At 71.4% G+C, this 113289-nt stretch carries 104 protein-coding genes (1 of these 104 running past the window's edge); 44 read left to right on the top strand and 60 right to left on the bottom strand.

Annotated features, from left to right (window positions below; translation table 11 throughout):
• The 4 genes in view from AC07F0_RS15100 to AC07F0_RS15085 are tightly spaced (at most 59 nt apart) and all read right to left on the bottom strand, a layout consistent with a single transcriptional unit that may run on beyond the window.
• Positions 1-109: the 5' portion of a non-heme iron oxygenase ferredoxin subunit gene (locus AC07F0_RS15100; protein WP_020273986.1), read on the bottom strand. It extends 209 nt beyond the left edge of the window; the window shows 109 of its 318 coding nt (coding positions 1-109); its start codon is at positions 107-109; its stop codon lies off the left edge, out of view.
• Positions 106-1290 (bottom strand): Fe-S cluster assembly protein SufD, encoded by a 1185-nt coding sequence (gene sufD, locus AC07F0_RS15095; RefSeq protein WP_478978788.1) that lies wholly within the window; start codon positions 1288-1290, stop codon positions 106-108. The genes AC07F0_RS15100 and sufD overlap by 4 nt, the downstream gene beginning before the upstream one ends.
• Before the next feature lie 59 nt (positions 1291-1349).
• Positions 1350-2771, bottom strand: coding sequence for a Fe-S cluster assembly protein SufB (sufB, locus tag AC07F0_RS15090; protein ID WP_020273984.1), 1422 nt, complete (start codon positions 2769-2771; stop codon positions 1350-1352).
• Positions 2768-3511 carry a helix-turn-helix transcriptional regulator gene (locus tag AC07F0_RS15085; protein WP_478978785.1) on the bottom strand — a complete coding sequence of 248 codons (744 nt, stop codon included), beginning with the start codon at positions 3509-3511 and terminating at the stop codon, positions 2768-2770. The genes sufB and AC07F0_RS15085 overlap by 4 nt, the downstream gene beginning before the upstream one ends.
• Positions 3512-3672: 161 nt before the next feature.
• Between AC07F0_RS15085 and AC07F0_RS15080 the strand changes: the two genes are divergently transcribed.
• The 4 genes from AC07F0_RS15080 to AC07F0_RS15065 all read left to right on the top strand — a co-directional run bounded on the left by AC07F0_RS15080 (position 3673) and on the right by AC07F0_RS15065 (position 7366).
• Positions 3673-4485: an AAC(3) family N-acetyltransferase gene (locus AC07F0_RS15080; RefSeq protein ID WP_478978782.1), complete on the top strand. Its 813-nt coding sequence runs from the start codon at positions 3673-3675 to the stop codon at positions 4483-4485.
• 31 nt (positions 4486-4516) lie between these two features.
• The gene (locus AC07F0_RS15075) at positions 4517-5440 is read left to right on the top strand and encodes an ABC transporter ATP-binding protein (protein WP_478978779.1); all 924 of its coding nucleotides are present in this window, start codon (positions 4517-4519) and stop codon (positions 5438-5440) included.
• A gap of 142 nt (positions 5441-5582) precedes the next feature.
• Entirely contained in the window at positions 5583-6299 is a 717-nt protein-coding gene (locus AC07F0_RS15070; RefSeq protein ID WP_478979132.1) for an ABC transporter permease, read from the top strand.
• 59 nt (positions 6300-6358) lie between these two features.
• Positions 6359-7366: a COX15/CtaA family protein gene (locus AC07F0_RS15065; RefSeq protein WP_478979129.1), complete on the top strand. Its 1008-nt coding sequence runs from the start codon at positions 6359-6361 to the stop codon at positions 7364-7366.
• 43 nt (positions 7367-7409) lie between these two features.
• Here AC07F0_RS15065 and AC07F0_RS15060 read toward each other — a convergent pair whose 3' ends face one another.
• The 3 genes from AC07F0_RS15060 to AC07F0_RS15050 all read right to left on the bottom strand — a co-directional run bounded on the left by AC07F0_RS15060 (position 7410) and on the right by AC07F0_RS15050 (position 10010).
• Positions 7410-8516, bottom strand: coding sequence for an amidohydrolase family protein (locus AC07F0_RS15060; protein WP_478978776.1), 1107 nt, complete (start codon positions 8514-8516; stop codon positions 7410-7412).
• Between the two features lie 174 nt (positions 8517-8690).
• Positions 8691-9023 carry a hypothetical protein gene (locus tag AC07F0_RS15055; RefSeq protein ID WP_478978773.1) on the bottom strand — a complete coding sequence of 111 codons (333 nt, stop codon included), beginning with the start codon at positions 9021-9023 and terminating at the stop codon, positions 8691-8693.
• Positions 9024-9092: 69 nt separating this feature from the next.
• Positions 9093-10010 (bottom strand): heme o synthase, encoded by a 918-nt coding sequence (locus AC07F0_RS15050; protein WP_478979126.1) that lies wholly within the window; start codon positions 10008-10010, stop codon positions 9093-9095.
• A gap of 383 nt (positions 10011-10393) precedes the next feature.
• Between AC07F0_RS15050 and tkt the strand changes: the two genes are divergently transcribed.
• From tkt to pgl, 5 genes are read left to right on the top strand one after another with little or no spacing between them, the layout of a single operon-like run.
• Positions 10394-12481 (top strand): transketolase, encoded by a 2088-nt coding sequence (gene tkt, locus AC07F0_RS15045; RefSeq protein ID WP_478978770.1) that lies wholly within the window; start codon positions 10394-10396, stop codon positions 12479-12481.
• A 34-nt stretch (positions 12482-12515) separates the two neighbouring features.
• Positions 12516-13634 carry a transaldolase gene (gene tal / locus AC07F0_RS15040; protein ID WP_478978767.1) on the top strand — a complete coding sequence of 373 codons (1119 nt, stop codon included), beginning with the start codon at positions 12516-12518 and terminating at the stop codon, positions 13632-13634.
• Positions 13635-13638: 4 nt separating this feature from the next.
• Positions 13639-15162: a glucose-6-phosphate dehydrogenase gene (zwf, locus tag AC07F0_RS15035; RefSeq protein WP_478978764.1), complete on the top strand. Its 1524-nt coding sequence runs from the start codon at positions 13639-13641 to the stop codon at positions 15160-15162.
• Positions 15159-16274 (top strand): glucose-6-phosphate dehydrogenase assembly protein OpcA, encoded by a 1116-nt coding sequence (gene opcA / locus AC07F0_RS15030; RefSeq protein ID WP_478978761.1) that lies wholly within the window; start codon positions 15159-15161, stop codon positions 16272-16274. Before zwf ends, opcA begins: the two co-directional genes overlap by 4 nt.
• Positions 16271-17056 (top strand): 6-phosphogluconolactonase, encoded by a 786-nt coding sequence (gene pgl, locus AC07F0_RS15025; RefSeq protein WP_436730201.1) that lies wholly within the window; start codon positions 16271-16273, stop codon positions 17054-17056. The genes opcA and pgl overlap by 4 nt, the downstream gene beginning before the upstream one ends.
• Before the next feature lie 86 nt (positions 17057-17142).
• On the opposite strand, the gene AC07F0_RS15020 is transcribed toward pgl, so the two are convergent.
• The gene (locus AC07F0_RS15020; RefSeq protein ID WP_478978758.1) at positions 17143-17724 is read right to left on the bottom strand and encodes a TetR/AcrR family transcriptional regulator; all 582 of its coding nucleotides are present in this window, start codon (positions 17722-17724) and stop codon (positions 17143-17145) included.
• A gap of 136 nt (positions 17725-17860) precedes the next feature.
• Here AC07F0_RS15020 and AC07F0_RS15015 point away from each other — a divergent pair, with 136 nt between their 5' ends.
• Together AC07F0_RS15015 and AC07F0_RS15010 are read left to right on the top strand one after the other, a co-directional pair.
• Positions 17861-18289, top strand: a complete 429-nt coding sequence (locus AC07F0_RS15015; RefSeq protein ID WP_478978755.1) for a nuclear transport factor 2 family protein — start codon at positions 17861-17863, stop codon at positions 18287-18289.
• On the top strand, positions 18286-19131 hold the full coding sequence (locus tag AC07F0_RS15010) for an NAD(P)H-binding protein (protein ID WP_478978752.1): 846 nt from the start codon (positions 18286-18288) through the stop codon (positions 19129-19131). Before AC07F0_RS15015 ends, AC07F0_RS15010 begins: the two co-directional genes overlap by 4 nt.
• A gap of 15 nt (positions 19132-19146) precedes the next feature.
• On the opposite strand, the gene AC07F0_RS15005 is transcribed toward AC07F0_RS15010, so the two are convergent.
• The 5 genes from AC07F0_RS15005 to AC07F0_RS14985 all read right to left on the bottom strand — a co-directional run bounded on the left by AC07F0_RS15005 (position 19147) and on the right by AC07F0_RS14985 (position 25784).
• Positions 19147-19986: a carbohydrate ABC transporter permease gene (locus tag AC07F0_RS15005; protein WP_436729002.1), complete on the bottom strand. Its 840-nt coding sequence runs from the start codon at positions 19984-19986 to the stop codon at positions 19147-19149.
• Complete coding sequence (locus tag AC07F0_RS15000) at positions 19983-21344, bottom strand: carbohydrate ABC transporter permease (protein WP_436729001.1); 1362 nt, start codon at positions 21342-21344, stop codon at positions 19983-19985. The genes AC07F0_RS15005 and AC07F0_RS15000 overlap by 4 nt, the downstream gene beginning before the upstream one ends.
• Positions 21345-21350: 6 nt before the next feature.
• Positions 21351-22676, bottom strand: a complete 1326-nt coding sequence (locus AC07F0_RS14995; protein WP_478978749.1) for an ABC transporter substrate-binding protein — start codon at positions 22674-22676, stop codon at positions 21351-21353.
• A 37-nt stretch (positions 22677-22713) separates the two neighbouring features.
• On the bottom strand, positions 22714-24372 hold the full coding sequence (locus AC07F0_RS14990) for a glycoside hydrolase family 13 protein (RefSeq protein WP_478978747.1): 1659 nt from the start codon (positions 24370-24372) through the stop codon (positions 22714-22716).
• Positions 24373-24512: 140 nt separating this feature from the next.
• Positions 24513-25784, bottom strand: coding sequence for an ABC transporter substrate-binding protein (locus AC07F0_RS14985; protein WP_478978744.1), 1272 nt, complete (start codon positions 25782-25784; stop codon positions 24513-24515).
• Between the two features lie 121 nt (positions 25785-25905).
• Between AC07F0_RS14985 and AC07F0_RS14980 the strand changes: the two genes are divergently transcribed.
• The 3 genes from AC07F0_RS14980 (at position 25906) to AC07F0_RS14970 (ending at position 29901) form a co-directional block, all read left to right on the top strand.
• Positions 25906-26421, top strand: a complete 516-nt coding sequence (locus tag AC07F0_RS14980; RefSeq protein WP_114251383.1) for a PadR family transcriptional regulator — start codon at positions 25906-25908, stop codon at positions 26419-26421.
• A complete protein-coding gene (locus AC07F0_RS14975; RefSeq protein WP_356923161.1) occupies positions 26418-27173 on the top strand; it encodes an ABC transporter ATP-binding protein in 756 nt (251 codons plus the stop codon). The genes AC07F0_RS14980 and AC07F0_RS14975 overlap by 4 nt, the downstream gene beginning before the upstream one ends.
• 70 nt (positions 27174-27243) lie before the next feature.
• The gene (locus AC07F0_RS14970; RefSeq protein ID WP_478978741.1) at positions 27244-29901 is read left to right on the top strand and encodes an ABC transporter permease; all 2658 of its coding nucleotides are present in this window, start codon (positions 27244-27246) and stop codon (positions 29899-29901) included.
• A gap of 167 nt (positions 29902-30068) precedes the next feature.
• Here AC07F0_RS14970 and pgi read toward each other — a convergent pair whose 3' ends face one another.
• The 12 genes from pgi to uvrC form a co-directional block, all read right to left on the bottom strand.
• Positions 30069-31721: a glucose-6-phosphate isomerase gene (gene pgi / locus AC07F0_RS14965; RefSeq protein WP_478978738.1), complete on the bottom strand. Its 1653-nt coding sequence runs from the start codon at positions 31719-31721 to the stop codon at positions 30069-30071.
• 69 nt (positions 31722-31790) lie between these two features.
• A complete protein-coding gene (locus AC07F0_RS14960; RefSeq protein WP_478978735.1) occupies positions 31791-33059 on the bottom strand; it encodes an MFS transporter in 1269 nt (422 codons plus the stop codon).
• A 133-nt stretch (positions 33060-33192) separates the two neighbouring features.
• A complete protein-coding gene (locus AC07F0_RS14955) occupies positions 33193-33528 on the bottom strand; it encodes an RNA polymerase-binding protein RbpA (protein WP_003976875.1) in 336 nt (111 codons plus the stop codon).
• Between the two features lie 223 nt (positions 33529-33751).
• Positions 33752-33988 carry a preprotein translocase subunit SecG gene (gene secG, locus AC07F0_RS14950; protein WP_208641567.1) on the bottom strand — a complete coding sequence of 79 codons (237 nt, stop codon included), beginning with the start codon at positions 33986-33988 and terminating at the stop codon, positions 33752-33754.
• Between the two features lie 95 nt (positions 33989-34083).
• A complete protein-coding gene (gene tpiA, locus AC07F0_RS14945) occupies positions 34084-34860 on the bottom strand; it encodes a triose-phosphate isomerase (protein ID WP_356923156.1) in 777 nt (258 codons plus the stop codon).
• Between the two features lie 5 nt (positions 34861-34865).
• Positions 34866-36077: a phosphoglycerate kinase gene (locus AC07F0_RS14940; protein ID WP_478978733.1), complete on the bottom strand. Its 1212-nt coding sequence runs from the start codon at positions 36075-36077 to the stop codon at positions 34866-34868.
• Positions 36078-36219: 142 nt separating this feature from the next.
• Complete coding sequence (gap, locus tag AC07F0_RS14935; RefSeq protein ID WP_478978730.1) at positions 36220-37227, bottom strand: type I glyceraldehyde-3-phosphate dehydrogenase; 1008 nt, start codon at positions 37225-37227, stop codon at positions 36220-36222.
• A 257-nt stretch (positions 37228-37484) separates the two neighbouring features.
• A complete protein-coding gene (locus AC07F0_RS14930) occupies positions 37485-40439 on the bottom strand; it encodes a M14 family metallopeptidase (RefSeq protein ID WP_478978727.1) in 2955 nt (984 codons plus the stop codon).
• Between the two features lie 150 nt (positions 40440-40589).
• Positions 40590-41579 (bottom strand): DNA-binding protein WhiA, encoded by a 990-nt coding sequence (whiA, locus tag AC07F0_RS14925; RefSeq protein ID WP_010039680.1) that lies wholly within the window; start codon positions 41577-41579, stop codon positions 40590-40592.
• Positions 41570-42649 (bottom strand): gluconeogenesis factor YvcK family protein, encoded by a 1080-nt coding sequence (locus AC07F0_RS14920; RefSeq protein WP_478978724.1) that lies wholly within the window; start codon positions 42647-42649, stop codon positions 41570-41572. The genes whiA and AC07F0_RS14920 overlap by 10 nt, the downstream gene beginning before the upstream one ends.
• Positions 42646-43605 (bottom strand): RNase adapter RapZ, encoded by a 960-nt coding sequence (rapZ, locus tag AC07F0_RS14915; protein WP_355843664.1) that lies wholly within the window; start codon positions 43603-43605, stop codon positions 42646-42648. The genes AC07F0_RS14920 and rapZ overlap by 4 nt, the downstream gene beginning before the upstream one ends.
• Complete coding sequence (gene uvrC / locus AC07F0_RS14910; protein WP_478978721.1) at positions 43602-45686, bottom strand: excinuclease ABC subunit UvrC; 2085 nt, start codon at positions 45684-45686, stop codon at positions 43602-43604. The genes rapZ and uvrC overlap by 4 nt, the downstream gene beginning before the upstream one ends.
• Before the next feature lie 254 nt (positions 45687-45940).
• Between uvrC and AC07F0_RS14905 the strand changes: the two genes are divergently transcribed.
• From AC07F0_RS14905 to AC07F0_RS14890, 4 genes are all read left to right on the top strand, one after another.
• Complete coding sequence (locus tag AC07F0_RS14905) at positions 45941-46102, top strand: hypothetical protein (RefSeq protein ID WP_436728987.1); 162 nt, start codon at positions 45941-45943, stop codon at positions 46100-46102.
• A gap of 295 nt (positions 46103-46397) precedes the next feature.
• Complete coding sequence (locus AC07F0_RS14900; protein WP_478978718.1) at positions 46398-47345, top strand: hypothetical protein; 948 nt, start codon at positions 46398-46400, stop codon at positions 47343-47345.
• A 187-nt stretch (positions 47346-47532) separates the two neighbouring features.
• Entirely contained in the window at positions 47533-48615 is a 1083-nt protein-coding gene (locus AC07F0_RS14895) for a LacI family DNA-binding transcriptional regulator (protein WP_478978715.1), read from the top strand.
• Positions 48612-49517, top strand: a complete 906-nt coding sequence (locus AC07F0_RS14890; protein WP_478978712.1) for a carbohydrate kinase family protein — start codon at positions 48612-48614, stop codon at positions 49515-49517. The genes AC07F0_RS14895 and AC07F0_RS14890 overlap by 4 nt, the downstream gene beginning before the upstream one ends.
• A 147-nt stretch (positions 49518-49664) precedes the next feature.
• Here AC07F0_RS14890 and AC07F0_RS14885 read toward each other — a convergent pair whose 3' ends face one another.
• Positions 49665-50528 carry a helix-turn-helix domain-containing protein gene (locus tag AC07F0_RS14885; RefSeq protein WP_436728983.1) on the bottom strand — a complete coding sequence of 288 codons (864 nt, stop codon included), beginning with the start codon at positions 50526-50528 and terminating at the stop codon, positions 49665-49667.
• A 101-nt stretch (positions 50529-50629) separates the two neighbouring features.
• Here AC07F0_RS14885 and AC07F0_RS14880 point away from each other — a divergent pair, with 101 nt between their 5' ends.
• Positions 50630-51193 carry a YceI family protein gene (locus AC07F0_RS14880; protein ID WP_478978709.1) on the top strand — a complete coding sequence of 188 codons (564 nt, stop codon included), beginning with the start codon at positions 50630-50632 and terminating at the stop codon, positions 51191-51193.
• 69 nt (positions 51194-51262) lie between these two features.
• Here AC07F0_RS14880 and uvrA read toward each other — a convergent pair whose 3' ends face one another.
• Positions 51263-54286, bottom strand: coding sequence for an excinuclease ABC subunit UvrA (gene uvrA, locus AC07F0_RS14875; RefSeq protein ID WP_478978706.1), 3024 nt, complete (start codon positions 54284-54286; stop codon positions 51263-51265).
• Between the two features lie 223 nt (positions 54287-54509).
• Here uvrA and AC07F0_RS14870 point away from each other — a divergent pair, with 223 nt between their 5' ends.
• On the top strand, positions 54510-55199 hold the full coding sequence (locus tag AC07F0_RS14870; protein WP_478978703.1) for a maleylpyruvate isomerase family mycothiol-dependent enzyme: 690 nt from the start codon (positions 54510-54512) through the stop codon (positions 55197-55199).
• Between the two features lie 35 nt (positions 55200-55234).
• Positions 55235-55891 carry an MBL fold metallo-hydrolase gene (locus AC07F0_RS14865; protein ID WP_478978701.1) on the top strand — a complete coding sequence of 219 codons (657 nt, stop codon included), beginning with the start codon at positions 55235-55237 and terminating at the stop codon, positions 55889-55891.
• Positions 55892-56145: 254 nt separating this feature from the next.
• Here the strand turns inward: AC07F0_RS14865 and aroQ are convergent, their stop codons facing one another.
• Positions 56146-56619 (bottom strand): type II 3-dehydroquinate dehydratase, encoded by a 474-nt coding sequence (gene aroQ / locus AC07F0_RS14860; RefSeq protein WP_307174525.1) that lies wholly within the window; start codon positions 56617-56619, stop codon positions 56146-56148.
• Positions 56620-56722: 103 nt separating this feature from the next.
• Between aroQ and AC07F0_RS14855 the strand changes: the two genes are divergently transcribed.
• Entirely contained in the window at positions 56723-57769 is a 1047-nt protein-coding gene (locus AC07F0_RS14855; RefSeq protein ID WP_478978698.1) for a S66 family peptidase, read from the top strand.
• Between the two features lie 93 nt (positions 57770-57862).
• Complete coding sequence (locus AC07F0_RS14850; protein WP_478978695.1) at positions 57863-59131, top strand: MFS transporter; 1269 nt, start codon at positions 57863-57865, stop codon at positions 59129-59131.
• Positions 59132-59285: 154 nt separating this feature from the next.
• Here AC07F0_RS14850 and AC07F0_RS14845 read toward each other — a convergent pair whose 3' ends face one another.
• From AC07F0_RS14845 to AC07F0_RS14820, 6 genes are all read right to left on the bottom strand, one after another.
• Positions 59286-59588 (bottom strand): hypothetical protein, encoded by a 303-nt coding sequence (locus tag AC07F0_RS14845; RefSeq protein WP_478978692.1) that lies wholly within the window; start codon positions 59586-59588, stop codon positions 59286-59288.
• 129 nt (positions 59589-59717) lie between these two features.
• A complete protein-coding gene (locus AC07F0_RS14840) occupies positions 59718-60719 on the bottom strand; it encodes a TerC/Alx family metal homeostasis membrane protein (protein WP_478978689.1) in 1002 nt (333 codons plus the stop codon).
• Between the two features lie 223 nt (positions 60720-60942).
• The gene (locus AC07F0_RS14835) at positions 60943-62958 is read right to left on the bottom strand and encodes a TerD family protein (protein ID WP_478978686.1); all 2016 of its coding nucleotides are present in this window, start codon (positions 62956-62958) and stop codon (positions 60943-60945) included.
• 75 nt (positions 62959-63033) lie between these two features.
• Positions 63034-63612 (bottom strand): TerD family protein, encoded by a 579-nt coding sequence (locus tag AC07F0_RS14830; protein ID WP_010039633.1) that lies wholly within the window; start codon positions 63610-63612, stop codon positions 63034-63036.
• Between the two features lie 138 nt (positions 63613-63750).
• On the bottom strand, positions 63751-65895 hold the full coding sequence (uvrB, locus tag AC07F0_RS14825; protein WP_478978683.1) for an excinuclease ABC subunit UvrB: 2145 nt from the start codon (positions 65893-65895) through the stop codon (positions 63751-63753).
• Positions 65896-65935: 40 nt separating this feature from the next.
• Positions 65936-66802 carry an MHYT domain-containing protein gene (locus AC07F0_RS14820; RefSeq protein WP_478978680.1) on the bottom strand — a complete coding sequence of 289 codons (867 nt, stop codon included), beginning with the start codon at positions 66800-66802 and terminating at the stop codon, positions 65936-65938.
• A 286-nt stretch (positions 66803-67088) separates the two neighbouring features.
• On the opposite strand from AC07F0_RS14820, the gene AC07F0_RS14815 reads away from it, so the two are divergent.
• Entirely contained in the window at positions 67089-67961 is an 873-nt protein-coding gene (locus AC07F0_RS14815) for a glycerophosphodiester phosphodiesterase (RefSeq protein ID WP_478978677.1), read from the top strand.
• A 73-nt stretch (positions 67962-68034) separates the two neighbouring features.
• Positions 68035-68589: a methylated-DNA--[protein]-cysteine S-methyltransferase gene (locus tag AC07F0_RS14810; RefSeq protein WP_478978674.1), complete on the top strand. Its 555-nt coding sequence runs from the start codon at positions 68035-68037 to the stop codon at positions 68587-68589.
• Positions 68590-68604: 15 nt separating this feature from the next.
• Here AC07F0_RS14810 and AC07F0_RS14805 read toward each other — a convergent pair whose 3' ends face one another.
• The gene (locus tag AC07F0_RS14805; RefSeq protein ID WP_478978671.1) at positions 68605-69033 is read right to left on the bottom strand and encodes a VOC family protein; all 429 of its coding nucleotides are present in this window, start codon (positions 69031-69033) and stop codon (positions 68605-68607) included.
• Positions 69034-69132: 99 nt separating this feature from the next.
• Here AC07F0_RS14805 and AC07F0_RS14800 point away from each other — a divergent pair, with 99 nt between their 5' ends.
• Both AC07F0_RS14800 and AC07F0_RS14795 read left to right on the top strand, forming a co-directional pair.
• Complete coding sequence (locus tag AC07F0_RS14800; RefSeq protein WP_478978668.1) at positions 69133-70041, top strand: pseudouridine-5'-phosphate glycosidase; 909 nt, start codon at positions 69133-69135, stop codon at positions 70039-70041.
• Complete coding sequence (locus tag AC07F0_RS14795) at positions 70038-71003, top strand: carbohydrate kinase family protein (RefSeq protein ID WP_478978665.1); 966 nt, start codon at positions 70038-70040, stop codon at positions 71001-71003. Before AC07F0_RS14800 ends, AC07F0_RS14795 begins: the two co-directional genes overlap by 4 nt.
• A gap of 26 nt (positions 71004-71029) precedes the next feature.
• Here the strand turns inward: AC07F0_RS14795 and AC07F0_RS14790 are convergent, their stop codons facing one another.
• Positions 71030-71824, bottom strand: coding sequence for a methyltransferase domain-containing protein (locus AC07F0_RS14790; RefSeq protein WP_478978662.1), 795 nt, complete (start codon positions 71822-71824; stop codon positions 71030-71032).
• Between the two features lie 266 nt (positions 71825-72090).
• Here AC07F0_RS14790 and corA point away from each other — a divergent pair, with 266 nt between their 5' ends.
• Complete coding sequence (gene corA / locus AC07F0_RS14785) at positions 72091-73218, top strand: magnesium/cobalt transporter CorA (protein ID WP_478978659.1); 1128 nt, start codon at positions 72091-72093, stop codon at positions 73216-73218.
• A gap of 42 nt (positions 73219-73260) precedes the next feature.
• Here the strand turns inward: corA and AC07F0_RS14780 are convergent, their stop codons facing one another.
• Together AC07F0_RS14780 and AC07F0_RS14775 are read right to left on the bottom strand one after the other, a co-directional pair.
• On the bottom strand, positions 73261-73689 hold the full coding sequence (locus AC07F0_RS14780; RefSeq protein WP_478978656.1) for a CBS domain-containing protein: 429 nt from the start codon (positions 73687-73689) through the stop codon (positions 73261-73263).
• 128 nt (positions 73690-73817) lie between these two features.
• Positions 73818-74450 carry a nucleoside/nucleotide kinase family protein gene (locus AC07F0_RS14775; RefSeq protein WP_478978653.1) on the bottom strand — a complete coding sequence of 211 codons (633 nt, stop codon included), beginning with the start codon at positions 74448-74450 and terminating at the stop codon, positions 73818-73820.
• 154 nt (positions 74451-74604) lie between these two features.
• Here AC07F0_RS14775 and AC07F0_RS14770 point away from each other — a divergent pair, with 154 nt between their 5' ends.
• The 3 genes from AC07F0_RS14770 to AC07F0_RS14760 all read left to right on the top strand — a co-directional run bounded on the left by AC07F0_RS14770 (position 74605) and on the right by AC07F0_RS14760 (position 77642).
• A complete protein-coding gene (locus AC07F0_RS14770; RefSeq protein WP_478978650.1) occupies positions 74605-75327 on the top strand; it encodes a DUF2293 domain-containing protein in 723 nt (240 codons plus the stop codon).
• Positions 75328-75515: 188 nt separating this feature from the next.
• A complete protein-coding gene (locus tag AC07F0_RS14765; protein ID WP_478978647.1) occupies positions 75516-75995 on the top strand; it encodes an anthrone oxygenase family protein in 480 nt (159 codons plus the stop codon).
• A 156-nt stretch (positions 75996-76151) separates the two neighbouring features.
• Entirely contained in the window at positions 76152-77642 is a 1491-nt protein-coding gene (locus tag AC07F0_RS14760) for a glutamate synthase subunit beta (protein WP_478978644.1), read from the top strand.
• A gap of 28 nt (positions 77643-77670) precedes the next feature.
• Here AC07F0_RS14760 and AC07F0_RS14755 read toward each other — a convergent pair whose 3' ends face one another.
• Positions 77671-78156, bottom strand: a complete 486-nt coding sequence (locus AC07F0_RS14755; protein ID WP_478978641.1) for a carboxymuconolactone decarboxylase family protein — start codon at positions 78154-78156, stop codon at positions 77671-77673.
• Positions 78157-78203: 47 nt separating this feature from the next.
• On the opposite strand from AC07F0_RS14755, the gene pdxR reads away from it, so the two are divergent.
• Positions 78204-79616 carry a MocR-like pyridoxine biosynthesis transcription factor PdxR gene (gene pdxR / locus AC07F0_RS14750; RefSeq protein WP_478978638.1) on the top strand — a complete coding sequence of 471 codons (1413 nt, stop codon included), beginning with the start codon at positions 78204-78206 and terminating at the stop codon, positions 79614-79616.
• 22 nt (positions 79617-79638) lie between these two features.
• Here pdxR and AC07F0_RS14745 read toward each other — a convergent pair whose 3' ends face one another.
• From AC07F0_RS14745 to AC07F0_RS14735, 3 genes are all read right to left on the bottom strand, one after another.
• On the bottom strand, positions 79639-80451 hold the full coding sequence (locus AC07F0_RS14745; RefSeq protein WP_478978635.1) for an SAM-dependent methyltransferase: 813 nt from the start codon (positions 80449-80451) through the stop codon (positions 79639-79641).
• 95 nt (positions 80452-80546) lie between these two features.
• Positions 80547-80801 carry a DUF397 domain-containing protein gene (locus tag AC07F0_RS14740; protein ID WP_020277664.1) on the bottom strand — a complete coding sequence of 85 codons (255 nt, stop codon included), beginning with the start codon at positions 80799-80801 and terminating at the stop codon, positions 80547-80549.
• Positions 80802-81662 (bottom strand): helix-turn-helix domain-containing protein, encoded by an 861-nt coding sequence (locus AC07F0_RS14735; protein ID WP_478978632.1) that lies wholly within the window; start codon positions 81660-81662, stop codon positions 80802-80804.
• Positions 81663-81906: 244 nt separating this feature from the next.
• Between AC07F0_RS14735 and AC07F0_RS14730 the strand changes: the two genes are divergently transcribed.
• The 3 genes from AC07F0_RS14730 (at position 81907) to AC07F0_RS14720 (ending at position 85177) form a co-directional block, all read left to right on the top strand.
• The gene (locus AC07F0_RS14730; RefSeq protein WP_478978630.1) at positions 81907-82584 is read left to right on the top strand and encodes an ATP-binding protein; all 678 of its coding nucleotides are present in this window, start codon (positions 81907-81909) and stop codon (positions 82582-82584) included.
• A complete protein-coding gene (locus tag AC07F0_RS14725) occupies positions 82581-83012 on the top strand; it encodes a hypothetical protein (protein WP_478978627.1) in 432 nt (143 codons plus the stop codon). The genes AC07F0_RS14730 and AC07F0_RS14725 overlap by 4 nt, the downstream gene beginning before the upstream one ends.
• 191 nt (positions 83013-83203) lie before the next feature.
• Complete coding sequence (locus AC07F0_RS14720) at positions 83204-85177, top strand: ABC transporter ATP-binding protein (protein WP_478978624.1); 1974 nt, start codon at positions 83204-83206, stop codon at positions 85175-85177.
• A 24-nt stretch (positions 85178-85201) separates the two neighbouring features.
• Here AC07F0_RS14720 and AC07F0_RS14715 read toward each other — a convergent pair whose 3' ends face one another.
• Positions 85202-85384 (bottom strand): hypothetical protein, encoded by a 183-nt coding sequence (locus tag AC07F0_RS14715; RefSeq protein ID WP_306967875.1) that lies wholly within the window; start codon positions 85382-85384, stop codon positions 85202-85204.
• Positions 85385-85651: 267 nt separating this feature from the next.
• Positions 85652-87016 (bottom strand): amidohydrolase, encoded by a 1365-nt coding sequence (locus AC07F0_RS14710; protein ID WP_478978621.1) that lies wholly within the window; start codon positions 87014-87016, stop codon positions 85652-85654.
• 42 nt (positions 87017-87058) lie between these two features.
• On the opposite strand from AC07F0_RS14710, the gene AC07F0_RS14705 reads away from it, so the two are divergent.
• Positions 87059-88012 carry an endonuclease/exonuclease/phosphatase family protein gene (locus tag AC07F0_RS14705; RefSeq protein ID WP_478978618.1) on the top strand — a complete coding sequence of 318 codons (954 nt, stop codon included), beginning with the start codon at positions 87059-87061 and terminating at the stop codon, positions 88010-88012.
• Positions 88013-88096: 84 nt separating this feature from the next.
• Here AC07F0_RS14705 and AC07F0_RS14700 read toward each other — a convergent pair whose 3' ends face one another.
• Positions 88097-90166, bottom strand: coding sequence for an FUSC family protein (locus AC07F0_RS14700; protein ID WP_478978615.1), 2070 nt, complete (start codon positions 90164-90166; stop codon positions 88097-88099).
• A 233-nt stretch (positions 90167-90399) separates the two neighbouring features.
• A complete protein-coding gene (locus tag AC07F0_RS14695) occupies positions 90400-91179 on the bottom strand; it encodes a nucleotidyltransferase family protein (RefSeq protein WP_478978613.1) in 780 nt (259 codons plus the stop codon).
• 152 nt (positions 91180-91331) lie between these two features.
• Between AC07F0_RS14695 and AC07F0_RS14690 the strand changes: the two genes are divergently transcribed.
• Positions 91332-91745, top strand: coding sequence for a RidA family protein (locus tag AC07F0_RS14690; protein ID WP_403846955.1), 414 nt, complete (start codon positions 91332-91334; stop codon positions 91743-91745).
• A 17-nt stretch (positions 91746-91762) separates the two neighbouring features.
• Positions 91763-92368 carry a gamma carbonic anhydrase family protein gene (locus AC07F0_RS14685; RefSeq protein ID WP_478978610.1) on the top strand — a complete coding sequence of 202 codons (606 nt, stop codon included), beginning with the start codon at positions 91763-91765 and terminating at the stop codon, positions 92366-92368.
• On the opposite strand, the gene AC07F0_RS14680 is transcribed toward AC07F0_RS14685, so the two are convergent.
• Entirely contained in the window at positions 92363-93091 is a 729-nt protein-coding gene (locus AC07F0_RS14680; protein ID WP_478978607.1) for an aspartate/glutamate racemase family protein, read from the bottom strand. The genes AC07F0_RS14685 and AC07F0_RS14680 overlap by 6 nt on opposite strands.
• 5 nt (positions 93092-93096) lie before the next feature.
• On the bottom strand, positions 93097-94548 hold the full coding sequence (locus AC07F0_RS14675; protein ID WP_478978604.1) for an NCS1 family nucleobase:cation symporter-1: 1452 nt from the start codon (positions 94546-94548) through the stop codon (positions 93097-93099).
• A 154-nt stretch (positions 94549-94702) separates the two neighbouring features.
• Here AC07F0_RS14675 and AC07F0_RS14670 point away from each other — a divergent pair, with 154 nt between their 5' ends.
• The gene (locus AC07F0_RS14670; protein WP_478978601.1) at positions 94703-95371 is read left to right on the top strand and encodes a GntR family transcriptional regulator; all 669 of its coding nucleotides are present in this window, start codon (positions 94703-94705) and stop codon (positions 95369-95371) included.
• On the opposite strand, the gene AC07F0_RS14665 is transcribed toward AC07F0_RS14670, so the two are convergent.
• The 3 genes from AC07F0_RS14665 to AC07F0_RS14655 are packed head-to-tail and all read right to left on the bottom strand — an operon-like array spanning position 95368 to position 98093.
• Positions 95368-96072 (bottom strand): uracil-DNA glycosylase, encoded by a 705-nt coding sequence (locus AC07F0_RS14665; protein WP_478978598.1) that lies wholly within the window; start codon positions 96070-96072, stop codon positions 95368-95370. The genes AC07F0_RS14670 and AC07F0_RS14665 overlap by 4 nt on opposite strands.
• Before the next feature lie 54 nt (positions 96073-96126).
• A complete protein-coding gene (locus tag AC07F0_RS14660; RefSeq protein ID WP_478978595.1) occupies positions 96127-97464 on the bottom strand; it encodes an MFS transporter in 1338 nt (445 codons plus the stop codon).
• Complete coding sequence (locus tag AC07F0_RS14655) at positions 97461-98093, bottom strand: ArsR/SmtB family transcription factor (RefSeq protein WP_478978592.1); 633 nt, start codon at positions 98091-98093, stop codon at positions 97461-97463. Before AC07F0_RS14655 ends, AC07F0_RS14660 begins: the two co-directional genes overlap by 4 nt.
• A gap of 134 nt (positions 98094-98227) precedes the next feature.
• Here AC07F0_RS14655 and AC07F0_RS14650 point away from each other — a divergent pair, with 134 nt between their 5' ends.
• Positions 98228-98869, top strand: a complete 642-nt coding sequence (locus AC07F0_RS14650; RefSeq protein WP_478978589.1) for an RNA-binding S4 domain-containing protein — start codon at positions 98228-98230, stop codon at positions 98867-98869.
• 18 nt (positions 98870-98887) lie between these two features.
• Here AC07F0_RS14650 and AC07F0_RS14645 read toward each other — a convergent pair whose 3' ends face one another.
• Both AC07F0_RS14645 and AC07F0_RS14640 read right to left on the bottom strand, forming a co-directional pair.
• Positions 98888-99352 (bottom strand): DoxX family protein, encoded by a 465-nt coding sequence (locus tag AC07F0_RS14645; RefSeq protein ID WP_478978586.1) that lies wholly within the window; start codon positions 99350-99352, stop codon positions 98888-98890.
• A gap of 140 nt (positions 99353-99492) precedes the next feature.
• Entirely contained in the window at positions 99493-100191 is a 699-nt protein-coding gene (locus AC07F0_RS14640; RefSeq protein ID WP_478978583.1) for a class I SAM-dependent methyltransferase, read from the bottom strand.
• A 161-nt stretch (positions 100192-100352) separates the two neighbouring features.
• Between AC07F0_RS14640 and AC07F0_RS14635 the strand changes: the two genes are divergently transcribed.
• Positions 100353-100616, top strand: coding sequence for a DUF6343 family protein (locus AC07F0_RS14635; protein ID WP_399410075.1), 264 nt, complete (start codon positions 100353-100355; stop codon positions 100614-100616).
• Positions 100617-100655: 39 nt separating this feature from the next.
• Here AC07F0_RS14635 and AC07F0_RS14630 read toward each other — a convergent pair whose 3' ends face one another.
• The 4 genes from AC07F0_RS14630 to rpsA form a co-directional block, all read right to left on the bottom strand.
• Entirely contained in the window at positions 100656-101036 is a 381-nt protein-coding gene (locus AC07F0_RS14630) for a tetratricopeptide repeat protein (RefSeq protein ID WP_397619977.1), read from the bottom strand.
• 50 nt (positions 101037-101086) lie between these two features.
• Entirely contained in the window at positions 101087-101707 is a 621-nt protein-coding gene (gene coaE, locus AC07F0_RS14625) for a dephospho-CoA kinase (RefSeq protein ID WP_478978580.1), read from the bottom strand.
• A 52-nt stretch (positions 101708-101759) separates the two neighbouring features.
• A complete protein-coding gene (locus AC07F0_RS14620; protein ID WP_478978577.1) occupies positions 101760-102698 on the bottom strand; it encodes a PAC2 family protein in 939 nt (312 codons plus the stop codon).
• Between the two features lie 172 nt (positions 102699-102870).
• The gene (rpsA, locus tag AC07F0_RS14615) at positions 102871-104370 is read right to left on the bottom strand and encodes a 30S ribosomal protein S1 (RefSeq protein ID WP_338777465.1); all 1500 of its coding nucleotides are present in this window, start codon (positions 104368-104370) and stop codon (positions 102871-102873) included.
• Positions 104371-104732: 362 nt separating this feature from the next.
• Between rpsA and AC07F0_RS14610 the strand changes: the two genes are divergently transcribed.
• Both AC07F0_RS14610 and hrpB read left to right on the top strand, forming a co-directional pair.
• Positions 104733-105545 carry a class I SAM-dependent methyltransferase gene (locus tag AC07F0_RS14610; protein ID WP_478979123.1) on the top strand — a complete coding sequence of 271 codons (813 nt, stop codon included), beginning with the start codon at positions 104733-104735 and terminating at the stop codon, positions 105543-105545.
• 82 nt (positions 105546-105627) lie between these two features.
• Positions 105628-108168, top strand: a complete 2541-nt coding sequence (gene hrpB, locus AC07F0_RS14605; protein ID WP_478978574.1) for an ATP-dependent helicase HrpB — start codon at positions 105628-105630, stop codon at positions 108166-108168.
• On the opposite strand, the gene pgfA is transcribed toward hrpB, so the two are convergent.
• The 3 genes from pgfA to AC07F0_RS14590 all read right to left on the bottom strand — a co-directional run bounded on the left by pgfA (position 108158) and on the right by AC07F0_RS14590 (position 111191).
• Complete coding sequence (pgfA, locus tag AC07F0_RS14600) at positions 108158-109150, bottom strand: cell envelope lipid trafficking protein PgfA (protein WP_478978571.1); 993 nt, start codon at positions 109148-109150, stop codon at positions 108158-108160. The two genes, hrpB and pgfA, sit on opposite strands and share 11 nt — an antisense overlap.
• A gap of 25 nt (positions 109151-109175) precedes the next feature.
• A complete protein-coding gene (locus AC07F0_RS14595) occupies positions 109176-109310 on the bottom strand; it encodes an SPW_0924 family protein (RefSeq protein WP_356923094.1) in 135 nt (44 codons plus the stop codon).
• Positions 109311-109448: 138 nt separating this feature from the next.
• Positions 109449-111191 carry a lytic transglycosylase domain-containing protein gene (locus tag AC07F0_RS14590; RefSeq protein WP_478978568.1) on the bottom strand — a complete coding sequence of 581 codons (1743 nt, stop codon included), beginning with the start codon at positions 111189-111191 and terminating at the stop codon, positions 109449-109451.
• Positions 111192-111508: 317 nt separating this feature from the next.
• Between AC07F0_RS14590 and AC07F0_RS14585 the strand changes: the two genes are divergently transcribed.
• The gene (locus tag AC07F0_RS14585; RefSeq protein WP_478978565.1) at positions 111509-112378 is read left to right on the top strand and encodes a DUF4184 family protein; all 870 of its coding nucleotides are present in this window, start codon (positions 111509-111511) and stop codon (positions 112376-112378) included.
• The last annotated feature ends 911 nt before the right edge of the window (positions 112379-113289 follow it).

Raw genomic sequence — 113289 nt, 5'->3', positions numbered from 1 at the left:
ACACCTCGCCCTCGGTCTGCACGATGGACACGGGCGTGCCGTCGAGTTCCACCCGCTTCGGGGTGTCCTCCTCCAGCTCACCCAGTCCGCAGGCGCGTACGAAGGTCATGCGACCGCCGCCTCCAGCTCCTCCTCGATCTTGGCGATCAGGCGCTCCTCGATGTCGGGGAGGCCGATCTGCTGGACCAGCTCGGCGAAGAAGCCGCGGACCACCAGGCGGCGGGCCTCGTGCTCCGGGATGCCGCGGGCCATGAGGTAGAAGAGCTGCTCGTCGTCGAAGCGGCCGGTGGCCGAGGCGTGGCCGGCGCCGACGATCTCGCCGGTCTCGATCTCGAGGTTCGGTACGGAGTCCACGCGGGCCCCGTCCGTGAGGACCAGGTTGCGGTTCATCTCGTACGTGTCGGTGCCCTCGGCCTTGGCCTCGATGAGCACGTCGCCGATCCACACCGCGTGGGCGCCGTCGCCCTGGAGCGCGCCCTTGTAGACGGCGTTCGACTTGCAGTGCGGGACGTTGTGGTCGACCAGGAGGCGGTGCTCCTGGTGCTGGCCCTGGTCGGTGAAGTACAGGCCGAACAGCTCGGCCTCGCCGCCGGGGCCGGCGTAGCGGACGCGCGGGTGCAGCCGTACGACGTCGCCGCCGAAGGTGACGACGACGGACTTGAAGGAGGCGTCGCGGCCGACGAGCGCGTTGTGCTGGGCGACGTGGACGGCCTTGTCGTCCCAGTCCTGGACGCAGACGACGGTCAGCTTGGCGCCGTCGCCCAGGAGGTAGTCGACGTTGGCGGCGAGCACCGCGTCACCGGTGTGGTCGATGACCACGACGGCCTCGGCGAAGGCGCCCAGCTCGATCACCTGGTGGCCGAAGGCGGTGCCGCCCTGGCCGTGCACCGCGATGCGGATCGGCTCGGTGAGGACGGTCTCCTTCGGCACGGTCACGACCGAGGCCTTCTCGAAGGCGGAGTAGGCCTGGGCGGCGACGCGGTCCACCGGGGTGCCCGCCTTGCCGAGCCGCGCGTCGTCGCGGCCGACGGTCTCGACGGTGACGCCCTCGGGGGCCTGGACGTCGACCTTCACGCCGTTGCCGTCGGCCACGGCGGTGCCGTCGTGCAGCCCGCGCAGGCGCTCCAGCGGGGTGAACCGCCACTCCTCCTCACGGCCGTGCGGGACGGGGAAGTCCGCGACGTCGAAGGAGGGGGGCGCGCTCATGCGGGTGGCGACGGTCGACTCGGCCGCCACCGCGATCGAGCCGGTGGTGGTGGAGCCCACCGGGATGTTCTGGGCCTCAGCCATGGCTGTCGTAGTGCTCGCTTTCCGTTGCGTAAGGGGCCTGATGGGACTGCGGGCGGGGGTTAGCCGACCGCGCCTTCCATCTGCAGCTCGATCAGCCGGTTGAGCTCCAGCGCGTACTCCATGGGGAGCTCCTTGGCGATGGGCTCGACGAAGCCGCGCACGATCATCGCCATCGCCTCGAACTCACTCAGACCGCGGCTCATCAGGTAGAAGAGCTGGTCCTCGGAGACCTTGGAGACGGTGGCCTCGTGGCCCATGGACACGTCGTCCTCGCGGACGTCCACGTAGGGGTAGGTGTCCGAGCGGGAGATCGTGTCGACCAGCAGCGCGTCACAGAGCACGTTCGACTTGGAGCCCGCGGCGCCCTCGCCGATCTCGATGAGACCGCGGTAGGACGTACGGCCGCCACCGCGCGCGACGGACTTCGACACGATGTTGGACGACGTGTTCGGCGCCATGTGGACCATCTTGGCGCCCGCGTCCTGGTGCTGGCCCTCGCCGGCGAAGGCGATGGACAGCGTCTCGCCCTTGGCGTGCTCGCCCATCAGGTAGACGGCCGGGTACTTCATCGTCACCTTGGAGCCGATGTTGCCGTCGACCCACTCCATGGTCGCGCCCTCGTAGGCCACGGCGCGCTTGGTGACCAGGTTGTAGACGTTGTTCGACCAGTTCTGGATGGTCGTGTAGCGGCAGCGGGCGTTCTTCTTGACGATGATCTCGACGACCGCGGAGTGCAGCGAGTCCGACTTGTAGATCGGGGCGGTGCAACCCTCGACGTAGTGCACGTAGGCACCCTCGTCGACGATGATCAGCGTCCGCTCGAACTGGCCCATGTTCTCCGTGTTGATGCGGAAGTAGGCCTGGAGCGGGATCTCCACGTGGACGCCCGGCGGGACGTAGATGAAGGAGCCGCCCGACCACACGGCGGAGTTCAGCGACGCGAACTTGTTGTCGCCGACGGGGATGACGGTCCCGAAGTACTCCTTGAAGAGCTCCGGGTGCTCCTTCAGGGCCGTGTCGGTGTCGAGGAAGATGACGCCCTGCTCCTCCAGGTCCTCACGGATCTGGTGGTAGACGACCTCCGACTCGTACTGCGCGGCGACACCGGCGACGAGGCGGTTCTTCTCGGCCTCGGGGATGCCCAGCTTGTCGTACGTGTTCTTGATGTCCTCGGGCAGGTCCTCCCAGGAGGCCGCCTGCTTCTCCGTGGAGCGCACGAAGTACTTGATGTTGTCGAAGTCGATCCCCGACAGGTCCGAGCCCCAGTTCGGCATGGGCTTCTTCTCGAACAGGCGCAGACCCTTGAGGCGGAGCTTGGTCATCCACTCCGGCTCGTTCTTCTTGGCGGAGATGTCGCGGACGACGTCCTCGTTGATGCCGCGCTTGGCAGAGGCGCCGGCCGTGTCGGAGTCGGCCCAGCCGTATTCGTACTTGCCCAGGCCCTCGAGCTCGGGGTGGGCAGTCTCCGTGGGGAGAGTCATGCGGGGTTCCTCCCGGCCGTGCTTGCAGATGCGTTGTGGGAAATCTTGGGGATGAACGTCGTGCAGACGCCGTCGCCGTGCGCGATGGTGGCGAGCCGCTGTACGTGCGTACCGAGCAGCTCGGCGAAAAATTCCGTCTCCGCCTCGCACAGTTGCGGGAACTGCTCGGCGACGTGGGCGACCGGGCAGTGGTGCTGGCAGAGCTGCTCACCCTGCTGCGGGTGGGGCGCGCTGCGCGCCGTAGCAGCGTACCCGTCGACGCTCAGCGCCTTGGCCAGGGCTTCCGTCCGCTGCTCGGGCGCGGCGGCCTCGACCGCCGCGCGGTACGCGCCCGCCTGCGCGGCGATCCTGGCGCGGGCGAAGGCGGCGATCGCCTCGTTGCCGCCCTCGCGGTCGGCGATCCAGCGCAGCGCGTCCGCCGCGAGCTTGTCGTACGACTGGTCGAAGGCGTCCCGGCCGCAGTCGGTCAGGGCGAACACCTTGGCCGGCCGGCCGCGGGTGCGCGTGCCGTAGACCCGCTGCTTGCGCGCCTCGACGACACCGTCGCCCGCGAGGGCGTCGAGATGCCGGCGCACGGCCGCCTGGGTGAGGCCCAGCCGCTCGGCGAGCTCGGCGACGGTCGACGGCCCGTGGTCCAGGATGGACCGCGCGACTCGGTTGCGGGTGGACCGCTCCCCGGTCGCGAGCTCGTCCTGAGGGGACCCCGTGGGGGTCTCCCGAACCTCGCCGACGTTTTTCACAACGCCATTGTTGCGTAATTCATCGGGGCCGGGCAAGCCACGCCCGTGCACCCCCGGGGTGCCCTGCGTCACTTAGGTAAAGCTAACCTGACCTGCGGAAACGATCTCTGATCGATCAAACCGCTGGCATGCCGAGGCCGCTTGGGGGACACTCCCGAACCATGTCCACACCCCCTCCGACCGGCCCTCTTGTCACCCGGGACACCCTGCGCGCGCAGCTGTCCGAGCTGGGTGTGAGACCCGGCGAGACCCTCCTCGCGCACTCCTCGCTCAGCTCCCTCGGCTGGGTCAACGGCGGCGCCGTCGCGGTCGTGCAGGGACTGCTCGACGCGCTCGGCCCGGAGGGCACGCTGGTGGTTCCGACCCAGACCGGCGACCTCTCCGACCCGGCCCTGTGGAGCAACCCGCCCGTCCCCCCGGACTGGTGGGAGACCATCCGCGCCACGATGCCCGCCTACGACCCCCGGATCACGCCCACGCGCGGGGTCGGCGTCGTCCCGGAGACCGTGCGCACCTGGCCCGGCGCGCTGCGCAGCGCCCATCCGCAGACCTCGTTCGCGGCGGTCGGCCCGCGCGCGGCGGAGGTGATCGAGGGGCACGCGCCCGACTGCCGGCTGGGCGAGCGCAGCCCGCTCGCGAAGCTGGAGGCCATGGGCGCCCGGGTCCTGCTGCTCGGCGCCGGCTACGCCTCCTGCACCAGCTTCCACCTCGCCGAGTACCGGATACCGTCCCCGCGCGTCGCCGTGGGCCGGCCGGGCCCCGACGGCTGGGAGACCGTGACAGAGGTGTCGATCAGCTCGGACCGTTTCGACGAGCTGGGCTACGACTTCGAGCGGGACCGTCCCGTCGTACGCGGAAAGGTCGGGGCGGCCCAGGCACGGCTGTTCCCGGTGGCGGACGCGGTGGCCTACGCCGAACAGTGGCTGGCGGTCCACCGACCCCGTGAGGAGGAGTTCCTGCACCCGCCGGTCTGAGGCCCCGCGCACGAACCTAGACTCTGGACCCATGCGAAGTGAGCCCGTGGTCCAGGTCCAGGCCCTGGTGAAGCGGTACGGCACGAAGACCGCGGTGGACGGGCTGGACCTGGTGGCCCGGGAGGGCGTGACCGCCGTGCTCGGCCCCAACGGGGCGGGCAAGACGACCACGGTCGAGACCTGCGAGGGGTACCGGAAGCCGGACTCCGGCACGGTGCGCGTCCTGGGCCTCGACCCCGTCGGACAGTCCCGGGACCTGCGGCCCCGGATCGGCGTGATGCTCCAGTCCGGCGGTGTCTACTCGGGCTCCCGCGCCGACGAGATGCTCCGCCACGTCGCCAGGCTGCACGCCCACCCCTTGGACGTGGACGCGCTCATCGAACGCCTCGGACTCGGCTCGTGCGGCCGTACGACGTACCGGCGGCTGTCGGGCGGACAGCAGCAGCGGCTCGCGCTGGCCATGGCCGTGGTAGGGCGACCGGAACTGGTCTTCCTCGACGAGCCGACCGCCGGGCTCGACCCGCAGGCCCGCCGCGCCACCTGGGACCTGGTCCGGGACCTGCGCGACGACGGTGTCTCCGTGATCCTCACCACCCACTACATGGACGAGGCCGAGCGGCTCGCCGACGACGTGGCGATCATCGATGCGGGCCGGGTCATCGCCCAGGGCTCCCCGGAGGAGCTGTGCCGGGGCGGCGCCGAGAACACGCTCCGCTTCTCCGGCCGCCCCGGGCTGGACATCGGCTCGCTGCTGAAGGCCCTGCCCGCCGACTGCTCGGCCGCCGAGCTGACGCCGGGGTCGTACCGCGTCGTCGGCAAGGTCGACCCGCAGCTGCTCGCGACGGTCACCTCATGGTGCGCCCAGCACGGCGTGATGCCGGAGAAGATCTCGGTCGAGCGGCACACCCTCGAAGACGTTTTTCTTGAGCTGACCGGCAAGGAGCTGCGCTCATGATTGCGCCCCACACCAAGACCGGCCGGGGGTCCGGGGGTCGCCCCCCGGGAAAGCACAGCCTGGAGCTGACCGGCAAGGAGCTGCGTTCGTGACCGCCACCGGCACCTATGCGCCGAAGCCGGGAGCCGCGCCCCTCCCCCGCATGATCGCGGCCCAGGCCGCACTCGAGACCAAGATGCTGCTGCGCAACGGCGAGCAGCTGCTGCTGACCGTCGTCATCCCGACCCTGCTCCTGGTGCTCTTCAGCACCGTGGACATCGTCGACACGGGCGCCGGCGAGGCCGTCGACTTCCTCGCCCCCGGCATCCTCGCGCTCGCGGTGATGTCGACGGCGTTCACCGGGCAGGCGATCGCGACCGGCTTCGAGCGCCGCTACGGCGTCCTGAAGCGGCTCGCCTCCTCGCCTCTGCCGCGCTGGGGCCTGATGACGGCGAAGACGCTGTCCGTGCTGGTCACCGAGGTGCTCCAGGTGATCCTGCTGACGGTGATCGCCTTCGCGCTCGGCTGGTCGCCGCAGGGCAACCCGTTCGCCGTCCTGCTGCTCCTGGTCCTCGGTACGGCGGCCTTCTCGGGCCTCGGCCTGCTGATGGCCGGGACGCTGAAGGCCGAGGCGACGCTCGCCGCCGCCAACCTGGTGTTCCTGCTGCTGCTCGTCGGCGGCGGGGTCATCGTGCCGCTCGACAAGTTCCCCTCCGCCGCGCAGGACGTGCTCGCCCTGCTGCCCATCGCCGCGCTCTCCGACGGCCTGCGGGACGTGCTCCAACACGGGGCCGGGATGCCCTGGGCCGACCTGGGGATCCTCGCCGTCTGGGCGGTCGTCGGGCTGGCGGTGGCCGGACGGTTCTTCCGCTGGGAATAAGCGCTGGGAGCAAGGCCATGACCGACCCTCGTGAAAGCGTGCACAAGCGGCGTCCTACGATGGGTCGCGTGCCAAAAGTGACCCGCGCCGACGCCAGGGCGGCCCTGCGCAACCCGCTCGCCTTCATCGCCGAGCGCTGGACCCCGGAACCCCGGACGGTCCAGCGCGCGGCCCTGTCCGCAATCGTCATGTCGGTGCTCATCGTGGTCACCGGCGGAGCCGTACGGCTGACCGGCTCGGGCCTCGGCTGCCCGACCTGGCCCAAGTGCACCGCCGACTCGCTCACCGCGACCAGCGCGATGGGCTTCCACGGCGCCATCGAGTTCGGCAACCGCATGCTGACGTACGTGCTGTGCGCCGCCGTCGGCTGGGCGATCATCGCCGCGCGCTCGCAGAAGCCGTACCGGCGCGGCCTGACCCGGCTGGGCTGGGCGCAGTTCTGGATCGTGATGAGCAACGCGGTGCTCGGCGGCATCGTGGTGCTGGTCGGTCTCAACCCGTACACGGTCGCGGCCCACTTCGTCGCGACGTCCGCGCTGATCGCGGTGGCGACGGTGATGTGGCAGCGCACCCGTGAGGGCGACGCTCCGCCGCGCCCTCTGGTCGGCAAGGCCGTGCAGCAGCTGGTGTGGTTCCTGGTCGCCGCCGCCGTGCTGCTCATCCTGGTCGGCACGGTGGTCACCGGCGCCGGTCCGCACGCGGGCGACTCCAGCGAGGTCGAGCGGATGCCGGTCGACTGGGAGACGGTGAGCAAGCTGCACGCCGTGCTGGCGTGGATCGTGGTGACGCTGACGTTCGCCCTGTGGTTCGTCCTCAAGGCGGTCGACGCCCCCGAGAACCCGCTGAACCGCACCCGCGAACTGTTCCTGATCCTGCTCGCGCAGGGCGTCATCGGCTACGTCCAGTACTTCACGGACCTGCCCGAGGTCCTGGTCGGACTGCACATGCTCGGCTCGGCCGTGATGTGGATCTGGGTGCTGCGGGTGGTGCTGTCGCTGCGCGAGCGCCCCGAGGTGGCTGTGGACGTACCCGGTCCCGCCGCCGAGGCCTCCCTGACGAAGGCCTAGAGGCCACTCCGACCAGGGGACCAGAGCCGCCCTCACCAAGGCCCTAGTCGAGCCCGTACACCCGCCGCGCGTTCCCCGACGCCAGCATCCCCGCCACCCGCTGCGCGTCGGCCAGGGACCACGCGCCCTCGGCGACCCAGGTGCCGAGCACCCGGCCGAGTGCCTCGCGGAACAGCCGGGCGCCCACCACGTGCAGCTCGGGCAGCCCTTGGGCGCCGGTGGAGAAGAGGATCTTGCCGAAGGGGGCCAGCTCCAGGATCTCCGCGAGGACGGTCGCGGCGCGGGCGCCGGTGCGGACCAGGGCCGCGCCGGAATCGACGTGGACATGCGGGAAGACACCGGCCAGGTGGGCGGCCTGACGGTGGTACGGGTAGCCGTGCAGCAGGACGAGGTCCGTACCGAGACCGGCCGTGGCCCGTACGAAGTCGGTCAGCAGCACCGGATCCGTACGGTCGATCCGCAGGCCCGGCGCGCCGAGCCCCACGTGCAGCTGGAGCGGCAGCCCCGAGGCGACGGCGCTCCACAGCAGGTGCCGCAGCAGTACCGGGTCGCTGAGTTCCCCGCCGACCTCGCGCCCCGCGATCCAGCGGCCGGCGGCTCCCCGCACCTCCCCCGGCCCGGGCGGCTCGGGCGCGAGCGCGAGGCCGTGCCGTACGCCCGCGACCGAGGTGAAGGCGACGGCGTTCACGGCCGCGGCGTGCACGGACTCGGCGAGGTTGGCGAGGAAGGACTCGACGGTCCCGGAGGTGTCGGCGACCTGCTCGGCGAGCAGCTCCAGCCGGACGATCTCGCGGGCCTCGGCGGCTCCGGCGGAGGCCAGCTCGCCGGGTTCGGTCAGGTCGCCGGGCAGGCCCGTGTCGACCAGGTACGTCGTGATGCCGCTGCCGCACAGGAGCCGGCGGGTCGACTCCAGGACGCCCAGTTCGCGGCGCCGGGCGACGTAGCGGGCGGGCGCGCAGTGCGGTTCGAGGCCGAGCAGGGGTGGGCACCAGCGCCGCACGGCGAAGCCGGTCTGGGTGTCGAAGAGGGTGGTGCCGGGGGCGGGTGGGCCCTCCGTGTGGGAGAGGTGGGCCTCGAAGGTGCCGAGACCCAGCTCCGTGCGGAGTACTCCGTGGCAGTACTGGTCCACTAGGGACGGCGTTTCGATCATCCGGGCTCCCCGGTGTGGACCCTGTTGTTCCTAAGGGTCCTAACGGGTGAACCGGGTTGAGGTCGCGGCTTCCGGGGTGGAGTGCCGTTGTTGTTCGGCGGGTGCGGGCCGTGCGGCCGGTCGCGCCCACGCGGCGGAGCCGCACATCGATACAGCCCCGCGCCCCCGAGAAGGTCAGCTGTTCTTGGGGCCGCCTACCTGGATCCCCGCCATGCGTGACCACTCGTAGCGGCCCGTCCTCACCTTGGCGGCGAATTCGCCGTCGAAGGACTCGTGGGTCGTGATGCCCGACTTCTCCACGGCCTGCTCGGCGATCTCGTAGGAGGGGGCCACCAGGTCGCCCCAGTCGCCGTCCTCGCCGACCAGGACGATGCGGGCGCCGCGGTCGCCGAGGTAGGCCACCTGGCCCTCGGCGCCGCCGTGGGCCTTGGAGAAGGAGCTGATCTGCTTGGCCAGCCGGGCCGCCTTGCGCTCGGCCTTCGGGTCAACCTGCTGCGTCTCTGCCATGACCAGGATGCTACTCACGAGTAGATCGACTGGCGAGAGCAGGGCCCTGTGACGTACGTCAGTGCCCCGTCAGCGCAGGAAGGGGTCGACCGCGACCGCCACGAACAGCAGCGACACGTAGGTGATCGACCAGTGGAACAGGCGCATCTCCTTCAGCTTCGCGCCCGTCACCTCCGCCTTCGCGCGGTTCTGCAGGCCGTGCGCCTCCCAGAGCCAGAAGCCGCCCGCCAGCAGGGCGACCGACGTGTAGAACCAGCCGGTGTAGCCGAGCGGGGTCAGCAGGAGCGAGACGGCGACCATGACCCAGCTGTAGATCACGATCTGCTTGGCGACCACCTTGTTGGAGGCGACCACCGGCAGCATCGGGACGCCCACGCGCGCGTAGTCCTCCCTGACCTTCATGGACAGCGGCCAGTAGTGCGGCGGCGTCCAGAAGAACATGACGAGGAACAGGATGATCGGCGCCCACGACATGGAGTTCGTGACCGAGGACCAGCCGATCAGCACGGGCAGACAGCCGGCGATCCCGCCCCACACGATGTTCTGCGAGGTACGGCGCTTGAGGATCATCGTGTAGACGACGACGTAGAAGAGGAGCGCGCCGAGGGAGAGCCAGGCGCTCAGCCAGTTCACCGTGAGACCGAACAGCAGCGTCGAGGCGATCGCCAGGGTGATGCCGAAGGCGAGGCACTCGCGCGGGCTGACCATGCCGGTGACCAGCGGCCGCTGCGAGGTGCGGTCCATCAGGGCGTCGATGTCGCGGTCGATGTACATGTTGAGCGCGTTGGCGCCGCCCGCGGACATGTACCCCCCGACGCAGGTCAGCAGCACCAGTGTCAGGTCGGGCACACCCTGCTGCGCCAGGAACATCACCGGAACGGTGGTGATCAGGAGCAGCTCGATGATCCGCGGCTTGGTGAGAGCCACGAACGCCTTGACACGGGCCCCGAACGGCCGGTGGGCCGGGCTCTGGTCCGTCCCGATCATCCCCGCTGGACGGGATTCAACGGCCGTCACGCACACCCCTACAGAGACATCCCAGCAAGCCTCACCCGTGTGAAGTCCCGGTAAAGGCTCGCGCGTACCACGCCACTTTAGACGTTGCCCAGAGTCGGACATTCGCGGGGGTCGGCTCGTGTTGGAGGGCGGCTCCGGAAGGGCGTGCGGAAGCTCGATTGAGCACCCGGATGAGCGGCTCCGTATTCACCTGTCGAATGGGATACGGCCCAGTCAGGAGGCGGATCGAAACGTGTCCCGGCACTGTGGAGTGACTCGAAAGAACGCACGTCCCACGGGGGTAGGCTCGGCTGCGGCCGGTGGACGCCCCGATACACCGGCATCCGACATGTGGAGAGGAGCCCTGACCCAGGGTGAGCACCAAGCCGACCACACCAGACCTCGAGTGGACCGAGTTGGACCAGCGGGCCGTCGACACCGCGCGTGTCCTGGCCGCCGATGCCGTACAGAAGGTCGGTAACGGCCATCCGGGTACGGCGATGAGCCTCGCGCCTGCCGCCTACACCCTCTTCCAGAAGGTGATGCGGCACGACCCGGCGGACGCCGACTGGGTCGGGCGGGACCGCTTCGTGCTGTCCGCCGGCCACTCGTCCCTGACCCTCTACACCCAGCTGTACCTGGCCGGTTTCGGCCTGGAGCTGGACGATCTGAAGTCCTTCCGCACCTGGGGTTCGAAGACGCCGGGTCACCCCGAGTACGGGCACACGACCGGTGTGGAGACGACGACCGGCCCGCTCGGGCAGGGTGTCGCCAACGCGGTGGGCATGGCGATGGCCGCCCGCTACGAGCGGGGGCTGTTCGACCCGGAGGCCCCCGAGGGCGAGTCCCCCTTCGACCACTTCGTCTACTGCATCGCCGGTGACGGCTGCCTCCAGGAGGGCATCTCCGCCGAGGCCTCGTCGCTCGCCGGCCACCAGAAGCTCGGCAACCTGATCCTGCTGTGGGACGACAACCACATCTCGATCGAGGGCGACACCGAGACGGCCGTGTCCGAGGACACGGTGAAGCGGTACGAGGCCTACGGCTGGCACGTGCAGCGGGTGGAGCCGCAGGAGAACGGCGACCTGGACCCGGCCGCGATCTTCGAGGCGATCCAGAAGGCCAAGGCCGTCACGGACAAGCCGTCGTTCATCGCGATGCGCTCGATCATCGCCTGGCCGGCCCCGAACGCGCAGAACACCGAGGCCGCGCACGGCTCGGCGCTGGGCGAGGACGAGGTCGCGGCGACCAAGCGGGTCCTGGGCTTCGACCCGGAGCAGAGCTTCGAGGTGGCCGACGAGGTCATCACGCACACCCGCAAGGCGCTGGAGCGGGGCCAGGCGGCCCGCGCGGTGTGGGAGAAGGCGTACCAGCAGTGGCGGGACAACAACCCCGAGCGCGCCGCCGAGTACGACCGTGTCGCGGGGGGTGAGCTGCCGGCCGGCTGGGAGGAGAAGATCCCGGTCTTCGAGGTCGGCAAGGGCGTGGCCACGCGTGCCGCCTCCGGCAAGGTCCTCCAGGCGCTCGGCGCGGTGATCCCGGAGCTGTGGGGCGGCTCGGCCGACCTGGCGGGCTCCAACAACACCACGATCGACAAGACCAGCTCCTTCCTCCCGGCGGACAACCCGCTGCCGGAGGCGGACCCGTACGGCCGCACGATCCACTTCGGTATCCGGGAGCACGCGATGGCCGCCGAGATGAACGGCATCGCGCTGCACGGCAACACCCGGATCTACGGCGGCACGTTCCTGGTCTTCTCCGACTACATGCGCAACGCGGTGCGGCTGTCGGCGCTGATGCACCTGCCGGTGACGTACGTGTGGACGCACGACTCCATCGGCCTGGGCGAGGACGGCCCGACCCACCAGCCGGTCGAGCACCTGGCGTCGCTGCGCGCCATTCCGGGCCTGAACATCGTGCGCCCGGCGGACGCCAACGAGACGGCCATCGCCTGGCGCGAGATCCTCAAGCGCTGGACGAAGGAGTTCGGCAAGGGCCAGCCGCACGGTCTGGCGCTGACGCGTCAGGGTGTGCCGACGTACGAGCCCAACGACGATGCGGCCAAGGGCGGTTACGTCCTGTTCGAGGCCGACGGCGGCGAGCCCGAGGTCATCCTCATCGCCACCGGCTCGGAGGTGCACGTCGCCGTCGAGGCGCGCGAGCAGCTCCAGGGCGCCGGCGTGCCCACCCGTGTGGTGTCCATGCCGTCGGTGGAGTGGTTCGAGCAGCAGGACCAGGGGTACCGGGACAGCGTTCTGCCGCCGTCCGTCAAGGCTCGCGTCGCTGTGGAGGCCGGGATCGGCCTGACGTGGCACAAGTACGTCGGGGACGCCGGCCGCATCGTTTCCCTGGAGCACTTCGGTGCTTCGGCCGACGGCAAGGTCCTTTTCCGTGAGTTCGGCTTCACCGCCGAGAACGTTGCCGCCGCCGCGCGGGAATCGATCGCCGCAGCTCAGCGCTGACGCTTATATACGACACGTAGGAGATGGAATTTCCATGACAGACGCACTCAAGCGCCTCTCCGAGGAAGGCGTCGCGATCTGGCTGGACGACCTGTCGCGCAAGCGGATCACGTCCGGCAACCTCGCCGAGCTGCTCGACCAGCAGCACGTCGTGGGCGTCACGACCAACCCGACGATCTTCCAGAAGGCGATCTCCGAGGGCGACGGCTACGACCAGCAGCTCTCCGACCTCGCTGCCCGCAAGGTCACCGTCGAAGAGGCCATCCGCATGATCACGACGGCGGACGTCCGCGACGCCGCCGACATCCTGCGCCCGGTCTTCGACGCCACCGGCGGCCAGGACGGCCGGGTCTCGATCGAGGTCGACCCGCGGCTGGCGCACAACACCAAGGCGACGGTCGCCGAGGCACGCCAGCTGGCCTGGCTGGTGGACCGGCCCAACACGCTCATCAAGATCCCGGCCACCAAGGCGGGCATCCCGGCGATCACCGAGACGATCGGCAACGGGATCAGCGTCAACGTCACGCTGATCTTCTCGCTGGAGCGCTACCGCGAGGTGATGGACGCCTACCTGTCCGGTCTGGAGAAGGCGAAGGCCAAGGGCCTGGACCTGTCCCAGATCCACTCGGTGGCGTCCTTCTTCGTCTCGCGCGTCGACACCGAGGTCGACAAGCGGATCGACGCGCTCGGCACCGACGAGGCCAAGGCGCTGCGCGGCAAGGCCGCCATCGCCAACGCCCGTCTCGCCTACCAGGCGTACGAGGAGGTCTTCTCCTCGGACCGCTGGAGCGCGCTGGAGCGCGAGGGCGCCAACAAGCAGCGTCCGCTGTGGGCCTCCACCGGCGTGAAGGACAAGGCGTACCAGGACACGATGTACGTCACCGAGCTGGTCGCGCCGAACACGGTGAACACCATGCCGGAGGCGACCCTGTACGCCACCGAGGACCATGGCGAGATCACCGGCAACACCGTCGCCGGCACGTACGAGCAGGCCCGGGCCGACCTCGACGCGGTCGAGCAGCTCGGGATCAAGTACGACGACGTGGTCCAGCTGCTGGAGGACGAGGGCGTCGAGAAGTTCGAGGCGTCCTGGACCGACCTGCTGAAGTCGACCGAGGCCGAGCTTCAGCGCCTCGCCCCCTCGGAGGGCTGAACAGGTGTCGAGCAGCAACCCGCTGCGTGACCCCGCGGACCGACGGCTCCCGCGTATCGCGGGGCCGTCGGGCCTGGTCATCTTCGGCGTCACGGGCGACCTGTCCCGCAAGAAGCTCATGCCCGCCGTGTACGACCTCGCCAACCGGGGTCTGCTGCCGCCGGGCTTCTCGCTGGTGGGCTTCGCCCGCCGCGAGTGGGCGCACGAGGACTTCGCCCAGGAGGTCCACGACGCGGTCAAGGAGCACGCCCGCACGCCCTTCCGCGAGGAGGTCTGGCAGCAGCTCATCCAGGGCATGCGCTTCGTGCAGGGCACGTTCGACGACGACGACGCCTTCGAGCGGCTGCGCTCCACGATCGATGAGCTGGACAAGGCACAGGGCACGGGCGGCAACTTCGCCTTCTACCTGTCCGTGCCGCCGAAGTCCTTCCCGGTGGTCATCCAGCAGCTGAAGAAGCACGGGCTGGCCGACCAGCAGGGCGGCTCCTGGCGGCGCGCGGTCATCGAGAAGCCGTTCGGGCACGACCTGAAGTCGGCCGAGGAGCTCAACAAGGTCGTCCACGAGGTCTTCGCCCCGGACCAGGTCTTCCGCATCGACCACTACCTGGGCAAGGAGACCGTCCAGAACATCCTGGCGCTGCGCTTCGCCAACACGATGTTCGAGCCGATCTGGAACCGGTCCCTCGTGGACCACGTGCAGATCACCATGGCCGAGGACATCGGCATCGGCGGCCGGGCCGGGTACTACGACGGCATCGGCGCCGCCCGGGACGTCATCCAGAACCACCTGCTCCAGCTCCTGGCGCTCACCGCCATGGAGGAGCCGGCCTCCTTCGACGCGGACGCGCTGGCCGCCGAGAAGACCAAGGTGCTCGGCGCGGTGAAGCTGCCCAAGGACATGGGCCGGGACACCGTGCGCGGCCAGTACGCGGCCGGGTGGCAGGGCGGCACGAAGGTGCGCGGTTATCTGGAGGAGGACGGCATCAACGCCTCCTCGAAGACCGACACCTACGCCGCGATCAAGCTGGAGATCGACAACCGCCGCTGGGCGGGCGTCCCCTTCTATCTGCGCACCGGCAAGCGCCTGGGCCGCCGGGTGACGGAGATCGCGGTCGTCTTCCAGCGGGCCCCGCACTCCCCCTTCGACAGCACGGCCACCGAGGAGCTGGGCTCCAACGCGATCGTCATCCGTGTCCAGCCGGACGAGGGCGTCACGGTCCGCTTCGGCTCGAAGGTCCCCGGCACGTCGATGGAGATCCGCGACGTGTCGATGGACTTCGCCTACGGCGAGTCCTTCACGGAGTCCAGCCCGGAGGCGTACGAGCGTCTCATCCTGGACGTTCTCCTCGGAGACTCGAACCTCTTCCCTCGTACCGAGGAGGTCGAGCTGTCCTGGAAGATCCTCGACCCGATCGAGGAGTACTGGGACACCAACGGCAAGCCCGCCCAGTACCCGGCCGGTACCTGGGGGCCCGTCGAGGCGGACGAAATGCTCGAGCGACACGGACGGAGCTGGCGCCGGCCATGAAGATAGACCTCACGGACACCACGGCCAGCAAGATCAACAAGGCGCTGGTGCAGGGCCGCCGGGCGATCGGCACCCCGGCGGTGGGGATGGTGCTCACGCTGGTCATCGTCACGGACGAGGAGAACGCCTACGACGCGCTGAAGGCCGCGAGCGACGCCTCGCACGAGCATCCCTCGCGCACGCTCGTGGTCATCAAGCGCGTCTCCCGCTCGCCCCGCGACCGTACGCAGTCCCGCCTGGACGCGGAGGTCCGGGTCGGCGCGGAGGCCGGCACCGGCGAGACGGTGGTGCTCCGGCTGTACGGCGAGGTCGCCGACCACGCCCAGTCGGTGGTGCTGCCGCTGCTGCTGCCGGACGCCCCGGTGGTGGTGTGGTGGCCGGTGAACGCGCCGCTCGACCCGGCGAAGGACCCCCTGGGCGCCCTCGCCCAGCGCCGCGTCACCGACACGTACGCCTCCGAGCAGCCGGTGCGGGACCTGGCCACCCGGTCGGGGACCTACACCCCCGGCGACACGGACCTGTCCTGGACCCGCATCACGCCCTGGCGTTCCATGCTGGCGGCAGCCCTCGACCAGGTCACCTGCGAGGTCAGGGCCGTCGAGGTGGAGGGCGAGGAGTTCAACCCGAGCTGTGAGCTGCTGGCGATGTGGCTCGCGGACCGGCTGGACGTCCCCGTGAAGCGCTCACTGTCCGGCGGCCCCGGTCTGACGGCGGTCCGCATGGACACCAGCTGCGGCGCGATCACCCTGGACCGTGCCGACGGATCCCTGGCGACCCTTTCCATCGAGGGCCAGCCGGCCCGTGGTGTGGCGCTCAAGCGCCGGGACACGGCCGAGCTGATCGCGGAGGAGCTGCGGCGGCTGGACCCGGACGACACGTACGCGTCGGCGCTGCGGTACGGGGTGGACCGGCTGAAGGCGTCCTTGCCGGCTCCGGCGAAGGAAGAGCCGGTGGCCAAAGGGGAGCCCAAAAGTGCCGGCGGAGGGCGACTCGCCCTCCCCGCTCGCGTCGAAACGGCTGCGAAAGCACCCGCTTCGCAAGCGACGGCGGAGGCACCGGTGAAGCAGGAACCGCCCAAGCTGGAACCGGTACGGAAGGCGACGACGAAGTGAGTACGGCACCGCAGCTGGTCGTCCACCGCGACAAGGAGCTGATGGCCCAGGCCGCGGCGGCCCGGCTGATCACCAGGATCGTGGACGCGCAGGCCTCCCGGGGTTCGGCGTCCGTGGTCCTGACGGGCGGCCGCAACGGCAACGGCCTGCTGGCCGCCCTGGCCGCGGCGCCCGCCCGGGACGCCGTCGACTGGAGCCGGCTCGACCTCTGGTGGGGTGACGAGCGGTTCCTGCCGGAGGGCGACCCGGAGCGCAATGTCACGCAGGCGCGTCAGGCACTGCTCGACTCGGTGCCGCTCGACCCGAAGCGGGTGCACGCGATGCCCGCGTCGGACGGTCCCCACGGCGACGACGTGGACGCGGCGGCGGCCGCGTACGCGGAGGAACTGGCAGCGGCCGCGGGCCCGGAGAACCACGGGCCCGTCCCCACGTTCGACGTGCTGATGCTGGGCGTCGGCCCGGACACGCACGTCGCGTCGCTGTTCCCGGAGCTGCCGGCGGTGCGGGAGGCCGACCGTACGGTCGTCGGTGTCCACGGCGCGCCGAAGCCGCCGCCGACGCGGGTGACGCTGACGCTGCCGGCGATTCGTGCGGCGCGGGAGGTGTGGTTGCTGGCTGCCGGTGAGGACAAGGCGCAGGCGGCTGCGATCGCCCTCTCGGGGGCGGGCGAGGTGCAGGCACCGGCGGCGGGTGCCTACGGCCGGTCCCGGACGCTGTGGCTGCTGGACGCGGCAGCGGCCTCGCAGCTTCCGCGCTCGCTGTATCCGTCGGCGTCGGCCTGACCGTCGCGGACGCCGTTCGGCCTCGTTCACCGGAGCGGCCGGAGCCCCTGATCGCAGGGGGTCCGGCCGCTCCGGTGTTCTCGTGCTCAGCTCCCGCCCAGCACCCGTGCGGTGAAGGCGGCCAGATCGGCCCGGAGCCGGTCACGCGTCATGTGCTGCCGGTCGGTCAGGTGGTCGACGAGGTCGGCGCGGACCGCGGCCAGCAGCGCGTGGGCGACGAAGCCGGCGTCGGTGAAGCCGGGGACCTGTTCCAGGACGTCCCGGAGCGTGCCGTGCCACCAGTCGTAGTGCGCGGCGCGGTAGGGGCTGTCGCTTCCCGTACCCTCCAGGGCCACGGACAGGTGCCGGTGGTCGAGCTTGAAGCACAGGAGGGCGTCGAGCAGGGCCGGGACGCGTTCCGCGGGGGGCGTTCCGGGTCCGAGCGGTCGGGGACCCTCGGCGATCGCCTGGCGGATCGGTTCGAGCCGGGACTCGTAGAGCGCGCGGATCAGGCCCGTGCGGTCGCCGAACCCCCGGAAGAGGGTGCCCTTGCCGACGCCGGCCTCTGCGGCGATGTCGGCCATGGTGACGTCCTCGGGGCTCGCGCACGCGGCGAAGAGCCGGTCGGCCGCCGCCAGGACGGACTCGCGGTTGCGCAGCGCGTCCGCGCGGGGCTTGCGTTCGGGCACGAGATGCCTCCGTCTCCTCCGACCCGGTAAGCGGACTCCGGGTCCGCATCTTGCATAACCGGACCGGCGGTCCGTATTCTCTCTTAAGCGGACCGGAGGTCCGCATCGTAGCGGAGGGACACCTATGACTTCACCCATGACCGCATCCCCGTCACCGGCCGAGCTGTTCGGCCACAGCCTGCGGCTGCTGCTCGACAAGGACATCGCCGGCTGGGTCCGGCTCTGGGACGACGACGGCGTCCTGGAGTTCCCGTTCGCGCCCGAGGGGTGGCCGAGGCGGCTGGAGGGCAAGGCGGCCGTCCTCGACTACATGCGGGACTATCCCGACCACATCGACCTGCACGCCTTCCCCGACCTGACGATCCACCGGACCGACGACCCCGCGACCGTCGTGGTCGAGATGCGCGGGGTGGGGCGGCTGGTGAAGAGCGAAGAGCCGTTCGACATGAGGTACATCGCCGTGGTGACGGTCGCCGGCGGCCGTTTCACTCACTACCGCGACTACTGGAACCCGCTCGCCCTCCCCCAGGACGGCACGGCCGACTTCGCGGGGAGGGGCCGGTGACCGCCGCCACCCTGGTGATCGGCGCCACCGGCACGACCGGCGGGCGCGTGGCCCGGCTGCTCACCGCGCGAGGAGGGCGGGTGCGGGCGGCGAGCCGGCGCGCGGTCCCCGTCGCCGGTGCCGAGTCCGTCCGTTTCGACTGGTACGACCCGGGGACGTTCGACGAGGCGCTGACCGGTGTGGACCGGGTCTATCTGGTCCCGCCGGTCGGGGACCCCGAGCCCGCCGCCGTCATGCTGCCGTTCCTGGAACGGGCCCGCTCGTCCGGCGTGGGCCGGGCCGTGCTGCTCGGTTCCTCGGCGATCCCCTCCGGCGGCCCGGCGGTCGGACAGGTGCAGCAGGCCCTGCCCGGCCTGTTCGGGACATGGGCGGCCCTGCGGCCCTCGTGGTTCATGCAGAACTTCACCGGCGACCACGAGCACGCCCGGAGCATCCGCGAGCAGGGGACCATCCTGACCGCGACGGGCGAGGGGCGTGTGGCCTTCGTGGACGCCGACGACATCGCCGCCGTCGCCGTGCACGCGCTGACCGCCGACCGCGACGCGGGAGGCGACCTGGTCATCACCGGGCCGGAGGCGCTGAGTTACGACGATGCCGCCGCCGTCCTGAGCGAGGTGACGGGACGCCCCGTGACCCACCGGCGGCTGACCCACGAGCAGATGCGCGACCGGCTGGCACATGTGCTCCCGCCGGAGTTCGCCGCGGTGCTCGCCGGTCTGGACCGCGCCATCGCCGAAGGGGCCGAGGACCGGGTCACCGACACGGTCGAGAGCCTCACCGGCCGCCCACCGCGCAGCCTGCGCGCTCATGTCGAGCGCGCCATGACGGCGGTGGACGGCTAGGGCCTGGATGGCGGGCTACTTCACCGACCCCGCCATCACGCCCTGCACGAAGTGCCTCTGGAACGCGAAGAACACGACGACAGGCACGACCAGGGACACGAACGCCCCGGGCGCCAGGACGTCGATGTTGCTGCCGAACTGCCGGATCTGCGACTGGAGTTCCACCGTCAGCGGCTGTGCGGAACTGTCCGCGAACAGCAGCGCCACCAGCATGTCGTTCCACACCCACAGGAACTGGAAGATGGCCAGGGAGGCGATCGCCGGCCGCCCCACGGGCAGCACGAGCCGCGTGAAGATACGCCATTCGCTGCCGCCGTCCATCCGAGCCGCCTCCAGCATCTCCTTCGGCATCTCGGCGAAGTAGTTCCGCAGCAGGAACACCGCGAACGGCAGGCCGTAGGCCACGTGGAACAGCACGACACCGGGGATCGTGCCGAACAGCCCCAGCTGCCCGAAGAGTTTGGCGACCGGCAGCAGCCCGATCTGCACGGGCACCACCAGCAGCGCGACCACGACCAGGAAGACCGCCTCGCGCCCGGGGAAGTCCAGCCACGCGAAGGCGTACCCCGCGAGCGCCGCGATCACCACGACCAGCACCGTCGTCGGCACCGATATCAGCACCGTGTTCCAGAACGCCTGCGTGATGCCCGCGTTCTGCAGCAGCGAGGAGTAGTTGTCGAAGGACAGCTGCCCGGGGCTGGAGAACACCGTCCACCAGCCGCCCTTCGCCGTGTCCTCGGCGGACCGCAGCGAGGACAGGAACAGCCCGGCCAGCGGCGTCATCCAGACCAGGCCGATCACCACGAGGAAGGCCTGGACGACTCCGTTGCCCAACCCGCGCCGAACCGCGTTCATCGCTGACTCCTTCGGAAACGGCGGACGTTGAACACCATGGCCGGAACCACCAGCAGCAGGAGCAGCACTCCGAGCGCGCTGCCGAGCCCCTGGTTGTTGCCGCCGCCGAACGACACCAGCCACATCTGCGTCGCAAGGACGGTCGCGTCCTCCTGCACGGGCCCGGGCGCGATGATGTAGACGAGGTCGAAGACCTTCATCACGTTGATGACGAGGGTGACGAAGACGACGGTGAGGACCGGGGCCAGCAGCGGCACCGTGATCCGCCGGAAGATCTGCCACTCGTTGGCGCCGTCGATCCGCGCCGCCTCCAGCGCGTCCCGCGGCAGCGTGGACAGGCCGGCCCCGATCAGCACCATGGCGAAACCGGTCCAGATCCACAGGTAGGCCCCGATGATCGCCGGTGTGACGAGTGCCGGTCCGAGCCAGGAGACGCCCTCGTAGGGCGGGGCGAAGTTGGACGCCGGCAGTTTCACCTGGTAGGAGCCCGGTGCGAGGCCCTCGAAGCGGAAGGAGCCGTCGGAGGCGGTGGTCGCCGTGGCGGCGGTCTTGCCGTCGCGTACCGCCTCGACCTTCATCTGCGGCAGTCCGCTCTCCCGCCGGTCGACCTTGCCCTGTTCCCCTCCCCCGCCGGGCGTGAAGTCCAGGTAGACCACGCCGCGCAGTTCGTCGGGGCCGGCCTTCCTTCCCGCCGCCGTGTACGCGGGTTCGGTTCCACCGGGCAGGTCGTCGGGCAGCACCCCGACCAGGCCCAGCGTCACCGCGTCGCCCGGGGACACGCGCGTACTCGTGCGGTACGAACCGTCCTCGTCCTTCGTCAGGCCCTGCCCGTCACGCGCCCGGGCCGTCGGGTACGAGGACTCGGCCTTGAAGGCGTCGTGGACGGAGACGACCGCGGCGTTGAGGACGCCCTTGTCGGGGTCCTCGTCGTAGGCGAGCCGGAAGATGATGCCGGCGGCGAGGAAGGAGACCGCCATCGGCATGAAGAGGAGCAGCTTGAAGGCGGTGGCCCAGCGGACCTTCTCCACCAGCACGGCCAGGATCAGCCCGAGTCCGGTCAGCAGGGCCGGGGCCACGACGACCCAGATGGCCGTGTTGCGCACGGCCGTGAGGGTCGCCGGGTCGCGGAACATCTCGGTGTAGTTGTCGCCGCCGACGAAGGTCGTCCCGGAGGCGTCGAAGAAGCTGCGGCCGATGCTGAACAGCACGGGGTAGACGACGAGCGCGCCGAGCAGCAGCAGGGCGGGCAGCACGAACAGCAGGGCGATGATCTTCCCGCGCCGCCGCAGACGCCGGGTGCGGTCGGCGACCGTGACGGGCGGCGGGGGGTTCGTCTCTTTGACGAGGGTCGCTGTCATGGCGGATCAGTCCTGGTACGCCTTGGCCGCCGCGGCCTCCAGCTTCGCCGCGGTGCCCTTCGGGTCCGACGGGTCGCGCAGGAAGTCCTGGAGCAGCTTCCACTCGCCGGTGCCCTTGGTGCCGCCGAAGGCCGCCGGGGCCTGGTCGGACATGTCGAAGCGGACCGAGTCCCCGGCCTGGACGAGGGACTCGGCGGTGGCGCGGGTGACGTCGTCGCCGTAGGAGGCGAGGTCCAGCTTCTTGTTCGGGGAGAGGAAGCCGCCCGCCTCCGCCCACACCGCGGAGGCCTCGGGGGTCGCCAGGAACTCCAGGAGGGCCTGGGCCGCCTTCTGGTTCTTGCCGTCCTTGAGGACGACGGCCGCGTCACCGCCGCTGACGACCGGTGCCTCGCCGCCGGCGACCGCCGGGAACGGGAAGAAGTTCGCGTCCTCGCCGACCTTCTTGCCGAACTGGTCCTTGGCGACGCCGGCCACGAAGTCGCCCTCGTAGACCATGCCGGCCTCGGGCTTCGGGCCGAACACCTTCTCCACCGAGCCGGGGAAGTCGGTGTTCAGGGCGCCCTTCTGGCCGCCGGCGATGAGCTGCTTGTCCTTGAAGAGCTTGCCGAGCGTGGTCAGGGCGTCGACGACCGACGCGTCCGTCCACTTCAGCTTGTGCGCGGCGAGGGCGTCGTACTTCTCGGGTCCGGCCTGGGAGAGGTAGACGTTCTCGAACCAGTCGGTGAGGGTCCAGCCGTCCTGCCCGGCGACGGAGAACGCGGCGAGCCCGGAGTCGGACACGGTCTGCCCGGCCTTCAGCATCTCGTCGTAGCTCTTCGGGGGCTTCACGCCGGCCTGCTCGAGGGCGTCGGGGCTGTACCAGACGGTCGACTTGTGCGCGGCCTTGAAGTACAGGCCGTAGAGGGTGCCGTCGACGCTGCCGTACTTCTTCCACACGGGGGCGTAGCCGGCGTCGACGGCCTGCTCGGTCTTCTTGGAGAGCGGCTTGAGCCAGCCCTTCTGCGCGAACTGCTTGAGCACGCCGACCTGCGGGACCATCACGACGTCGGGGGCGTTGCCGCCCTCGATCTTGCTGCCGACGACGGTGGAGACGTTGTCGCCGGTGGACGTGAACTGCGTCTTGGCGCCGGTCTTCTCGGTGAAGGCGTCCAGCACCTTCTGGAAGTTCTTCTGCTCGGTGCCGGACCAGACACCGGCCACGGTGATCGTCTGGCCGCTGAGCGCCTTGTCGCCGCCGCCGGCGGAGACGGGGCCGCCGCCGCAGGCGGTCGCGCCGAGCGCCAGGACGAGGGCGGTGCAGCCGGTGAGCAGGGTGGTACGTCGTCGCATCATCGTTGATGTCCCTTCGGGGAGTTGACTTGCGGGGCGTTCAGGAACGGATCCACCAGGCGGCCGTCGAGCCGGAGAGCACTCCGGGCGGGCAGGGACCGCTGGCGAGCAGGGGGGTGCCGGAGACCGGCGCGGGGGTGGGTGCCGTACCGAAGTTGACGGCGCACACCAGGTCGTCACCGCGGGAGAAGGCCAGGACGCCGGGCGGGGAGTCCAGCCAGCGCAGCGTGCCCTCGCCCAACTGGGGCAGTGCTGCGCGCAGTTGGAGACCGTCGCGGTACAGGTGCCAGAAGGAGCGGGTGTCGGCGAGGGCGCGGTCGGTGGCGTACTCGGCGAAGTACTCCGGCTGGGGCAGCCACGGCTTGGCGCTCTCCACACCCGGGGTGAAGCCGAACGGCGAGGCCTGCCCCGACCAGGGCAGCGGCACCCGGCAGCCGTCGCGGATGCGGGCCCTGTTGCCGGTGCGGCGGAAGATCGGGTCGGTGAGCACGTCGTCGGGCAGGTCCACGACCTCGGGCAGGCCGAGCTCCTCGCCCTGGTAGATGTACGCGGCTCCGGGCAGCGCCAGCATCAGCAGCGCGGCGGCACGGGCGCGGGCGGCGCCGAGGCCGCTGCCCTCGGTGGCGGGTTCGCCGTAGCGGGTGACGGTGCGGACCTGGTCGTGGTTGTTGAGGACCCAGGTGACGGTCGAGCCGGTGCCGGCGATGTCCTGCATGGCCTCGGCGATGACCTTCTGGAAGGCGTCCGGGTCCCAGGGGGCGCTGAGCAGGTCGAAGAAGAAGGCCTGGTGGAGTTCGTCGGGGCGGACGTACTGGGCGTGCTGGCGGGCGGTCGGGACGGAGACCTCGCCGACGAGGAGGCGTTCGCAGCCGTCGCGCTCGGTGTACTCCTCGCATATGGAGCGCCAGCGGCGCCACACGTCGTGGACCTCGGGCTGGTTCCAGGCGAGCGGGTTGACCGAGTCGCGGGTGCGGGCGTCGGCCTCCGGGTCGTCCGAGTCGGGCAGCTCCGGGTGTTTGAAGAGCCCGGCGGCGACGTCGATGCGGAAGCCGTCGATGCCCCGGTCCAGCCAGAAGCGGAGGATCCGGTCGAACTCGGCGCCGATCTCCGGGTTGCGCCAGTTCCAGTCGGGCTGCTCGGGCGCGAACATGTGCAGGTACCACTGGCCGGGGCGTCCGTCCGGCTCGGTCACCCGGCTCCAGGCGGGGCCGCCGAACATGGAGTGCCAGTTGTTGGGCGGCTCGCAGCCGTCCGGGCCACGGCCGTCGGCGAAGTGGAAGCGGGCGCGGGCCGGGCTGCCGGGCGGGGACGCGAGCGCCTCACGGAACCAGGGGTGCTCGCTGGAGCAGTGGTTCGGGACGATGTCGAGCAGCACTTTGATGCCGAGCCGCCGCGCGGCCCCGACCAGCAGGTCGAACTCGTCGAGGTCGCCGAAGAGCGGGTCGACGTCGCAGTAGTCGGCCACGTCGTAGCCGTGGTCGTGCTGCGGCGAGGGATAGAAGGGGCTCAGCCAGATCCCGTCGACGCCGAGCTTCTTCAGGTACGGCAGTCCGGCCCGGACTCCGGCGAGATCGCCGACGCCGTCACCGGTGCTGTCCAGGAAGCTGCGGACGTACACCTGATAGATCACTGCGTCACGCCACCAGTGGTGCCTGTTCAACCCATCGACCTGTCTCTGAGGAGGGCAGCGGTTATGCATGCATGTTAAGTAGGCGTGTCGAGAGGGTGTCAATGAAAAGGCGGAAGCTACCGTGGAGTTGAGGTGGTAGATTCAGGTATTTATCGGACATACCTCGGCGAGATGAGACGTCCGCGTTACCTAACAAGTAAGTAGAACCGCTAACGGCGCGAGATGGCGGCGAGCTCTCGGGCCAGCCGGCGCACCGCCGCCGCGGGCGTCTCGTGACCGGCCATCGCGTCGTGCACGACCGCCTGCACGACCAGGCTGACCTGGTCGTAGCGCGGGCTCTTGGGGCGCGGGGCGGCCGTGCGCACGCTCTCGCGCAGGGTCGGCAGATACGGGAACCTGCGGATGAGTGCGGGATCCTCGTAGAGATCGGCCCGGACCGGCGGCAGCGCGCCGCGCGTGAGGACCTGGCGCTGGACGCGCTCGCTGGTGAGGTACGCGATCAGGCGGGCGGCCGAGTCGGGGTGCCGGGCGTGCGCGCTGACGGCCAGGTTGGAGCCGCCGAGGACGCTCGTGCCCGGCCCGTCCGGTCCCGGCAGGGGGACGGCGCCGACCTTCCCGGCGACCTCGGAGCCCGGGGCGGAGGCGCCGACGTAGGCGTACGGCCAGTTCCGCAGGAAGAGCAGCCGGCCGTCCTGGAAGGCCTGCTTGGACTCCTCCTCCTTGTACGTCAGCGCTTCCTTCGGGATCCAGCCCTCACGCACCCCGCGCGCCAGGAAGCCGATGCCCTCGCGGGCCGCCGCCGAGTCGACGGTGACGCGCTCGCCCTCGTCGCCGAGGATCGAGCCGCCCGCCGAGTAGACGGCCTCGGCCGCGTTGACGGTGAGGCCCTCGTACGGCAGGAACTGCCCGGCGTAGCCGTCGAGGCCGTACTTCGGGGCGATGGTCTTCGCGTACCGCTCCAGCTCCGCCCAGGTGCGTGGCGGCTCCACACCCTCCTTGGCGAGGACGTCCTTGCGGTACAGGAGCAGGCCGGCGTTGGTGACGTACGGGACGGCGTAGAGCTGCCCGTCGTAGGTCGCCGTGTCCACGACCGGCGGGAGGAAGGTCTTCAGCGGGAACCGGTCGCGGGGCAGCGGCCGGATCCAGCCCGCCGCGGCGAACTCCGAAGTCCAGTTGACGTCGATGTTGAGCACGTCGAACCGGCTGCGGTCGCCGTCGCGCAGGTCGGTGGCCATCTGGGCCTGGGTCTCGTCGGCGGAGTCCGGCAGCTCGACGAGGGTCACCTTTTCGCCGGGGTGGGTGCGGTTCCAGCCCTCCAGCAGAGGACCGAGGTACCCGGTAAGGTCTCCGGCGGTGGCGAGGGTGAGCGGTCCACGACCGCCGCCGGCGGGCTCGCCCGCCTGCGCTCCGGCGGCGACGTAGCCTGTCAGGACCACGACGAGAACGAGAAGGCCCCTACCCGCGGCATGGATCCACCGCATAGGTTCCTCCCTGTACACCGGCGCTGGGCACCCTTGCCCGGAACAGAGGCCATGTATACCTGTTAGGTATGGGCGATACTAGGGCCTGGAGCACATTGGACCGGACAGGAGGACTGCACGCGTGCGCCTGCCCCTCCTGGCCCTCCTCGCCCGCGGACCCGCCCACGGCTACGAGCTCAAGCAGGACCTTGAGCAACTGCTGGGCTCCGCGTACCCTCAGCCGAATGTCGGCCAGATCTATGTGACCCTCGGCCGCCTCGAGAAGTCGGGACTGATCGAGGGCGAGGACGTGGCGCAGTCCAGCCGGCCCAACAAAAAGGTCTACCACCTCACCGACGCCGGGCGGGAGGCGCTGCGCGCCTGGTTCGAGGAGCCCGAGGACGAGCCGCGGGTACGGGACGAGTTCTTCATGAAGCTGGCGCTCGCCCCGCAGACCGGGCTCGCCGACCAGATCTCCCTGATCAACCAGCAGCGGCGCCAGTACCTGAACACCATGCGGCAGCTGTCGAAGCTGGCCGCCGCCGAAGACCGCGACAACCGCATCGCCCACCTGCTGATCGAGGGCGCGATGCTGCACCTGCAAGCCGATCTCGACTGGCTGGAACGGTGCCAGGAAGAGCTGGAGGAGCTGGAGTGAGCGACGACCGTCCCGCTCCTGTGCTGCGCGCCGAGGGGCTGGTGAAGACGCACCACGGCGAGGGCGCGCCCGCCCATGCCGTGCGCGGGGTCGACCTGTGCGTACGGCCCGGCGAGTTCGTGGCGATCACCGGCCCGTCCGGCGCCGGGAAATCGACGCTGCTGCATCTGCTCGGCGGCCTCCAGCGGCCGGACGCGGGCAGGATCTGGCTCGACGGCGAGTCCACCGACACCTACAGCGAGGCCCGCTGGGCGGTGGAGCGCCGGAAGCGGATCGGGATCGTCTTCCAGTTCTTCAACCTCGTGTCCAACCTGTCCGTCGCCGACAACGTGGAGCTGCCCGCCCTCCTCGCCGGGACCTCGCCCAAGCGAGCCCGGGCCGAGCGGGAGCAGCTGCTGGCCGAACTGGGCCTGACGGGCAAGGAGCGCAGCATGCCGGGCGAGCTGTCCGGCGGCGAGCAGCAGCGCGTCGCCCTGGCCCGGGCGCTGGTCAACCATCCCCCGTTGCTGCTGGCCGACGAGCCCGCGGGCAGTCTCGACAGCAAGGGCACCCGCGAGGTGATGCGGCTGCTGACCCGCTTCCACCAGCGCGGCCAGACGATCCTGCTGGTCACTCATGACGCGCGGCTGGCGAGCGCCGCGGACCGGGTGATCAGCTTCTTCGACGGCCGGATCGCCGACGACGCGGAGCTTGACGGCGGCACACCGCCGCGCCGGTCCGGGATATCCGGTGTGCTGGAACTCAGGGACTGACATGCGGGTGAAGGACTGACATGCGGGTGTACGACGGCTGCCCGGTGTCCGGGCCGGGAGGCTGAGGTCCGTGCGAGCCACCCTGCGCTGGGCGCACTCCGATCTGCGCACGCACCGCGGCGAGGCGCTGTTCCTCGTCCTCGCCACGGCTGGCATCGTCGCCTCCCTGCTGCTGGCGACGGCCCTCTTCGGGTACGCCACCAACCCCTGGCAGCGCGTGTTCACGCAGTCGCACGGCGCGCACGTGTGGCTGCACACCGACACCGATGCCGAGACCGGGAAGCTGGCCGAGCTGGACGGTGTCGACTCCGTCGCCGGCCCCTACCCCACCGCGGCCACCACCGTCGCCTCGCGCGGCAGCCGCGCCGCCGTCGAACTGCGCGCCACGCCGCAGCGGCCGTCCGTCGGCCGCCCGCCGATCGTCTCCGGCCACTGGCTGGACCCCGCGACGCCGAACGGTGTGGTCCTGGAGAGCCGCCTCGCCCGCGCGCTGCTGGCCGAGCCCGGCGACACCCTCACCGTGCCCGGCACCGCCCGTGAACTGACCGTCGTGGGCCTCGCCGACAGCGCCGAGCCGCGCTACCGGCCCGGTGAACAGCCGGGCCTGGTGTGGGCGCCGCCGTCGGCCGTGCCGGATCCCGGCGGCCAGGTGATCGGGCTGCGGCTGACCGATCCCGGCGACACGTCCTACGTCGTCCAGCGCGCCGTGACCGTCCTGGGCGCCGGGGCGATCGGGGAGGTGTCCACCTGGCAGCAGGCCCGGGCCGAGGCCCAGGGCGACAACCGGCTCCTCGGCCAGGTGCTGGGCCTGTTCGGGCTGGGCGCGCTGGTCGCCGCCGGGCTCGCCGTGCACGGGGCGATCGGCACCCGTATCCGCGGCCACCTGCGGGATCTCTCCGTACTGAAGGCCATCGGCTTCACCCCCGGCCAGGTGGTCCGCATCTTCCTGCTCCAGCACCTCGCCTACGCGCTCCTGGGCGCCGTGGCCGCCGCCGCGCTGGCCGAGGCCCTGGGCAGCCGGATCCCGGGTCGGCTCGGGGACGCGGTCGGCGTGTGGCAAGGGCTGCCGGGCCACACCGTGGCCCTGTTCGTGATCCCGGTGGGCGCGGTGCTGTTCATCGGCGCGACCACCGGACTGGCCGCCTGGCGGGCGGGCCGCGTCCCGCCGGTACCGGTGCAGCGCCCCGCCGCGGCTCTCGGCGGTCGGCTGGCCGGAGCGAACACGGGCCGGTCCTTCGGTCCTGGCGCCGCGGCGGCTACGCCTGGCACGCAGCCGACGGGGACAACAGCCCAAGCCCTCCAGCCCGCTGCCACACCGCCTGTCGGGCGGCTGGCCAACGGCCTGCGCCGGGTCCTCGGGCTGCGGCCCACAGCAGCGGCAGCACCTGACGGGCAGCCGACCGCGACACCGAGCCAAGCCCTGCGACCACAGTCCGCGGAGGCTCCGCATGGCGGGCGGCCGACGGTGGCCACGGGCCATGCCCTCCCACCACAGTCCGCGGCAGCTGCGCCTGGCGAGCGGCCGACCAGCGGCCTGCGCCGCGTCCTCAGGCTGCGGCCCTCGGCTCCCCGGACCGGGCAGCTCTCCGACCTGGCGCGCCGCGCCCTGGGGGCGCGGGTTCCGCCCGCGCTCGTGCTGGGCTGGCACAAGGCGTTCACCCGCCGCCCCCGGTCCCTCGCCACCGTCGCCCGCCTCACCCTGCCGCTGCTGCTGATCGTCGTGGCGATGAGCGCGTGGACCACCATCGACCGCTTCCACAGCACGCCCGAGCAGGTCGGCCTGCCGACCGCCCTCAGCGTCCGCGCCGACGCCGGCCTGAGCGAGCGGCAGACCCGGGCCCTCCTGGAACGCGACCCGGAGGTGTCCGCCGCCTACCCCGGCGTGGAGACGGCCGCCCTGGTTCCGGGCCAGACGGCGACCATCGCCCTGCGCGGTATCGGCACCGGCCAGGATCCCTACCCGTACACCCTCGCCGAGGGCCGCCCCGCCCGTGGCGCCGACGAGGCCGTGGCCGGGCAGGGACTGCTCGACCTGCTGGACGTGCGCGTCGGCGACTGGGTGCGGATGACCGTCGGGGACCAGCCGCAGATCCTGCACATCGTGGGCCGCAGCGTCGAGCCGGAGAACGCCGGCCGGGTCATCTCCACGTCCCTCGACACCCTTCGCGCGAACGACCCCGGGCTCCGCCCGACCCTCTACGAGCTGCGTCTGGATCCCGGTGCCGATCCGCGGGAGGTCGCCGACCGGCTGGCCACGGCCGGGCGCGGACACCTGGACGTGCACACCGTGACCAACCCCGCCGACGGACTCTCCCCGCTGCGCGCCGTCATCGCCGGGCTGATCGCCGTCCTCGCCCTCATCGGGCTGATCGAGCTGCTGACCGCGATCGGCGGCACCGTCCGTGAGAGCGAACGGGACCTGCTCGCGCTGAAGGCCATCGGCCTGTCCCCCCGGCAGATCACGGCCATCACGGTCACGGCCACCGGCTGTACGGCACTGGCGGCCGTGCTCGCCGCCACCGCCCTTGGCCTGCCGCTCGCCCACTGGCTGATCGACGCCCAGGGCCGGTCGAGCGGCATCGGCGCCGGCATCGCCCAGGGCCCCTCCGCCCCGCTGATGCTGCTGCTCGGTGCGGCGGCGGTACTCTGCGCGGCCGCCCTGGCCGCCGTACCCGCGGCCCGCGCGGCCCGCCGCCGCCTGGCGGACACACTGAGCGCGGTCGCCTGACGTCCTGGCCCCCTCCGGGGGTCAGCCCCCGTACGGGTGCCGCGGGTTGTACGGCGACTGCGGGTGCGGGACGTACGGGTGCTGCCCGCCCGGCGCGGAGTGATGGCCGTACGGGCCGGGCGGTGGGCGAACGCGCGCTGCCGTCCGCCTCCCGCCCGGCGCTCTCGTCACTGCCGGCCGCGCAGCTCCCGGTACGTGGCGACCAGGGCCTTGGTCGACGCGTCCAGGCCCTCGACCTCGGCGCCCTCGGTCAGCGCGGGCTCGACCCTCTTGGCGAGGACCTTGCCCAGCTCCACGCCCCACTGGTCGAAGGAGTCGATGTTCCACACCGCGCCCTGCACGAACACCTTGTGCTCGTAGAGGGCGACCAACTGGCCGAGGACGGACGGCGTCAGCTCGGGCGCCAGGATGGTCGTCGTCGGGTGGTTGCCCTTGAACGTCTTGTGCGGCACCAGCTCCTCCGGCACGCCCTCGGCCCGCACCTCCTCCGGTGTCTTGCCGAAGGCGAGCGCCTGCGTCTGCGCGAAGAAGTTGGCCATCAGCAGGTCGTGCTGCGCCTTGAGCCGGTCGCCCAGCTCGCCGACCGGCCGCGCGAAGCCGATGAAGTCCGCCGGAATCAGCTTCGTGCCCTGGTGGATGAGCTGGTAGTAGGCGTGCTGCCCGTTGGTGCCCGGCGTACCCCACACCACCGGGCCGGTCTGCCACTCCACCTCACGCCCGTCCCGGTCGACGTACTTGCCGTTGGACTCCATGTCGAGCTGCTGGAGGTAGGCGGTGAACTTGGCCAGGTAATGGCTGTACGGCAGCACCGCGTGCGACTGGGCGCCGTGGAAGTTGCCGTACCAGATGCCCAGCAGGCCCAGCAGCAGCGGCACGTTGGACTCGGCGGGCGCGGTCCGGAAGTGCTCGTCGACGATCCGGAAGCCGTCGAGCATCTCCCGGAAGTTGTCCGGGCCGATGGCGATCATCAGGGCCAGGCCGATCGCGGAGTCGTACGAGTAACGGCCGCCGACCCAGTCCCAGAACTCGAACATGTTGGCCGTGTCGATACCGAACTCGGCGACCTTCACGGCGTTCGTCGACAGGGCGACGAAGTGCTTGGCGACGGCGGCCTCGTCACCGAGCGCGTCCAGCAGCCAGCCGCGCGCGGACGTGGCGTTGGTGACCGTCTCGATGGTGGTGAACGTCTTGGAGGCGATGACGAACAGCGTCTCCGCGGGGTCCAGATCCCGCACCGCCTCGTGCAGGTCGGCGCCATCCACGTTCGACACGAAGCGCACGGTCAGCGAGCGGTCCGTGAAGGCGCGCAGCACCTCGTACGCCATCGCGGGCCCCAGGTCGGAGCCGCCGATGCCGACGTTGACCACGTTGCGGATCCGCTTGCCGGTGTGACCCGTCCACTCCCCGGAGCGCACCCGGTTCGCGAAGTCGGCCATCTTGTCGAGCACGGCGTGCACGCCCGGCACCACGTTCTCACCGTCGACCTCGATCACCGCGTCCCGCGGGGCGCGCAACGCGGTGTGCAGCACGGCCCGGTTCTCCGTGGAGTTGATCTTCTCGCCGCGGAACATGGCGTCCCGCAGCCCGAACACGTCGGTGGCGGCGGCCAGTTCGCGCAGCAGCCGCAGGGTGTCGTCGGTGACAAGGTGCTTGGAGTAGTCGACGTACAGGTCGCCGACCCGGAGGGTGTACGCGGTGCCGCGGCCGGAGTCGGCGGCGAACAGCTCGCGCAGCTGGACGTCGCCCAGCTCCTCGCGGTGCTTGGCCAGTGCCGTCCACTCGGACGTCTGGTTGAGCCTGGTACGGCCGTCTGCGTTCATCTCGGGCTTCAGCCTTCTTTCCTGTCCTGCCTGCGTACCTTGCCCCGCTGCCGGCCCCAACCTAATGGATCAGCGCGTGACATCGGCTGTCGTGGCGCCGTCGTCCGGCTCGACAACAACTACGTTCGCCTTGAGCGCGGGTATCAGTGCGAGGACGGAGAGGACGAAGAAGGCGGCCGTGAGCAGGGGCGGGGTGTTCGGCCCCCAGGCGGTGGCGACGGCCCCGCCCAGCAGGGCGCCGAGGGGCACGCCGGCGAAGGCCAGGGTGCGGAAGGCCGAGCTGACCCGGCCCAGGAACTCGGCGGGGCTGCGCTCCTGCATCAGTGTCGTGGTGTTGACGTTCCACACCATGCCCATGAACCCGAAGACGGCGAGCGCGCCCACGAGCACGGTCAGGCTGCGCACGGTGCCCATGACGACGAGGGCCGCCGTCTGCACCGAGCCGGCGAGCAGCACGGACCGCAGCCGGCCGAGACGCGCGACCAGCCGGCTGTTCACCACTCCCCCGGCCAGGCTGCCGAGCGTGAAGGCCGCGCCCGCCGCCGCGTATCCCGCGGGGCCCGCGCCGAGCCAGTCGGTGACGAGAACGACCAGCAGGGCGAGCTGGGTGCCCATGCCGATGTTGCACAGGGCGGTCGCGGCGCACAGGCCGCGCAGGGAGCGGTCGCGCCACAGGGTGCGCAGCCCCTCCGCGATCTCGCGGCGCAGCGTGCTGCCCGACGGTCGCGGCGCGCGGTCGGACTCGGCGGCCGGCAGCGAGGCCACCAGCGCGGCGGCCACCAGGAACGTCACGGCGTCGGCCGCGAAGGGCACGGCGGCCCCGGCGGCCAGCAGCAGCGGCACGACCGGACCGCCCAGCAGGCCGCCCGCGATGCGCTGGCCGGTCAGCAGCCGGGCGTTGGCGCTGCCGAGGGCGTCCCGGTCGACCAGGGCGGGCAGCAGGGCCGTGGCGGCGTTGTCGAAGAGGGTCTGGAGGGTGGTCAGGGCGAAGGCCAGCACGATGAGCAGGCCGATCGAGGCGTGACCGAGAGCGACGGCCACCGCGAAGGCGGCGACCAGCAGCCCACGTAAGGCGTCCACCGTCCACATGGCCCGCCGCTGGTCCACGCGGTCGGCGACGGCCCCGCCGAGCAGGCCGAAGACGATCCAGGGCAGATAGCCGCAGGCCGTGACGGAGGCGATGAGCAGCGGCTCGTCGGTCAGCGTGACGGCTAGCAGGGGCAGCGCGGCCGTACGCAGCGCGTCACCGAAACCGGACAGCACGGCGGCGCTCCACAGCCGTCCGAAGCCCCCGCGCCACGCGGGCACGCGCACGCTTCCCACCTCGACCGTCGCCACTGTTCCCCCTCACGGTTCGCCCGATGCACAAACCGTAGAGGGCACCACTGACAATCGGTCCGCGAACGGCCGTCCGCCGGTGCGGAAAGCAGCGCCGGCCGGGCACCCGCTGGTGCCCGGCCGGTCTCGACTTCTAGATCTCGCCCCGCAGTTTGGCGAGCGCCTCGGCGAGGATCGCCTCGCCGTCCGCGTCGCTGCGGCGCTCCCGCACGTACGCCAGGTGCGTCTTGTAGGGCTCGGTGCGCGGCGGGTCCGGCGGGTTGTCCCGGTCCTGGCCGGCCGGGAATCCGCAGCGGGGACAGTCCCAGGTTTCGGGCACCTGCGCGTCGCTGGCGAAGCTCGGCTGGGTCTCGTGTCCGTTGGAGCACCAGAAGGAGATGCGCAGCCGCGGCGCGGACTCGCCGCGCTCGGCCTCGCCCATCGGCCCCGCCCCGACCCGGCTTCCCCGGATCGCGTTGCCACTTGCCACGGTCGTAACTCCCTGCGTGATGGTGCCGCGAAGCGAGTCGGCGTTCCGCTTCGCTGCGAGCGCCTCAGTCTACGTAAGGCCCAACGCGCGTCCAGTGATTGGAGTTACAACCCTCACACCTAGACGCAAGCCCCATGATAGGCCGCGCTGTGCCGCGCGTACCCAACATGGGGCGTTACGTAGGTATTGCCTGCGTACGCAGTGCGTGCGGGATGCGGGCCGGTCAGTTGTTCACCTTCATCAGGATGCCGAGCACGATGATGCACGCGAACCAGAGCAGACCGACCACGACGGTGATCCGGTCGAGGTTGCGCTCGGCGACCGAGGAGCCGCCGACGGAGGACTGCATGCCGCCACCGAACATGTCGGAGAGACCGCCGCCCTTGCCCTTGTGCATCAGCACCAGCAGCATCATCAGCAGGCTGAAGACGATCAGGGCGATCGAGAACCCCAAAACCACGGCTGGACCAACTTCCTCGGATTCGGATGGACGACGCGGGGTCCAGCACAGTGCTGGACCCCGCAAGGGTACGACGGATCGCGTCTACCGCATACTCACTGGTCGCGGAACCGCACGATCTTGACGAACTCGTCGGCGTCCAGCGAGGCGCCGCCGACCAGGGCGCCGTCGATGTCGGCCTGGGCCATGATCTCGGCGACGTTGCCCGACTTCACGGAGCCGCCGTACTGGATGCGGACCTTGTCGGCCACGTCCTGCGAGTACAGCTCGGCGATCTTGCCGCGGATCGCCGCGCAGACCTCCTGGGCGTCCTCGGCGCCGCAGACCTTGCCGGTGCCGATGGCCCAGACGGGCTCGTAGGCGATCACGACGGTCTCGGCCTGCTCGGCGGGGAGGTCCTTCAGACCGCCCTCGACCTGGGCGAGGGTGTGGGAGACGTGGTTGCCCGCCTCACGGACCTCCAGCTCCTCGCCGACGCACAGGATCGGGGTCAGGCCGTGCTTGTAGGCGGCCTTGACCTTGGCGTTCACCAGCTCGTCGGTCTCTGCGTGGTACTGGCGGCGCTCGCTGTGGCCGATGGCGACGAACGTGCACTTCAGCTTGGCCAGCATGGGGCCGGAGATCTCGCCGGTGTAGGCACCGCCGTCGTGTGCCGAGATGTCCTGGGCGCCGTACTTGATCTTGAGCTTGTCGCCGTCGACCAGGGTCTGCACGGAGCGCAGATCGGTGAAGGGCGGCAGGACGGCGACCTCGACGGCCTCGTAGTCCTTGTCGGCCAGGGCGAAGGCGAGCTTCTGGACGTGGGCGATGGCCTCGAGGTGGTTGAGGTTCATCTTCCAGTTGCCCGCCATCAGCGGCGTGCGCGTGCTCATCTAGGTCAGTCCTCCAGTGCGGCGAGGCCGGGGAGCGTCTTGCCCTCGAGGTATTCGAGGGAGGCGCCGCCACCGGTCGAGATGTGGCCGAATGCCGTCTCGTCGAAGCCCAGGGTGCGCACGGCGGCGGCGGAGTCTCCGCCGCCGACCACGGTGAAGCCCTTGGATTCGACGAGGGCCTGGGCGACCGCCTTGGTGCCCTCGGCGTAGTCGGGGTGCTCGAAGACGCCCATGGGTCCGTTCCAGAAGACGGTGGCGGCGTCGGCGAGCTTGGACGCGTACAGCTTGCGGGTCTCGGGCCCGATGTCGAGGCCCATCTGGTCGGCCGGGATGGCGTCCGCGGCGACGGTCGTGGGGTGGGCGGCAGCCTTGGTCTTCAGGTCCGGGAACTCGGTTGCCGTCAGCGCGTCGACGGGCACGACCAGCTCGACGCCGGTCTTCTCGGCCCGCTCGACGTACTCCTGGACGGCCGCGATCTGGTCCTCCTGGAGGAGGGACTTGCCGACCTCGTAGCCCTTGGCCTTGAGGAACGTGTAGGCCATGCCGCCGCCGATGAGGATGCGGTCGGCCTTGCCGAGCAGCTGGTCGATCACGGCGAGCTTGTCGGAGACCTTGGCGCCGCCGAGGGCGACGACGTAGGGCCGCTGGAGGTCCTCCGTCAGCTTCTTCAGGACGGCGACCTCCTTGGCGATGAGGTAGCCGGCGGCGTGCGGCAGCCGGGCCGGGAGGTCGTAGACGGAGGCGTGCTTGCGGTGCACGGCGCCGAAGCCGTCGCCGACGTAGAGGTCCGCGAGGGCGGCGAGCTGGTCGGCGAAGGCGCCGCGCTCGGCGTCGTCCTTGCTGGTCTCACCGGCGTTGAAGCGCAGGTTCTCGACGACCGCGACCTGGCCGTCGGTGAGGGCGGCGACGGTGGCCCGGGCGGACTCGCCGACCGTGTCCGTGGCGAACCGTACGTCCGTGCCGAGGAGTTCACCGAGGCGCGCGGCGGCCGGGGCGAGGGAGAAGGCCGGGTCCGGGGCGCCCTTGGGGCGGCCCAGGTGCGAGGCGACGACCACCCGGGCGCCCGCGTCGGCGAGGGCCTTGACCGTGGGCACCACGGCGCGGATCCGGCCGTCGTCGGTGATGGTGGTGCCGTCCAGCGGCACGTTCAGGTCGGCGCGGACGAAGACCCGCTTGCCGGCCACCCCTTCGGAGAGGAGTTCGTCGATCGTCTTCATGAGGGGACTCCTGGAAGAGCTCGTGATCGCTCGTAAGCGCTCGTGATCGAACAGCTCTGATCTGTACGTGAGTCAGGGCTCGGACAGCGCATTCTCGCGCTGCCCGAGCCCTGTTCTCACATGGACGTGCCTGCTCTGTGGATCAGAGCTGGTTGCCGACGAAGACCGTCAGGTCGACGAGGCGGTTGGAGTAGCCCCACTCGTTGTCATACCAGCCGATGACCTTCACGTTCTTGCCCTCCTGGACCATGGTCAGGGAGGAGTCGAAGGTGCAGGACGCCGGGGCGTTGACGATGTCGGACGAGACGATCGGGTCCTCCGTGTACTCGAGGATGCCCTTCAGCTCGCCCTCGGCCGCCTTCTGGAAGGCGGCGTTGATCTCTTCCTTGGTGACCTCGCGGCCGAGCTCGAGGACCAGGTCGGTGACCGAACCGGTCGGGACCGGGACGCGCATGGCCATGCCGTCCAGCTTGCCCTTGAGCTGCGGGAGGACCAGCGCGGTGGCCTTGGCGGCACCCGTGGTGGTCGGGATGATGTTCTCGGCGGCGGCACGGGCGCGGCGCAGGTCCTTGTGCGGGAAGTCCAGGATGCGCTGGTCGTTCGTGTACGCGTGCACCGTCGTCATCAGGCCCTTGACGATGCCGAAGTTCTCGTCGAGGACCTTGGCCATCGGCGCCACACAGTTGGTGGTGCAGGAGGCGTTGGAGATGACGTGGTGGTTCGCCGGGTCGTAGCTGTCCTGGTTGACGCCCATCACGATGGTGACGTCCTCGTCCTTGGCCGGAGCCGAGATGAGGACCTTCTTGGCGCCGCCGGCGATGTGCTTCTCGGCGTCGGCCTTCTTGGTGAAGATGCCGGTCGACTCGATGACGATGTCGACGCCCAGCTCGCCCCACGGGATGTCGGCGGGGTTGCGCTCGGCGAGGACCTTGATGGTCTTGTCGCCGACGGTGATGGTGTCCTCGGTGTGCGAGACCTCCTGCTTGAGGCGCCCGAGGATGGTGTCGTACTTCAGCAGGTGAGCGGTGGTCGCGGTGTCACCCAGGTCGTTGACAGCCACGATCTCGATGTCTGCACCCTGCTCCAGCAGCGCGCGGAAGTAGTTACGACCGATGCGGCCGAAGCCGTTGATGCCTACGCGGATCGTCACGAACCGATCTCCTCGTTGGTACGCCGGCCATGAAGAGCCGGCGAGCTCTGTTTGGGATGTCCCCGACCGCCTACGACCCTACCTCCCTGAGGCTGCGGTGGTGACATCCAGATGCCCCATACACGGCAGGGCGGTCCGTACCCGCCAGTAGGGGTACGGACCGCCCGTCACCGAGAGCGAGATCACTCGATTTCGCTACGCGGTGTGGTGCCTGTTGACGGAGAGTTCCCAACCTCTGCGGGGCCACACGTCTGCGGTCACACGTCGAGGGAGGCGAGCGCCTTTCTCATCAGTGCCGCCCGGTCGGCCGCGGTGGCGACGTGCTCGAGGCCGAAGCCCAGCAGCACGGTGTCGTCCGTGGTGACCGCGCCGTAGGTCTGGAACAGGGCCCCGGTGCGGGCCCAGTCCTTCAGGACGGCCGGGCTGCCCGCAGGCGGTCCGGCCGCCTTCCAGGCGCCGAGCGAGGTCTCGAAGCCCTCGGTCTCCTTCGCCGTGCCGCCTACGACGAGCGAGGCGTCGTCGGCGAGGACGCCGTGTCCGCCGGTGCCCGGGTCGGTGACGTAGCTGATCGAGACCTCGACCGTCTTGCCGGCGTACGCGCTCAGGTCGAAGTCCACCCGCTGCCAGCCGCCGGAGGAACCGGTGAGGCTGTTCCACGACCCGGTGCTGCCGGTCGCGGTGCAGCCGTCGTCCGACAGGGTCAGGTAGTGCTTCAGCCAGGGGTGCCCACGGACGTAGAAGCCGCCCCCGCACTCGGCCGGAACGGCGGTCTTGGTGGCGCCGCCCGTCTCGGGCAGGGTGGTCCAGTCGTCGGCGCCCGCGGTGTGGGCCTCGACCAGGACGTTGTCGTAGCCGGGCTCGGTGTCCCACATCAGCTGGGTGCGCAGAACGGGCTTGTCGGCCGCGGCGACGCCGGTGAGGTCCACGGTGCGGGTGAGGCGCTTGTAGGCGTTGTCGGTGTGGACGGCGGCGGCCATCGAGGAACCCGCGTACGGGCCGTACGGGTTGACCGCGCCGGCGAACTGTCCGGCGCCCTTGCTCGCGAACTGCGGGAACTGGTCGGCGGGCAGTTCGTCGGAGGTGACGCCGTAGCGGCCCGCCTTGTCCAGGGGGTTGCCGGGCGCGGCGGCGAGCGGGCCCTGGAAGCCGCCCAGCTCGCCGGAGCCGGTGAAGCCGGTGGCTCCGGCGGCCGAGGTACGGCTGTAGGCGCCCAGGTAGTACTGGCTGAAGTCGTTCGACAGGGTGCCGCCGCCGAGGTCGACGCTGCCGCCGGCCTGCTCGCCGGCCTCGATCAGCCTGCCGCCCTCGTTGAGGAAGGACCGCAGCTGGAGCTGGGTGGCGTTGCCGGGGACGCCGGCGCCCGTGTAGTGGACGACGGTGTCGAAGTGGCTCAGCACCCCGAGGGCGTCCGGCGCGCCGCGCCCGGCGACGTCCCAGACGAGCGCCTTGCGGCCGTTGGCCTTGAGGGCGTCCACGTACTTCTGTGCCTGCGTGGCGGCCGCGCCCTCCTCGGCGACGACGAGGGTGTCCGCCCTGGGCCGCTCGGCGACGGTGTAGGTGAAGCGCTTGCTGGAGACCTTCTTGCCTTTCTTCGTCTCCCCGGTGAACCAGACCTCGACCTTGTCGCCGGGATCGCCGTCCCTGACCTTCGCCCGGTACTCGTCGAAGTAGAGGTTGTCCTCACCGCCGTAGGTCTCGCCGCCCTTCCAGGGCTTGAGGGCCATGTCCTCGGTGCGGCCGCCGTTGACGCGGTACTTCAGCTCCTTGTCGCGCAGCGACTTGCGTGCGACGACGGAGACCTCCTGGTCGGCGCCGCGGGAGTACGACACGGGGAACGCGGCCGGGGTGAAGTCGGCGGCGCTCAGTCCGACCGACGAGGACGGCCGGTCGGGGTGGGCGGCGGACTCGGCGACGGAGAGCGCGAACGGGACGTTCTTGGCGAACTCCTGCTGGATCAGCTTCTCGTCGTCCGGGAAGGTGAAGATCGACCGGCAGTCGGACGCCTTCCACTCGTCGTCCGGGTCGGCGTTCGAGGCGGTCTGACAGGTCGACATCTCCGGGGTGAACATCGCCAGGCCGTTGACGTTCGCCGCGTGGCCGTCGGCCTCGCCGTTGGTGGTGTACAGCTCGGACGAGACCTGCGGGTGGTAGCCGGGGACCGCGGGGTTCTCGGGCGTACCGGCCAGCGCCTCGTACATGACGTCGTCCGGGGTGGTGGTGGCCACCTGCCAGCCGACCCCGTAGAGGATGAGTTCGGCGGCGGAGTGGTAGTTGATGCCGTACGTGAAGCCGATCCGCTCCTGGAAGGCGTCCAGAGCCTTGGTCTCCGGCTCCGAGGCCGGTCCGGCGCCGCGGTAGGTCTCGCTGGTGGGGTCGGGGGACGAACCCTCGTCGTCGTAGCCCCACTTGTAGGCGAAGTTGCGGTTGAGGTCGACGCCGTCGCCGGTGCCGATGACGCCGTCGCCGTTGACGTCCCGCAGGTTCTTGCGCCACAGGCGGTTGTCGTCACCGGTGTGGGTGTGGTCGTAGCCGTCGGGGTTGGCCGAGATGACGAACCACAGTTCGGTGGAGTCGACGATCTTCTTGACGCGCCGGTCCTTCTTGTAGTTGTCCAGGTAGTGGTGCATCAGGCGCCGGGTCATCTCCGGCGTGATCCACTCGCGCGCGTGCTGGTTGGACAGGTAGAGGACCGAGGGCTTGGAGCCGTCCTTCGTCTTCTTCGCGCCCTTGGTGAGCTTCAGCGCGAGGATGTCCTGGCCCCTGACCGTCTTGCCGATGGAGACGACCTTGGTGAGGCCGGGGTTGTCCTGCGCGGTCCTGAGGATCTCCTCCTTGATGCCACCCTTGCCGCTGTACGGGCGGAACACACCCTCGGCGGCGTTCTCGACACGGGCCTCCGCCTTCTTGGAGAGGTCGTGCTCGGTGAGGTCGACGCCCTGCTTCGCCAGCTTCTTCGCCTGCTGGTCGGTCAGGATGACCTCGATGGTGGCGGTTCCCTTCTCGGGCACCTGCTCACTGAGTTCGTGGCCGTCCTGGCCGGCCGCGAGCAGCAGGGGTACCTGCTCGTGGGTGACCTCGGCGCGGAAGACCTTGACTTCGTCCGGGTCGGACGGGGATGAACTGTCAGGTTGTGCCTGGGCGATGGGTGCGATGCTCGCTCCGCCGATCAGGAGCGTGCCGACAGCGAGGATCGATCTCGCTCTTCGTCTCATGAACCCCCCTAGCGTGGGTTCGCCACAGCAGCGAACAGATGCCAGGCTCATGACAGTCCATGATCGAGTCAAGAGTGCCCGAGCGACACGCGAAAACCGGTGCCGACCACCCAAGTGGCGGACAGCACCGGCTTTTGACGGACTGTGGGATCAGCCTACGAGATTGTCGGCCAGCTCCTCGGAGAGGTTGGCCTCCGTGCCCGGGATGCCCAGGTCGGAGGCGCGCTTGTCGGCCATGGCCAGCAGACGGCGGATCCGGCCGGCGACGGCGTCCTTGGTCAGCGGCGGGTCGGCGAGCGCGCCCAGCTCCTCCAGCGAGGCCTGCTTGTGCTCCATGCGCAGCCGGCCGGCCGCGGCGAGGTGCTCGGGCACGTCCTCGCCGAGGATCTCCAGCGCGCGCTGCACACGGGCACCGGCGGCGACGGCCGCACGGGCCGAGCGGCGCAGGTTGGCGTCGTCGAAGTTGGCGAGCCGGTTCGCCGTGGCCCGCACCTCGCGGCGCATCCGGCGCTCCTCCCAGGCCAGCACCGACTCGTGGGCGCCGAGGCGGGTGAGCAGGGCGCCGATCGCGTCACCGTCGCGGACGACGACCCGGTCCACGCCGCGCACCTCGCGGGCCTTGGCGGCGATCGACAGGCGGCGGGCGGCGCCGACCAGCGCGAGCGCGGCCTCGGGGCCCGGGCAGGTCACCTCCAGGGAGGAGGAGCGGCCGGGCTCGGTGAGCGAGCCGTGCGCCAGGAAGGCGCCCCGCCAGGCGGCCTCGGCGTCGCAGGTGGCCCCCGAGACCACCTGCGGGGGCAGGCCGCGGATCGGGCGGCCCCGCCCGTCGACCAGGCCGGTCTGGCGGGCCAGCTGGTCGCCGCCCGCGACGACGCGCACCACGTAGCGCGAGCCGCGGCGCAGTCCGCCCGGTGCCATCACGATCAGCTCCGAGCTGTGGCCGAAGATCTCCAGGATGTCCCGCTTGAGGCGGCGGGCCGCCATCGCCGTGTCCAGCTCCGCCTCGATCACAATCCGACCGCTCACCAGGTGAAGGCCGCCGGCGAACCGCAGAATGGCGGAGACCTCCGCCTTTCTGCAGCAGGTCCGGGTGACGGGGAGCCGGGAGATCTCGTCCTTCACCGCTGCCGTCATCGCCATGGGCCGATCCTTCCATGCATCCGAAAAATACGGTCGTACGCGGCGGCCAACAGCTCCGGGTCATGCCTCGGGGTCCCGTCGGGCCGGGCCACCGGCGCCAGCTCGACCGCGGCCCCGAACCGTTTGGCGGCATCGGTCAGCAGGGCGCGGTCGGGCACGGCGGCCTCGTCGGCCAGCACCACGTCCAGGGCGAGTTTAGGGGCGTGTCGTCCCAAAACCTCCAAATGACGCTGCGGGGAGAAGCCCTCGGTTTCTCCGGGCTGCGGGGCGAGGTTCAGAGAGAGTATCCGGCGGGCCTTGGTCTGTGTGAGCGCGTCCAGCAGCTCGGGCACGAGCAGGTGCGGGATGACCGACGAGAACCAGGAGCCGGGGCCGAGCACGACCCAGTCCGCGTCCAGCACCGCCTCGACCGCCTCGGGCACGGCGGGCGGGTCGGACGGCACGAGGTGCACCGACTGCACCTCGCCCGGGGTGAGGGCGACGGTGGCCTGGCCGCGGACCGTGTCCACCTCGTCCGGGCGGGCCGGGTCGTGGCCCTTGACCAGGGCCTGGAGCTCCAGCGGGACGGCGGACATGGGCAGCACGCGCCCCTGCGCGCCGAGCAGCCGCCCGACCAGGTCGAGGGCCTGGACGTGGTCGCCGAGCTGCTCCCACAGGGCGACGATCAGCAGATTACCGACCGCGTGTTCGTGCAGGTCGCCCTTGGACTGGAAGCGGTGCTGGATGACACGCGCCCAGGTCTGGCCCCAGTCGTCGTCACCGCACAGCGCGGCCAGTGCCTTGCGCAGGTCGCCGGGCGGCAGCACGCCCAGCTCGTCGCGCAGCCGGCCGCTGGAGCCGCCGTCGTCGGCCACGGTGACGACGGCGGTGAGGTCGCCGGTGATCCGGCGCAGCGCGGCGAGCGACGCGGACAGGCCCATGCCGCCGCCGAGGGCGACGACCTTGGGCTGGGTGCCCCGGCGGCGGGGTCTGCCGCCCCGGGCCTCGGCGGGCCGGCCGCCCCTTTCGTCGGTGCTGCCGTCGGACACCACCCGGCGCAGCCGGCTCAGCCGCGGAGTACGTCGTGTCATTCGCGTCCCATGTCCCGGTGTACGACCACCGTCTCCACGCCCTCGGCGGCGAGCCGGGCGGCGAGCTTCTCCGACATGGCGACCGAGCGGTGCTTGCCGCCCGTGCAGCCCACGGCGATGGTCACGTAGCGCTTGCCCTCACGGCGGTACCCGGTGGCGACGAGCTGGAGGAGCTCCGTGTACCGGTCGAGGAACTCCTTGGCGCCGGGCTGGTTGAAGACGTAACCCGACACCTCCTCGTTGAGGCCCGTGTACGGGCGCAGCTCCGGCACCCAGTGCGGGTTCGGCAGGAAGCGGCAGTCGACGACCAGGTCGGCGTCGACCGGCAGCCCGTACTTGTAGCCGAAGGACATGACCGTGGCCCGCAGCTCCGGCTCCTCCTCGCCTGCGAACTGGGCGTCCATCTTGGCGCGCAGCTCGTGCACGTTGAGGCTGGAGGTGTCGATCACCAGGTCGGCGTCGCCGCGCAGTTCGCGCAGCAGCTCCCGCTCGGCGGCGATGCCGTCGACGATCCGCCCGTCGCCCTGGAGGGGGTGCGGGCGGCGCACCGACTCGAAGCGGCGCACCAGGGCCTCGTCGGAGGACTCCAGGAAGACGATCCTCCGGGTGACGTTCTTCGCCTCCAGGTCGGCGAGGGACTCGCGGAGGTTGTCGAAGAAGCGGCGGCCGCGGACGTCGACGACGACGGCGATCCGGGCCACGTTGCCCTGGGAGCGGGCGCCGAGCTCCACCATGGTGGGGATCAGCGCGGGCGGCAGGTTGTCGACGACGAACCAGCCGAGGTCCTCCAGGCACTTCGCGGCCGTCGAGCGGCCGGCCCCGGACATGCCGGAGATGATCACCAGCTCGGGGATGGCCGCGTCCGGGACTGCGGCCTTGTCGTTGGGCGTGCCCGTACTCACCTGTGCTCCGTCTCCGGCTTGCTCTTCTTGCCCGTCGTGCTCGTTCACATTCATGTCTCCTGCCCCCGTCGTTCGTCCGGGGCGCCCGTCCGTACGGGCTCCCCACCGGGACCCATGGTGCCGGGTTCCTCTTCCATGATCTCTCCAGTCGCCGTGTTGACGGCGGGTGCGGCCGGGGCCGCCTGGGCGAGGGCCACCGCGATCGTCTCGGCGGTCTTGCGGCCTATCCCGGGAACCTCGCAGATCTGGTCGATGGTGGCGGATCGCAGTTTCTTCAACGAGCCGAAGTGCTTCAGGAGTGCCTGCTTGCGCGTGTCCCCGAGTCCGGGGACGTCGTCCAGGGGGCTGGACCGGAAGCGCTTGGACCGTTTGGTGCGCTGGTAGCTGATCGCGAAGCGGTGGGCCTCGTCACGGACCCGCTGGAGCAGGTACAGGCCCTCGCTGGTGCGGGGCAGGACGACCGGATCGTCGTCACCGGGCAGCCAGACCTCCTCCAGGCGCTTGGCGAGGCCGCACACGGCTATGTCGTCGATCCCGAGGTCGTCCAGGGCCCGCTGGGCGGCCGCGACCTGGGGGGCGCCGCCGTCGACGACGACGAGCTGGGGCGGGTAGGCGAACTTCTTGGGGCGGCCGTCGTCCTCGGTGAGGGTGTTCGGGGCGCCGGCGAGGTCCGTGCCGGCGAGGGTTCCTTCGCGGTCCTGGCCGTCCTCACTGTCGGTCCACTCGCCCGTCTTCTCCTTCTCGGCGAGGTAGCGGCGGAAACGGCGGGTGATCACCTCGTGCATGGAGCGGACGTCGTCCTGTCCGGCGAAGCCCTTGATCTGGAACCGCCGGTACTCGCTCTTGCGGGCCAGGCCGTCCTCGAAGACGACCATGGAGGCCACCACGTCGTCGCCCTGGAGGTGGGAGATGTCGTAGCACTCGATCCGCAGCGGGGCGCTGTCCAGGTCCAGGGCGTCGGAGATCTCCTCCAGGGCCCGCGAGCGCGTGGTCAGGTCGGAGGCGCGCTTGGTCTTGTGCAGGACGAGCGCCTGCTGGGCGTTGCGCTGCACCGTCTCCATGAGGGCCTTCTTGTCGCCGCGCTGCGGGACGCGCAGGGACACGCCCGAGCCGCGCCGCCCGGCGAGCCACTCCTGGACGGGTTCCACCGGGTCGGGCAGGGCGGGGACGAGGACCTCCTTGGGCACGGCGTCGCCCGTCTCCTCGCCGTACAGCTGCTGCAGGGCGTGCTCCACCAGGGCGCCGGTGGTGATCTCCTCCACCTTGTCCGTGACCCAGCCGCGCTGGCCGCGCACGCGTCCGCCGCGCACGTGGAAGATCTGGACGGCCGCCTCCAGCTCGTCCTCGGCGACCGCGATCAGGTCCGCGTCGGTCGCGTCGGCGAGCACGACCGCGTTCTTCTCCATGGCCTTCTTCAGGGCCTCGATGTCGTCGCGCAGCCGGGCCGCCCGCTCGTACTCCATCTCCTCGGCCGCCTCACCCATCTGCTTCTCCAGGCGGCGGATGTACGTGGCCGTCCGGCCGGTCATGAAGTCGCAGAACTCGTCGGCCAGTTCGCGGTGCTCCTCGGCGGAGACCCGGTCCACGCAGGGGGCGGAGCACTTGCCGATGTAACCGAGGAGGCAGGGGCGGCCCGTACGGGCGGCGTTCTTGAAGACGCCGGCCGAGCAGGTGCGCACGGGGAAGACGCGCAGCAGCAGGTCGACGGTGTCGCGGATCGCCCACGCGTGCGCGTACGGCCCGAAGTAGCGCACGCCCTTCTTCTTGTGACCGCGCATCACCTGCACGCGCGGGTACTCCTCGTTCATCGTCACCGCGAGGTACGGGTAGCTCTTGTCGTCGCGGTACTTGACGTTGAACCGGGGGTCGTACTCCTTGATCCACGAGTACTCCAGCTGGAGCGCCTCGACCTCCGTGGACACCACCGTCCACTCCACGGACGCGGCCGTGGTGACCATGGAGCGGGTGCGCGGGTGCAGGCCCGCCAGGTCCTGGAAGTAGTTCGCCAGGCGCTGGCGCAGGCTTTTCGCCTTGCCGACGTAGATCACCCGGCGGTGCTCGTCACGGAACCTGTAGACCCCCGGCGAGTCGGGGATCTCACCCGGTTTGGGGCGGTAGCTGGAGGGGTCGGCCATGTCTCACACCCTACTGGCGAGCACCGACAGCCCGACGGGACGGCGGGGGCACGATCATGGACTCGGCGAGGGGCAGTTTCCAACGGCATGCTCCGTCCGGGGTTACGGCACGCCGGGAGCGGGAATGCAGGCTTCCCACGGGGACACGGCGTCGTCCGGCGGACGGAGGCCGTGCCGGTGCAGGCACAGGTTGTCGGTGCGGACCGGCCGTTTCGGTGCGAAACGGGCGGGCCACGGGTCGGAGGGCTGCGCAGATGAAGCGGATGCGGATCGAGAAGACCCGGCGGGCCGTCCGCGCCCGTCGGTACGCGGACGAACGGTTCGCGCTGCACGACGCCCTCGACCCGCGCGACCCCGACATAGTGCGGGCCAAGCGCCTGGCCGTCGAGGAACGGGGCGCAAGCGACCGCTCATAGCCGGACGCCGGACCCACCGGCCTCGGCTCAGGCCGGTGACGCCGTCAGCAGAGACCGCCCGGGGTGCCACGCCCCGGGCGGTCGCATGTCCGGACGACGGGCCTGGCCGGGAGTACGTCACTGTCCGGCATCAAGTGTTGTCGGGACCAGGTCAACACGCTTCAATGCGGAGGAACTCGGGACCCTGAACGACGGCGTACGGATGTGAAGACCTCCCCTGCGCCGGCGGAACGGCCCCGGGCGGCCCGCGCGAACGGTCTGACCAGCCGTCGCCGACTCACAGAGAGGCCCCTGCATGCCGCACGCCCCACAGCACGCGGACGCCGCCACCGCGGAACTGGACACGGTTCTGCGCGGCGGCCCCTTCCACGTCGCCCTGCGTGCCGCGATCGCCGCCCGCGGCCTGCCGCTGCAACGTGTGCAGCACCATCTCTCCCGCCACGGGGTGAAGGTCGGCGTCACCAGCCTGAGTTACTGGCAGCAGGGGGCCAGGCGCCCGCAGCGCCCCGAGTCGCTGCGGGCCGTGCGTGCGCTGGAGGAGATCCTGGAGCTTCCCGAGGAGTCGCTGATCCGGCTGCTCGCCGAGCCGGGCGAAGGCCCGTCCGGGCAGCGGTCCGCGGCCCGCTCCTACCGCTCCCTCGTCGAGGCCTCCGGGGTCCTGGACCAGCTCCTGGCCGAGCTGGACTGCCCGCCGGACGGCGGTCTGCACACCCTCGGGCACCACGAGCGGCTGCGCATCGGGGCGCGGCGCGAGCTGGCCGAGCGGGAGTCGCACCACATCGTGCGCGCCCACCGGGACGGCGTCGACCGCTTCGTGGCCGTCCACCACGGCGACCGGGGAGCCGCACCGGAGCGCATGAGGGTGCACGCGCTGGAGAACTGCCGTACGGGACGCGTCCGTTGGCACCGCGACACGGGCCTGCTCGCGGCCGAACTGCTCTTCGACACCCGGCTGCGGGCCGGTGACACGTTCCTGTTCCGCTACGGCGTCGAGGACGGCACGGCGGGCGTGTCGTGCGAGTACCTCCGCGGCTTCGACTCCCCCGGCGGCCAGTACGCGCTCCAGGTGTGCTTCGACGCGGCCGCCCTCCCGGCGCGTTGCCACCGTTTCGCGCAGCACTCGGCGGCTGCTCCGCGCACCGGCTGCCAGGACCTGGCGCTGAGCGGACGGCACCGGTCGGTGCACCTGGTCGAGCCGCGGGTGCGGACCGGGTTCGTGGGGATCGGCTGGGACTGGGAGTAGGGGCACCGAGGGCGGCTGCGGTTCGCCGCTCTCTCTCTTCCGCTCTCCCCTGTGCCTCTGCTCTTTGCCTCTCCTCTGGCCTCTGCCCTGTGCCCTTCGGGCGACGTAAACGCTTGCGTAAGCGTTTACGTGTGCCGTCGGATGCGATACGTTCCCGCCAGGACCTGACAGAGGAGGCGGGAGAAGCATGGCGACCATGGCCGACGTGGCGCGCAGCGCCGGAGTCTCCGTCGCGACCGTCTCGCACGTCCTGAACGGCACCCGGCCGGTGCTGCCGCACACCCGCCAGGCGGTCCTGGACGCCGTGGAGGAGCTCGGCTACACCACGAACACGCTGGCCCGGTCCCTGGTGACCGCCCGTACCCGGTCCATCGGACTGGCAGTGTCGGCGATCAGCAACCCGTACTTCACGGAGATCCTCCAGGGCGTCGAGGCCGCCGCCCTGGAGCACGGCTACAGCCTCCTGATCGCCGACCCGCACGACGACCCGGAGCACGAGCGCAAGGTCGTCCAGCTGCTGCACGAGCGCCGGGTGGACGGCATGATCGTCGCGCCCTCCGCGGATCCGGGCGGGCTGCTCGCCTACCTGGGGCGGCACGACGTACCGGCCGTGTTCCTCGACCGGCTCGTGGACGCCCCGGACGGCGGGCCGCGCTTCGACCAGGTCTGCGCCGACAACGCCGAACCGACGTCCCGGCTGGTCACCCATCTCGCCGGTCTCGGTCACCGGCGGATCGGGCTGGTGGCGGGACGGCCGGGGCTCAGCACCACGAGCGAACGGATCACCGGCTACCGGACCGGCCTCGCGTTCGGGGGACTCCCCTACGACGAACGGCTCCTGGTCCACGGCGACTCGGAGTCGGCCGGTGCCGAACAGGCCACCGCCGCCCTGCTGTCCCTCGCCGTGCCGCCCACCGCACTGGTCACGGGCAACAACGCCATGACCATCGGGGCGCTGCGTGCCCTGCGCGCGCACGGCCTGTCCGTGCCCGGAGACATCGCACTGTGCTGCTTCGACGACTTCGCCTGGGCGGATCTGTTCGCGCCCCGGCTCACCGCGATCGCGCAGCCCAGCCGGGACATCGGCGCCCGGGCCGTACGCGTGCTCCTGGAGCGTTTCGCCGAGCCGGACCGGCCCGCGCGGACCGTGCGGCTCCCCTGCACCTTCGTCCACCGCACGTCGTGCGGCTGCCCCGAGGAGCCAGGGCGGTCCGTGCGGCTCGAGCAGCCTGAGCAGCCCGCGCAGTCCGAGAGAGGAACCGTCGCATGATCGTCGTCGCCGGTGAGGCACTGATCGACCTGGTACCGCGGGGCACGGGTGCCCTGGCGGCACTCCAGCCGGCGCTCGGCGGGGGCCCCTACAACACGGCGGTGGCGCTGGGCCGTCTCGGCTCGCCGGCCGCCTTCTGCTCCCGGGTGTCGTACGACGCCTTCGGGGAGGCCCTGCTGGACCGGCTGCGGGAGACCGGGGTGGACGTGTCGTCGGTGCAGCGTGGCGCCGAGCCCACGACGCTTGCCGTCGCCACGGTCGGCGCGGACGGTTCGGCGGCGTACTCCTTCTACGTCGACGGGACGGCGGACCGGCTCTTCACGGCGCCCTCCGCGCTGCCGCCCGGCACCCGGGCCGTCTCCTTCGGGACCTGCTCGCTGGTGCTGGAGCCGGGGGCGAGCGCCTACGAGGAGCTGATGCGTGCGGCGGCCGCGCAGGGCGTGTTCACCGCGCTGGACCCGAACATCAGGTCCGGGCTGATCCCGGACGCGGACGCCTACCGGGCGCGGTTCAAGAGCTGGCTGCCGTCGGTGTCCCTGCTGAAGCTGTCCGAGGAGGACGCCCGGTGGCTCGGCGGCACGCCCCAGGAGTGGCTGGCGGCCGGCCCGGCCGCGGTCGTGATCACCCGGGGCGGCGACGGGCTGACCGCCTTCACCGCCGGCGGTGAGTACGCGGTGCCGGGTGAGCGGGTGGAGGTCGTGGACACGATCGGCGCGGGCGACACGGTGAACGCGGCGCTGCTGCACGGGCTCGCGGCACGCGACGCCCTCAGCACGCAGGCGCTGGCCGCGCTGGGTCACGACGGCTGGGCCGGGCTGCTGGGCTTCGCGGCCCGTGCGGCGGCGATCACCTGCTCGCGGGCCGGGGCGGAACCGCCGTACGCGCACGAGCTGGAGGGCTGACACCTCCGCGATCCGTACGGACGGCGATCAGCGCACGGACGAGGATCAGAACGGGAGGACGATCAGGACGGACGATCAGCAGGGACAGCGGGGAACGCGTGCCTGCCCGTCCCCTGCCACGTCCTCTGCTCGTTCCCTGCGCGTCGCTCAGCCGGCCTCCCCCACGGCCCGCAGCGCGCCGGGGCGGCGGCCGTTGAGGCGGTCCAGGGCTGCGGCCGTGGCGTCGTCCGCGGGCAGGTGGACGATCATGCGCTGGCCTTCGTCGGGCAGCGCGAACGTCTCGTGCAGCAGCCGCAGCGATCCGGCCTCCGGGTGCTCGATGTGCTGGGAGCCCGTCCGCCGCGGCGTCACGGCCAGGTCGGCGAACCGGTCGGTGAAGTCCGCCCCAGCCGTCACTGTCAGCTCGTCGGCCAGCTCGGCGACGTACGGGTCCCGCAGCGGGACCTCGTGCCGGAGCTGGGCGACCAGGTCGTCGGCCACCCGGTCCCAGTCGCGGTAGGCGCTGCGGGCCCGCTCGTCGGTGAACAGGTAACGGAGCAGGTTCGGCGGATCGTCGTCCAACAGGCCGAGGGGGCCGGCCACCCGCTCGAATCCCGCGGTGTGGGCGAGGACGTCGCCGATCCAGTTGACCACCAGCGCGGGGGTCGGTTCGAGGCGGTCCAGCACGGACCGGACGGTGGGGCGGGCCGTGCGGCTGAGCGCCGGAGCCGCCGCGCAGAGCAGCGGGTCGCCGCCGTCCGCCTCCTTGGTGAGGCGGCGCAGCAGCATCCGGTCGACGAGAGACAGGTTCAGGGCGTCGGCGAGGGCACCAAGCACCTGGGCGGAGGGGTGACGGTCGCGTCCCTGCTCCAGCCGGGTGAGGTACTCGACGCTGATGCCCGCGAGCGTGGCCAGTTCGGCCCGCCGCAGGCCCGGGGTGCGGCGGCGCGGGCCGGTGGGCAGGCCCACCTCGGCGGGGCTGACGGCTTCACGCCAGGTACGCAGGAACGTGCCCAACTCGTTGTCGCTCACCCGCCGAACGTACCCTCCCTGCGCGCGGGAAGGGTGTCCCTGCCACTACCAGGCTCCGGCCGGTCTCCCTCAGGAGTCGCGCACACCTCAGGGTGGAGGCCATGACGAATGACACCGCTACCACCGCTTCCGCCACTGCTCTGCCGCTGGCCCCGGGGCACTGGGCCCTGGACCCGTTCCACTCCTCCGTCGGCTTCACCATCCGTCACCTGGGCATCGCCAAGGTGCGGGGGCGCTTCGAGCGGCTGGAGGCCGACCTGTTCGTCGGGGAGCGCGTCGAGGACGTGCGGGTCTCCGCCACCGTCGATCTGGCCTCGATCGACACCGGAAACGCCGACCGGGACGCGCATGTCCGCGCCTCCGACCTGCTCGACGTCGAGAAGCGCCCGACGATGACGTACCGCTCGACGCGGGTGTCGGGTGCGGGCGAGGACTGGACGATGGAGGGCGAGCTGACCATCGGCGAGGTGACCCGCCCGGTGACGCTCGCCGTGGAGTTCGGCGGACTGGTCGATGTGCCCATGGACGGCAGCCGGCATGCCGGCTTCGAGGCGACGGGTGAGATCCGGCGCAGCGAGTTCGGGCTCGACTTCGCTCCCGGTCTGCTCGGGGAAGTGGTGAAGATCCAGCTCGACATGCAGTTCGTGGAACCGAAGAGCGCCTGATCAGCAAAGCGGACGTGCCGTGCCCCACAAGGGAACTCCTTGTGGGGCACGGCACGTTGGCGGAAGCTGTCAGCCCTTGGCCACCCGCGTGGTCTTCTTGGTGGCGGCCTTTGTGGACTTCGCGGCCGTCTTCTTGGCGGCGGTGCTGTCGACCGTCCCGGTGGCGGCCTTCTTCGCCCTGGTCTGTGCCGGGACCGTCTTCTTCGCCACCGTCTTGCGCGGGGCCTTCACCGAGGACGCGTCGCTGATCCGGTCGGCGCCGAGGACCTCGCGCAGGAACTTGCCGGTGTGGCTGGCCGGGACCGCGGCGACCTCCTCGGGAGTGCCCTCGGCGACGACCAGGCCGCCGCCGGCGCCGCCTTCGGGACCCATGTCGACGATCCAGTCGGCGGTCTTGATCACGTCGAGGTTGTGCTCGATGACGATGACCGTGTTGCCCTTGTCGACCAGTCCGGACAGGACCGTCAGCAGCTTGCTGATGTCCTCGAAGTGCAGACCGGTGGTCGGCTCGTCCAGGACGTAGACCGTGCGGCCGGTGGAGCGGCGCTGGAGCTCGCTGGCGAGCTTGACGCGCTGGGCCTCACCGCCGGACAGCGTGGTCGCGGACTGGCCGAGCCGGACGTAGCCGAGGCCGACGTCCTTGAGGGTCTTCATGTGGCGGGAGATCGCGGGGACCGCCTCGAAGAACTCCGTGGCCTCCTCGATCGGCATGTTCAGGACGTCGGCGATGGACTTGCCCTTGTAGTGGACCTCCAGGGTCTCCCGGTTGTACCGGGCGCCGTGGCAGACCTCGCACGGGACGTAGACGTCCGGGAGGAAGTTCATCTCGATCTTGATGGTGCCGTCGCCCGCGCAGTTCTCGCAGCGGCCGCCCTTGACGTTGAAGGAGAAGCGGCCGGGCATGTAGCCGCGGACCTTCGCCTCGGTGGTCTCGGCGAACAGCTTGCGGATGTGGTCGAAGACGCCGGTGTACGTGGCCGGGTTGGAGCGGGGGGTGCGGCCGATGGGCGACTGGTCCACGTGCACGACCTTGTCGACGAGGTCGTCGCCGTCCACGCGCGTGTGCCGCCCGGGCACGTTCCTCGCGCCGTTCAGCTCGCGGGCCAGGTGCGTGTACAGGATGTCGTTGACCAGGGTCGACTTGCCGGAGCCGGACACGCCGGTGACGGCGGTGAACACGCCCAGCGGGAAGGAGACGTCGATGTCCTGGAGGTTGTTCTCCCGGGCGCCGTGCACCGTGAGCTGCCGGGACGGGTCGATCGGGCGCCGGATGTCCGGCAGCGGGATCGCCTTCTTACCGGACAGGTACTGACCGGTCTGCGACTCGGCGTTGGCGAGCAGCTCCTGCAGGGAGCCGCTGTGCACGACCTTGCCGCCGTGCTCACCGGCGCCGGGGCCGATGTCGACGACCCAGTCGGCGGTCTTGATGGTGTCCTCGTCGTGCTCGACGACGATGAGCGTGTTGCCCATGTCGCGCAGCCGGACCAGGGTCTCGATCAGCCGGTGGTTGTCGCGCTGGTGCAGGCCGATGGACGGCTCGTCGAGCACGTACAGCACGCCGACGAGGCCGGAGCCGATCTGGGTGGCCAGGCGGATGCGCTGGGCCTCGCCGCCGGACAGCGTGCCGGCCGCGCGGTTCAGGGAGAGGTAGTCCAGGCCGACGTCGACGAGGAACCGCAGCCGCTCGTTGACCTCCTTCAGGACGCGCTCGGCGATCTTCTTGTCGCGGGCGCTGAGCTTCAGCTCCCTCAGGAAGTCCGCGCAGTCGCTGATCGACATCGCGGAGACCTCGGCGATGGACTTGCCCATGATCGTGACCGCGAGGACGATCGGCTTCAGGCGCGTGCCCTCACAGGTCGGGCAGGGCACCTCGCGCATGTAGCCCTCGAAGCGCTCACGGCTGGCGTCGCTCTCGGCCTCGCTGTGCCGGCGCTTGACGAACGGGACGGCGCCCTCGAAGGCCGTGGTGTACCGGCGCTCGCGCCCGTAGCGGTTGCGGTAGCGGACCTCGACCTGGGTCTTGTGGCCGTGGAGGAGGGCCTTCTTGGCACGCTGCGGGAGACCCGCGAAGGGGATGTCCGTCCGGAAGCCCAGGGCGTCGGCGAGTGCGCCGATCAGTCGGCCGAAGTAGTCCTTGGTGTGGCCGTGCGACCAGGGGTGGATGGCACCTTCGTCGAGGCTCTTGTCCGGGTCCGGGACGATCAGCTCGGCGTCGACCTCCATGCGCGTGCCGATGCCGGAGCAGTCCGGGCAGGCGCCGAAGGGCGAGTTGAAGGAGAAGGAGCGGGGCTCCAGCTCCTCGAAGGACAGGTCGTCGTACGCGCAGTACAGGTGCTCCGAGTACATGCGCTCGCGCTCGGGGTCGTCCTCGGGGAGGTCGACGAAGTCGAGCACGACCATGCCACCGGACAGGCCGAGGGCCGTCTCGACGGAGTCGGTGAGACGGCGCTTGGCGCTGTCCTTCACCGTGAGGCGGTCGACGACCACCTCGATGGTGTGCTTCTCCTGCTTCTTCAGCGTGGGTGGGTTGGACAGCTGAATGGTCTCGCCGTCCACCCGCGCGCGGGAGTAGCCCTTGGTCTGGAGGTCGGCGAAGAGGTCGACGAACTCGCCCTTGCGCTCGCGCACCAGCGGCGACAGCACCTGGAAGCGGCTGCCCTCCGGCAGCTCCAGGACCTTGTCGACGATGGCCTGCGGCGACTGGCGCGAGATCGGGCGGCCGCACTCGGGACAGTGCGGCTTGCCGATGCGCGCGAAGAGCAGGCGCAGGTAGTCGTAGACCTCGGTGATGGTGCCGACCGTGGAGCGCGGGTTGCGCGAGGTCGACTTCTGGTCGATGGAGACGGCCGGGGACAGGCCCTCGATGAAGTCGACGTCCGGCTTGTCCATCTGGCCGAGGAACTGCCGGGCGTACGAGGAGAGCGACTCCACGTAGCGCCGCTGTCCCTCCGCGAAGATGGTGTCGAAGGCCAGCGAGGACTTGCCCGACCCCGACAGGCCCGTGAAGACGATGAGCGAGTCGCGCGGCAGGTCGAGCGAGACGTTCTTGAGATTGTGCTCGCGCGCTCCACGAACGATGAGACGGTCGGCCACGCCGGTCCGCACCTTTCTTGAGAGAAGTGACAGGGGCGGGGCCCCCGTGCTTTCTCAGACTAGGGGGAGCCACTGACAACGCCGGTCGGATTCACGGGTTGCCAACAAACCCCGGCTTTCCAGCATGCCCGACGTCACGTCCGACCATATAGCACGCGCATTCGATTACCGGCACTCCTTCACCACCTTCACCCGAAGGGGTGGCGGGGCTAGGGTCAGCACCATGATTGATCACGGTCATGACCTGGTGTCTGTACAAGCCGCTACGGAACGGCTGCTCATCGCAGTCGGCAAACTGGACAACGCCTCTGTGACGCAGCCGTCACGGCTGCCCGGCTGGACCCGGGGTCACGTGCTGGCCCATCTCGCCCGCAACGCGGACGCCCTCGTGAACGTCCTCGAAGGCCGCCCCATGTACGTCTCCGGCGAGGCCCGGGACGCCGACATCGAGCGGGACGCCCCGCGCCCTCTCGACGTCCACCTCGCCGACCTGCGTGAGAGCGCGGCCCGGTTCCAGGAGGCCGGGGACGCTCCCGCCGACTGGTCGCGCACGGTGGAGTTGCGGGGCGGGGTCACGGACTCCGCGTCGCGGGTGCCGTTCCGGCGGTGGGTGGAGGTGGAGCTGCACCACGTGGACCTGGGAATCGGGTACGAGCTGGAGGATCTGCCGGCGGACTTCACGGAGCGGGAGATCGCCTTCCTCGCCGACCGGTTCGCCGGGCATCCCGACGTACCGCCCACGCGCCTCACGGACGGCACGCACGCGTGGAGCACGGGACGGGAGGCGGACGACGGGCCCGAGGTGACCGTCACCGGCTCCCCGGCGGACCTGCTGGGCTGGCTCGCCGGCCGCCGCACCGGAGCCGCGCTGACGGTGGACGGCGGAGCGCTCCCGGCGCTGCCCCCGTTGTAGGACCGGGGCCGCTCCCCCGCTATAGGCTGGCGCTCATGACGTACAGCGGACAGGTGACGGTCGGCGGACCTGCCGACGTGCACGAACTCAAGGACCTGATGATCACGAAGATCGCGGTCGGTCCCATGAACAACAACGCCTATCTGCTGCGCTGCCGGGCCACGGACGAGCAGCTACTGATCGACGCCGCGAACGAGGCGGAGACCCTGCTCGGCATGATCGGTGACGACGGCATCGCGTCCGTCGTCACCACCCACCGGCACGGCGACCACTGGCAGGCGCTCGCCGAGGTCGTGGCGGCCACCGGCGCCCGCACGTACGCGGGCCGGTACGACGCCGACGGCATCCCGGTGCCGACCGACGTGCTGGTCGACGACGGCGACACCATCCGGGTGGGGCGCGTGGAGCTCACCGCGCGCCACCTGGTCGGGCACACGCCCGGTTCGATCGCGCTCGTCTACGACGACCCTCACGGGCATCCCCATGTGTTCACCGGGGACTGCCTCTTCCCCGGCGGTGTGGGCAACACCCGCAAGGATCCCAAGGCGTTCGCCAGCCTCATCCACGATGTGGAGACGAAGATCTTCGACGTCCTCCCGGACGAGACGTGGGTCTACCCGGGGCACGGCAACGACACCTCGCTGGGCGCGGAACGCCCGCAGCTGCCGGAGTGGCACGCGCGCGGGTGGTGAGGGACCGCGCGGGGCGCGCGAAGCTGTGGATCAGTAGGCCGCGCACGCGCCCCGTGTGAATCATTCGCACACGCCGGTGTCGTACGTACGCTCCCCCTGCACGTAGTTGCGCAGTCAACTGGTAGCAGCCCCGCGCAGGATGACGGCTCCTGGGCGGATGGGCCGCCGGTCTGTCGATCCCCGCCCTCGACCGGCGGCCCCGGCGCAGATGTCGTCGTGACCCCGACCGGGCGGCTTGGCGGCCGGAGCGCGGCTCAGGCGTCGGCGTGCCCCGTCCCGGCCAGCGCCGCGACCCGCTCCACGCCGAAGACGTACCCCTGCACCCCGCAGCCCGCGATGACCCCGTCCGCGCGCAGCGAGACGTAGGAGTGGTGCCGGAACGACTCGCGCTTGTGGATGTTGGAGATGTGGACCTCCAACACCGGCATGCCGTCACAGGTGTTGAGGGCGTCCAGGATGGCGACGGAGGTGTGCGAGTAGGCCCCCGGGTTGATCACGATGCCGCAGTGGTTCAGCCGCGCCTCGTGGATCCAGTCCACCAGCTCGCCCTCGTGATTGGACTGGCGGAAGTCGACCGTGCCGCCGTGCGCGGCCGCTGCCTTGGCGCACAGGGCCTCGACGTCGGCGAGGGTGTCGGAACCGTAGATCTCCGGCTGCCGCTGGCCGAGCAGATTCAGGTTGGGGCCGTTGAGGATCATGATCGGGGCGTTGGCCAGGGTGCGGGGCACGGTTCCTCCGGTCCGTTCGGGGTCGGGCGGCCCGCGACGGACCGCTGCTCGGACCCGGTTTATCACGGTGCGCCGACGGACCGCCGGGCCGTAGCCTCCCGCCATGACGAGCCTCGTGTACCCGCCCAAGCCGTCCCCCGGCGACCGCATCGCCGTGCTCTCGCCCTCCTCCGGCCTGCCCGGGCTCTTCCCGCTCCCCTACGAGCTGGGCCTGGAGCGGCTGCGCAAGGAGTACGGGCTGGAGCCGGTCGAGTACCCGGCGACCCGCAAGATGGGCTCCACGCCCCAGGAGCGGGCCGACGACATCCAGGCGGCCTTCGCCGACCCGGACGTCAAGGCGGTCATCGCGTCGATCGGCGGGGACGACCAGATCACCGTACTGCCGCTGCTGGACCGGGAATTGATCCGGGCCAACCCGAAGCCGTTCTTCGGGATGAGCGACAACACGAACCTGCTCGCCTACCTCCACAACAGCGGCATCGTCGCCTTTCACGGGGCGAGTGTGATGTGCGAGCTGGGCCGTCCGACGGCCATGCACCCCCAGACCGCCGAGTCCTTGCGCGCGGCCCTGTTCACCTCCGGCCCGTTCGAGCTGCGGCCCGCCGAGCGGTGGCGTGACATCGACCGGGACTGGGCGGATCCGGCGACCTTCGACGCGGAGCCGGAGACCCGGCCCGGCACCGGCTGGACCTGGGTCAACGCCGACCGGGTGGTCGAAGGCCGCAGTTGGGGCGGCTGCCTTGAGATCCTCGGCTGGCTGCTGATGGCCGACCGGGAGATCGCGCACGATCTGTCGGTGTACGACGGTGGAGTGCTGCTCCTGGAGACATCCGAGGACATGCCGAGCGCCACGGAGGTCTTTCGCACGCTGCGCGCCATGGGCGAACGCGGGCTGCTCCAGCGCTTCTCGGCCCTCCTCATGGGCCGCCCGAAGACCTGGTCCTTCGAGTGCCCCAACAGCCCCGAGGAAGCCGCTCGTCACGCGTCCGAACAGCGGGAGGCCGTGCTGCGCGCCCTGCGTGTCTACGCGCCCGACACCACGATCGTCTTCGACGTCGACTTCGGGCACACCGATCCGCAGCTGGTGATCCCGTACGGCGGCACCGTGCGCGTGGACGGACCGGCCCGGCGCATCACGGTCACATACTGAGGGCCCCCGGGGCTTCCGCGCGCCCCGCAACCCGCCGTCACGGTGGGTAGTTGACGCGGCATGCACGACGTACGCTCCGTAAGGGCACCTTCCATGCCCCGCCTCGCCGCCGCCTCGCTCGCCGGCACGGCCATCGAGTTCTACGACTTCTTCGTCTACGGCACCGCGGCGGCCCTGATCCTGGGGCCGCTGTTCTTCCCCACCTTCTCGCCGGTGGCCGGGACGCTGGCCGCCTTCGCCACCTTCGGCGTGGGCTTCATCGCGCGGCCGCTGGGGTCGGTGCTGTTCGGGCACATCGGGGACCGGCACGGGCGGCGGCCGGTCCTCGTCGCCTCCCTGCTGCTGACCGGTGCCTCCACGGTCGCGGTCGGCTGTGTACCGACGTACGGGACGATCGGCGTGGTCGCTCCACTGCTGCTCCTGGTGCTGCGTTTCCTCCAGGGGCTGGGGCTCGGTGGGGAGTGGGGCGGGGCGGTGCTGCTGACGGTGGAGCACGCGCCCGCCGGGCGGCGTGGGCTGTGGTCGAGCTTCCCGCAGGTCGGGCCCGCGCTGGGGTTCCTGCTCGCCAACGGGGTGGTGCTGGGGCTCTCGGCAACGCTGTCCGAGGCGCAGTTCGCCGCGTGGGGGTGGCGGGTGCCGTTCTGGGCGGCGGGGGTGCTGGCCGTCGTGGGGCTGTGGCTGCGCTCGTCGCTCGCCGAGAGCCCCAGCTTCCTCGAGATCGACGACCACGCGCGCGTGCCGCTCGTCGAGGTCCTGCGCGACCACTGGCGGCTTCTGCTGCTGACCGGCGGGGCGCTCGCGATCGGCTACGCGATCTTCTACGCCGTGACGACCTGGTCTCTCGCCTACGGGACGGAGCGGCTGGGGGTGAGCCGCAGCGTCATGCTGACCTGCATCATGGGCGCCGTGGTCGTCAAGGGCGCGCTCACGCCGCTGGTGGCGCTGCTCGGGGACCGGTACGGTCGGCGTCCCCTGTGCCTGGCCGGATGCGCGGCCGCCGCCCTGTGGATGTTCCCGATGGTCGCGCTCCTCGCCACCGGCGCGCCGCTGCCGATGTTCCTCGGCTTCCTCGGGGCGATGCTCGCCTTCATCACGATGTTCGCCGTGATCGCCGCGTATCTGCCGGAGCTGTACGAGCCGCGGGTGCGCTGCACGGGCGCCGCCGTCGGCTACAACCTCGGCGGGGTCATCGGGGGCGCGCTCACGCCGATCGTGGCGACGGCGCTGGCCGAGCAGGGAGGGCGGGTGCCCTGGGGTGTGGCCGCGTATCTGACGGCGATCGCGCTGCTCAGCCTGGGGTGCTTCGCGCTGTTGCCGGAGACGCGTCCGGTGGCGGCGGCTGCGGAGCCGGCCTCGGGGTGAACTCGGTCGTCATGCGCGTCTACGGGTTGATCGCCGGCTCCGGATACGCCGCGAACAGTTTCCGCTGTGTCGCGGGCCAGTTGTCGAGTTGTCGTCGCCCGCGAAGGGGGCCCGCGCTCCGGTCGTGCGGGGCCCCTTCGCTCGTGCCACGGGACTACGCGAGCTCGCGCTGGTCCACGAGGTCGCAGTTGGTGAACACCCGCTCGCCGATGCAGAGTTCGTCCAGTTGCTGCGCCATCCTGCTGGTCTCGGGGTCCTCGCTGTTGCGCATGGCCTCCTCGTAGGAGTCGAACTCGATCAGCGCCAGATAACGGCGCGGATTGTCGCGGTCCTTCAGAAGCATGCGCTGCCTGGGGCCGCCCGGCCGGTCGGCGAAGCCCCTCCCCGCCTCCTCGAGCACCCGCTCCATCTCGTCCAAGCGCTCGGTCTCGAAATCGATGATCTGGACGAACTTCATGGCACCTCCAGCCGGCCACGGCGCCCCCGGGCCGGGGAACGCGCTCAAGAACAAACAAGCACCGGGACCGGTGGTCGGCAATTCGCTGACCACCGGTCCCGGTGATGGTTGCTCCCGCGTCCGACGTGGTCAGACGTCGATGCTGTCCTTCGAAGGGCCCCCGCTCTGCGCCTGCGCCGCCTCGGCCGCCGCCTGCTTCTTCGAAGCCCGCAGACTGGTGATCGTGGTGACGATCAGGACGGCGCAGATGACGCCGAGCGAGACCGGGATGCTGATCTCGGGCACGTGCACCCCGGACTCGTGCAGCGCGTGCAGCACGAGCTTCACGCCGATGAAGCCGAGGATGATCGACAGGCCGTAGCTGAGGTGGACCAGCTTCTTCAGCAGGCCTCCGATGAGGAAGTACAGCTGGCGCAGGCCCATCAGGGCGAACGCGTTGGCCGTGAAGACGATGTACGGGTCCTGCGTCAGGCCGAAGATCGCGGGGATGGAGTCGAGGGCGAACAGCACGTCCGTGGTGCCGATCGCGAGCATCACGACCAGCATCGGGGTCATGACCCGCTTGCCGTTCTCCTGGATCCACAGCTTGGTGCCGTGGTAGCGGTCGGCCACCCCGAAGCGGCGCTCGGCTGCCTTGAGGAGCTTGTTCTCCTCCCAGTCCTCGTCCTCCTCGTCCGCCCGGGCCTCCTGGATGAGCTTCCACGCGGTCCAGATGAGGAAGGCGCCGAAGATGTAGAAGACCCACGAGAAGCTGGCGAGGATCGCGGCACCCGCGGCGATGAAGATGGCCCGCAGGACGAGCGCTATGAGGACACCGATCAGCAGGACGCGCTGCTGGTACTGCGTGGGCACCGCGAACTTCGCCATGATCAGGACGAAGACGAAGAGGTTGTCGACGCTCAGCGACTTCTCGGTGATGAAGCCTGCGAAGAACTCACCGGCGGGCTGGCCGCCGCCGAACACCAGCAGGCCGAACCCGAAGAGGGCGGCCAGGACGATCCAGACGACTGTCCAGATCCCGGCTTCCTTGATCGATACGTCGTGCGGCTTGCGGCCGATGAAGAAGTCGACCGCGATCAGGGCGGCGAGCCCCACGATCGTCAGGACCCATAGGGTCACGGAAACATCCACTGCGCCTCCGGCAGTCGTAACGGCAAATGTCAGCGTCGTCGCTGCCGGAGGTCTCTTCCACCCAGGATTGGGCCGACGCCCCGGGATCTGGCCTGATCCGTATTGACGGGTACGCCGCAGCAGACAGGGAGTACTCCCCTCCGTGCCGTCCAAAGTACCCCAATCACCAAGAACAGGTAAAGCACTTGGCAAAAGAAAGACCAAAATCCCTGGTCAGGGCGCTTTACACATACTTGGTGCGGGCGGCCGCGACCTGGGCGAGCACCTGCTGGAGGACCTGGCTGCCCGGCGGCACCAGCGCGGGCTCGTACGTCCAGGCATGACCGACCCACGGGTCGGCGAGGTGATCGTCGGGGACCGGCGTCAGTCGCAGCAGCGAACGCCACAGCGGGTCGAGCAAAGGCCCGTACCCGGACGACTCCTCGCGGTCGGCCACCATCATCAGATGGACGCCGAAGGCGGGGCCCTCGTCGGCGAGGTAGCGCAGCTGGTTCACGGCCCGGTCGTCGAAGCCGTGCGGGAAGTCGTTGACGATCAGCAGTTGCTGGGAGGTGTCGAAGCCCGGCGGGAGGGAGTCGGCGGCGCCGCCCCGCACCGCCATCTGCACCAGGTCGACCCGCTGGGTGAGCCGGCCCAGCGCGTCCGCCACTCCTGCGGCGCCGAGCGCGGGCGGGGCCGCGAGTACCCCGGTCTGCACCAGGGGTGCGAGTGGCTGCGCACCCGAGCCGGCCGGGTCGATGACGTGAACGGTGAACTCCCCCGCCGGATAGACGGCGAGCAGCCGGGCCGCGTGCGCGACCGCCGTCTCCAGGGCGAGACGCCCCAGGGCATGCGAGTCGTCGAACGAACCGCCGGACGAGCCGGTCCGGCCGCTGTCGATCCACAGGCCGCGCTCCAGCGGCAGCCTGACCAGCATCGGGATGCGGATCCGGTCGGCTTCGGGGAGATGGAGGTCGCCCAGGCGCAGGGCCATGGGGGTCTCCATCGGTACGCGGTAGGCGTGCCAGACGGGGCTGTCCCAGCGGGCGTACGCCGGGGGGAGTGCGGGTTCGACGACCTCGGCCTCGGCGATGAGCTGGGTGAGGTCCCGGTCGAGGGCCTCGCCGGCCTGGGCGACGAGCTGGTCGTGCCGGGCGCGGGCCGCCTCGCGCGCGGCGTCGCCCTGTCCGCCGATCCGGCTGCGCGGGTCGGAGAGGACCTGCTCCAGCTCCTTGTCCATGCGGGACTCGGCGAAGTCGACGGCGCTGCGGTAGGCGGCGGTGCTGCGGGCCAGGTCCTCGAACATGCCCCACACCTGGTTGTAGAGCCGCTCGTCCATGGACCAGCCGGTCGCGTCGCCCGCGACGGGCCGGGCCGGCTGCCCCGGTGCGGCCGGGGGTGCGGTGGGTGGCGGGGGCGGAGCGGTGTTCTGGCGGCGCGGGTGGCTGTAGTCGATCGAGCCGCCCGTGGTGGGCGCGGAGGGTTGGGTGACGGCGTTGGGCTCCGGGGCCGTGCCGGGGTACGACGGCGTCTGCGGCGCGGGCTGCCCAGGACCGCCGGGTGGCTGACCGCCGTACGGCGACGTCGGTGGTGCCTGGTCCGGCTGAGGCGCGGTGCCGCTCTGGTCCGGGCCGAGGGCCGGGGCCGCCGTCTGCCGGGACCGGTCGGTGTCCGCCGTGCGCGGCAGGGGTGCCTGCACCGAGCGGGCCACCCCCTGGGCCACCGCGTCGTCGATGCTGCCGGCGAGCATGCGCGCCTCGGGCAGGCCCTGGTCGGTGAGCAGTTCGGCGAGGCCGCCCGCGTAGCCCTGGCCGACGGCGCGCACCTTCCAGGCGCCCTGCCGGCGGTAGAGCTCGAGGGCGACGACCGCGGACTCGGCTTCCAGGCCGGTGATGGTGTAGGTGGCGATCTCGGCGCCGTCGAGGCCGGTGACGGCGACGAACGGGGCGGCCACGGCACCGAAACGGCTCGGGCCCGCCCCGGCGGCGGGCAGGGCGAGCAGTACGCCGACACGGTGGACGGCCTCCGGCACGGCGTCCAGATCCACGGCGAGGCGATGGTCGGCGGCGGCCTGCCGGGAGACCTCCAGACCGGGCTGGGTGGGCGCGCCCGGGTGGGCGACCCACTCCGCCCCGTGGATGCGACCCCTCTCGTCGCTGAGCGCGGCCGCGGCCACGATCGGCGTGCCGGCCGAGACCCGGATCTCGAGTCGGACCTGGGAGAGCGGGTGGTTCTGCCCCCGCACCAGCTCGGCCGTCATCGCCTTCTCCCCCTGTGTCGTTGTCTGGTGTCGTGTGCCGCTCGCCTGCCCCGCCCCGGCCGGTGGGCCCGGACCTCAGAGGACGGGCAGGATCGCCGGCATCAGGTCCTGGAAGGTGCGGCCGTTGGCCGGGTTGCCGAGGGCCGTCATCGTCCAGCCCGGGCCCGAACGGTGCACCTTGGCCATGATCTGGGCGGTGTACTGGCCGCCGCCGGCCAGTGTGTAGCGGGCGAGCTCCTGGCCGTTGGTCTCGTCGACCAGCCGGCAGAACGCGTTCTGCACCTCCTGGAACGTCTGGCCCGTGAAGGAGTTCACGGTGAAGACGATCTGGTCGATGTGGACCGGGACGCGCGAGAGGTCGACGAGGATCGCCTCGTCGTCGCCGCCCTGGCCGACACCGCCGACGAGGTTGTCACCGGTGTGGCGCACCGAGCCGTCGTCGCTCACCAGGTGGCGGAAGAAGACGACGTCGACCGGCTGCTTGTCGGCGAACAGGACGGCCGAGGCGTCGAGGTCGATCTCGCGCGTACGCGAGCCGAACAGGCCGCGCCGGGGAGCCGCCTGCCAGCCGAGACCCATGCGTACCGCGGTCAGGCTGCCACCGTCGTTCTTCTGCAGACTGATGGCCTGACCCTTGGTCATGTTGACGGTCACGCGCTGATCCCCTCTCGGACGTCCCCTGTTGCCGCGCAGTCGCGGTTGATCAGAACCCTACGCAGGGGCACTGACAGTGCCGTACCCCGGTCCGCACTTTGTGTCGGTCTTGCAACACTGCGCGTACGCGGTCCGCCGTCAGGCCAGGCCCGCCTCCTTCATCTGGCGCAGTTCCTTCTTCATCTCGGAGACCTCGTCGCGCAGCCGGGCCGCGATCTCGAACTGGAGGTCCGCGGCGGCGGCCCGCATGCGTGCGGTGAGTTCCTCGATCTGCTCGCTGAGTTCGGCCGCGGGGCGGTCGGTCGGCACCGTCTCCTTGGCCTTGCCCTTGCCCTTGGCCGGCTTGGTGCCCTCGGCGCCCCTGCCCAGGGACGGCACGGGCGCCTTGGTGCCCCCGCCGTCCTTCTTCGCCTTGCGGTAGCCCGAGCCGAGCAGCTGCTCGGTGTCGATGTCCTCGCGGGCGATCTGGGCGACGATGTCGTTGATCTTCTTGCGGAGGGGCTGGGGGTCGATGCCCCGCTCCTTGTTGTACGCGACCTGCTTCTCCCGGCGCCGGTTGGTCTCGTCGATGGCCTTCGCCATCGCCGGGGTGATCTTGTCCGCGTACATGTGGACCTGACCGGAGACGTTGCGCGCGGCGCGGCCGATGGTCTGGATCAGGGAGGTCCCGGAGCGCAGGAAGCCCTCCTTGTCGGCGTCCAGGATCGCCACCAGGGACACCTCGGGCAGGTCGAGGCCCTCCCGCAGGAGGTTGATGCCTACCAGCACGTCGTACTCACCGGCGCGCAGCTCACGCAGGAGTTCGACACGGCGCAGGGTGTCGACGTCGCTGTGCAGATAGCGCACCTGGATGCCCAGCTCCAGGAAGTAGTCCGTGAGGTCCTCGGCCATCTTCTTGGTGAGCGTGGTGACCAGGACGCGCTCGTCCTTCTCGGTGCGCTGCCGGATCTCGTGCACCAGATCGTCGATCTGGCCCTCGGTGGGCTTGACGACGACTTCCGGGTCGACGAGGCCGGTGGGGCGGATGATCTGCTCGACGACCCCGTCCGAGCGGGAGAGCTCGTAGGCGCCCGGGGTCGCCGACAGGTAGACCGTCTGGCCGATGCGCTCCTGGAACTCCTCCCACTTCAGCGGGCGGTTGTCCAGGGCGGAGGGCAGCCGGAAGCCGTGGTCGACGAGGGTGCGCTTGCGGGAGGCGTCGCCCTCGTACATCGCGCCGATCTGCGGGACCGTGACGTGCGACTCGTCGATGACGAGGAGGAAGTCGTCCGGGAAGTAGTCCAGCAGGGTGTTGGGCGGGGAGCCGGGCAGGCGGCCGTCGAAGTGCATCGAGTAGTTCTCCACGCCGGAGCAGGAGCCGATCTGGCGGAGCATCTCGATGTCGTAGGTCGTGCGCATCCTCAGGCGCTGGGCCTCCAGGAGCTTGCCCTGCTTCTCCAGCTCGGCGAGGCGCTCGCCCAGTTCCTTCTCGATGTCGTTGATGGCCCGCTCCAGGCGCTCGGGCCCTGCGACGTAGTGGGAGGCCGGGAAGACGTAGAGCTGCTGGTCGTCGCTGATGATCTCGCCGGTGACCGGGTGCAGCGTGGACAGTGCCTCGATCTCGTCGCCGAACATCTCGATGCGGACGGCCAGCTCCTCGTAGACCGGGAAGATCTCGATGGTGTCGCCGCGGACGCGGAAGGTGCCGCGGGTGAAGGCCATGTCGTTGCGCGTGTACTGGATGTCCACGAAGCGGCGCAGCAGCTCGTCGCGGTCGTGCTCCTCGCCGACGCGGAGGGGGACCATGCGGTCCACGTACTCCTGCGGCGTACCGAGGCCGTAGATGCAGGAGACCGAGGCGACCACGACGACGTCACGCCGGGTGAGCAGCGAGTTGGTCGCGGAGTGGCGCAGGCGCTCGACCTCCTCGTTGATCGAGGAGTCCTTCTCGATGTAGGTGTCCGACTGCGGGACGTAGGCCTCGGGCTGGTAGTAGTCGTAGTACGAGACGAAGTACTCGACGGCGTTGTTCGGAAGAAGCTCCCGGAACTCGTTCGCCAGCTGGGCCGCCAGCGTCTTGTTCGGCGCCATCACGAGCGTGGGGCGCTGGAGCTTCTCGATCATCCACGCGGTGGTGGCGGACTTGCCGGTGCCGGTCGCGCCCAGGAGGACGACGTCCTTCTCGCCCGCCTGGATGCGCTGGGCGAGCTCGGCGATGGCCGTCGGCTGGTCGCCGCTCGGCTGGTAGGGGCTGACGACCTCGAAGGGCGCCACCGTGCGTTCGATCTGGGAAACGGGCCGCATGGGATCCACCGTACGACCCCGCACTGACAATGGGCTCCGGTCAGCGGTTCTGCGGGGTTCGGGAGCCCCGGTGCTCCAGGGTGCGGCGGGGGCGGAATCGCAGGCGCTGTGGGTTGTGGGGCGTGTGGACGTGGGCGGGAATGCCGGGCCTGCGCTCGACGGGGACGACCGCGGGCTTCCCCATGACCATCAGCGGGTCGAACATCACCACGACGCCGGCGAGGAGGAGGAAGGCGAGCGGGCCGATCAGCATGGGGGCGAGCAGGGCGGCGGGTGACTCTCCCGCGGTGGGTTCGGCCGTGCCGTGCAGGTGGACGCTGAGGCCGGCCATGCCGGTGTAGTGCATGCCGCTGACGGCGAGTCCCATGACGAGGCTGGCGCCCACGCTCCACATCAGGCCCCTGACCTGGCCGGCCGCCCACAGGGCGGCGGTGGCGGCGGCCATGGCGATCGCGACGGAGATGCCGACGGTGAGCGTGTCGTACTCGAGTTTCCCGTCCAGGTGCATGCTGGCCATGCCGAGGTAGTGCATCGACGCGATGCCCAGGCCGGTGATGGTGCCGCCGGTGAACAGAGCCGTTCCGCGGGCTCCCTTGTAACCGACGATGAAGATCCCGACACCCACCATCACGATCGCGACGGCCAGGCTCGCGAAGGTCATCGGCTTGTCGTAGTGGATCGTGGCCCCCCGGACCGTGAACCCCATCATCGCGATGAAGTGCATGGTCCATATGCCGGAGCCGATGGCGGCCGAGCCGAGGGCGAGCCAGCCGGGGCGCCAGGAGTGGGCGACGAGCATGGATCTGGTGGTGCAGCGCAGGCCCAAGGCGCCTCCGAGGCAGGCCATGAGGTAGGCCACCAGGGGTGTGACCAGGCCGTAGCTGAATCCGTCGACCGTGCCCTGCATGCGCGGCTGCCTTTCCCGCCCTTTGCGACCCGGAATTCCCGATGTGCGCCCCCTCTCAGGACCGCGGCAGCGGTCAGGGTGACGCAGAGAGTATGACCCCCACCGGAATGGTCGAACGACTTTCCGGCAAAGAAACACGCCCTTGCCCCAGTTGTGCGCTACCGGTGTGCGGAGTTGGGTCCTCTTCATTCAACCTGTGGCCATCCTGTACCCCTCTTTCGTTGACTCTCTGCTGTCACAGTTGAGCTGTCTGTGATGCCGTGATCGCTCGACGCGAGGAGTACATATGCACGCGCGCGCCGTTGCCGCCTCGACCACCGCGCTCCTGGGGACCGCCGCCCTCCTGTTCCCCGTCTCCCCGGCGCGGGCCGCAGTCGGCGGCGGCTGGCCGCTGGTCATCGCACACCGGGGAGCTTCCGCGTACGCGCCCGAGAACACGCTGGCCGCCGTGGACAAGGCGGCCGAGCTGGGCATCCGCTGGGTGGAGAACGACGTGCAGCGGACCAGGGACGGTGAGCTCGTCGTCCTCCACGACGACAACCTGCGGCGTACCACCGACGTCGAGGAGGTCTATCCCGGCCGGGCTCCGTGGAAAGTGAAGGACTTCACCGCCGCCGAGATCGCCCGTCTCGACGCGGGCAGCTGGTTCGGCCCCGCTTACGCGCACGCGCGCGTGCCGACGCTGGAGCAGTTCGTGAACCGCGTCGAGCGTCATCACCAGAAGCTTCTTCTGGAGATCAAGAACCCGGAGCTGTATCCGGGCATCGAGCGGCAGACGCTCAAGGTCCTCGGCAACGAGGGCTGGCTGGACCGGTCGCACGTGGCGGGACGGCTGATCGTGCAGAGCTTCAGCGCGGACAGCGTGCGGCGGGTGCACGAGCTGAAGCCCGCCGTGAAGACCGGACTGCTGGGCACGCCATCCGTGTCGGCCCTGCCGCTCTACGCCCGTTTCGCCGACCAGATCAACCCGTCGTACGGGTCGCTCTCCAGGGCGTACGTCTCTTCCGTCAAGGCGTTCACCGGGCCGCACGGCAGGCCGCTGCAGGTCCTCACGTGGACCGTCGACGACGCGGCGAGGGCCCGGCGGGCGGCCGGGTACGGGGTCGACGGGATCATCACGAACAAGCCGGACGTGGTGCGGGAGGCCATGGGCGGGTGAGGCAGGCCGGCCGCCGGTGGGCGGTGCGTCCGGCCGGGGCGGCGTTGTCAGTGGCGGGTCGTACGGTGGGCGCATGGACAGCCATGGGCAGGTCGAGCAGCGGATCGTGTGGGGCGTTGTCGACAGCGCCATCGGCCCGCTGCTGCTGGCGGCGACCCGCGAGGGCCTGGTGAACGTCGTGTTCCATGCCACGGACGCGGTGCGGGACCGGGCGGTGGAGCGGCTGGCGTCACGGCTCGGCACCGAGCCCGCCGAGGCGCCAGGCTCCCCGCTGCTGGCCGAGGCGATACGTCAGGTCGAGGCGTACTTCGCGGGTGAGCGCCGCGCCTTCGACCTGCCGCTGGACTGGTCGCTGATCTCCGGCTTCAACCGCGAGGTCCTGCGCGAGCTGGCATCCTCAGTGCCGTACGGCACGGTCGTCGGGTACGGCGATCTGGCCGGGCGGGTCGGCCAGCCGGGTGCCGCCCAGGCCGTGGGCACGGCGATGGGCGCCAACCCGCTGCCGGTGGTGGTGCCCTGCCACCGGGTCGTCGAGAGCGGCGGAGGCATCGGGGGCTTCGGGGGCGGCCTGGAGACCAAGCGAAAGCTGCTGGCCCTCGAAGGGGTGCTGCCCGAGCCGCTGTTCTGAGGCCGCGCGCCCTGGTCAGTCGTAGTGCCGCGCCTCGAAGACGTTGCCGTCCGGGTCGCGGAAGTAGAAGCTGCGTGTGGCTTTGCCCCGGGCCCCGAAGGAGTCGTACGAGAGGTCCGACACCGGTACGGAGCGTTCCTCCAGACGGCTGAGAAGGGCGTCGAAGTCGCCCCGGGGCAGGGACAGACAGACGTGGTTGACGGGGTGCCCCGCGCTGTCGGCGGCGCCGGGCAGCATCGTCATCCGTTCCGCGAAGGTCAGCGGCATGAGGTCGAGGATGGTCTCGTCGTTGACGCGTACGGAGGGGAACGGCACCTCTCCGGCGGCGAACTCGGTGAGCCTGAGCGTTTCCAGGCCGACGGCCTTCTCGTAGAAGTCCGCGGCGGCGAGCGGGTCGCGCACCCAGAGGACGACGTGGTCGAGTCGCGGTGTGTTGTCCGTCATGCACCCCAGGCTCGTGACGTCGGCGACAGCCCGCAAGGGTTTGGCCTGGCGCGCCGCCCGCCAGAGATGAGGGAAGACCGACCGACAGGAGGCAGGCGCGTGGTGCTGGTGGTGTCAGAAGAAGTGCGGGCGGCGATCGACGCGCGTCGGCCCGTGGTGGCCCTGGAGTCCACGATCATCGCGCACGGGCTGCCGCGGCCGCGCAACCTCCAGGTGGCGCTGGAGCTGGAGACGGCCGTGCGGCGGGAGGGCGCGGTGCCCGCGACGATCGCCGTGCTGGACGGGCGGCCCCATGTCGGCCTGGACAAGGAGCAGCTGGAGCGGGTCGCGAACGAGGACGGCATCCGCAAGCTGGGCCACCGCGACCTGCCGCTCGCGATGTCCTCCGGGGTGAGCGGGGCTACCACGGTGTCGGCGACGACGCTGCTGGCGTCGCTGGCGGGCGTGCGTGTGTTCGCGACGGGCGGGCTCGGCGGCGTGCACCGGGAGTGGACGGTGACGCAGGACGAGTCGGCCGACCTGGGGCTGCTGGCGCGGGCGCGGATCACCGTGGTGTGCGCCGGAGTGAAGTCGATCCTGGATGTGCCGGCGACCTTGCAGCGGCTGGAGACGCTGGGGGTCGCGGTGGCCGGTTACGGGACCGACCGGTTCCCCGGCTTCTATCTGTCCGACTCGGGGCATCCCGTGGACTGGACGCTGCGGACGCCGGAGGAGGTGGCGGGCGTCATGCGTGCCCAGGACGCGCTCGCCGGGCCGGAGTCGGCGCTGATCGTCGCCAACCCCGTCCCCGAGGAGGAGCAGCTCGATCCGGAGCTACACGCACGCGTGCTCACGGACGCGCTGCACGCCTGCGAGGAGGGGGGGATCAGCGGTCAGGCCGTCACGCCGTTCCTGCTCGACTACCTCGTACGGCACACCGACGGCGCCTCCCTGAGCGCCAACCTGGCGGCGGTCCGCGGCAACGTACGCCTGGCGGCGCGGATCGCGGCGGCCTGGGCGCGGGGATGACCGGGGCCGAGGCCGGCCGCGGCACGGCAGGCGGAGCCGGCCCGGAGGGGACCTCGGCAGCGGGCGGGGCGCTGCTGGTCGTCGGGGACGTCATCACGGACGTCGTCGCGCGGCATGCGGGGCCGCTCGCCGCCGGTACGGACACGGCTGCCTCGATCCGGACGGTGCCGGGCGGAGCGGGCGCGAACGTGGCGTGCTGGGCCGCGCACCGGGGCGCGGCGGAGGTGCGCCTGCTGGGGCGCGTGGGGGCGGATGCCGCTGCCTGGCACGAGCGTGAGCTGGTGGCCCATGGCGTACGCCCGCGGCTCGTCGTCGACCCGCGGGCGCCGACCGGCACGGTGATCTGCCTGGTGGACGGGGGCGCTTCGGCGGAGCGGACGTTCCTCACCGACAGCGGTGCGTCGTTGCTGCTCGAACCCGCCGACTGGTCGGACGCGCTGCTCGACGGCGTGGCCCGGCTGCACCTGTCGGGCTACCTGTTGTTCTCGGAGCCGAGTCGCGCCCTGGTGACGGTGGCTCTGCGGGCCGCACGGGCGCGTGGCGTGCCGGTGAGTCTGGACCCCGCGTCGGCCGGTTTCCTCGGGGAGCTGGGCGCCGGGCGGTTCCTCGGGCTCGTCGAGGGCGTGGACGTGCTGCTGCCCAGCCGGGACGAGGCGTGCCTGCTGACGGGGCTGACCGACGCGGCCGACGCGGCGGCCGAGCTGAGCCTGCGTGTTCCGCTGGTGGTGGCCAAGCAGGGGCACGAGGGAGCACTCGTCGCCCGCTCGGGGAAGGTGTGCGCCCGCATCCCCGCCGTACCGGTGACGCCACGGGACACCACGGGCGCCGGTGACGCCTTCACCGGCGCGTTCCTCGCCGCCCTGCTCGCGGGTGCCGGGCCCGTGGAGGCGGCGGAAGAGGGCTGCCGGGCGGGTGCGAGTGCGGTGGAACGGGTGGGCGGCCGACCGCCCCGGCCCGGCTGATGCCCGGCGCCCCGCGCCATCTCCGACTACTGCTTGCGCCCCCACGCCGAGATCATCGGAGCGGTCGTCAGATCGAGGGCGCCGGACGTGACGTTCGCGAGATGCCGGTCGATGTCCTGGTCCGTGGCGAGGCCCGCGGTGACGAGCTGGTCGCGGATCTGGTGGATCGTCACGGACTCCAGGGCGGCGCAGGCCGGTGAGGCGACGGGGAAGTAGGCGTCGGCCTGCACCCGGGTCACGCCTGCCTCCCGGAGCAGCCGCGGGAGGACGCGGCCGCAGGGGAGTTCGGTTCCGCGATCGGCGAGCAGTCTGCGCAAGCCGTGCCGCAGCCGGTTCGCGAGCTGCTGCTCGGGTCCGTGCTCGTCGGGGCAGAGCAGCGGCTGGAGGGCGGGGTCGGCGTCCTCGACGAGGATGCGCCCGCCGGGGCGCAGTGCCTGGACCATGGACCGCATGGCCCGTGCCCGGTCGCCCACGTGGACGAGGGCGAGACGGGCGTGCACCAGGTCGAAGCCCTCCCCCGGCGGCTCTTCGGCGCCGAGGTCGTGCACGCGCACCTCCACGGGCGGCCGGGCAGCGGGGGCGAGCCATGAGGTGTCGGTGCCGGTCGCGACGACGCGTCCGGTCGGGCCGACCTTCTTCGCCAGCCAGGACACCACGGAGGTGCCACCCGCTGCGACCTCCCAGCAACGCCAGCCGGATCCGATGCCGAGCTCTTCGAGATGCCGGAACGTCGTGGGGTCGAAGAGAGCGGCGAAGGCGCTGAAGTGCTCTGCCGCCTCGGTCTGCCGGTTGTCGAGGAGGTACCCGTCGGTTCGCGTCATGCCGCGATCATCCCATTTATCCGACTTGTCCGTGATGGTCGACGCTCCGATACGGAGAACCGTACGGCGCCGGCGCGCGTCGAGTCTCGGGGGCGAGGGCACCCCGAACGTCTGGCGGGCGAGGGCACCCGGAGTCGGTCATCCACAGCCGGGAACGAAGCGGAACGAGCCGTTTCCACAGGCTTACCCGCAGCTCACGTCCGCCTGGCAGACTGACGCGGCAAGGCGCGGGAACGGCGCGAGGAGCTCCACGCAAGGAGATGCAGATGTCCATGGCAGGGAATCTGCGCAAGGTCACGGGCCTCGGCGGGGTCGGCGGCCTCCGCAAGATGGCTCGGCTGGCCCGGCGGCGCCCGCGCGTCGACCTGAGTCACCCGGCCCGCTCCCCGCTCGGCTCCTCGGTGGTGAACTGCGTGACGTACCGGGACGGCGTCCGCACCGACGCGCGCGGCGATCTCGAGGACACCATGGAGTGGGTGCGCAAGAAGGGCGAGGGCTTCGTCTGGCTCGGCCTGCACGAGCCGACCGACCAGGAGTTCGCGGGCATCGCCGAGCTCTTCGACCTGCACCCCCTGGCCGTGGAGGACGCCGTCGAGGCCCACCAGCGCCCCAAACTGGAGCGCTACGGCGAGACGCTCTTCGCGGTGTTCAAGACGGTCTGCTACGTCGAGCACGAGGAACTCACGGCCACCAGCGAGGTGGTGAACACCGGCGAGATCATGGTCTTCGTCGGCAAGGACTTCGTGATCACGGTGCGGCACGGCCGGCACGGCTCGCTGGGTCCGCTGCGCGAGGAGCTGGAGTCCTACCCCGACCAGCTGGCCAAGGGCCCGTCCGCGGTGCTGCACGCGATCGCGGACCACGTGGTGGACGACTACCTGACCGTCACGGACTCGGTGCACGAGGACATCGACCAGGTCGAGGCGGACGTGTTCGCGGAGACCGGCGCGCGGGCCGACCCGGGGCGCATCTACCAGCTCAAGCGTGAACTGCTGGAGCTGAAGCGGGCGGTGGTGCCGCTCAGCCGCCCGCTGGAGGATCTCGCCACCCGTCCGATCCGGGCGGTCGACCCGGAGATACAGGCGTACTTCCGCGATGTCTCGGACCACCTGCTGCGGGCGAAGGAGCAGATCGCCTCTTTCGACGAACTGCTCAACTCCATCCTCCAGGCGCACCTCGCGCAGGTCACGGTCGCGCAGAACGAGGACATGCGGAAGATCACGGCGTGGGCCGCGATCGTGGCCGTACCGACGATGGTCTGCGGGGTGTACGGCATGAACTTCGACCACATGCCGGAGCTGCACTGGCGATACGGCTATCCGATGGTCATCGGCGTCATATCCATCGCGTGCCTGGCGCTGTACCGGGGGTTCCGGCGCAGCGGCTGGCTCTGACGAAGGTCGTGACCTGCCGGGTCGTGGTGGCGTGAGGCGTGGTCAGCGCGGGGTGGTCCTGGCGTAGACGCTCTCGGCCCAGGAGGCGATCTGGTCGCCCGCCAGATGCCGGGCCAGGTCGGACTCGCTGATCATGCCGACCAGGCGCTTGTCCTGGATGACGGGCAGCCGGCGGATCTGGTGCTCCTGCATCTCGTGGAGCACCTCGCCGACGTCGGCGTCCGCGTCGACCCAGCGAGGCGTGCCCTTGGCCATCTCGCCCGCGGTGACCTCGGCTGGGTCATGGCCCATGGCGACGCAGCCGACGACGATGTCGCGGTCGGTGAGGATGCCGCAGAGCCGCTCGTTCTCGTCGCTGATGGGCAGGGCGCCGACGTTCAGTTCGCGCATGAGCTGGGCCGCGCGGTCGAGGGTTTCGTGGGCGGGGATCCACTGGGCGCCGCGGTGCATGATGTCTCCGGCGGTGGTCATGGAGTACCTCCCGGTGCCGGACGGCCGGCGCGGCGCGGGAGGCACCGCGAGTCCCGGCGCCCTTCATTCTCGCCGCGTCACCCGGCGCTCGCACACGGAAGAGCTCCCCCGGCAGACAGGGCTTCGGCTCAGCCGCCCCATGCCGGATGGCGCGGATCGTCGGCCCGTACCAGGACGTCGGCCGTGCCCGCCGGATCGGTCTCCTGCTCGTAGCGCTCGAAGGCCGGCAGGGTCCAGTGCTCGGCCTCGGGCGTGCGGCGGCGCAGGGCGCCCGGGGAGAGCAGGACATGGACGCTCAGATCGAAGGGGAACCAGTGCCTAAGGAGGAAGGGACCGTGCAGCAACAGCACGCCGCCGGGCGGGAGTCGGACGTAGTCGCTGCGGGTGGCCCGGTCGGCTTCCGGGTCCCACAGATCGGGCAGGACGCGGCCGTCACCCCCCGCCTCGAGGGGGCCGAACACCTCGCGCCACAGGGCGCTGGTGTCGTACCAGCCGCTGTAGTAGGACTCCACGTCCCGGTGGCCGTACTCCAGTCGCACGGAGGCGGGGCGCAGAAAACCCTCTGCGCCCACGACGAGCGAGGAGCGGCCGCGTATGCGCAGCGCCTCGGAGACCCGCCGGGCGAGGTCTCCCGGGCGGGCGGCCGGGGCACCGTCGAAGGCGATGCGCGGCCAGGGACTGCCGTCGGCGGGCTTCAGGTCGAGCAGACGCTCGGCGAGCGTGTCGCCGAGCCGGTCCCAGGTGATCGCTTCGAGTCGCACACGGCCCATGATGCGTCAGACCGCGGCAGGACGTGTCAGACCGGCGAACGCCACGGACACCGGGAGGGACGCGGCAGAGGCAGAGACGCCGAGACCGCCGAGGTCTCCCCCGGCGGATGCGGTGCGCGCCGCCGTCGGAGGGAAGGAACCCCCCATGGTCCCGGACCGCCGTATGGCCCCGCACGCGACACTCCAGCCCCGCGCCCCCACCGGACTTCTCGTCTTCCAGCCCCTCAAGCGGCGGCACTGCGCCGACTGCCGGCGAGGGCCGCTGCCGCTGCTCGTCCTGGAGGACGCCGCCCCGCGCTGCCTCGACTGTGCCGACCTCGCACATCTGGTGTTCCTGCCGCGCGGCGACGTCGCGCTGACGCGCAGAGCGCGGGAGGAGAGCGCGCTGTCGGCGGTGGTCTTGCGGTTCAACCGGCGCAAGAGCCGCTACGAGCGGCAGGGCGTACTGGTCGAGGAGGCGGCGCTCACCAGGGCCGAGCAGCGGTGTCTGGCGGACGCCGAGGCGCGGCGGCGGCGCCGGGTGCGGGACGCGCGGCGGCGGGCGGCCCAGGACGCCCTGTTCGCCGAGGCGTTCGCGGTGGAGATACGGCGGCTGTTTCCCGGCTGTCCGGCCGATCGGGCGCGGGACATCGCCGCGCACGCCTCGGAGCGGGGCAGCGGGCGGGTGGGCCGCAGTGCGGCCGGGCGGGCGCTGACGGAGGGGGCGGTGACCTCGGCGGTCGTGGCGTCCGTACGGCATCTGGACACGCCGTACGACCGGCTGCTGATGAGCGGGGTGCCGCGGCACGAGGCGCGACGGCGGATCGCGGCGGCGGTGGAGACGGTGCTGAGGGGGTGGACCGAGGTGCGCCTCGGTTCCACCGGGTGAGCCGGGCCGGTCGGCCGATCGGTCGGCCGGTCGGTGACGCTCGGCTGGTCCGGCCCACCGGTGGGCCGTGGACGTACACGTATGGCCCCGCGCCGATCGGCCATGGTCACTGTTCTCGCACGGGATTTCACTTGTGGTGAGGACGGGTGACGGGGCAAGATCCCGGCTCGACGGCGGGAGAGGCTGACATGATCGACGGACCGTACTTCGTGCTGACGGTGCTGGGTGTGCTCGGGACCGGCCTGGTGGCCGGGGTGTTCTGCGGCTTCTCCACCTTCGTCATGCGCGGCCTCGCCACGCTGCCGCCCGCGCGGGGGGTCGCCGCGATGAACGCGATCAACGTGGCCGCGGTGACACCGCCCTTCATGGCGGTGTTCCTCGGGTCGGCCGTGCTGTGCGCGGTGATCGCCGTGGTGACGTTCGTGCTGTGGCCGGACGAGGGGACGGTGGAGCTGCTGGTGGGCAGTGCTCTGTACCTGTTCGGCTCGTTCGGGGTCACCCTGGTCGCGAACGTGCCGCGCAACGACGCGCTGCTGAAGCTTGCACCGGACACCTCTGAGGCGGCCGCGTACTGGCCGGTGTACGTGCGCGAGTGGACGATGTGGAACACCGTCCGCGCGGCCGCCTCGGCCGGTGCGGCGGTGGCGTACGTGCTGGCACTCACCTGAGCGCGCAGTCAGACGCGCTCGGCCGCGCCCCGTGTCCCGCCCTCCTGCGTGCGTGACCGCCCCTCTGCGGGGGTGCCGCCGCGGACGTATCGTGGCCGGAAGGAGCGCCGACCGACGACGCACGGCCTGTCACACGCGCACGCAAGGAAGACGGCCATGGCCGACCCCAAGGGTTTCATGACCACCCCCCGCCAGGACTGGCCGCGCAGGCCCGTCGACGAGCGGGTCCGGGACTGGGACGAGGTGTACGTCCCCGGGGCGCTGCTGCCGATCATCAGCCAGCAGGCCGACCGCTGCATGGACTGCGGCATCCCCTTCTGCCACGAGGCCTGCCCGCTGGGCAACCTGATCCCCGAGTGGAACGACCTGGTGTCGAGGGAGGACTGGCGGGCGGCCGCCGACCGGCTGCACGCCACGAACAACTTCCCGGAGTTCACCGGCCGGTTGTGCCCGGCTCCCTGCGAGACGGGGTGTGTGCTGGCGATCAACCAGCCGGCCGTCACCATCAAGAACGTCGAGTGTGCGATCGCCGACCGGGCGTGGGAGGAGGGCTTCACACCGGCGAGGCCGCCGGAGCGGCTGTCCGGCAAGACGGTCGCGGTGATCGGTTCGGGACCCACCGGGCTGGCGGCGGCCCAGCAGCTGACCCGGGCGGGGCACACGGTCGCCGTGTACGAGCGGGACGACCGGCTCGGCGGGCTGATGCGGTACGGCATCCCCTCGTTCAAGATGGAGAAGCACCATCTGGAGCGACGGCTGGAGCAGATGCGGGCCGAGGGGACCAAGTTCCGTACGTCGACGGCGGTCGGGCGGGACATCGGGGCCGACGACCTGCGGACTCGCTACGACGCCGTGGTGCTCGCCACGGGGGCGACCGCGTGGCGCGAACTCGACCTGCCGGGGCGGGCGCTGACGGGCATTCACCAGGCGATGGAGTACCTCCCGCTGGCCAACCGGGTGTGCGAGGGCGATCTGGAGACGTCCCCGCTGTCGGCCGCCGGGAAGCACGTCGTCATCGTCGGCGGCGGCGACACCGGGGCCGACTGTCTGGGCACGGCGGTCCGGGAGGGTGCCGCGTCCGTGACGCAGCTGGACATCTACGCGCTGCCGGACACCGAGCGCGACGAGGACAGGGAGCCCTGGCCGACGTACCCGGTGCGGGTCTACCGGCTGTCGGCCGCGCACGAGGAGGCCCGTGACCTGCGGACGGCCCCGGTGGCCGACGCGGACGCGCGGCTGTTCGCGGCGTCCACACTGCGCTTCGACGGTGACGCGGAAGGCCGTGTGCGGTCACTACACCTGGTCGAGGTGGACGCGCGGCGCCGCCCGGTGGACGGCACCGGGCGGACGCTCCCCGCCGACCTCGTGCTGCTCGCCCTGGGCTTCTCCGGGCCCGACCGCGACGACGGGCTCGTCGACCAGCTGGGGCTGGCCATGGAGCCCCGCGGCACGATCGCGCGTGACGCTGGTTTCGCCACGAACGTGCCCGGCGTGTTCGCCGCCGGAGACGCCGCCCGCGGCCAGTCGCTCATCGTCTGGGCGATCGCCGAGGGGCGGGCCGTGGCGGCGGCGGTCGACCGCTATCTGACGGGCAGTTCGAGGCTCCCGGCGCCGATCGGACCGTACGACCGGCCCATGGCGGTCTAGGCACACGGCCGGTCCGGTCCGGGTGCGATCACCGCTCGTCCGTCCCCGCCACCTTCCGCGTCGACAGCGCCACCCGGTTCCAGGTGTTGATCGTGCAGATGAGGGCGAGGACCTGGGCCAGTTCGCGCTCGTCGAACAACGCGGCGGCCTGCGCGTAGACCTCGTCCGGGACGCCCGTGCCGGCGACGAGCGTCACCGCCTCCGTGAGGGCGAGGGCCGCCTGTTCCCGCTCGGTGAAGAAGTGCCGGGCCTCACGCCACACGGCGACCATGTGCAGCCGGTCCTCGCTCTCGCCGGCCTTGCGGGCGTCGTTGGTGTGCATGTGCAGGCAGTACGCGCAGCGGTTGAGGTGCGAGGCGCGGATCTGGATCAGTTCGACTAGGGCCGGGTCGAGGCCCTCGCGGGCGGCGGCGTCGAAGGCGACGAGGGCCCGGAATGCCTTCGGGGCGGACTTGGCGAACTCCAGCCGGGGCGCCTTCACCTGCGTGCTGTTCGTGCTCGGGTGCGTCGTCATGTCCTTCAACCTAGGGGCTGCAAAGACCCGCTGTAGGGTGCATTTTCATGGTGGATTCGTGGGTCAATTCGGCGGAACGGATCGGGTCCGACCTGCATCTGGAGCTGACCGGGCCGGGCGGGCGGCGCGCGGCGCTGATCCGGGCCCTGCGGGACGCCGTACGCAGCGGGCGGCTCGCTCCGGGCACGCGGCTGCCGCCGTACCGCTCACTCGCGGCCGATCTCGGCGTCGCCCGCAACACGGTGGCCGACGCCTACGCGGAACTCGTCGCGGAGGGCTGGCTCACCGCCCGGCAAGGCTCAGGCACGCGGGTCGCGGAGCGTGCCGGGCTGCTGCGGCCACCGGCCCGCGTGCCCCGAAAGGCACCTCCACGCGCGCGTGGACCCCGGCACGACCTGACGCAGGGCACGCCGGACACCTCGTCGTTCCCGCGCACCGCGTGGCTGGCCTCCTACCGGAGGGCTCTCCAGCAGGCGCCCAACGAGGTGTTCGGCCCGGGTGATCCGGCCGGCCGGATCGAACTGCGGGAGGCGCTCACGGAGTACCTGGCACGCGCGCGTGGGGTACGCACCGAGCCGGGCAGGATCGTGATCTGCTCCGGCTTCGCGCACGCGCTGCGGCTGCTGTTCGGAGGGGGCGTGCTGCGCGGGCCCCTGGCGGTGGAGGCGTACGGGCTCGGATTCCACCGGGAGGTCCTCGCGGCGGCAGGGGTGCGGACCGTGCCACTCCCCCTCGACGAAGACGGCGCCCGGGTCGACCGGTTGGGGCGCGAGCGGGCCGTGCTGCTCACGCCGGCACACCAGTTCCCGACCGGAGGGCCGCTGCACCCCGCGCGCCGGTCCGCCGTGATCGACTGGGCACGCGCGCGTGGCGGGCTGCTCCTGGAGGACGACTACGACGGGGAGTTCCGCTACGACCGCAAGCCGGTCGGCGCGGTCCAGGGCCTCGACCCCGAGCGCGTGATCCACATCGGCTCGGTCAGCAAGAGCCTGTCGCCGGCGGTGCGGCTGGGCTGGATGGTGCTCCCGGAGCGGTACGTCGACGCCGTCCTGGCCGCCAAGGGGGACCGGGAGGCGTGGGCGAGCGTCCTCGACCAGCTGAGCCTCGCGGACTTCGTCGTCTCCGGGGCGTACGACCGTCACGTACGGCGTATGCGGCAGCGCTACCGCGGCCGGCGGGACCGGCTCGTCGCGGCGCTCGCCGAGCACGCGCCGCACATCGAGGCCACCGGTATCGCGGCCGGGCTGCACGCGGTGCTGCGGCTGCCGCCCGGCACCGAGGCGTCCACGGTCAAGGCCGCCTCCTGGCAGGGCATCGCCCTGGACGGCCTCGCCGCGTTCCGGCACCCGGACACGGACATGGCGGCGGGCGACGGCCTCGTCGTCGGGTACGCGACGCCCTCCGAGCATGCGTACGGGCCGGCCCTGGAGGCGCTGTGCCGTGCACTGCCGCCGCCGTGACCGGCCCGTGAAGCGCGTCGGGCTACGGCTTGCGCGCGACCGCCCCGTATCCCGGAATCACCCCGTCGTCCTGCCCCGGTACGGGCTCGCCCAGTTCGGGGTGCCAGCGGTGGGGCACCTCGACGCCGGGCTCGACGAGGTCGAGGCCGTCGAAGAAGCGGGTGAACTCCCCGCGGGAGCGCAGGGCCAGGGTGACACCGGCGGCACGGAGCTTCTCCGTGGCCGCCTTCGACTCCTCAGGCGTGAAGTCGGCCGTGGCATGGGTGATGACCAGGTGGCTGCCGGAGGGCAGTTCGGCGAGCAGCCGGCGGACCAGGTCGTGCGCGCCGTCGTCGTCGGAGACGAAGTGCAGCAGCGCGATGAGCGACAGCGCGACGGGCCGGGTGAAGTCCAGGACCTTCCTCGCGCCCTCCAGGATGGCGTCCGGGTCGCGCACATCGGCCTGGAGGTACTCGGTCACCCCCTCGTCCGTGCCGCGCAGCAGGGCCGCCGCGTGGGCGAGCACGATGGGGTCGTTGTCGCAGTAGACGACCCGGGCGTCGGGGGCGATCTGCTGGGCGACCTGGTGGAGGTTCGGCTCGGTCGGGATGCCGGTGCCGATGTCCAGGAACTGCCGTACGCCGTTCGCGGCCAGCCAGCGGGTGGCTCGGTGCATGAACGCGCGGTTGACCCGCGCCATGACCGGCACCCTCGGGTCGAGGGCGAGCATCTGCCGGCCCATCTCCTCGTCGACCGGGTAGTTGTCCTTGCCGCCGAGGTACCAGTCGTACATCCGCGCGGGGTGGGGTCTGGTCGTGTCGATCTGGACGGCCGGTATGGGGTCCTGCCCGGTCATGAGGCACTCCGTAAGGCACAAAGGGTGGTCAATTCAGCACCAGAGTCAGAAAGTCGAGCGTCAGAAAATATCGAGCCTCAGAAAAGGCAATCACGTCAGGACAGCAGGAAGTCCGCCTCCCCCGCCTTCGCCCCTTCGATGAAGGCCGTCATCTCGTCGGTGGTGTAGATCAGCGCGGGGCCGTCCGGGTCGGTGGACTGCCGGACGGCGATCCGGCCGTCGGCGAGCTTCATCGCCTCCAGGCAGTTCCCGCCGTTCCCACCGCTCCACGGCTTGTGCCAGCCTTCACTGCCCAAGTCGCGCGCGGGCATGCCGTTGTAGACGTGTTTGCGCGGCTTGATGCGATCCATTCACAGCTCCTTGCGGAGATCCCTGAGGATCTCCTTCGTGCGTTGTGCCGTAGCGGCCTGCGCCGCCATGCGGTCCATGACCTCGAGGTGGGTCGCCACCTCGGCGCGCGCGTCGAGGTAGACCGCGCCGGTCAGGTACTCGCTGTAGACCATGTCCGGCAGTTCGGGCATGGCAAATCGGAACAGCACGAACGGCCCGTACGTGCCCGGGTGCGGCCCGGTCGCGAAGGGGGCGACCTGCAACGTCACATGGGGCAGCTCCGTGGCCTCGAGCAGCCGGTCGATCTGGGCGCGCATCACCTCCGGGCCGCCGACCGGGCGCCGCAGCACGGTCTCGTCCATCACGACCCACAGCCGGGGCGCGTCCTTGCGGGTGAGCAGTTCCTGACGCTGCATCCGCAGGGCGACATGGCGCTCGATGTCGTCGGGCCGGGTCTGGCCGATGGCGCCCGAGCGGAGCACTCCGCGCGCGTAGTCCTCGGTCTGCAGCAGCCCGGGGACGAAATGGGGCTCGTAACTGCGGATGACGGCGGCCGCGCCCTCCAGGCTCACGTACATCGAGAACCAGCCGGGCAGGATGTCGTGGAAACGCTGCCACCAGCCGGGTTTGTTCGCTTCCTCGGCCAGCAGGACGAAGGCGTCCGCCTCCTCGTCGGAGATTCCGTAGGCCTTCAGGAGGAGTTGGAGATAGGGGATCTTGAGCGCGACCTCGGCCATCTCCATACGGCGGACCGTGGCGGGGGCGACGCGGAGGATGCGGGCGGCTTCCTCGCGCTTCATCCCGGCGCGTTCCCGCAGGTCCAGCAGGCGTCGGCCGAGGACGACCTGGCCCACCGTCGGCGCGGACCGCGGTTCGCTCACGCTCCACCTCCACCAAGAGTTCTGACGAGCCGGCCACAGAAGAAGCTGACAGCCCGGCGGCGTCATGCGAAGGACGATTCGAAGAGACGGCCATCCGAACAGGTGTTCCGAACAGAACTTCGAAGTCTCAACTGTCGCCGCGCGGGGTGCTGTTGCGAGCAGTGTGCCACGGCCTTCCAGACCGTCACACAGCACTCTGCAATTTTCAGAGTGACACTTGCCAAGTGTTCACGGCGGGGCGATAGTGGCAAGCGTGATTCCGTCCGCGCCCTTAGGAGCAGAAGCCGCCGCAGGCCCTTACGGCTTGGGTGCCAGCCCGGAGGCAAGCCCCGTCGGGGCCGCTGCCGAGCGCCGGTTCCGTTTCGAGCTGGCCGCACACCCGGGGTCTCCGGCACAGGCCAGGCGCCTGACGCGGGCCCGGCTGACCGGCTGGTCGGTGTGCGAGGACACGTGTGACAGCGCGGCCCTGGTGGTGTCCGAACTGGTCACCAACGCCATCGTGCACACGGCGAGCACCCACATAGTGTGCGAGCTGCACGACGGCCACGACCTGGTGCGGATAGCCGTGCGTGACGAGGGCTGCGCCCCGGGGCAGCCCCACGCGGCCGGCCGCACCCGGCCCGAGGAGGAGCACGGGAGGGGACTGCTTCTCGTCGACGCCCTCTGCGACGCCTGGGGTGCCCATGAGCACGGCCCCGGGCTACTGGTCTGGGCCGAGCTGCCGCGCGAGGCCGACACCCCGCTCGGCCCGGCGGAGCCCCGGAACGACCTGGGTTGGGGCACCCGCCCGAAGCCGGGGCCGTCCGACGACTCGGGTGACGGGGACGGAGCACACCGGGCGCGCCGTGCGAAGGGTGCTCAGGAAGTCCCCGCTCATGAAGTCCCCGCGCAGGAGCGACGCCGAGAGCGGGGGCCTGCATGAGCCCCGGGCGCGGTGGCCGCGTCCTCAACCTCGACACCCTGGCCCGGCTCCGGCGCGAGCTGCGGACGACGGGCCCGGCTCTGCGGCTGCCCGTGCCCGACGGCATGACCGCCCCGCTCGGCTGCGACGCGGTCTCGGTACCCGCCCGTCTCGGCCCGCTGGTCACGCCCCGGCTGCCCCGCACGGGCTGCGTCTACGCCGACGCGACGCACTGGTGGTGGCTGGTGCCGTCCGACTCCGACCACGCCCTGGAATGGCCGGCCCCGGCGCAGTACGCCACCGGCGCGGTCGTCCCGGACGCCGAGCTGCCCGAACTGATCCACCGCCCGGACGGCACGCTGCCGTACACCCCGCCGATACCGCTCTATCTGGCCTTGTGCCGGGTGACGGGGACCGCCCCGTCCTGGTCGCGGCCGGTCACCGCTTAGAACTGGTCGAGCGCGCCGGACACGGCCCGGCTGGGTCGTAGCACCCCCGCGCCGCCGCACGCCTCCCCCGCCCGATTCGTGCGCCCGCGCGCCTCCGGCGCCCCGGGCTGCGCCCTGCCCGGGCGGGCTCCGCCCCCGCCATAGTGACCGTTCGTCCACGAGCGGGGCATGAGCGGGGAGGTCGGTCGACGGTGGCGAAGAAGCGGACCGCGCCGGAGGTGTCCGAGTCGGAGCGGCTGCTCTTCGGCGGGCCGCTGCGCTACGACATGGGCTGGAACCAGCACGCCGACGCGTTCCTGGAACTGAACTTCCGCGCCATGATCACCCGGCTGCCGTCCCTGCTGGCGTCCAGTCTGCGGCTCGCCCGTCAGGCCGACCGGGGCGCCGCGCGGATCGTGCTGGCCGCCGAGGCGGGCCGGGGCGTGGCGCAGGCGGTGGCGCTGCTCGCGGTCAACAGCGTGCTGGCCCGGCTGATGGGCGGCGGCACCATCGACGACCGGCTGCGCGGCGCCGTCCCCGCGCTGGTCACCGTGGCCGTCGTGATGCTGCTCGCGGCGCTGCTGCGGGCCGCGAGCACCTACGCCACCGGGCGGCTGGAGCCCAAGGTGGAGCGGGTGGCGACCGAGCAGTACCTGGAGCGGGCCGCGGCCGTCGAACTGGCCGCGATCGAGGACCACGCCTTCCACAAGCTGCTGGACACCGCGCAGTACGGCGCCGCCTCCGCGCGCCGGATGATCTCCTACGGAACGCGCGTGATCAACGCGATGATCTCGCTGGTCGCGGCGGCGGGCGTGCTGACGGTGCTGCATCCTGCGCTGCTGCCGCTGCTGGTCACGATGACCCTGCCGAGCGCCTGGAGCGCGCTGACCGTGGCCCGGCGGCGCTACGAGTCCTTCCACGCCTGGGTGCAGCACGCCCGGGCGGGCCGGTTGCTCGGCAATCTGCTGATCGAGCCCGAGGCGGCCCCCGAGATCCGGGTGCACGGGGTGGGCGCGTTCCTGCTGCGGCACTTCCGCGCGATGTCGGAGACGGCTGAGGCCGAGCAGGCCCGGCTCGCCCGGCTCGCCGCCCGTACCGGCCTGATCGCGGCGGCGTGGACGGGCCTGGCGACGGTGGCGACGTACGCGACGCTCGGCGGGCTGCTGCTGGCGGGCGCGATGGCCCTGTCGGTGGCGGGTACGGCCGTGATCGCGATCCGGACCGGCTCGCAGAGCCTCGACACGCTCGTGGTGGAGGTCAACGCGCTGCACGAGGAGGCCCTCTTCGTCGGCGACCTGCAACGGCTGTACACGGAGGCGGCCCAGCGGGCCATCCCGGTGGGTGGTCTGCCGCTGCCGGAGAACCCGCGCGAGATCCGTTTTGAGAACGTCACGTTCCGTTATCCGGGCGACTCCGCCCGCCCCGCCCTCGACGACGTGTCGCTCACGCTCCCGCTGGGCCGGATCGTGGCGCTGGTCGGCGAGAACGGCTCGGGCAAGACGACCCTGGTCAAGCTGCTCGCCGGGCTCTACACCCCGGACAAGGGGCGGATCCTGTGGGACGGCGTGGACGCGGCGACCGCCGACCGGCACCGGCTGGCCGAGCGGATCGCGATGGTGGCGCAGGACTTCAAGCGGTGGCCGTTCACGGCCCGGGTGAACGTCGCCCTGGGGCGCACGTCGGTGCCGGTGTGCGAGCAGCGGCTGGCCGCGTCGATCGCCGAGGCCGGAGCCGAGACGGTGATCGCGGACCTGCCGCGCGGGCTGGACACCCTGCTCGCCCGCAACTTCAGCGGCGGGCACGAACTGTCGGGCGGCCAGTGGCAGCGGCTGGGCATCGCCCGGGCGGCCTACCGCAGGGGCCGCATCCTGATCGTGGACGAGCCGACGGCGGCCCTGGACGCCCGGGCCGAGCTGGAGGTCTTCGAGCGGATCCGCGCCCTGGCCGACAGCGGCCAGACGGTCGTCCTGATCACGCACCGGCTGGCGTCCGTACGGCACGCGGACCTGGTGCACGTCCTGGACCAGGGCCGGCTCGTGGAGTCCGGGACTCCGGACGAGCTGCTGGCGACCGGCGGTCTCTACGCCGAGCTGTACGCGCTCCAGGCGGAGCAGTTCGCCAGGTCACCCGCGACGGTGCAGCCGGTCGCGCCGGTCCCGGAGGTGCCGTCGCCGAAGGCGGGCTGAGCCACACCCCCCTCGGGGCACGCGTCAGGCCGCGGCGTCGGCACCGTCCCCGCTGCGCACGATCACCAGGAACATGTCCGTGGCGAGATCCATGACGACCTCGGCAGGCAGGCCCTCCAGACGCCGCGCCTGCGCGAACTCCTCCGCCGGCCAGGAGCCACGCGGCCCACCGGCGGGAAAGCGCTCGAGCACCGTTCGCCCGTTCACCCTGCACCTCCATGTCGCGCTGTACTCGTAGAGTTAAACGCCAACCATGGGGTGAACGGCTCGCGAAGTGACGGTTCTGAGACGTAGTTGACACTCGTTCACTGCCAAGTGTGACCAAGCTCTCAGCTGATTGGTCTATCTTTTCACTTTCCGTATCAGTCGTCGCACTCACCGTGATAGCGGACGCGCTCACTTCCCGCAGGCGCCCCAAAGGCCCGAGAGTAGGAATTCCGGAGGGACGGACTCTCGTCAGGGTCCTTTCGAAGGTCAGGTGTCGTAGTCCTGGATGCGCCGGCCGTGGCTGCGGTCGACGAGGGCGGGCAGGCGCTCCTCCAGTTCCCGTACCACCGCCGGCACGTCGATCGTCAGCAGCGTCCGGTCGCGCATCAGGATCCGTCCGTCGACGATCGTGGTGCGGACGTCGGCGGAGCGGGCGCTGTGCACGAGGGTGGCGGCGAGGTCGTGGACCGGCTGGGTGTGCGGTCCGGCGAGGTCGACCAGGACGATGTCCGCCCGCCGCCCCGGCGCGATGCTGCCGACACTGTCACCCAGTCCCACGGCACGCGCGCTCTGGAGGGTGGCGTGGTGCAGAGCCTGGCGGGACGTCAGCCAGCGGGGGTCGCCCTCGGCGGACTTCTGGACCAGGGAGGTGAGGGCCATCGACTCCCATACGTCGAGGGAGTTGTTGGAGGCGGCGCCGTCGGTGGCGAGTCCGACGTCGACGCCGATGTCCCGCAGGGCGCGGACCGGTGTGGTGTCGGGCCAGGCGAACTTGAGGTAGCCGCGGGGCGCGGTGGCCACGGCCGTACGACCCGCCGCCCGCTCCAGGACGGGCAGGTCGCGGTCGACGATGCCGGTGCCGTGGGCGAGGAGCACCTCCGTGTCGAGGATGCCGGTGCGTTCCAGGACCTCGATCGGGGTGACGCCGTGGCGGGCGAGGCTGGTCTCGGTCTGGTCCCGGTTCTCGGCGGCGTGGAGGTGCACGGACAGGCCGTGTTCGCCGGCGAGCCGGGCCGTGGCGGCGAGGTCGGTGTCGTCGACCGTGTAAGGGGAGTGCGGGGCGAGGGCGGTGGTGACGCGGCCGTCGGCGGAGCCGCGGTGCCGCAGCGCGAACTCCAATGACCGCTCCCGGCCTTCGGGGCCCTGCGAGGAGAAGTAGGCCTCCCCCAGCAACGCCCGCATGCCGCAGTCCGCGACCACGTCCGCCACCGCGTCCACGGCGAAGTAGTGGTCGGCGAAGCAGGTGACGCCGGCCCGGATCATCTCGGCGCAGGCGAGCCGCGCCCCCAACTCGACGTCCTCGCGCGTGAGGTTGGACTCCACGGGCCAGACGACGTCGTTGAACCACTCCTGTGTCGGCAGGTCCTCGGCGAGACCGCGCAGGGCGACCATCGGCGCGTGCGTGTGACAGTTGATCAGACCGGGCAGCGCGACCTGGCCCCGGGCGTCCAGGCGCTCGGCGGCGGGCAGGTCCGCGACCGCTGCGGTGCTCGTCACGGCCTCGACGACGCCGTTCCGTACGACGATCGCGGCGTCCTCCTCGAACGCGATGCGCTCTTGATCGTCGTGCACGAGGACGGTACATGCGCTGATGATGAGGTCGGCGGGACTGCCCGCGGCGGAAGGCGTCATCGCGCCAACGTACGACCTGTCGGCTTCTGAAAGGAGCCCGGCATGCTCCTCGGCACCTGGAACCTGGAGAACCTCTACCGGCCCGGCGGCCCGTACGGCCCGAAGGACGAGGCCGCGTACCGGACCAAGCTCGCCGCGCTCGCCGCCGTGATCACGGAACTCGACCCGACGCTGCTCGGCGTGCAGGAGGTCGGTGACCCCGAGGCCCTGGAGGACCTCGCCGGGATGCTCGACGACGACTGGCAGCTCGCCCTGTCCGAGCATCCGGACAGCCGGGGCATTCGGGTCGGGTTCCTGAGCCGTACGGCCATGACGGTGCTGGCCGACACGACGGCCTTCCCGGCGGAGCTGCGGCCCGTGCAGGTGGACGACTCCGGGGTGACGGTGACGCGGGCGGGGCGGGGCTTGCTTGCCGTGGAGGTCGAGGAGGTCGAGGGCGGGCCGCTGCGGGTGGCCGTCTGTCATCTGAAGTCGAAGCTGCTGTCGTACCCGAACGGCCGCTTCCAGCCGCGCGACGAGGGCGAACGGGCCCGCTACGGCGCCTACGCCCTGTACCGGCGGGCCGCCGAGGCGACGGCCCTGCGCGCCCTCGCGGACGAACTCCTGGACGGCGACGGGCAGGGCAGGGAGGTGGCGGTACTGGGCGACCTCAACGACGAGGTGCAGGCCGCGACCACCCAGATCCTGCTCGGCCCGCCCGGCTCCGAGATCGGCACGCCGGGCCACGAGCACGCCGACCGGGGCGACGCGACCCGGCTGTGGGACGTGGCCCCGCTCATCCCGCCCGGGCAGCGCTACTCCCGCGTCAACTCCGGGCGGCGCGAACTGATCGACCATGTGCTGGTGAGCCACCGCCTGGTGCACCGGGTGGCGGCGGCGGGCACGGGCCTGCCCGGCGACGGCCCGCCCGGTCTGCCGTCGGTCGGCCCCGACCCCTCGGAGCGACGGGAGGCGCCCGGGTCGGACCACGCGCCGGTATGGATACGGGTCGGCTGAAGGGCCCGTTGAGGGGTCGGCTGGGGGCCCGGCTGAGGACCGGTTGTGGGCCGGTTGTGGGCCGGCCGAGGGCCGGCTGAGGGGTCATCCGGCGCGGCGCGTCCCGGGCAGCCGCAGCCCCAACCGGTCTCCTGGTCCGGCGAGTTCACCGAGGAGGGCGGTGAGGCGCTCGGTGTGCTCGGGACCGATCCGTCCGGTGTCGTCGAGGTGGACGGCACAGGCGGTGGTGGTGTCGACGAGGCGTTCGAGGAGGTCGGCCACCTCGTCCGCGCCCTCGGTGTGCCGGGCGAGGGCGGGCAGTTCGTGCGCGGACAGGGAGATGGCCGTCCGGGCCTCGGCGAGCGTGCGGTAGGCCTCGCGACGCAGGGTCCATCGGGTGGCGCGGTGGTCGGACGGGGTGGCGCGGTGGTCGGACGGGGTGGCGCGGTGGTCGGACGGGGTGGCGCGGGGGAGCTCGGCGGAAGTCCGGGAGCGCTCGGAGGGAGTGCGAGAGCGCTCGGAGGAGGTGCCGAAGCGCTCAGCGGGCGCGCCGGAGCGCTCGGAGGAGGTGCTGGGGCGCTTCGAGGTCGTGCCGGGCGGGCCGATGCGCGGGGTGTCGGCCTCGTCGAGAACGTGGGTGAGGTAGGCGTACGCGGCGTCGCTCGCCGCGGCGAGCCGGGCGCGCACTCCCCCGCCCCGCTGTCCGGGCATCGGCAGGTGCCCGGTGATCAGCACGATCGCGCAGGCCAGCAGCGTCTCGCCGATCCGCCCCATGGAGGCCTGCGGCTCGCCGCCGACCATGACCAGGGCGAGGACGAGGACGGTGACGACGGCGGTCTGGGCGGCGAAGTGCCGGGTGGCGACGGGGATGAGCGCTCCGCTGAGGGCGACGAGCGCGATGAGCCCTTCGGGCCGGGGCAGGACGGCGGCGAATCCGGCGAAGACGACGGCGCCGAGCACGGTCCCGGCGGCCCGGTTCAGTACGCGCGAGGCGAGCGGCCCCAGGTCGGGCTTGACGAGGAAGACGGCGGTGGCCGGCAGCCAGTACCAGTGCTCGTGCTGCCCGTACCACTGGCCCTGGTGCAGAGCCTGGGCGACGGCCGAACTGGCCCCGAAGCAGAGGGCGACCCGCAGCCCGTACTCGCGTCCGGCGCTGCCGAAGGCGGCGCGCATCCGGTCCCTGGGCGTACGGGGCCGGGTGTGCAGATCGCCGCCCCTGCCCTGGTCGAACACCTCGGCGGCGTGCAGGAGGGCGTCATCGAGGGCGCGCAGGGCGGGCGCCGAGCGGGAGGGTGCGGGCAGCGGCCCGGTGTGGCTGTTGCCGCGTACGGCGGCGGCGAGCCGCCGGGGTCCTTCGGAGGCCCGCTCGGCGACGGCCTCTCCGGCCCACGCCAGCGCGGTGGCGGCCTCGGCGAGGGGGAGGGCGGCGGCGTACTGCGCGTGCAGCCGCCGCTCGGCGGAGGAGGAGGCGTACCGCCGCAGCCGGGGCCCGGCGAGGGCGTCCTGCGCGTGGTCGAGGGCGGCGGTGAGCGCGGCCCGGCGGCGCATGGCCTCGGGCCCGCCGACGGCGTCGAGCAGTTCGGCGACGGCGTCGTACACGGCGGCGACGGCCTTCCGCTCCCCGTCGAACCGGAAGTCACCGGCGAGGGAGCCGGGCGTGGGCAGCACGAGCCGGAGCACGAGCAGCCACCCGGCGCCGGCGACGTAGGCGAGCGCACGTTCCCACCCCTCCTCCGGCAGGGGCATCCCGGCCCCGATCGCCGAGGCGACGAGCAACTGCGTCCCCACGGCGGAGGCGACCGGCCCGATCGCGCTGATGCTCCCGGCGACGAGCCCGACGAACGTGAGGATCACCGTCAGCACGACCGCGCCGGTCTGCTGCCCGGCGTACGTCCCGGCCACCAGCCCCAGGGCGCCGCCCAGTGCGGGCACCCCGATCCGCTTGACCGAGGCCCGCCGGCTCCCGGGCCGGTCGTTGATCCCGGCGAGCATGGCGGCGATCGCGGCGACGACCCCGAGCGAGGTGCGCCCGACCTGCACGGCCACCAGCAGCAGCGGCCCCGCCGACAGGGCCCCCCGCGTCACCGCGCTCCAGGGCACCGGCCCCCGCTGGGCGCGCAGGGCGTGCGCGAGCCAGGGCGGCAACGCGAGGTAGGCACGGCGGGACCGGGACACGGGGCTCCTGTCGACTCGTCGAGGGCAGGGATGGGCCTTCGGGCGACGGTGGCCGGGGCGGGGGTATGGGTGCCCACAGTAGGCCGGGTTCCTGGAGGAAAGGTTTCCGGAACGTGACGGAGTCCGGGAAAGCCGCGTTCTTTATGAACGCAATCGGCATGAACGCGAGCGGCATGAACGCGAACGACATGAAGACAAGCGGCAGGAACGCAAGCGGCGACGGCCGTACCCGGTCAGCTCCGCGCCGCCGCCCCGGCCCGGCTCAGCAGCGTCTCCACGTCGGTGATCCTCTTCACGAGTTCGTCCGGAGCGCCGGTGAGGGTGCTGCCCAGGAGCGCGTCCACTTCCCGCAGACCCGCCCGCGCGACGAGCCCCTTCTCGTTGGTCACCCACTCCCCCCGTGCCGCCAGCACCGCGTGCGCCGTCTGGGTCGCCGCGAGGGCGATCGCGCCCGCGACCTGGGTGACCGCGCCCCTGGGCGCGTGGCCCGCCTTCGCGTACGCGAGGGTGGCCGTGGCCATGCCGTGCCAGTGGGCCGGGGCGGTCTCCCGCAGGGCAGGCGGGTAGGCCGAGGGGCGCGGCAGTTCGCCCCGCAGCACCTTGTTGATGGCGAGTTCGGCGACGAGCAGGTACGTCGGGATGCCCGCAAGGTGGAACATCAGCGGCTCGACCCGGAAGCGGCCCTCTTCCGCTTCCGCCACCTCGTGTTCGACGACGTCGAGATCGCGGTAGTGCACGTCCACACGCCGGCCGTCGACGGTCAGCCAGGCGCCGCCGTTGAAGACGCCGCCGCCCCACGCACCGAGTTCGGAGACCTCGCCCTCCCAGCCGACAGCCCGCAGGTCCCCCGGATCGAAGGCGCCCCGGTAGTAGATCGCCATATCCCAGTCGCTGTCCGGGCGTTCGGTGCCCTGGGCCCGGGAGCCGCCGAGGGTGACGGCCCGGATGGTGGGGAGGGCGGCGAGGCGGTCGGCGGTGGTGTCGAGGAAGGTCTGGTCCGGGCGGGTGGGCACGGGCGTCGCTCCTGGGCCGGCGGGTGATGCCCGGGAAGCGTAGGGGAGCGCTCGGGTGGGGGCGCAACCGAAATATCGGGTGCAGCGGTATGGCGGAACCTCGCATGATCGGTGGGTTGCCCTCGACCGTCACCGGTAGATCGGAGACCCCCGTGATCCAGCGAGTCACTGTCCCGAGCCTGTTTCCGCCGCCCACTTACTCCCACGCCTCCGTCGTGGAGGCCGGCACGAAACTCGCGTTCCTCGCCGGGTCCGTTCCGCTGGACGCCGATGGCGAGCTCGTCGGTCCCGGAGATCCGGTGCGGCAGGCCGAGCAGGTGATCGACAACCTGCGCGAGCAACTGCGCGCCGTCGGCAGCGACCTGGCGCACGTCGTGGCAACCGACGTGTACGTCGTGGGCAGTGAACCGGCCGTGCTGTCGGCCGTCTGGGACGTCGTCGAGGCGTCCGGGCTCAGTGCCGGTCCGCACTCGTCGACGCTCATCGGCGTGGCGTGCCTCGGATACACGGGACAGCTGGTGGAGATTACGGCGACAGCCGTGGTTCCCGGCGAGCCGCCGGCCTGAGGCCTGAGGAGAGCGCCATGTTGATCGAGCACCGCGGGCGGCGCCCCGTCGTCCCCGAGTCCGCGTACGTCGCCCCGACGGCCGTCCTGTGCGGGGCCGTCGTCCTCGGTGAGCGCAGCCGGGTGCTGCACGGGGCCGTGCTCACCGCCGAGGACGGGGAGGTGCGGGTGGGCTCGGACGTCGTCGTCATGGAGAACGCGCTGGTGCGGGGGCGGGCCAGGCACCCCGCGGTGATCGGTGACGCCGTGCTCGTCGGCCCGCACGCCCATGTCAACGGGGCAACCCTGGAGGACGAGGTCTTCGTGGCCACCGGCGCCTGCGTCTTCCCGGGCGCCGTCGCGAGCGCCGGATCCGAGCTGCGGATCCACAGCGTGCTGCACGTCAACTCCGTGCTGCCGCCCGGCACCGTCCTGCCCATCGGCTGGATCGCGGCGGGAGCGCCCCGGGCCCGGCTCTTCGCCCCCGGCGAGCACGACGAGCTGTGGCAGGTGCAGGAGGCGCTGGACTTCCCCGGCACGGTGTACGGCATCCCGCGCGGCACCTCGATGCGGGAGGTGATGGCCCGGCAGGTGCGGTTCTACGGGGCCCATCGCGACGACCTCACACTCGACGGCCCGTCATGAGCCAGTGCCGTTCGGGCGTCCCCACACCCTCCGCTTCGCCAGCGGCTCGGCGTAACTCCCCACCCTGCTCGTCGTCAGCCCCAGCGCCACCAGCGACTCCGCCAGTTTGACCGCCGCGGCGACCCCGTCCACGACCGGCAGGCCCAGCTTCTCCCCCACCACCCGCTGCAACCCCGTCATCCCTGCGCAGCCCAGCACCAGTACCTCGGCCCCTGCCGCGCACGCCCGCTCGGCGGCGGCCAGGAACGCCGTCTCGGTGCGCTCGTCGTCGCCGAGGTCGAGCACGTTCAGGCCCGTACCGACGATCGCGGCGCAGTTCCGGGCCACGCCCGCCGTCTCCAGACTGTCCTCGATCTGGCCGACGGACCTCTCCAGCGTGGTGACGACGCCGTAGCGGCGGCCCAGCAGACAGGCCAGATGCGCGGCCGCCTCGGTGATGTCGACGACCGGTACGTCCACCAGTTCCCGGACGCCCTCGCGCCCGTGCTCCCCGAAGCCGGCCAGGACGACGGCGTCGTACGGCGGTCCGTCGTACGTGCGCAGCGTGTCCAGGACGGCCGCGGCGGACAGGTAGCTGTCGAGCCAGCCCTCCGCGGACTCCGGCCCCCAGGCGGGGGTCAGCCCGGTCACGGCGGTGCCCGGGCCTGCGGCGGCCCGGGCACCTCGTACGATCTCTTCGGTCATCTCCTGCGTGGTGTTGCAGTTGGTGACGACGATCCGCACGTCTCTCAGACCTCCGCGGTGGCGCGCTCGGGGCGGCACAGCGCCGCGTACAGTCCGGCAGCGAGCGCCGTGCCGATGAACCAGGAGTACGGCGCGACGTCGCTGAAGGTCTTCACCAGCGCGAGGACCGCCGCGACGCCGGCCGCCAGCAGGAACGCCCACAGCGCCTTCGGGTTGAAGCCCTTGCGGTAGTGGTAGCGGGAGCCGGGCGTGGCGTCGAACAGTTCGTCGACGTTCACCCGGCCGCGCTTGACCCAGTAGTAGTCGACCATGATCACGCCGAACAGCGGGCCGAGGAAGGCGCCGAGGCCGCCGAGGAAGTAGTTCACGACGGTCGGGTTGGAGAAGAGGTTCCAGGGCGTGACGAGCAGGGCCGCGACCGTGCTGATCATGCCGCCGACCTTGAAGGTGATCTTCTGCGGCCAGACGTTGGCAAGGTCGTACGCCGGTGAGACGAAGTTGGCGACGATGTTGACGCCCATGGTGGCGATGGCGAAGGTCAGCGCGCCCAGCACCAGCACCCAGGTGTTGCCGATCTCGGCGACGAGGTAGGCCGGGTCGGTGATCTCCTTGCCGAAGACCTCGAAGGCGCCCGCCGTGACGATGACCGACACGATCACGAAGGCCGTGGAGTTGACGGGCAGGCCCCAGAAGTTGCCGCGCCTGACGGACTTGTAGTCGGGTGCGAAGCGGGAGAAGTCGCAGAAGTTGAGCATCAGGGTGCCGTACGTGGCGAGGACCAGGCCGATCGCGCCGAACCACTGGCGCCACTGCTCCCCGACGGACACCGGGTGCGGGGTGGAGGTGAGCGAGATCGTCCAGCCGGCCTTGGCGAGGATCCACACGGCCAGCGCGATCATCACGAGCCAGATCGCCGGACCGCAGAAGTCCTGGAACTTGCGGACCGATTCCATGCCCCGGCTGATGATCGCCGCCTGGACCAGCCACAGCGCGACGAAGGAGACCCAGCCGAGCGCGTCCAGCCCGAGGAAGGAGTTGTGCGTCCACGACTCCAGGCCCGGCCAGGCCGCGAGCAGCATCACATTGACGGCGACGGAGGCCAGGTAGGTCTGGATCCCGTACCACATGATGGCGATCACGGCCCTGATCAGCGCCGGGATGTTGGCGCCCCAGACGCCGAAGGCGATCCGGCTGACGACCGGGAAGGGGACGCCGTGGCGCTGCCCGATCTTCCCCATCCAGTTCATGCCGATGTAGATGATCACGAAGCCGACGAGCAGGGACGTGAAGATCTGCCAGACGTTCATGCCGAGGAAGAGCAGTCCGGCGGCGAAGGTGTAGTTGCCGAGGTTGTGGACGTCGGACATCCACATGGCGAAGAGGTCGAAGACCTTCCAGTTGCGCTTCTTGGTGGGCGCGAGGTCTTCGTTGGTGAGCCGTGGATCGGGGACGAACGCTGGGGTGTCGGTGGTTGCGGCACGGTCGGCGAGGGACACGGGGCCTCCATGAGCAAGGGGACAAAGGAGGACTGCTCTGCGAGGGGTTTGGTATACCAAACTGCGCACATGGTCTCGCCGTCAACCGTTCTGACCGATGTCGCTCTTGTTAACGCTCCGTAAAAGTGACTCCGCGTCGGCGAAGATGGGGGCCATGACGAAGATCGAACCCCTCGGAGCGGTGCGCGAACGTGTCACGGCCGACCTGCGGCAGGAGATCATCGCGGGCAGCCTCCGCCCCGGCGACCGCCTGGTCGAACGCGAGCTGGCGGAGCGCTTCGGCGTCTCGCGCGTTCCGGTCCGGGAGGCGATCCGGGCGCTCGTCGCCGAGGGCTTCGTCCACTTCGAGACACCCCGGCGCACGGTGGTACGCCGTCTCACCCCGACCGACGTCAAGGAACTGTTCGAACTGCGCGAGGCCCTGGAGGTCTACGCCGCCGGACTCGCCGCGTCCCGCGCGACACCGCGGGACCTGGCCGAGGTCCAGGAGCTCCTCGACCGCGCGGCCGCCGCCACCGGGGCCGGTGACGCCGAGTTGATCACGGATCTCAACAGCCGCCTGCACGACCGCATCGTGGCGATGGCCGGCAACAGCCTGCTGACCGAGGCCCTGGAACCGGTCGCCGGCCGGCTGCGCTGGATGACCCGGCGCAACGAGGAGTGGCCGCAACTCCTCGTGGAGCACCGCGAGCTGTACGAGGCGATCGCCTCGGGCGACCCGGAGCGGGCCCGCGCGCACGCGCTCACGCACGTACGCACCAACTACCGCTCCACGGTGCGGCACCTGTTCGGGGAGGAGGCTTTCGGGGAGGAGGTTCCTTAGCCGCTTTCGGTGGGAAGTTCCGCCGCCCGCGCGGCCGTCCGCAACACGTCGCGCAGCATCGCAGGGGTGAGCCGGCCGGTGAAGGTGTTGCGCTGGCTGACGTGGAAGCAGCCGAAGAGCTCCAGGCCGTCCAGGTGGACCCGGGCGCCGTGGCCGAAGGCGGGCCGGGGCCGGGGCACGGACCAGCCCGCCTCCGCGAACGCGGGGAGCGCGGCCTGCCAGCCGAAGGCGCCAAGCACGACCACGGCCCGCAGCGTCGGGCGCAGCAGCCGCAGCTCCTGCACGAGCCAGGGGCGGCAGGTGTCCCGTTCCTGAGGGGTCGGCTTGTTCGCGGGCGGGGCGCAGTGCACGGGCGAGGTCACGCGTACGCCGTACAGCTCCAGGCCGTCGTGGGCGTGCTCGGCGGTGGGCCGGGAGGCGAGGCCGACGTCGTACAGCGCCTCGTACAGGACGTCTCCCGAGCGGTCGCCGGTGAACATCCGGCCGGTTCGGTTGCCGCCGTGCGCGGCGGGGGCGAGTCCGACGATCAGCAGCCGGGCGTCCGCCGGCCCGAACCCGGGCACCGGCCGCCCCCAGTACGTCCAGTCCGCGTAGGCGGCTCGCTTGGTCCGGGCCACCTCCTCACGCCAGGAGACCAGCCGCGGGCAGGCCCGGCAGTCCGTGATGCGCTGGTCCAGGAGAGGAAGACCGCTGGCGTCCATGACTCCACCGTAGGCGGCGGTGGGACGGCCCCCCCTCACCGGGAAGCAGAAGGCTCAGGGCATGCCGGCACGTGAGCCCGGGGTGACGGTCGCGCCCGGCGCGGACCGGGTCTCGACGCGGCGTAGCCAGAGCAGGGCCCCGGACAACAGCACCGCACCGGTCAGCAGCCACGGCAGCGGGCCCGGCCGCAACGCGCCGACGACGAGGCCGGCGAGCGCGCCGACCAGTTGCAGGGCGAGGGACTGGACGGACAGGGCGGTGGCGCGGCCGGCGCTGGTGACGCGGCGGTGCAGCAGGTCGTTCTGGTTCGGGGACGCGGCACCGACGCCGAGGTAGAGCAAGCAGAAGCCGGCGACCGCGAGGGTCGTGGCGAGCGGGTGCGTGCTGGTCGCGGTGACACCGAGCAGCAGCATGCCGCCCGCGCCCGCCACGAGACAGACCAGCACGGCCCGCTCGCCACTGCCCGCGAACCGGGCGGCGAGCGGCGCGAGGTGGCTGCCGGCACCGTTGCAGACGAAGCCCGCGCAGGCGAGCGCGGCGTACACCATCGCTCCGGAGCCGGGCGCTCCGGTCAGCTCGACGGTGCGGCCCGGGATGAGCAGTTCGATGGCGGCCAGGGCGCCGCCGACGGCCGCGGCGGTGAGCAGGACCCGGCGGACCAGCACGTCCCGGCCGCCCAGCCGCAGCCCGTCCAGGACGGTGACCGGGACGCCCCGCAGCACCGAACGCAGGGTGGCCGGCGGTCGCGGCGGCTCCCGCAGCACGGCCAGCACGTAGCAGACGAGGACGACCCTGACGGCGGCTCCCAGCAGCATGGGGACGGACAAGGGCAGCACCGCCCCGGCCGTCGCCTCGCTCAGCCGGGCGCCGAGGTCGGGCCCCAGACCGAGCAGCCAGGGCAGGGCACCGCCGAGCAGCAGGCCGGCCGCGAGCGCGGCGGAGGTCGCGGAGCCGCCCCGGGCCAGGCCCGTGCGCAGCTCGGCGTCCGGGCCGGAGCGCTCCTGGACGGTGTCGACGTACCACGCCTCGGCGGTACCGCTGGACAGGGCACGGGCCGCCCCCATGAGCACCATGCCGGCGGTGAGCACCCACGCGGTGGTGCCGAGGCCGACCAGCACGCAGGCGACCACGTTGAGTACACCGGCCGCGGCGAGGACCGGCCGGCGCCCGAGGACGTCGGAGAGCCCGCCCGTGGGCAGCTCCAGCGCGGCCACCGTCAGCGAGTGGACGGCGAAGAGCCCCGCGACCGCGGCCAGGGACATGCCCCGCTCGCTGAACAGCAGGACCATCGAGGCCAAGCCGAGGCCCGACGGCAGCCATAAGAGCGCGCAGATGGTGACGTAACGGCGGCGAACGGTCCGCAGCGGGGTCAGCTCGGGCAGCTCGGTCACGAGGCGTCCTCGCGGTCCGTCTCCTGGCGGCCCGTGTCCCCACGGTCGTGCGGGGCGAGCGGCAGCCCGGCGGTCAGGAACAGAACGTTCTCGGCGCGGGGGTCGTCCGCGTCCCGGGCCGTCAGCTCCTCCAGCTTCCGGGCCACGGCGTGCCAGAGTTCGGTGAGCGACTCTGCCGTCAGCCTGGGCATGAGGTCGCTGATGCCGGACGGCTCCACCCACTCCTGGCCGAACCGCCCGGCGGCCATGTCCGCCTCATGCCGGGCGAGGGACATCTCCAGGTGCTCCAGCTGCCGCCGCCGCGCCAGGCTGACGAAGGCACGGCCCGCCTCGGAGGACTCCATCGCCTCGTTGCTCCACGACGTCACGGTGTGCTGGGCCCGCCAGCGCCGCTCCCGCCCGTCACGATGCTCGGCCTCGGTGATGAACGCGTACTTCGCCAGTACCCGCAGGTGGTAACTGGTCGACGCCGAGGACTCCCCCGTCCGCGCGGCGAGCTCACTGGCCGTGGCGGGCCCGTCCTGACGCAGCAGACCGAGCAGCCGGATGCGCAGGGGGTGGGTGAGGGCCTTCAGGGCGTCCGTGTCGTGCTCGGGGTCGAGTACGCGCTTGTGCTCGTCGCTGTCCATGCCGGGGAGGGTAGGCCGCCACAGCCATTCAACAAAAGAGTTTTTGCAAAACTTATTTTGTAGAGTCGGGCGAGGGCTGATCTCCTGTCCGGACGGCCCGAAATCAGTTGACGGGAAGGACTAAGGTCGGGGACATGGCTTCTGAAGGCACGGAGTACGACGGGACGGGCGACACGAAGGCCGTGGGTTCGAAGACCGTGGACGCCAAGGCCGTGGATCCGAAGACCGTGGACGACGTGGGCCCGAAGACCGCGGAGCCGAAGACCGCGGACCCGAAGGTCGCTGCAGCCATCGCCGCTGCCGAGGCCGCCGGGCCGCAGAGCGGCCAGACCGTCCGTGTCGACAGCTGGATCTGGGCCGTACGCCTCGTCAAGACCCGTTCCCTGGGCGCCACCGCCTGCCGGGGCGGACACGTCCGCGTCAACGGCGAGCGCGTGAAGCCCGCCCACGCGGTACGCGTCGGCGACGAGGTGCGCGTGCGGCACGAGGGCCGGGAGCGGGTCGTCGTCGTGACACGGCTCATCCGCAAGCGGGTCGGCGCCCCGGTGGCCGCCCAGTGCTACGTCGACAACTCCCCGCCGCCCCCGCCCCGCGAGGCCGTCGCCCCGGCCGGCATCCGCGACCGCGGCGCGGGCCGCCCGACGAAGCGGGACCGCCGCGAAATGGAACGCCTGCGCGGCCTGGCCGGCCCCGGTCCGGGTCCTGTCCCCGGCCCGGGCCCCGGCAGCGGCTTCGGCCACGGTCCCCGCGGGGGGTCCGGCCAACCGAGGCCGTGAGCAGCGCACTTGGCACGGTCAGGCCCGGAGCCGCAGCAGGCGCAGCAGCTCCGCGTTGTGCCCCCGCCGCGCCCAGGCGATGAGGGCGAGCGGCACCATCAGGATGACCGGCGTCGCCGCGTACTGCCCGTCCATGACGGCGATCTGGACGACGAACGCGCCCACCATCAGCGCGCCCAGCGCCATCGCCGCCACCGACTGGAGCACCGGGATCAACAGGGCGACCGCTCCCGCCAGTTCGAGCACGCCGATGGTGTACATTCCCGCGCTGCCCCAGCCGAGCTTCTCGAACGACTCGGCAGCCGACGGGTGCGCGATCAGCTTGGGCACGGCGCTCGCGATCCCGAAGACGAGGGCGAGCAGCACCTGGAGACCACGAAGGGCGATCCGGGCACGCCGCCCGCGGGCGGTCGCGGACTCGGCGACGACGACACCGGCCGTGGCCGAGGAGATGGCGGTGGCGGGAGGGTTGGTCTCGGACATGGAGATCTCCTGGGGGAAGCGGTCCGTGAGGATGTCACAGGGGTAGACCGCCCCTCCCCCTCGAACTCATCGCCGCGGGCCCGCCGACGCCGTACTGGCAGAAGGTGGGGAGCCCGGACTCCCCCGCACTGTCCGGTGCCTCACGCACCCTGCTTGCCTTGACCGTCGGGCACCGCCCGCACCCAGACCCCGTCCTCCGTCAGGTACCGGTCCACCCTCAGGCCCGTCTCCTCCAGCGCCTCCTCGAACTGTTGCCTGGTCAGTGGTCGTGCCCGGAAGGTCTGGGTCCAGACCGCGTCCGGGAACTCGTACTCCGCGCGGACCGAGTTGACCCCGTCGCCGACCGGCTCCGACGACACGATCCGCACGGTGAAACCGCTGGGGTCCACCCGCTCGCGCGGCACGTTCACGTGGTAGTCCTCGCCCTCCCGCTGGATCAGCACGCAGCCGCCCTCCGCGACATGCCGCACACACGTGCGCAGCAGGCCCCGCCGCACCTCGGTGTCCCCGGCGTGCACGAGGAACGACGCGAGCAGCACAACGTCGAACCTCTCGCCCAGGTCCAGGTCCTCGATCGGGCCGCATATCGTCCGCGCCCCGCGTACCCGCTCCAGCATGTCGGCGGACTCGTCCACCGCCGTGACCTCGAACCCGCGCTCCAGCAGCGCATGGGTCATGCGCCCGACGCCGCTGCCCAGCTCCAGGATGCGCGCGCCCGCCGGCACCGCCGCCGCGATGATCTCCGGCTCGTCCCCGACGGGCAGCCGGGAGTAGAGCTCCACCGCGCAGCCGTCCGGGGTGATGGCCCCGGGTCCCGTCCCCTCGTACCCCTCACGCATTTTCAGCTCCATGCCCGCCCAACGGACCGCACCCGCACGCCCGTTCCCGTCTCGGCCGCGTTCACCCGCCCGGGTGAACGATGTCGCGCGTCGGCCTCGGCTCCCCCTGTTGGTGGGCATCCGCGGTGGGGAGTACGTTGCACACAGGAGTGGAGATCGTGATGCGTACAGGCAGTGAACCGAGGACGGCGCGCAGCGCCCTGCGGGCGCGCTTCTGGCTGAGCCTGTGGGGGCTGGTCTGGGCGCTCTTCGGGACGGTCGCCTTCACGCTCGCCGGGCGGACCGGCTGGGCCATCGCCTGTGGCGCGCTGCTCCTGGTCGTCACGGTCGACCTCGTCATCGTCCTCAGGCACATCCGCCAGGGCCCGCACTACCAGCCGGGCCCCGACATCCCGCCCTACCGTCCACCGGAAGATCATCCCTGAGGCGGCCGGATCACCCCTGAGACGGACAGGGGCGGCCGCTCACGAGTCGAAGCGCGCCGCCTTGAGGAACCGCGGGTTCGGGTCCAGCGCGGCGGCCAGGCGGAAGTGGCGCTTGGCCTGGTCGGGGCGGTTCTGCCGCTCATACGTGCGGGCGAGCGCGAAGTGCGCGAACGCGTTGTCCGGCTCGCGCTCCAGGACGATCGAGAACTCGAGTTCCGCGGGCCGCAGCTGCGCCGCGGCGAAGAAGGCACGGGCGCGCAGCAGCCGCGCGGCGGTGTTCTCCGGGTGCGCGGCGATGACTCGGTCGAGCAGCTTCACCGCGCCCCGCGGGTCCCGCGCGGCGAGCAGTTGCTCGGCGGCACGGAAGTCGATGACGTGCGTCTCCGGTGTACGTCCGGTCGAACCGCTGGTCTCGGGCACGGCAGAGTCCTTCCCTCACTGCAAGGGTTCAACGCCCCCGGGCGGTGCCGCTATTCCTGCGGGGACGGCCGGGACGCCCGCGACCTGCGCTCCAGCTCGGCCCACACGTCCTTCACGCGGCGCTCCAGGGACTCCAGCGGGACGTCGTTGTCGATGACGATGTCGGCGATCTCCCGGCGCTGCTCGGGGGTCGCCTGGGCGGCCATCCGCGCGCGTGCGTCCTCCTCGGTCATGCCGCGCAGCCGGACGAGCCGGTCGAGCTGGGTTTCGGGGCTCGCCTCGACGACGATCACGACGTCGTACAGCGGCGCAAGGCCGTTCTCCGTGAGGAGCGGGACGTCGTGCACGACGACCGCGTCGTCGGCTGCGGCCTCTTCGAGCTCGCGGGAACGGGCGCCCACGAGCGGGTGCACGATCGCGTTGAGCGTGGCGAGCTTCGCCGCGTCGGCGAAGACGATGGAGCCGAGCCTGGGCCGGTCCAGACTGCCGTCGGCCGCGAGCACCTCCTCGCCGAAGGCGTCCACGACCGCGGTCAGCCCCGGCGTCCCCGGCGCGACGACCTCCCGTGCGATGCGGTCCGCGTCGATCAGCACGGCACCGCGCTCGACGAGCAGCCGTGACACCTCACTCTTGCCGGCGCCGATACCGCCGGTCAGACCCACCTTCAGCATGAGCCGAGCTTAGGCCCTGCCGAGGGCAGGGCCCTGTCCAGGTCTCCCGGGCTCAGCTGTCGCCTTCTCTCTCTGCCAGGAACTTCTCGAACTCCCGGCCGATCTCGTCCGCCGACGGGATGTCCGCCGGCTCGGCGAGCATGTTGCCCCGGGTCTCGGCGCCCGCGACCGCGTCGTACTGGTGCTCAAGGCCCTCGACGAGCGCGATGAGGTCCTCGTCGCCCTCGCGGATCTGCCGGTCGATCTCCGTCTGGGTCCGGTGGGCGTCCGAGCGGAGTGCGTGGGCGATGCCGGGCAGCACCAGACCGGTCGCCGCCGTGATGGCCTCCAGCACCGTCAGGGCCGCGTCCGGGTACGGGGAGCGGGCGATGTAGTGCGGGACGTGGGCGGCGACGCCCAGGACGTCGTGCCCCGCCTGGAGCAGGCGGTACTCGACGAGCGACTCGGCGCTGCCGGGCACCTGCGCCTCCTCGAACGGGCTGCGGTGGCCCGGGACCAGGTCGGTGCGGTTGCCGTGCGGGGTCAGGCCGACGGGCCGCGTGTGCGGGACGCCCATCGGGATGCCGTGGAAGTTCACCGACAGGCGGACGCCGAGCCGCTCCACGATCTGCTTCACGGCCGCGGCGAAACGCTCCCACTCCACGTCCGGCTCGGGGCCGGACAGCAGCAGGAACGGCGCTCCCGTGGCGTCCTGGACCAGCCGCACCTCGATGGCGGGGTCCTCGTAGTCGCTCCAGCGGTCGCGCTTGAACGTCAGCAGCGGCCGGCGGGCGCGGTAGTCCACGAGCCGGTCGTGGTCGAAGCGGGCGACGACCTGGTGGGGCAGTGAGTCGAGCAGCCGGTCGACGATCTGGTCGCCCGTCTCGCCCGCGTCGATGTATCCGTCGAAGTGGTAGAGCATGACAAGACCGGCCGACTCCTGGGCCAGCGCCATGTCGACGACGGCCAGCCCCTTCGGCTCCCATGCGTACAAGCCCTGCGGATCAAGCACAGTGACCGCTCCTCCTCGTGTTCATACTCCACAACGCCGTTGCGGGCATGGGCATTCCCCGGAGAAGGAGAAGATTGATCTTGGCGGCTGGGACGACGCCCCTGACACACGCTGAGGGCCCGCACCTCGAAAGGTACGGGCCCTCAGTCAGGAGCTACAGCTCAGTGGGCGTTCAGCTCTGCCCACCCGCCAGCTTCTCCCGCAGGGCGGCCAGCGCCTCGTCCGAGGCCAGCGCGCCGGAGTTGTCCGGGCCCTCGGAGGAGTACGAACCACCGCCACCGCCGGACGCGGCGGGAGCGGCGGCCTCGCCACCCTCGGCAGCCGCCTGGGCGTCCGCCTCGCGCGACTTGATGACCTGCGCCTGGTGCTGCTCGAAGCGCTGCTGCGCCTCGGCGTACTGGCGCTCCCACTCCTCGCGCTGCTTCTCGTAGCCCTCGAGCCAGTCGTTGGTCTCGGGGTCGAAGCCCTCGGGGTAGATGTAGTTGCCCTGGTCGTCGTAGGACGCGGCCATGCCGTACAGGGTCGGGTCGAACTCGACCGCGGACGGGTCGGCACCGAAGGACTCGTTGGCCTGCTTCAGCGAGAGGCTGATGCGACGGCGCTCGAGGTCGATGTCGATGACCTTGACGAAGATCTCGTCGTTGACCTGGACGACCTGCTCCGGGATCTCCACGTGGCGCTCGGCCAGCTCGGAGATGTGGACCAGGCCCTCGATGCCCTCGTCCACGCGGACGAACGCACCGAACGGAACCAGCTTCGTGACCTTGCCGGGCACGACCTGGCCGATCTGGTGGGTGCGGGCGAACTGCTGCCACGGGTCTTCCTGGGTCGCCTTCAGCGACAGGGAGACGCGCTCGCGGTCCATGTCGACGTCGAGGACCTCGACCGTGACCTCCTGGCCGACCTCGACGACCTCGGAGGGGTGGTCGATGTGCTTCCAGGACAGCTCGGAGACGTGAACCAGGCCGTCGACGCCACCCAGGTCCACGAAGGCACCGAAGTTGACGATCGAGGAGACGACGCCGGAACGGACCTGACCCTTCTGGAGGGTCGTGAGGAACGTCTGGCGGACCTCGGACTGGGTCTGCTCCAGCCAGGCACGGCGGGACAGGACCACGTTGTTGCGGTTCTTGTCCAGCTCGATGATCTTCGCCTCGAGCTCCTTGCCCACGTAGGGCTGGAGGTCGCGGACGCGGCGCATCTCGACCAGGGAGGCCGGGAGGAAGCCACGGAGGCCGATGTCGAGGATGAGACCACCCTTGACGACCTCGATGACGGTACCGGTGACGATCCCGTCCTCTTCCTTGATCTTCTCGATGGTGCCCCAGGCACGCTCGTACTGGGCGCGCTTCTTCGAGAGGATCAGGCGGCCTTCCTTGTCCTCCTTCTGGAGAACAAGGGCCTCGATCTCGTCACCGACGGCGACGACCTCGTTGGGGTCGACGTCGTGCTTGATCGAGAGCTCGCGGCTCGGGATCACACCTTCGGTCTTGTAACCGATGTCGAGCAGGACCTCGTCCCGGTCGACCTTCACGATGACGCCGTCGACGATGTCGCCGTCGTTGAAGTACTTGATCGTCTCGTCGATCGCGGCGAGGAAGGCTTCCTCGTTACCGATGTCGTTGACCGCTACCTGCGGGGTGGTGGCGGTGGTCTCGGTGCTGCTCGTCATGTGGGAAAGGGCTCCGGTACGGACATTGAAGTCGTAGGTACTGCTACGCCGGGAGCCCGTTTCGCTCTGCAGAAGCCGGACAGCCAAGGAAGCGCCACACAAGATCGGTGGCGCCTCGACAACCGAGGGGACATACATACAGATGCGAGCGCAGCCTGCTACGTCTGAGGTGCGCAGGCCCGCAGCGCAACTTGTAGCATACGGGGGCAGCCGGGCAGGGTCAATGCGCGAAGCCGCCCACCCGGGGCGGAAGACCGCATACCCGGCACAAGTCGTGTCGTCCGAGGCCACGCAGGGCGTGTGACGCCCCCTTCGGGACACCTCCGGTACCGGCTGGACGGAAGAGTACGACGAGGGAGCCGATCATCCAAGAGCCCGAAGCGTCCGAACCGGAGGCGACCCGGCGTGACGCAGATGTCACCGAGAGCTCCCGGGCCAACCGGGGCTGGTGGGACCGCAACGCGGACGAGTACCAGACCGAGCACGGCACCTTCCTCGGCGACGACCGCTTCGTGTGGGGCCCCGAGGGGCTGGACGAGGTGGAGGCCGAGCTGCTCGGCCCGCCGGAGGAGCTGAAGGGCAAGGACGTCCTGGAGATCGGCGCGGGCGCGGCGCAGTGCTCGCGCTGGCTGGCCGGCCAGGGAGCCCGCCCGGTGGCCCTGGACATCTCGCACCGGCAGTTGCAGCACGCGCTGCGCATCGGCGGACCGTTTCCCCTGGTGTGCGCCGACGCCGGCGCGCTGCCCTTCGCGGACGGCTCGTTCGACCTGGCCTGCTCGGCCTACGGGGCGCTGCCCTTCGTCGCCGATCCGCGGCTGGTGCTGCGGGAGGTGCGCCGGGTGCTGCGGCCCGGGGGCCGTCTGGTCTTCTCGGTGACGCACCCGATCCGCTGGGCCTTCCCTGACGAGCCGGGACCGGAGGGGCTGTCGGTGTCGGGGTCGTACTTCGACCGCACGCCCTACGTCGAGCAGGACGAGGAGGGCCGCGCGGTCTACGTCGAGCACCACCGCACGCTCGGCGACCGCGTCCGGGACGTGGTGGCCTCGGGCTTCCGGCTGGTGGACCTGGTGGAGCCGGAGTGGCCGGCCTGGAACACCTCCGAGTGGGGCGGCTGGTCGCCACTGCGCGGGAACCTGATCCCGGGGACGGCGATCTTCGTGTGCGAACGGGACTGACGGGACGACGGGACTGGCGGGACGCGGGACGGAGGCCCGCGCGCGTGAACAGGAGCCTTCCGCGCCGTACGACACTGAGGGCGTGATCCGTTACGACGCTCTGGACGCCCTGCCCGTACGCGGTGCCCTGCCCGCCCTGGACGACGCCCTGGAGGGGCACGGCACCGCCGTGCTCGTGGCGCCGCCCGGCACCGGCAAGACGACCCTGGTACCGCTGGTCCTGGCGGGGCTGCTCGGGGAGGCGCCCCGGCGGCGGGTGATCGTCGCCGAACCGCGGCGGATCGCGGCACGGGCGGCGGCGCGGCGGATGGCATGGCTACTGGGCGAGAAGGTCGGCGAGAGCGTCGGCTACACCGTGCGCGGGGAACGCGTCGTCGGGCGGCACACGCGCGTGGAGGTCGTCACGACCGGTGTGCTGGTGCAGCGGCTGCAGCGGGACCAGGAGCTGGCCCGTACGGACGTGGTGGTGCTCGACGAGTGCCACGAGCGGCATCTGGACGCGGACACGGCGGCGGCCTTCCTGTGGGACGTACGGCAGACGCTCCGCCCCGAGCTGCGGCTGGTGGCCGCCTCGGCGACGACCGACGCGCAGGGCTGGGCCGAACTGCTGGGCGGCGCCCCGGTGGTGGAGGCCCGCGGGACGGCGTATCCGGTGGAGGTCGTGTGGGCGCCGCCGGTGCGGCCCGTACGGCCGCCGCACGGGATGCGAGTGGATCCGGCGCTGCTGACGCATGTGGCGTCGGTGGTGCGGCGGGCACTGGCCGAGCGGGACGGGGACGTGCTGTGTTTCCTGCCGGGCGTGGGCGAGATCGCCCGGGTCGCCGGGCAGCTCGGGGGGCTCGGGGACGTCGAGGTGCTCCAGGTGCACGGGCGGGCGCCCGCGGCCGTCCAGGACGCCGTGCTGGCCGGCGGGGAGCGGCGCCGGGTGGTGCTGGCCACGTCGGTGGCGGAGTCGTCGCTGACGGTTCCCGGTGTGCGCGTGGTCGTCGACTCCGGGCTGGCGCGGGAACCGCGCGTCGACCACGCGCGCGGGCTGAGCGCGCTGACGACCGTACGGGCGTCACAGGCGGCCGGACGGCAGCGGGCGGGGCGGGCCGGGCGTGAGGCGCCGGGGGCGGTGTACCGGTGCTGGGCGGAGGCCGAGGACGCGCGTCTGCCGCGTTTTCCCGCACCGGAGATCAAGGTGGCCGACCTTACGGCGTTCGCGCTTCAGGTGGCGTGCTGGGGGGATCCGGACGCGTCCGGGCTGGCGTTGCTGGATCCGCCGCCGGGTGGGGCGATGGCGGCGGCGCGGGATGTTCTGGCGGCGGTGGGGGCCGTCGACTCCGTCGGGCGGGCCACGGAGCGGGGCGCTGCGCTGGCTCGGCTGGGGCTTCATCCGCGGCTGGGGCGGGCTTTGGTGGATTCCGTTCCGTTCGTGGGGGCCGAGCGCGCCTCGGAAGTCGTCGCCCTGCTGAGCGAGGAGGCACCTCGGGGGTACGGCGATGATCTCGCGGGTGCGTTGCGTCGTGCCCGGCGTGGGGGTGACGCCTATGCCTCGCGGTGGCGGAGCGAGGTTCGGCGGCTGCGGGCCGTCGTTTCGGGGGTTTCCCATCCGCACCCCCGTATCTCGCGTCCAGAGGTCGAGGCCGGGAAGTGGGACGACGCCCCGGAGGACCGGCAGGTGGGGCTCGTGGCCGCGCTCGCCTTTCCCGAACGCGTCGGCAGGGTCGACGGCGGGGCGTGCCTGATGGTGTCCGGGACACGTGCCGAGATCGGCGAGGGGAGCGGGCTGCGGGGGGCCGACTGGGTCGCCGTGGCCGTCGCGGACCGGCCCGTCGGCAAGGGGCACGCGCGCGTGCAGTCGGGGGCCGTCGTCGACGAAGGGGTCGCCCGGCTCGCCGCGGGGGCGCTGCTCGAGGAGCGGGACGAGGTGCGCTGGGACGGCGGGGACGTCGTCGCGCGGCGGGTGGAGCGGCTGGGGGCCGTGGAGTTGGCGGCGCGGCCGTTGAAGGACGCCGATCCGGGGCTGGTACGCGGTGCGCTGCTCGACGGGCTGCGGCGGGAGGGGTTCGGGGTGCTGCGGTGGTCGCCGGAGGCCGGTGTCCTGCGACAGCGGCTGGCGTTTCTGCGGCTGCACCTCGGTGAGCCGTGGCCCGACGTGTCCGACGACGCGCTCCACGCGCGCGTGGAGGAGTGGCTGGAGCCGGAGCTGGGCCGGGCTCGGCGGCGGGCCGATCTGGCGCGGATCGCCGCCGGGCAGGCGCTTGCGCGGCTGCTGCCCTGGGCCTCCGGTGAGGCCGGGCGGCTCGACGAGCTCGCCCCGGAGCGGATCACCGTGCCGAGCGGGTCGAGGATCCGCGTCGACTACTCCCGGCCCGAGCAGCCCGTACTGGCGGTGAAGTTGCAGGAGATGTTCGGGCTGCAGGAGTCGCCCCGGGTCGCCGGGGTGCCGTTGCTCGTGCATCTGCTGTCCCCGGCCGGGCGTCCGGCCGCCGTCACGGCCGACCTCGCCTCGTTCTGGAAGGAGGGCTACAGGGGCGTGCGGGCGGAGCTGCGGGGGCGCTATCCGAAGCATCCCTGGCCCGAGGACCCGGCCGGGGCGGAACCGACCCGGTACACCAGCGCCCGGCTCAGGCGCTGACCGGTGACGGCTCCTCGGCCTCCGTGGGGGCCGGGCCGGACGGGCGGCGGCCGCGGGCCTCCAGGTACAGCGCGAGGGCCAGCAGGAGTACGCCGACGGCCAGGGAGCCCCACGGCAGGAAGGACGTCATCAGCAGGATGAGCAGACGCTGGGACTTCACCAGGTCGACGGTGTGCGTGATGTAGTCCTCGCGCATCTTCACGTGCCCGGCGAACGCGGTCACCTTGTCCCGGTCTCCGAGGAGGGTGCCGCCGCGCAGTTCCTCCTTGTGGAGCTCTTCGCCGTAGACCGGGGCGCCGGTGAGGGGTTCGACCCAGAACTTGCGGACCGTGGTGTACCAGCGGGTCGTGCCGGTCTGGGCGACGGACTCGGGGGTGAGGCCCTCCACGGGCAGGGTCTTCGGGATCCGCACCTTGGTCCAGGGGATGGTCTGCTCGAAGTAGTAGACCTCCAGGCCGCGGAAGTCCCGGGTGCCCTCGTAGTGGATGGGGGCGGTGACGCGGGCCTGGGCGTCGAAGTACTCGTAGTCCCGTTTCTCCGTGAGGAACGGCCATTTGAACTCGATGCCCTCGCGGCGCACCGGGTCGCCGTCGACCATCTCGCCGGTGGCGTGGACGGGGTCCTGGGTGTGGGCGTCGAAGATGTAGCGCTCGGGGATCTTCGACACCATCGCGCCGTCGGGGCCGACGACGTAGGACAGGCCGTCCCAGACGACCACGTCGCGGCCCGCCGACTCCTCGATCCGCTCGGAGGCCTCCACGTTGCCCTTGAGGGTCTGCACGATGGTGACCTTCGGGACGGTGCGGGCCCGCATCGTGCCGTAGTCGAGGAGGGTGGCGTTCTCCGCCTCCAGGACCATGTCCTGGTACTGGTTCGCGGGGACCTTGGCGAGACGCGGGAAGGCGTACCAGCGCAGCAGCGGGGACAGCGCCGCGAAGAACACGGCGAGGGCGAGCAGGACCAGGCCGGCCTTGCGGCGCATCTCGGCCTCCCTCCCGGGCGGGCGGTCAGGGGTGTGCGGGCACCGTCGTCAGCAGGGGCTTCGGGGACGTGCCACCCGAGGGCTGTGCGAGGGCGGTCAGCGTCAGGACCACGGCGAACGCGGCGGCGAGGCCGATGGCGGCGGCGACGAGGGCACGCATACGGGGCCTCCCCACGGACGGAGCTGATACACCGTCAGGTTTCTCGGCACCGTAGCAACGCCCGGCGGAGATGAGAACACGTTGCACACACAACGACGCCCCTCGTGAAAGAGGGGCGTCGTCCGTCGTACCTGAGAGCTACGCGCCGGGGCTGGCCGAAGGGCTCGGTGAGGACGTCTCGGCAGCCGCCACGGTCAGTTCGACGGTGAGGGTCGCTCCGCCTTCGGTGTCGACGCGGAGCAGGAACGTGCCGGTGGTGTCGTCCGCGTAGAGCCTGGGCAGCGTCAGCAGTCCCTTCGCGTCCGTCTTCAGGCCCGTCAGGGCGCGTACGGCCTTGCCGTCGGCGTCCTTGAAGTAGGGGCCCTTGTCATTGACGGTCGGGTCGTCGGCCGACTTGATCAGGGTGGCGGTGGCCGCGACACCGTCGGCGACGGCGCCCTGGTACGTCGCCTTCACCTGGACCCGGTTGGCGAACTCGCCGCCCGGGACACAGGTCATTGCTGCGTCGCCGGTGCGCGCGAGCTTGTCGGCGGCGCGCTCGGTGACGGTGGCCGTGTAGTCGAGGCCCGCGACCATGCGGCCCACGACGGTGGCCCGGACGGTGACGTCGCCCGCCCTCTCCCCCGCCTGGAGTGCGGGGGCGACGGCCACTCCGGAGCTGTTCGTGGCGACCGTGGCCACGCTCTCGCCGCCAGCGAAGGTGGTGTCCGTGTCGCCGACGATCGTGAAGCGGATCCTGACCTTGGCGACGGCCTTGCCGGCCTTCGTCTCGGCGCGGGTGCTGATCCGCTTGGTGAACGCGTCGCCCGCCATCGCGGTGAGCTTCGCCGTCCCGGCGTCCTCCAGGTGGTGCACCGTGTCGGTGGGCGTGGGAGACGTCGAGGGCGGCGTGCTCGGGGAGTCGGGCGGGGTGGTGGGTGGCTTCGGCGGAGTCGTCGTGCCGCCCCCGCCGGGCTTTTCGGGCCTGGGACTGGGCTTGGGCTTGGAGCCGCCCGCAGCCGGCGCGCCGGGCGTGGACGGCGTGGAGGGTGAGGGGCTCGCCCCGGCGCCGTCGTCGCTGCGGTTGTCGGGCAGCGTGCCCGTGCCGTCGGGGACTTCGTGCGTGCCCTTGCGGTAGTACTCCAGCCACCGCATGACCAGGTTCAGGTACTCACGCGAGTTGTTGTAGCTGAGGATCGCGCGGTCGAGGTCGTTCTGGTCGGACAGGTCCCAGTTGTTGCGGCACAGGTAGTGGCCGGCGGCGAGCGCGGCGTCGTAGACGTTGTTGGGGTCCTTCTTGCCGTCGCCGTTGCCGTCGCGGCCGGCCCAGGCCCAGGTCGACGGGATGAACTGCATGGGGCCGACGGCCTGGTCGTAGCTGCTGTTGCCGTCGTAGGCGCCGTTGTCGGTGTCCTTGATGAGGGCGAAGCCGTTGCCGTCGAGCTGCGGGCCGAGGATGGGCGAGACGGTGGTGCCGTCGGCGGTGACGCGGCCGCCACGGGCCTGGCCCGACTCCACCCGGCCGATGGCCGCGAGGAGTTGCCAGGGCAGGTTGCAGCCGGGCTTGGAGTCGCGCAGGGCGGCCTCGGCCTTCTTGTAGGCGTCGAGGACGGTCGCGGGGATGCCCGCCTCCGAAGTACCGGAGGGAGTGGGGGTCGGCCCGGTGCTCGGTGACGGGCTCGGGCTGTTGAGCGGCGGCAGGTCCGTGTAGTACGGCGAGTTGCCGGTGGCGCTGCCGTCGGAGGCACTCGCGTCGGGTGAGGGTGTGGCGTCCGCGGTCGGCTGTCTGCCGTGGTCGTTCACACCAGGAGCCTGGGAGGCGGACAGGGCCGCGACCGCTACCGCGGCCACGGCGGTGGTTGCCGCCCCCTTGCACAGCCTCCTGCCGAATTGCGCCGCCATAGAGTGAACCCCTCCCGTGGACGCCCGAGCGCCCGTCTCTGTCTCTCGCGCGCTTGTGTCGCGTACGCGTACTTCTGTTGCGCTCGCCCTGTTGTGACGATCGACCGGCCCGAGCGGTTGCCCTCCGACAGGCCTGTCTCCTGCCACCGGCACGGTGACCCTGGCGACCCTACGACAACTTCCTTTGCTCGGGCACCCGTTCGTGCCCGTTTTTCACCGGTTGGTCATGAGGCGGGCGCGGTGGGCGGGCCGGTGTTCGGAATCCCGCATACTGGGCCATCCGATCGCCCGGGCAACGACCGTCACGAGGAGCCGAGTTGCCGTTCACGCTGAGCCATGCGGCAGCCGTACTGCCCGCCATACGCACCGACGGCACCGGCCGGGGCCCGCTGGTGCCCGCCGTGCTCGTGGCGGGTTCCTTCGCGCCCGACATGACCTATTACGCGGCGAGTGCGGTGTCCGGGGCGATGGAGTTCGGTGACCTCACGCACTCGTTCCCGGGTGTGTTCACGGTCGATGTGCTCATCGCATGGGCGCTGGTGGGGCTGTGGCTGCTGCTGCGTGAACCGCTGGTGGCGCTGCTGCCGCGGGCCCGCCAGGGACGGGTCTGCGCGCTGGTGCGGGGCGGGGCGCCACGCGCGCGTGTGCGGCCGTCCCTGGTGCTCGGGTGGTACGCGTCCGCGGTGCTCGGCGCGCTGACACATGTCGTGTGGGACGCGTTCACGCATCTCGACCGGTGGGGGATGCGGCTGTTTCCGGTGCTGGGCCGGGAGGTGGCGGGTTCGCCGCTGTACTGGTACCTGCAGTACGGCGGTTCGGCGGTGGCCGCTGTCGTGATCGCCGTGTTCGTGGCGCAGGCCGTGCGGCGGGCGCCGGTGCGCGAGCCGGTGCGGGTCCCGGCGCTGTCGGTGCGGGACCGGTGGCTGGCCGGTGCGGTGATCGGCGGCTTCGTGCTGGTGGGGGCGGTGCAGCGGGCATCGCGGTGGTGGGCCTACTGGGGTTCGAGCGCGAAACCGTGGGAGATCATTCCGACGGTGTGCTTCGGGGCGGGCGCGGGGCTCGTCCCGGCGCTGCTGCTGTACGCCGTGGGAGTCAGGGCGTGGCGTCCGGCTCCGGTCCCGGCCCCGGCCCCGGGCGGTCCTGACCGCCTCGATGGCGCGGAGCCGAGCCGGTCGGCCGCTCGCTGAGGGGCGCTGTCGTCGCGATGTACACGGTGATGGTGGTGTGCGCGGGGCGGCGGGGCCGGGGAAGCAGGGTCAGGACGAGCGTCAGGTAGCTACGGGCCAGGTCCGCCCAGGGGCGGCCGGTCCTCCCGGGGCGATCGATCCTGCCGGGGCGATCGGCATGGCGCGGGTGCTGGGCGGCGGGGGCTGTGCCGCTGGTGAGACCGAGGATTTCGGCCACGTCGTCGGGGCTGGTGAGACCTGTGATTGCCGGCAGGTCGCCGGCGCCGGTGAGACCCGTCGCGGCGGACGCTTCGGCGGCGCGTGTGGGATCGACCGGCCGTCGGCCCTTGGCCAAGCGCTGCCGGAGGTCCGCCGTCGCGCGGCGCAGGGCCGCGGTGAGGCCGGCGGGGACGCGGACCGTGCTTGCGGCGGCCGCGAAGGGCGGGACCGGCGGGAGTGCCACGCCTGGGGCCGTGCGGCAAAGGAGCGTGCGTATACCCATGCCCGCATCTTTGCGACCGCCGGGGGCGGGGGCCCTTTGTCGGGGGCCACGCGAGTGACGCTTTCCGCGGGGTTTCGGCGGGGTGGGGGCGGGTGCCCCCGGCCCAGGGCCTGGCCGCGGGCACGCGCGCCGGACGAGTACGCCGCCGACTCCCAGTCTGGGCCCGCGCCCACCGAGACCCCCAGCGCGACACGGAAATGGACGGCGCTCGCCATCTCGCGAGCGAACAGCTCCCGCGCGAGTCCAGCGAGGTAGCGGGGCGGGCACCCCCGACTCAGGACTCCGCCCAGGGCACCCCGCTCCGCGCTAGTGCGCCGCCGACTCCCAGTCCGAGCCCGCGCCCACCGAGACCCCCAGCGCGACACGGAAATGGACGGCGCTCGCCATCTCGCGAGCGAACAGCTCCCGCGCGAGTCCAGCGAGGTAGCGG

Source organism: Streptomyces sp. NPDC045955 (assembly GCF_056430805.1).
The sequence above is the reverse complement of the archived record's forward strand: the minus strand, read 5'-3'. Positions and strand labels throughout refer to the sequence as shown.

Coding starts and splice junctions, on each gene's coding strand:
- sufD (WP_478978788.1), bottom strand. CDS start 1,290: ATGGCTGAGGCCCAGAACATCCCGGTGGGCTCCACCACCACCGGCTCG.
- sufB (WP_020273984.1), bottom strand. CDS start 2,771: ATGACTCTCCCCACGGAGACTGCCCACCCCGAGCTCGAGGGCCTGGGC.
- AC07F0_RS15080 (WP_478978782.1), top strand. CDS start 3,673: ATGTCCACACCCCCTCCGACCGGCCCTCTTGTCACCCGGGACACCCTG.
- AC07F0_RS15075 (WP_478978779.1), top strand. CDS start 4,517: ATGCGAAGTGAGCCCGTGGTCCAGGTCCAGGCCCTGGTGAAGCGGTAC.
- AC07F0_RS15070 (WP_478979132.1), top strand. CDS start 5,583: ATGATCGCGGCCCAGGCCGCACTCGAGACCAAGATGCTGCTGCGCAAC.
- AC07F0_RS15065 (WP_478979129.1), top strand. CDS start 6,359: ATGGGTCGCGTGCCAAAAGTGACCCGCGCCGACGCCAGGGCGGCCCTG.
- AC07F0_RS15060 (WP_478978776.1), bottom strand. CDS start 8,516: ATGATCGAAACGCCGTCCCTAGTGGACCAGTACTGCCACGGAGTACTC.
- AC07F0_RS15055 (WP_478978773.1), bottom strand. CDS start 9,023: ATGGCAGAGACGCAGCAGGTTGACCCGAAGGCCGAGCGCAAGGCGGCC.
- AC07F0_RS15050 (WP_478979126.1), bottom strand. CDS start 10,010: ATGATCGGGACGGACCAGAGCCCGGCCCACCGGCCGTTCGGGGCCCGT.
- tal (WP_478978767.1), top strand. CDS start 12,516: ATGACAGACGCACTCAAGCGCCTCTCCGAGGAAGGCGTCGCGATCTGG.
- opcA (WP_478978761.1), top strand. CDS start 15,159: ATGAAGATAGACCTCACGGACACCACGGCCAGCAAGATCAACAAGGCG.
- AC07F0_RS15015 (WP_478978755.1), top strand. CDS start 17,861: ATGACCGCATCCCCGTCACCGGCCGAGCTGTTCGGCCACAGCCTGCGG.
- AC07F0_RS15005 (WP_436729002.1), bottom strand. CDS start 19,986: ATGAACGCGGTTCGGCGCGGGTTGGGCAACGGAGTCGTCCAGGCCTTC.
- AC07F0_RS15000 (WP_436729001.1), bottom strand. CDS start 21,344: ATGACAGCGACCCTCGTCAAAGAGACGAACCCCCCGCCGCCCGTCACG.
- AC07F0_RS14995 (WP_478978749.1), bottom strand. CDS start 22,676: ATGATGCGACGACGTACCACCCTGCTCACCGGCTGCACCGCCCTCGTC.
- AC07F0_RS14990 (WP_478978747.1), bottom strand. CDS start 24,372: ATGCATAACCGCTGCCCTCCTCAGAGACAGGTCGATGGGTTGAACAGG.
- AC07F0_RS14985 (WP_478978744.1), bottom strand. CDS start 25,784: ATGCGGTGGATCCATGCCGCGGGTAGGGGCCTTCTCGTTCTCGTCGTG.
- pgi (WP_478978738.1), bottom strand. CDS start 31,721: ATGAACGCAGACGGCCGTACCAGGCTCAACCAGACGTCCGAGTGGACG.
- tpiA (WP_356923156.1), bottom strand. CDS start 34,860: ATGAGCACGCGCACGCCGCTGATGGCGGGCAACTGGAAGATGAACCTC.
- AC07F0_RS14940 (WP_478978733.1), bottom strand. CDS start 36,077: ATGAAGACGATCGACGAACTCCTCTCCGAAGGGGTGGCCGGCAAGCGG.
- AC07F0_RS14930 (WP_478978727.1), bottom strand. CDS start 40,439: ATGAGACGAAGAGCGAGATCGATCCTCGCTGTCGGCACGCTCCTGATC.
- whiA (WP_010039680.1), bottom strand. CDS start 41,579: ATGGCGATGACGGCAGCGGTGAAGGACGAGATCTCCCGGCTCCCCGTC.
- AC07F0_RS14920 (WP_478978724.1), bottom strand. CDS start 42,649: ATGACACGACGTACTCCGCGGCTGAGCCGGCTGCGCCGGGTGGTGTCC.
- rapZ (WP_355843664.1), bottom strand. CDS start 43,605: ATGAATGTGAACGAGCACGACGGGCAAGAAGAGCAAGCCGGAGACGGA.
- uvrC (WP_478978721.1), bottom strand. CDS start 45,686: ATGGCCGACCCCTCCAGCTACCGCCCCAAACCGGGTGAGATCCCCGAC.
- AC07F0_RS14905 (WP_436728987.1), top strand. CDS start 45,941: ATGAAGCGGATGCGGATCGAGAAGACCCGGCGGGCCGTCCGCGCCCGT.
- AC07F0_RS14900 (WP_478978718.1), top strand. CDS start 46,398: ATGCCGCACGCCCCACAGCACGCGGACGCCGCCACCGCGGAACTGGAC.
- AC07F0_RS14895 (WP_478978715.1), top strand. CDS start 47,533: ATGGCGACCATGGCCGACGTGGCGCGCAGCGCCGGAGTCTCCGTCGCG.
- AC07F0_RS14890 (WP_478978712.1), top strand. CDS start 48,612: ATGATCGTCGTCGCCGGTGAGGCACTGATCGACCTGGTACCGCGGGGC.
- AC07F0_RS14880 (WP_478978709.1), top strand. CDS start 50,630: ATGACGAATGACACCGCTACCACCGCTTCCGCCACTGCTCTGCCGCTG.
- AC07F0_RS14870 (WP_478978703.1), top strand. CDS start 54,510: ATGATTGATCACGGTCATGACCTGGTGTCTGTACAAGCCGCTACGGAA.
- AC07F0_RS14865 (WP_478978701.1), top strand. CDS start 55,235: ATGACGTACAGCGGACAGGTGACGGTCGGCGGACCTGCCGACGTGCAC.
- AC07F0_RS14855 (WP_478978698.1), top strand. CDS start 56,723: ATGACGAGCCTCGTGTACCCGCCCAAGCCGTCCCCCGGCGACCGCATC.
- AC07F0_RS14850 (WP_478978695.1), top strand. CDS start 57,863: ATGCCCCGCCTCGCCGCCGCCTCGCTCGCCGGCACGGCCATCGAGTTC.
- AC07F0_RS14845 (WP_478978692.1), bottom strand. CDS start 59,588: ATGAAGTTCGTCCAGATCATCGATTTCGAGACCGAGCGCTTGGACGAG.
- AC07F0_RS14835 (WP_478978686.1), bottom strand. CDS start 62,958: ATGACGGCCGAGCTGGTGCGGGGGCAGAACCACCCGCTCTCCCAGGTC.
- uvrB (WP_478978683.1), bottom strand. CDS start 65,895: ATGCGGCCCGTTTCCCAGATCGAACGCACGGTGGCGCCCTTCGAGGTC.
- AC07F0_RS14820 (WP_478978680.1), bottom strand. CDS start 66,802: ATGCAGGGCACGGTCGACGGATTCAGCTACGGCCTGGTCACACCCCTG.
- AC07F0_RS14815 (WP_478978677.1), top strand. CDS start 67,089: ATGCACGCGCGCGCCGTTGCCGCCTCGACCACCGCGCTCCTGGGGACC.
- AC07F0_RS14810 (WP_478978674.1), top strand. CDS start 68,035: ATGGACAGCCATGGGCAGGTCGAGCAGCGGATCGTGTGGGGCGTTGTC.
- AC07F0_RS14805 (WP_478978671.1), bottom strand. CDS start 69,033: ATGACGGACAACACACCGCGACTCGACCACGTCGTCCTCTGGGTGCGC.
- AC07F0_RS14795 (WP_478978665.1), top strand. CDS start 70,038: ATGACCGGGGCCGAGGCCGGCCGCGGCACGGCAGGCGGAGCCGGCCCG.
- AC07F0_RS14790 (WP_478978662.1), bottom strand. CDS start 71,824: ATGACGCGAACCGACGGGTACCTCCTCGACAACCGGCAGACCGAGGCG.
- corA (WP_478978659.1), top strand. CDS start 72,091: ATGTCCATGGCAGGGAATCTGCGCAAGGTCACGGGCCTCGGCGGGGTC.
- AC07F0_RS14780 (WP_478978656.1), bottom strand. CDS start 73,689: ATGACCACCGCCGGAGACATCATGCACCGCGGCGCCCAGTGGATCCCC.
- AC07F0_RS14770 (WP_478978650.1), top strand. CDS start 74,605: ATGGTCCCGGACCGCCGTATGGCCCCGCACGCGACACTCCAGCCCCGC.
- AC07F0_RS14765 (WP_478978647.1), top strand. CDS start 75,516: ATGATCGACGGACCGTACTTCGTGCTGACGGTGCTGGGTGTGCTCGGG.
- AC07F0_RS14760 (WP_478978644.1), top strand. CDS start 76,152: ATGGCCGACCCCAAGGGTTTCATGACCACCCCCCGCCAGGACTGGCCG.
- AC07F0_RS14755 (WP_478978641.1), bottom strand. CDS start 78,156: ATGACGACGCACCCGAGCACGAACAGCACGCAGGTGAAGGCGCCCCGG.
- pdxR (WP_478978638.1), top strand. CDS start 78,204: ATGGTGGATTCGTGGGTCAATTCGGCGGAACGGATCGGGTCCGACCTG.
- AC07F0_RS14745 (WP_478978635.1), bottom strand. CDS start 80,451: ATGACCGGGCAGGACCCCATACCGGCCGTCCAGATCGACACGACCAGA.
- AC07F0_RS14740 (WP_020277664.1), bottom strand. CDS start 80,801: ATGGATCGCATCAAGCCGCGCAAACACGTCTACAACGGCATGCCCGCG.
- AC07F0_RS14725 (WP_478978627.1), top strand. CDS start 82,581: ATGAGCCCCGGGCGCGGTGGCCGCGTCCTCAACCTCGACACCCTGGCC.
- AC07F0_RS14710 (WP_478978621.1), bottom strand. CDS start 87,016: ATGACGCCTTCCGCCGCGGGCAGTCCCGCCGACCTCATCATCAGCGCA.
- AC07F0_RS14705 (WP_478978618.1), top strand. CDS start 87,059: ATGCTCCTCGGCACCTGGAACCTGGAGAACCTCTACCGGCCCGGCGGC.
- AC07F0_RS14685 (WP_478978610.1), top strand. CDS start 91,763: ATGTTGATCGAGCACCGCGGGCGGCGCCCCGTCGTCCCCGAGTCCGCG.
- AC07F0_RS14670 (WP_478978601.1), top strand. CDS start 94,703: ATGACGAAGATCGAACCCCTCGGAGCGGTGCGCGAACGTGTCACGGCC.
- AC07F0_RS14665 (WP_478978598.1), bottom strand. CDS start 96,072: ATGGACGCCAGCGGTCTTCCTCTCCTGGACCAGCGCATCACGGACTGC.
- AC07F0_RS14655 (WP_478978592.1), bottom strand. CDS start 98,093: ATGGACAGCGACGAGCACAAGCGCGTACTCGACCCCGAGCACGACACG.
- AC07F0_RS14650 (WP_478978589.1), top strand. CDS start 98,228: ATGGCTTCTGAAGGCACGGAGTACGACGGGACGGGCGACACGAAGGCC.
- AC07F0_RS14645 (WP_478978586.1), bottom strand. CDS start 99,352: ATGTCCGAGACCAACCCTCCCGCCACCGCCATCTCCTCGGCCACGGCC.
- AC07F0_RS14640 (WP_478978583.1), bottom strand. CDS start 100,191: ATGCGTGAGGGGTACGAGGGGACGGGACCCGGGGCCATCACCCCGGAC.
- AC07F0_RS14635 (WP_399410075.1), top strand. CDS start 100,353: ATGCGTACAGGCAGTGAACCGAGGACGGCGCGCAGCGCCCTGCGGGCG.
- coaE (WP_478978580.1), bottom strand. CDS start 101,707: ATGCTGAAGGTGGGTCTGACCGGCGGTATCGGCGCCGGCAAGAGTGAG.
- rpsA (WP_338777465.1), bottom strand. CDS start 104,370: ATGACGAGCAGCACCGAGACCACCGCCACCACCCCGCAGGTAGCGGTC.
- pgfA (WP_478978571.1), bottom strand. CDS start 109,150: ATGCGCCGCAAGGCCGGCCTGGTCCTGCTCGCCCTCGCCGTGTTCTTC.
- AC07F0_RS14595 (WP_356923094.1), bottom strand. CDS start 109,310: ATGCGTGCCCTCGTCGCCGCCGCCATCGGCCTCGCCGCCGCGTTCGCC.
- AC07F0_RS14590 (WP_478978568.1), bottom strand. CDS start 111,191: ATGGCGGCGCAATTCGGCAGGAGGCTGTGCAAGGGGGCGGCAACCACC.